The sequence below is a fragment of the Acidobacteriota bacterium genome (assembly GCA_016713675.1).
Classification (GTDB): Bacteria; Acidobacteriota; Blastocatellia; order Pyrinomonadales; family Pyrinomonadaceae; genus OLB17.
The window spans coordinates 634,387-718,903 of sequence record JADJOS010000004.1 but is presented as its reverse complement, the minus strand read 5'-3'; the positions used below and the strand labels follow the sequence as shown (position 1 = coordinate 718,903).

Below are 84,517 nucleotides of genomic sequence, written 5' to 3'. Positions count from 1 at the left end.
TCAAAGATCGCAAAGAAACTTCGGTCCGCTAGGTAGCCGAATGTTGATCGTGATGACCACAGTTCCGTCTCTTCATGAGTCCGACGCCGCTGGCCGTTAGATCATCCAATTCAAAGCTTGCCGCCTGCGTCGAATATTGCCGCCGATGACATCGGTCTATGTTTGGGAAGAAGGTCAACAAGAAAGCGAACCTCTGTGCTGATGAAACCCTCGAAGAAAAATACGACGAACTCGCCTCGTTCATTACCGCAAACCCACAGCTACGACATCCCCGGAGATCGTCGCGATCAAGGCAGAGAAGAGGTATCAGAGCCATATCTAAATTGGATGTCATCGGCATTCGAAGATCAGAGATCAGCTTAGTAGTGTTAGCATCTGACATCTGACTACCTTTGCCATTATCGATCCCGGCGTAACACGTCTTAATGATGAAATCGACGGCGTCGCGAGGTGAATCGGTAAAGGTGTATCAAGCCGAGATCTTCGCTAGTTGATGTGTTTTCGTGGAGCATTGCCGATGTGATCCATTGCAGCATTCCGCCCAGTATTGTGAGCCGAAAAGTACGACCGGGAAGTTGCGGATCTTTTTGGTCTGTATCAGCGTCAATGCCTCGAATAACTCGTCCATCGTGCCGAAACCGCCGGGGAAGATGACAGAGGCGTTGCTGTATGTGATGAACATCGTCTTGCGAACCATGAAGTATTTGAACGTCAGTGATTTGGTCAAATACGGGTTCGCGGCCTGCTCGAATGGCAGTTGGGTGTTGCAGCCGACCGAGACCGCTCCAGCCTCGTCGTAGCCTTGATTCGCGGCCTGCATGATGCCCGGGCCGCCTCTGTGATTATCTCAAAACCTGCGGCACCGAGCAGAAGCCCGACCTCACGGGCAGATTCGTACATCGGATCGTCAGGATGCGTGCGTGCCGAACCGAATATCGAAACGCCGCGAGTGATCGTCGCCAGCTCGTCAAAACCGTTGACGAATTCGCCCATGATTCGAAACGTTCGCCACGAATCAGACGTCCGATACGGATCATCAGGTTTCCGGCGAGCGAAGCAAAATCTCGTCGTCAGTCAGGTGCCAATATCCGGGTCGGTCTTCGCGTTCCTTCGCCTCGGCAACGGTCGCCGGGACCGCGATCTTCTTCTTACGGCTCACCGTCGGCTTGGATTTGGTTGTTTTTTTAACTGCCATTTTGTAAATGCAGAATGATGAATGCAGAATTATGAATCTTAGAAGCAGGGTTATGCGTTCCTCATTCCTCATTCCTCATTCCTCATTCATAATTGATTAGATTCCCATTATGTTATAACCGCAATCGACGTAGATCGTCTCGCCTGTAATACCGCTCGACAGGTCATGACGAGAAACATCGCGTGTTTCCGACTTCGGTCTGCGTAACGTTACCCTGCGCGGCGAACGCTGGCCGACGTACGCGAGCAGGGACCCCATGCCTTTAACGCCGCGTGCCGACAGAGTGTTTATCGGACCAGCCGAGATCGCGTTGACACGGATGTTGTGTTTGCCTAGATCGGAGGCGAAGATAACGTGTCGAGGCCTCGAGAGCGGCCTTGGCGCCGCCCATCACGTTATAATTCATCACCACCTTTTTCGACCCGTAATACGTCATCGTAATGATCGAACCGCCATCGGTCATCGCGGCTTTGCGGCGGCGGAGAGATCTGCGTAAGCGAATATGCTGACCTCAAGAGCAGTTTGAAACGCGTCGCGTGTCGTGTCGACAAACTCGCCTTCGAGAGCCTCTTTCGGTGCAAACGCGATCGAATGTACGAGAAAATCGAGTTTGCCGTATTTCTCTTCGACGGCGGCGAACGCTGCATCGACTGGTCCGATCGGACACGTCGCACGGCACGACCAGCGAACCATCGAGCGTTGCGGCAAGTTCCTCGACGTTCTCCTTGATCCGCTCGGCCTGATAAGTAAACGCCATCTTGGCTCCCTGCCCGGCACAAAGCCACAGCACAAGCCCAAGCGATCGACCGCTTATTCGCGACCCCGAATATCATTCCTACTTTGTCTTTTAACATAAGATTTTAGGGGCGAGTGCCGAGTGACGAGTGGCGAGAAGAATCACTCGTCCCTGCATCGTCCGTACGCCCTACTCACTAACGCCTTTCCCGCGGCATCTCAAAATCGAGCATTCTGATGTCGATATCGTTCGAGCGACGTGTGATCAACATGCCGCGGAGATGTTCTTCTTCGTCATTGGGTCGTCCGCTGACGAGGACGGGCATCGAACAAACGCAGTCAACCCTTGCCTCGGCGAGGGTTCTTCTTTGCAAGCGACACTTTTTTGAGCATCGACTCGATCTTTCCTGCCGGACGTCGGGCGTGACGAGGAACGAGACCTCGGTACGCGTGATCAGGTCCTGTTCGACCAAAATGCTCGTCAAACGACGCTCCGCCGATATTCACGTGACGCATCAGCGGCAGGTTCTCTTCCTGCTGGATCTGCCGCAGGGCGAGGGTCTTCGGCGACGATGTAGGCCGTCAGCAGATCGGTCAGCGAATCGCCGCCGACGTTTAACAGCCGTGCGAGTTCGTGGACCTCGAGAATTAACATTCTGCCAGCTGCCCGGCTCAGGCATCGCGGCATCCCAGCGGATGAATTTACGATCGTCGGTCGCCGCCGTCCGGCGTTTGTCCGCCATATAAAGCAGCACGACCAGCACGAAAACGAACGCCGCCGCAGCACAAACGACGGCCGCCGCAATACTCTGTTCAACGCACGGACAACACCACGCCCGCGATCGACAGCACCAATACGGCACCGCTCGCGATGATCAGCGGGTAATTGGTCTTGGCGGCTCAAAACGAACCAGCGGATTGTCGTTCTTCTTGTCCATCTTCACCGGATCGAAAATGAGTTGCCACTAGGTTTTGGCCTCACGGATCGGCCAGTGCTGACGCCGTAGCTAGTGGATAGGCAAGCAAATTTCCCGTGCTTTAGCCAAATTCGGGCTAAAGCCCGAGACCTCGAAAGCACTCAACCTTCACCTAAAAGTGGAGGCAACTCATAAAACCAAGATACAACAACTATGCGTTCGCCGCCCTTTCAAACGGAATATCGTCAAAATGCGTCATTGTCTTGAACGCCTTGAAACGCTCGGTGATCTCGGGATAATCCAGCGCGTCGACGCGTTCCGTCCCGAATTTCTCCACATTGAACGAAGCCATCACCGAGCCGTAGACCATCGCCCGCCGGAGCGTGTCGTTGGTCACTTCTTTGTGAGCGGCGAGATAGCCCATAAAACCGCCGGCGAACGTGTCGCCGGCTCCTGTCGGATCGAAAACGCTCTCGAGCGGATACGCCGGCACGACGAAGTAGCCGTCCTTCGTAAACAAAGTCGCGCCGTATTCGCCGCGTTTGATGACGACGGCCTTGGGGCCGATCTCCATGATCTTGCGTGCGGCGGCGTGAATGCTCGCTTCGTCCGTCAGCTGCCTCGCCTCGGCGTCATTGATGATGATGCAATCGACGACCTTGATGGTCTCGATGAGGGCATCCTTCATCGAGGTTATCAAAAATTCATGGTGTCCATCGCCACAAATTTCGCGTTCGGCATCTGTTCGCGGACCTGTGTTTGCGGCAGCGGCAGGATGTTCGCGAGGAAAAGGAACTCCGCACTTTGCGAATTCTCGCTCAGCTTCGGCTCAAACGTCTCGAACACATTGAGCTGGGTGTCGAGCGTGTGGGCGGTGTTCATATCGTAATCGTAACGCCCTTTCCAAAAGAACGTCTTGCCCTCGGGCACGATCTGGATGTCGTCGGTGTTGATGAAGTGGCGTTTGAAAACCGCCCATTCCTCATCGCCAAAATCACCGCCAACCACGCCGACAGCGTTCACCTTCGTAAAAAAGCTCGCGCTAAGGCCAAAATGCGTCGCCGCCCCGCCCAATATCTTATCCCTCTGCCCAAACGGCGTCTCCAAAGCATCAAACGCCACACTACCCACAACTGTTAATGACATGTCTTAAATCGATCTCCGAATATATTAGTATCAAAACGCAATGCTACATTTTACACGCCAACGCGAGAATATGCGAAGAGCCTAGATATCCGTGAGGGCGAAGGGAATCATCGAGGAAAATATTTCTTTATCCAATATTGATTGTTTGATAGACTCGCCTCACGGAGAAGAATTATGGAACGTGATGTTCAAGTAATGCTGGAGTGTTTCGAATTCGATTGTGTAGACCAAGTAACTGGCGAGATGACCAAGGAAAGCGGTTCGTCAAATATAGAGCTAGCTCGTGCTGAAATCGAACGTATTGAAAGTGAAGGTCGAAGGGTGGAGGCTGCCATATTGAAAACATCCTACTTTACAAGGGTTGGTTCGGGTCCGGCTATTGATCCACTAGAAATAAGCTTTCCTCGAAATGAGTTCGACGAACTGAACCAAGACTTCATTAATAAGGCTCTAGCTGATGGGCTAGCAAAGCGTCAACTCGTGCGCTAGTTTCGGCAAGTGGTTTTAACTCTTAATCAGGGAACCATTATGAATAAGATATTTTCCAGCTTTCTACTGCTAGCGCTCAACATCGCGGCGTTTTCCCAAAATGCCTCAACGGCTAAACAGTACAAAAGAGTTTCTTGGACGAACACGACGGAATGTCTAAAGGCGGACTTTTCGGAAGACGACCTAAAGAAGAATACTGTTGTTTGTGACTCTTTTATTCGGGATGGAGCGAACATAAAGATCATAAAATTCAACGACACCATACTCTCGGTGATTATTGGTGACGATGGTGACTATTTAATTGCGGATACTCTTGTAATAAACAATTCAAAAGAGCGGCTTTTGGTGAATCCAGAACACGCGACCATGTTTTTTTGGAAAAGCGGGGACACGAAACAAGCCCCAGAAGTTGCAGCACCAATTTCCGGCGAGAAAATTGCCAAGAAGATAAGAAACCGCATTGCATGGGCAAATGCCCTGGGAGCGATCGGTGCTGGCATGCAAACTCAAACCGCTACTGTTGACACCTCAAGTTCCGGCACGGTGATGGCAACCGGAAGTAATGGAAGTTCGGCAACAGGAATCTATTCCGGAACGTCCCAATCGACAATAACTACTCAAAATACTCAAGCACAGGTTCAGGAAGCTATGACTGCCCGAGATAGGACGGCAAAAGCAAATAGCGTAGGAAATTCATATGTTGCAATGGCGTTGAAAGGAAACACTCTTTTGAAAAACAATCGACTAGCGGTCTCATCTATTTCAAAAGGACGAAGGCCAAATTTGCAATCTTCACCATTGAATTGGGCGACGTACTTTTCGACTTCGCATTTACAAACCCAAAGTAACGTATTACGGGACAACCTCGATCGGACGGTCACGGGCGACGCTATTTAGCATCTTGTTCAATAGCGGGTTTATCGTTGGCTTCCTGGATCCATTGAGCAAGCGTATCTTGAAGTAATAATTCTTCGATCTTCCAGCACGGGATAACAATCGCGAACCCAGAATGGGATTGAACCTCGTACTGGCATGGGTAAGGAACTCCATTGTCTCGAACTTGAGTTGCTTGCCACGGACGACAACCTCCTGCGTCAATCCCGATCAGTCTAATTGGGTTGTCTGACGGGTCGAATTCCAATTCTGGGACAGGGATATTATAAAACCTCTCGAGTACGGTGCTAACGGAGAGAAATGACGTCAATCCGACTTGTGTGTGAAATACGGGCGAGCCGCTAAAACCTTCAATTGAGTGCATCTCAACAAGAAAAGCCTCCTGCGGATCAATGGTTGAGCTGTATGATATTGGTTCCAACGGGTCCGGAAATTGGCTAACAATTCCCGACCGGACAACCGGTCTATTCGTAAGTTTTCCTGGGCTTCCGGAAAAACGCCCGACCATGTAAACATCGCCACCGACGTTGACCGCAGATGGCTCAATCGTATGTGTCGGTTTTAGATCATCCTTGCGCAAGAAATGACTTACGTTGATTCCCTCGAAACAATATTTTTCAGGCTCATCGACGTACGCCCAGAAAACATCCGCTCCATCTTTATGCGGAATCCAATCGAGTTTGGAAGGAGAGATGATGTCTGGATCGCCGCCATCGGTTCGGTTAACTCGAATCGTTGTAAAACCTTCATCAATTACGTGTTTGTTGGTACCTGCATATACAAACCTTCGACCCGATTCAGAACGCCGATGAACTAGGAAACCAGTCCCTCCGAACTTTTCACCGGTTAGAGCGCTAGATTCATCTGCGAAGAGATAACAAATATTTTCGAATATGCTCGGAACAATTATTAACATTTTACAAAGCAGTAGCTAAGGCAAATACTATCAAGATTATATTCGAGAAATCCTCTTTCACGTAAACGAACTTGCTCGTGCATTCTTACGGCTGTGCCGTTTGATAAGCGGAAGTGGCTGTGCCCTTCCGTATTGCATCTCACCAAACTCCCGGAGGCTGTGCCTCCGAGATTCGCGGCGTTTGGAGGCCGAGCCTCCTTGGTCTTTTTAGTTTGGCCGGACGGAAAGGCAGAGCCGTTTCTGGCACAAAAAACGTGCCAGTGTTGCGGTAGGCCCGCAACCGCCGCTCATCAGCGGGCAAAGCCCGAAGATTTGTCAGCCGCGTTTTACGCGGCTTTCCCGAAGGGCATATAGCCACGCTCCTTTAGGGCGTGGTTAAGTTGCGAGGGATTTTTCTTAGGGCGTTTTAACGTCCTTACCTTCTGCGGCTTAAGCCAGTTGGATTTAAGCCCGTTGAAACGGGCTGAGGATCGTTGAGCGAACCTTTCCCACGCCCTAAAGGAGCGTGGCTATGTGCCGCGAAACGCGGAAAGACGGCTAGAGCCGCCTACCTTTCATCAAGAGCCAGTATTTGCGGGCTTTATGCGACTTGTGGGCGGTTAACCATAGAGAATTGGGCTCAAGCCCATTTTTTGTTGTGGTGCCACAACCGTTCGCTAAAGCGAACGGCAATATTTAAGGAACAGGGTGTATTTTGAGCTTTCACAATACGTTGCAAGGCCTCGAAATACGCTTGAAAGCTTACGGAAAACGATCTTAAGCGTACGAATTGCGGTATAAAATTAGTCGAACGCCCTGAATTACCTGTGGGCTTCTGCATTTATCCGCCACGGCGGGTTTTTGCGGTTGTCACCGGCTGTGAAGAGGCAGATCTTGTTGCCGTTTGGGTCGAGAAGATAGGCCTCGCGCCAGAGCCAGGGTTCGTCGGTTGGGGCTTGGGTGAATTCGAGGCCGAGGGATTTGAGGCGTTCGACCTCGGCGTCGAGGTTTTCGCATTCGAAGTAGAGGACGATGTTGGTGGTCGTCGCGGCTGCGTCGTCGATGTGCACCGACAGCGTCGATTCGCCGTCAGGGCATTCGAGCCGGGCATATCGCGGCAGGGAATCGACGATGCGTCTGAGGCCGAGCTTCTCAAAGAACTCGACCGTCTCAACAGGCTGTTTGCTGTAGATCGTGACTTGGTTGAGGTTCATGTCTTATGAGTTGCCACTAGCTTCAGCTAGTGGATACGGAAACTAAAAAGACCCGGCTTTAGCCGAATCTTTTTTGGGCTAAAGCCCGATCTAGTTTACATGCTGACCACTAGCTAAAGCTAGTGGCAACTTATTTCTTGAGAACCGTGAGCGTTTTCTCCGCGTCATTCTTGAACTTGCTCTCGGGGTATTTCTCGATGATCGTCGAGAGATAGCCGATCGCGTCGTCCTTTAGTTTCGCGGGCTCGTATCTGGCGGGGTCTTTTTCGCGTTTGAGGTCGATCTTTTGCTTGCCTTTGTTCTCGGACAGGTAATAGCTGCTCATGCCGGCGTAGTAGAGGAACTCGTCCATCTTGGAAAACGTCGGGTACGCGGCGTAGGTCTCTTCGAACCGCTCAAGCACGCCCTTGTACGCCTTTTTGAGCAGGAAATACTGCTTCGCGACGTCGAGATTGTGCTTCGCGTCCTGCTCCATCAAAGGATCACGGTCGATCGCCGGCGTAACATTGCGCTGGGCATGTGCCGAAATAATTCCGATGGACAAGACTGTAAAGATTATTGCAAGGAACTTTCTTTTCATAACTTAATACAGATGCTGTTTGGCATCGGAAAGTTTTCCGGCGAGTGCACAAGCCCGCACGTAGTAAGGGCGTTTCACTCAAGTTGGATGTTACGCCCTTACTACGTGCGGGCTTGTGCCATTACTTGTACTTTCCAATGATCGCGTCAAGCTTCCTCGCCGTCTGCTTCCGGCCAGTTTGACGGGGCGGTGAAGATCGCGTTCTTGGTAGCGTTGGCGTATTGGTTTGGCGTCGTTTTGGCCGCGACGGCTTTGACGGCGTCTTTTAGGACGAGCTGGGCGTTGCGGACGTTTTTGTTAAGGTATTCGATGACCATATCGACGGTGACGTCGTCGTGGCCTTCGTACCAGCAATCGTAATCGGTGACGAGGGCGAGCGTCGCGTAGGCGATCTCTGCTTCGCGGGCGAGCTTGGCTTCCTGCAGGTTGGTCATGCCGATGACGTCCATGCCCCACTGGCGATAGACGTTGGACTCGGCCTTGGTCGAGAACGCGGGGCCTTCCATACAGATGTAAGTGCCGCCGCGATGCGTGACGACGTTGTTGTTTTTGCAAGCCGCTTCGAGGATGTCGCCAAGCTCATTGCAAACCGGATGGGCGAACGTCACGTGGCCGACGATGCCTTCGCCAAAGAATGTGGATTCTTTCGCACGGTCACGGGTGCGGTCGAAGAACTGGTCGGGAATCACAAAGTCAGTCGGAGCATACTGTTCCTGCAAACTGCCGACGGCCGAGACCGACAGGATGTATTCGACTCCAAGCAGCTTCATCGCGTAGATGTTTGCCCGATAAGGAAGTTCGCTGGGTGTGAATTTGTGCCCGCGTGCGTGACGCGGCAGAAACGCAACGGTCACGCCGTCGAGTTCGCCGACGATAAACGCGTCCGAAGGATCGCCAAAAGGCGTTGGGACAGGCACTTCACGTACATTCTCAAGTTCCGGCATCTGGTAAAGCCCGCTGCCGCCGATAATTCCGATGTTTACTTTTTCCATGATCTACAAATCAAAACAAGATGGACATGGAGAAGCAGGATTTTTGTTCGATCGATCCTGCTGTCCGCGTCCATCCTGTTAAATACCATTCTGGTGATTTGAACCGACTATTTCGTCTTCTTCGGTTCGGGTTTCTTGGCTTCGGGCTTTGCCGGTTTGCCTGATTCGGGGCCATCAGGTCCGCCCGGACCTCCCGGTCCGCCGGGACCACCCGGGCCTCCCGGAGGCATTCCCTGCATCTGTTGACGCTGCTGCATCTGTTTTAACTGGTCTTCAGTTACCGCAGGAACGGTGAAGTCGCTAGGAACCTGAATATTATTTGACGCAACGATCTCGTCGAGCATTTTCTTTTCCTTTTCTTCTTCCAGTTTGGCTCGGACGTATTCTTTGACAGGCATTTCGCGAGCCTGCGGTTTGTCGGAGTCCTTATAATTGGTCGAGATCAGGATGTGGCGAGCGTCGTATGTTTCGCTTGCCGCCCCAGTTTCGCCGCCGGCTGGTTTAGCTTCTTTATTTGGGCTCGGGCCGAGTTTTCGCTCGAGCTTGATGATGTGAAAACCAAAATCGGTCTCGACGAGTTCCGGGCTGACCTGTCCGGGCTCAAGTGCGAGAGCTGCCGTTTCGAACGGAGCGACCATGCGGCCCTTGGGCACATCTTTGTAGATGCCGCCTTGACCGACACCGTCCGGTCCTTTGTTGCCCGGATCTTCGGTAAACTCATTTGCCAACGCGGCAAAATCTTCGCCGGCCTTGGCGCGTTCAAGGATCTGTTGAGCCTTAGCACGCTTTTCTTTCGGGTCGAGTTCGGGATGCTCGGAGATATATTTTGCGATATCCTCATCCGTTACCTTCATCTTGTCGGCAATCGTCTCGGAATATACGCGTGCCAGAAACTGAGCCTGCTGGAGTTTGACCTGCAGGTTAACCTTTGCGACGAATTCCTTAGGCAATTCACCGGCGGCGGCCTTTGTTTCGTACTCTTTGCGATAGATCCGGATCTTGGCAAATACGTCCTTGGCCTGTGTTTTCTCTTCGTCCGAGATCTCGCGGTCTTTCATCTCAGGGCTGCTCGCTTTCAAGAGCTTGATCTTGGCATCGAGGAAATCCTGAAATTCGGTCTCATGCGAACGTGTCTCGGCAGCTTCGCCTAGACCGATCTTGTCCATCGTAGAAGCCCAAAAACCTTTACCCGGAGCCGGTTGACTGTCCTGACCCCAATATTCGGTGACCATTTCGTCAGTGATAAAACCAAACGGCGGCATCGGGCCCTTGTCCTTGTTCATCTCACGGTCGTAGTTGACGGCGGTGATCTCGGCTTTGATATTCTGCATCTCCTGACGATTCGGGTCGATGCTCGCCATACCTTCTTTCTGAGCCTGGCTGGCGAATGCAAGAAGCTGCTTGAGATTATCGATCTGCTGCTTCTTCATTTCGGGCTCTTCGTTGAGCCTTTTGAGGATCATCGGATTAGATTTCGCAACGTCTGCAAGCAGCATTTCGATCTCTTCGCGGCTGATCGAGTTGAACGACTCGTGCGTCTGTCCGCCAACCTTCTTTTTCCAAACGACGAGGCCCGCACCGATAGCGATGATGGCGATAACTAAAATAAGTCCTTTTGTTAAATTGCTCAATTGATGAGTCCTCACTTACTGATAGATCTGATAAATGTCAAACGGTAATAATAGCAAAACCCTGCGATTTCGGCTAATCAAAATCGGTTATTTGATGTTCTGAACCAGTTCGAGCAATACGCCGCCAGATGCCGCGGGATGTACGAATGCCACGAGACATCCCTCTGCTCCGATCCGCGGAGTCTCGTCGATGAGGCGCATTCCCTGCGATCTCAGCTGAGCGAGCGATGCCTCGATGTCATCAACCTCGATGGCGATATGATGAATGCCGCCGCCGCGTTTTTCGAGAAATTTGGAGATCGGGGAATCGTCGCTGGTCGGTTCGAGCAACTCAACGCGGCTCTCGCCGATCGGCAGCATCGCGACTCGGACCTTTTGATCTTCGACGATCTCGGTGTGAACATTTTCGAGGCCGAGAGCGTCGCCCCAGAATTTGAGAGCCTCGTCGATACCTTTTGTTGCAATCCCCAAGTGGTTGATCTTCATATCTATTTGAGCAACTCCTCGACTGCCGAATATGGATCGTTCTTTTTTTCGGCGATCTCGAGTGCGAGCTTGTCGAGCTTATCGCTCGAGCCATTCCGACTCATCAGATCGGAGAGAAGGCGTTCTTGTAATAGTTCGAGCAGCCGCCATTTGGCGATCGCGTGGCGGCGAACCGTGCTGCCCTCGCCTGCTCGTTGAAATTTGTGATATGCCTCGATCGCCGCTGCAAGATCTTCGATGCCTTTGCTTTCGGTAGCGATGGTCCGGACGATCGGCGGCATCCACATGTCGGGGCGATGGGCGAGGCTTAGCAGAGCCTCGAGCTCCTTTTGAGTGCGGATAACGCCTTCGCGGTCCGCTTTGTTGATCACGAAGCAATCGCCGATCTCCATGATCCCGGCCTTAATGGCTTGTATGTCGTCGCCCATTCCGGGGACCAGGACCACAACCGACACATCGGCCGTCTTTACGATCTCGACCTCATCTTGGCCAACGCCGACCGTCTCGACGAGGATCTTATCAAAGCCCGCCGAATCTAGAATGGATACGGCATCGACCGTTGCCCGCGAAAGTCCACCCAGATTTCCACGCGTTGCCATCGAACGGATAAACACGCCCTCTTCCATCCCGAGCGTCGCCATCCTGATGCGGTCGCCGAGTATGGCACCGCCGGAAAACGGGCTTGACGGGTCGATGCAGATTATTCCGACCTTGTCGCCGGCGTTCTTGTAATAGAGAGCAAGCTTGTCGACAAGCGACGATTTGCCGGCACCGGGCGAACCGGTGATGCCGATGACGACCGCGTTTCCGGTGTGCGGATAAACGGCCTTCATCAATTCGGCGGCACCTGCAGCACCGCTTTCGACACGTGTTATTGCACGGGCGATAGCTCGCGGGTCGCCTTTTAAGATATTGTCGATCAGCTCGGGATTCTGCATTACTTTGAAATAAACTACAATTTTCTCATTCTTTATTGTAAAAGCAAAAAAGGCGAGTCGTGGTTGACTCGCCTTCAGTTAAATTGCGACGGGCACTTACTTACGTGCGAACTGCCGACGCATTCTACATCTGCCCTTCGTCTGCCGACGGCCCGTAGATCGACGGGACCGGAATGTCGTTCAGGCGAAGATAGACCGATAGCTGGCCGCGGTGATGGATGATGTGGTTCATGACGAATGAACGCATCACGGCGACCTTGGGCATGGTCATGTAGACCTGATCGCCGTTACGCATCGTCCAGTCTGTCAAAAACGTCTCGTCCGACGTTTCGCCAAGTATGATCTTGGCCTTTGCGATGTGGTCGTCAAAAAATGCGAGTAATTCTTCGCTCGATTTCGGCTCGAACGGCGTAAAGTCCATTGTTGAGAAATCGAGAACGTCGCTTTTAAGCGTCTCTTTTGTCCAACCGAACATTTCGGCGACGTGGACGGCAAGGCGGCCCATAGTCATTGATTTTTCGTGCGGTTTCCAGTCGAATTTCTCAGCCGGAACGCGTTCGAGGACCTGACGTGTGACCTTTGCTTCGTTATCCAACTCTGCCAAAAACGCCGACGCGAGGCGGCCTGCACTTGTAGCTGTACTTGTACTCATAATTTATCTCCTAAAAATCAAATTTGGAAGATGATAATATCATATAATTGCACAGATGCAACGTGTGAAACGCAGAATTTTTACATTGCCTTGAGCAGATTCTTCGCGATCACGACACGTTGGATCTCGGATGTGCCTTCGCCGATGGTGCAGAGTTTTGAATCGCGCCAGTATTTTTCGGCCGGATAGTCCTTAGTATATCCGTAGCCGCCGTGGATCTGGATGCTTTCTTCGGACACGCGGACGGCGGTCTCGGATGCGTAGAGCTTTGCCATCGCCGACTTTTGCGTTACGGGCTTGCCGGCGTCTTTTGTTGCCGCGGCCTGTAAGGTCAACAGGCGCGAACATTCGATCTGCGTTGCCATGTCAGCGAGTTTGAATTGGATGGCCTGGAAATTGGCGATCGGCGAGCCGAACTGCTGGCGTTCCTTGGCATACTTTACGGCTGCTTCGTATGCACCCTGGGCGATGCCGACCGACAGAGCCGCGATCGAAATTCGGCCGCCGTCGAGGACCTGCATACATTGCAGAAAGCCTTCGCCTTCGTTACCGAGGCGGTTCTCGTCGGGAACGTAGCAATCTTCGAACACGACCGACGCAGTTTCAGAGGCCCGCATGCCGAGCTTATTTTCTTTCTTATCGCTGCGGAAACCTTCCATCGATTTATCAAAGATAAACGCCGAAATGCCGCGATTGCCTTTTTCTTTATCGGTGACGGCGACAGCCACGAGGGTGTTGCAGGCGATGGCGTGGGTGATGAAGTTCTTGGACCCGTTGACCTTCCAGCCGCCATTGGAACGAACTGCGTTGGTTCGCGTTCCTGCGGAATCAGAACCGGCCTGCGATTCGGTCAATCCCCAGGCACCAAAGCTTTCGCCGGTGACGAGCGGGACGAGATATTTCTGCTTCTGCTCTTCGCTGCCGAACATATACAGATGATTTGAGCAAAGCGAATTGTGGGCCGCGACCGACAGGCCGACCGAGCCGCAGACGCGGCCTAGTTCTTCGATGATCGTCGCGTATTCGACGTAGCCCATCCCCGCGCCGCCGTATTCCTCAGGAAACAGAATACCCATCAGGCCAAGTTCGGCGAGCTTCGGCCGAAGTTCGATAGGGAAGTGCTGTGCTTCGTCCCATTCCATCACGTGCGGCTTGATCTCGCTCTCGGCGAACTCGCGGATGCTGTATTTGATCTGTAGTTGCTCGTCAGATAATTCGAAGTTCATAATTACGTACTATAAGAAACAATTATGATGACATAAGGTTGCGTTTTCGGGCAAGTTTTTGCTTCGGATTTGCGCTGCTTTCGTAGCAAGCAGTGCTAAGAGCGCCGAAATGGAGGCCGATACGGCATAGTGAGGTAAACTCAACGTATGAATTGGAAAGAGAATTTGCTGACCACCGATGACGAGATCAGGGACGTGCTTCGAAATACAAAAACCATCGCCGTTCTCGGGATCAAGCCCGAATCGCACTCGGGGCAGCCGGCCCATTACGTGCCGAAATACATGGCCGATCGCGGATACGAGATAATCCCGGTGCCCGTATATTATCCTGACGTTACAGAGATACTGGGCAAGCGTGTCTATCGCGATCTGGGCGATGTGCCGGGCGAGATCGACCTGTTGAATGTCTTTCGGCGTGCAGAAGACATCGCAAAACACACGGACGAGATCCTGGCGAAAAAGCCAAAAGCTGTTTGGTTTCAGCTTGGTATCCGCAACGAGGAGGTTGCCGAGAAATTGGCCGAAGCGGGGATCAAGGTCGTCCAGGACCTGTGTCTGATGGTCGAGCACCGGGCGTTGGCTTAGCGCGCAGAGTGACCCGAAAGCTAGAAGAAGTCAATCGCTACCGGTCGTGTCTCTGCTTCGCCACCGTGCGAAATGATTCCAACTCTTTTTCAGTCAGCGGGCGGCTGGCACCGACCGGAAGAAATTTGTCGGTGACCGTGCCGATGGCGATACGCTTAAGTTTGACGACGGAGTGGCCGATCGAGTCGAACATTTTGCGGATCTGCTGGTTGTGGCCTTCGTGCAGAGTCACCTCGTACCAGCCGTTCTTCAAGGTGTGTTTTAGATCCTTGATGTCGGCCGGGGCGGTCTTGAAACCGTCCTCGAGCACCACGCCGCGGCGGAGCTTATTGATCGCGACGGTCGTTGGGAGGCCTTTTACCTTTACGTCATACACCTTTGGTATCGTTCGCGAAGACGCGACGAAATTTGTAAACTCGCCGTCATTAGTCAGAATGATCAGACCCTCGGTGTTGTAATCGAGCCGTCCGACGGGATGCAGGCGGCCATAGCCTTTGACGAGATCGACGACCAGCTTTCGGCCCTCGGGGTCGGCCGCACTCGAGAGGTAGCCTTTTGGCTTATTGAGCAGAATATAGACGTGTTCGCGGTTCGCGAGTTTCGTGTTGATCAGCTTGCCGCGGACCTTTATGTGGTCTTTTTCGGGATCTGCCTTCGTGCCGAGTTCGGTCACTACCTCGCCGTTCACCGTTACTTCACCGTCCAAAATGATCTGCTCAGAGGCACGCCGCGAAGCGATGCCGGCCTGGGCGATGAGTTTTTGTAGTCTTTCCTGCATAAGAACATTGAACCACATAGGCACATAGAACACATAGTCGGAGCAATTCGCCTAAGTGTTCTATGTTTCTATGTGATAAAACTAATGAACCCGATCTTCGAAGTCGTCAATCGAAGGAAGTTCGGAGAGGTCGTTCAAACCAAATTGAATGAGAAGATCTCTTGACATGCCGTGTTGCATTGGGCGGGCGACGGTTTAATTGCAGCTCTTGGCGACGAGCAGTTCTTCAGCCGTAAGCCGTGAATCGGCCCCGGCCAGGGCGATGGATAGTTGCAATCTGTCCTGCATTGATCTCAGTTCGTTTGATTGCCGGATCGACCTTTATCTATTTATTAAAGATGCTGTTTACCGATCTCAATGCGTCGAGTGCTGCTTCTTCTTTATAAAACTTAGCGAGCGACACATAGTGCCCCCTTTGCTGAACAGCCCGGAGTTCCCAGCCATACTCATATCTGCTTATTGCTACCCTTTCCACAGAAAAACCACGAATCGCATCGAAGGGGATCGTTTCGTTCCATTCTCCCCAGAGCCCTTGCCAGGTCACGTGCATCGAGTGCTCAGTGTCATCAATATATAGCTGTCTAAATCCCTTTCTTAAGACGTAGAAACAATATCCAAATAAGATGACAGGAACTGCAAATATAAATATCACCAGCGCCGGATAAAATTCGCTTTTGGGATCGAAGGGGTCGTCTTTCTTACCTTCGAATATGAAATAGAAGATGGCCGGCAATGCGATACATACCAAGGCAATGGCAATGAGTTGGATCCACCGACCGACCGAGCCAAAGCCGTCGACGACTTCAGTACTCTTTGAATCAATGTGGTAAGTCATACGACAGTCCCGGCTATATCTTCGAAATCCTCTATCGATGGGAGCTCCGAGAGATCATTCAGGCCAAACTGTATCAGAAAGTCTTTTGACGTGCCGTACATCATCGGGCGGCCGACGGTTTCCTTGCGGCCTTTGGCGACGATTAGGCGTTTGTCGAGGAGTGTTTTTATCGCCGAGGCGGATTGGACGCCGCGGATCTCAAGGATCTCGGGGACGGTGACCGGCTGTTTGTACGCGATGACCGCGAGCGTTTCGAGTGAGGGGATCGAGAGCTTGGCTGACGGTCGAGTTTTTAGGAAACGGCGGACCTCTTCGTGAAAATCTGTCCGCGTTGCGATCTGCCAGCCGCCGGCGATGTCGCGGATCTGCAGGCCGCTCTCGCGAGCTTCGTATTCGCTCTTGAGCTCTTCGACGGCCGCCTGGATGCTATCGCGGTCTTCGTCCAATACCTCGGCGAGCAGCTTAATGGTCAGCGGTTCGTCGGCGACGAAGATCAGAGCCTCGACCAGAGCGACTAATTCACCGGGCGTACGCGTTACTTTTTCGGTTTCCTGCAAATCTTCAGTCATACAAATGGAATTTAACAGGATAGACAGGATAGGCAAGATAAATCAATTGCTTCATCCTGTTTTATCCTGCCGATCCTGTTAAGAAACTTTCCTTAGTATCACGTCGCCGAACGTCACTGCCTGGACCAATTTGACGCCTTCGGTTCGGACGATCTCAAGGACCGCGATGAAGGCGGTGACGAGTTCGCGTTTGGAATGCATTTCTTCAAAGAATTTAAGCATACTGATCTCGCCGAGTTCGAAGATGCGATTTTTGAGCGTCTTGAGCATGTCGGCCAGCGAGATCTCTTCGCGGGCGATCTCCATTTTTACTTCGTCGGTGTGACGGGCGACGATCTTTTGGAAAACGGTAAGCAGATCGAAAACGCTGGCGTCGATCTCGGCGTTGTTGTCGTCCGATTCTATCGGGCCGCGTGTAAAGATGGCATCCTCGATAGTTACACGCTCGTAAAGCATGCCGGCGGCGGATTTGAACTTCTCGTATTCGAGCAGGCGGTCGACGAGTTCGCGCCGTGGGTCTTCGATCTCTTCTTCTTCGCCGGCAAAAGGGTCGCGCGGCAGCAGCATCTTCGATTTGATCTCGATCAGCGTCGCCGCCATAACGAGAAAATCTGCAGCGACCGAGATGTCGAGGCGTTTCATCAGCCGAATATACTCTAGATATTTCTCGGTGATGCGGGCGATCGGGATATCAAATATATCCGCGCGTTCCTGGCGGATCAGAAAAAGTAATAGATCGAGCGGGCCGGCAAAATCACCGATCTTGATCTTTAGGTCATCCGACGTACCGCCGACGATCGTTGCCGTCTCGCGGTGAAAATCGAATGTATATTGTTCAGGTTCTTCGCTCAAATGTACTTTGTCTCTCTCAAATAGATTATGTAATCGATCACCGGCGGAACAAAGCCCGACTCGCGCAGTTTCAACATAATATTGCCGCGATGTATCGAAGAATGTATCACGACATGCGATAAAAGTTCGCGATAGGTGTTCTCGCAAAGCTTGCCCTCGCTTGTACGATAGCGTGCCACGATGTCGAGGCCTTCTTCGTCAAAGCCGCGTAAAAGCTTTTCATAACGCTCGGCCGTCGCCTTTGCGAGTTCGCCGCATTTCGCCACGGTCAGGTCGGGGAAAAAGTCGAAACCGGTCGAGTCTTTGCCGTATAAACGCTCAAAATATTCCTGCTCGGTCGTCACGAGATGAGCGAGAATCTGCGTCGCACGTTCGGATTCGTTCTCCTTTAAAGCGACCACGATCCGCCGGTTGGCCCAATCGTTGTAGCGGAAGAGTTCGCGAAGATGTTCGACCGTGTTCATCGGCTAGTCGGCGGCGTGGGCCTTTAAGTCTTCGAGTGAGACGACCGTCAACGCCGCGGCGTGCGTTGATTCGAGAACGACCTGCGGTGCCATGCCGTCTTCGAGTGCTTGTTTCCAACGCAGCATACAGAGGCACCACTTGTCGCCACCCTTGACGCCCGGGAAAGCGTACTGCGGCATCGGAGTCGAGAGGTCATTGCCGACGGCTTTTGAATATGCGAGAAACTCATCGGTCGCAACTATGCACACCGTATGGCGGCCCGTGTCGTCAACGCCCGTGCGGCAATAGCCGTCGCGATAAAATCCGGTCATCGGATCGGTGCAGCACGACTGCAGTTCGCCGCCGAGAACATTCTTGGGCTTCAGATTATGCCCGTTACCATTACCGTTTCCGTTTGTATAGCTCATTTTGTTGCGCCGGCCGGGATCTTTTCGATAGTATTTCCTGACGCATTCTCCTTTATATTAGGCCGTTTGCCGTTGACGTAAAGCGAATAATTAACAGTATTATTTGTACCGTTGATGACGAATTGAAGAGCCGCGTCGCTAATTATCCGGTTACCGTCGCCATTTATTGTTATTAGTTGGCACGCTCCTTTTATCGTGATCACGTTTCGGCCTCCGCTGATCATGACGCGGTTGAATTTTGTACAGGCAGCAGTTTTCTTCAGGTCGTGGCCGTTCACAGTGATCATTTCTCCCTGCATAGAAATGTCGGCCGTTATTATCTCCGATGGATCGACCGGAAGTTCGGGCGTTGAGGGTGCAAGGGTCGGCGTCGGCGTACCGCTAAATTTCTCCATCTCCCGCTTGGCCGTTTCGCTCCGCAGGTCACATCCCGCGAACATCACAACGAGCATTAGATAACATAACGTCAATGACAGTCTCATACTCACCTCTATTTCTTGCCTAGCAGCTCCAACGCCTTTTCTATCGGCCTGGCGATCACTGCATGGTCGCCAACCACGACGATCGGACGATTTAACAGTCCCGGATTTGCGACAATGGCGGCGAGCACCTCGTTTTCCGGCGATTCGGGCGTAAAAGCCAGTTCCTTGAACTGCTTTTCCTTCGTTCGCAGCAATCCAAAAGGCGGAATCGCCAGTTTCTTGGCGAGTTCTCTTAATATCTCGGCGGTCAACGGCTCGCTGAAATAATTTACCGATGTAAAATCAATGCCGTTTTCACGAAACAGCGTCGCCAAATTGCGGCACGTCGTTCAAGTAGGCTTTTCGAATACTGTTATTTTGTCTGTCATATCATTAAAATCTGCTGCCCGACTGAGTCGCGGCCAGTCGGTCAAATTCCTCGTCGGAGAATAGTCGCGATTTTGTCACGAACCGAAGCCCGAGTGGGATTTCCAGCGAGAAACTCGCTCCGCGGCCGGGGACGACGTCGATCGTGAGTTCCGTATGCTTCCAATACTCGAACTGATCCGCGGCTATAAAGAAATCGCAATCGGCGATCTCGCCCATCCAAACATCGCTCGACCCGACAATGAACTCGCCTTTTGGATAACACATCGGCGAAGATCCGTCGCAGCAACCGCCGCTCTGATGAAACATCAGCTCGCCGTGTTTGGCACGGAGCTGCTCTACGACCTTCGCCGCGTTAGGCGTGATGGTCACGCGAGGAAGATCAATCATAATACGCTCTTAAAAGAAGCCCATCGCATTTTTATCATAAGAGATAAGCATATTCTTAGTCTGGCGATAGTGGTCGAGCATCATCAGGTGGTTTTCGCGGCCAAAGCCTGATTTTTTGTAACCGCCGAACGGGGCGTGGGCCGGATAATTGTGGTAATTATTCACCCAAACACGGCCGGCCTGGATAGCACGCGGAACGCGGTAAAGCTCGTGAGCATCGCGGGTCCAAACGCCGGCTCCGAGGCCGTAGAGCGTGTCGTTGGCGATCGCGATCGCATCTTCTTCGTCCTTGAACGTCGTGACGGACGCGACCGGGCCGAAGATCTCTTCCTGAAAGACACGCATTTTGTTGTGGCCTTTGAGCAGCGTCGGCTGGATGTAAAAACCGCCCTCGGCACCGCCTTCGCCCTTGTGTGCCTCGCCGCCGCAGAGCACCTCAGCACCTTCTTCCTTGCCGATGCTGATGTAATTGAGGATCTTTTCGTACTGGTCCTCACTCGCTTGGGCACCGATCATTGTCGAAGGATCGAGCGGATGGCCCATCTTGATGTTCTTGGTGCGTTCGACGACCTTGGCAATAAATTCGTCGGCGATCGACTCCTGAACGAGAATTCGCGACGGGCAGGTGCATATTTCTCCTTGATTCAGAGCGAACATTGCGGCACCTTCGAGACATTTGTCGAAGAATGCATCGTTCGCGTCCATCACGCTCTTAAAGAAAACGTTGGGCGATTTGCCGCCGAGTTCGAGCGTTACCGGAATCAAATTTTGCGATGCGTACTGCATGATCAGGCGTCCGGTCGTCGTTTCGCCGGTAAATGCGACCTTAGCGACGCGCGGGCTGGTCGCAAGCGGTTTGCCCGCCTCGACGCCAAATCCGTTGACGATATTGAGCACGCCCGGAGGCAGAATGTCGCCGATCAGTTCCATCAGGACCATGATCGACGCAGGTGTCTGCTCGGCAGGCTTGACGACCGTGCAGTTGCCCGCGGCGAGGGCCGGTGCGATCTTCCAGGTCGCCATCAGCAGCGGGAAATTCCAAGGAATGATCTGTGCGACCACGCCGAGTGGTTCTTTTACTATGATCGAGAGGGTGTTCTCGTCGAGCTCGGACGCACTACCTTCTTCGGCGCGGATGACGCTCGCGAAATAACGAAAATGATCGATCGCCAACGGCAGGTCGGCGGCCATCGTCTCGCGGATCGGTTTGCCGTTGTCCCATGTCTCGGCTCGAGCGAGCAGATCGAGATTAGCTTCCATCACGTCGGCGATCTTGTTGAGAAGTTTGCTCCGCTCGGTTACCGAAGTTCTGCCCCATGCCGGAGCTGCAGCGTGGGCGGCGTCGAGGGCGAGCTCAATGTCCGCCTCGTTCGAGCGGGCGACCTTTGTAAAGACCTTGCCGTCGACGGGCGAGATATTATCAAAGTATTCACCGCTAGAAGGAGCGACCCATTTGCCGCCGATGTAATTTTCGTACTGCTCTTTGAATTTTGGGATGTCGTAAGATTGTTGTGTTGCGTCCATGACAAATACTCCTTTTGAACCCTTAAAATAGAATTGATGCCCCAAACGATGGGGTGCCTACACAATTGGAGGTATGCTGGAATTGTAGCACCAGACGGAGTCGGAAACTAGTAATTTCGCATCTAGCGAATGCCCGTTTTTTGATAAACATCAGCCAGCGTCGCGACGGCGATGGAGCGGGCCTTATCTGCACCTTTTTTGAGGATCACGGCGAAGTCTTCGTCGGAATAATGATTGACGCGTTCCTGGAACGGGCGGAGAAATTCGACCGTTGCCTCGGCAAGTTCGCCCTTGAACTGGCCGTAGCCCTTGCCGTCGAAGTGTGCGACACATTCTTCGGACGTTTTGCCGGTCAGGAGCTGATATATCGTGAGGAGATTCGCGATCGCCGGTCGGGTTTCGTCAAAGGTGATCTCGGTGCCGCTGTCGGTAACGGCGCGTTTGATCTTTTTGGTGATCGTGTCTGCGTCGTCGAGCAGAAAGATCGACCCATTGACGTTCTCGTCCGATTTGGACATCTTTTTCGACGGATCTTGGATCGATTTGATACTCGCGCCTGCCTTCGGAATAAAAGGCTCGGGTACCTTGAATGTTCCGCCAAAGTCGCGGTTAAAGCGCTCAGCGAGGTCGCGGCTGAGTTCGAGATGCTGCTTCTGATCTTGCCCGACGGGGACGAGATCGGTTTGATAGAGCAGAATATCTGCAGCCATCAGGATCGGATAGGTGAAGAGGCCGACGCCAGCAGTGCTTCTGGTCTGTTTTAGTTGTGCGATACTTTCCGCGATCTTAATTGCCGACTCCGCGGGAAGGTCGGAGCCTTTCTCGTGCCGATCTACTGCTACCGTCAAATTATATTCAGCAATTACACGATCGATATTTTCAGTTTTGATTCGAGCCTTATCTTTGAACTGCGTCATCCGCTCAAGCTCGCCCATACGGGCGATGCAAGAGAGAACCCATGTTAATTCGGCGTGTTCTGGGACGTCGGACTGAATGAATATCGTTGCTTTTTCAGGGTCGACACCAGCGGCGAGGTAGATGCGCGCCAAGTCGAGCGTTGCTTTGCGAAGCGTTGCGGGATCTTGCGGCAGTGTGATCGCGTGTAGATTGACGATACAGTAAAACGACTCGTACTCGTCCTGCAGAGCTACCCAGTTCTTGAGCGCTCCGAGGTAGTTCCCAATATGAAGCTGTCCGGTCGGCTGAGCGCCGCTGAAAATGCGTTTCTTTGTCATTTCTTAATTGTAGGAACTCAAGCTGCGAGCCTGCGAATGCACAATACGCACGCTGGCAGCCTGCGTCCAGTCGGCAAAACTAAAACCAGCGCGTATAAAGCAGATAGTCAACGAAAATATAAAAGGGATACATTGCCAGTCCGATCACGCCCATATATACCAGCAACATCAGTATAAGGAAACCATATTGTTCGAGCATGTCGAAAATTGGTTGAAAACTCGACGGTAAAAATGTCTGCAGCACTTTGCTGCCGTCCAACGGGGGGAACGGAAGTAGATTGAAAACTGCGAGCGAAACGTTCAAGAAGATAAGATAATTGAGGAAAATGACCGCGACTTTCACCATGCCTTCGCGAGCATTGACTGCATTGATCGTGTCTGTTTCCAGAAGCGTTTTGAATATTGCGAAGCCGGCCGTAGCTAGTATCAGATTTGCACCGATCCCTGCGATCGAGACCATTACATTTGCCTGCTTATACTTTGTCCAATTACGCGGATTGACCGGCGTTGGCTTCCCCCAGCCGATAAGCGGAACCCGAGCTCCGGTAGTAAAGGTCAGGACAAAGCTGGCGATCGGTATCAGCAGAGTTCCGATCGGATCGGTATGAGCGACCGGATTTATAGTGACACGGCCAAGCATATACGCCGTATCGTCACCATATTTCCACGACATCCAGGCATGTCCCGCCTCGTGGCAGGAAATTGCAAGCAGCAAGACCACGACATATGGAATAAGATTGCTGAGTAAATTTACAAGATCAAAATTTTCCATAAAACAGCCGTCGACTTCCCAAATAAGTGCATGAAACCTCGCATTTTTGTTGTTTCATTCGCTAAATTGTGCCATTCTTTTACTTCAAAATAAAATACGCATCCGAGAAACTAGTGGTTCCGTGCGTCTAATTTATGAAGAATCACATAGTCGCGATAGCAAGCGAGTTCAAGGGGAACGAATTTCTCGACGAGGCACAAAATGCGGGTTGGAGCGTGACGTTGGTAACGCGCAAAAAGCTGCTCGATTCGCCCTGGACATGGACCGCGATCGATGAGGTCAAGACCGTCGAGGATGACGCCGGGGTTCTCGATTATGTCCGAACAGTAACGAATATCGCCGGATCAAGAGTTATCGACCGAGTAGTCGGTTTGGACGAATTCGACGTTCTGACGGCCGCGATGACTCGCGAACATCTTGCAATGCCGGGACTAAGCCGTTCGCAGGCACTTCGATTTCGTGACAAACTTACAATGCGCAATACCGCATTTAAGGCCGGGATACCGTGCCCTGAGTTTATCGGAGCATTCAACGCGGAAAAGATCAACGAATTCCTCACAGACGTTCCCGCCCCATGGATAGTAAAGCCGAGGCACGAAGTTTCGGCATTCGGCATCCGCAAATGCGAGACTGTTGAGGAGGTTTGGAACGTACTTACCGACCTCGACAACCGTAATAATTGGCGAGATCATCCGTCACAGTTCCTTGTGGAACGATTCATCGAAGGACGTGTTTTTCATATTGATTCGGTCGTTGAGGGCGGTAAAGTTGTTGCGTGCGGCGTCAGTCAGTACGGTACGACGCCTTTCAAAGTGTCGCACTACGGCGGCGTGTTTACGTCGTCGATCGTGCCTTATAATTCTAAGCTCAGAAAGCAGCTCGAAACGCTAAATCGAGCATTGCTGATGGCGTTCAATTATGAACGCGGCGTAACGCACGCCGAGTTTTTGCAGAGCGATGCGACCGGCGAGTTCTATTTACTGGAGGTCGCGTGCCGTGTCGGCGGTGCATACATCGCCAATGTCTTGGAACACGCGTGCAATTTTAACCTCTGGCGCGAATGGGCGAAACTCGAGACCGCGACCGACGAACAACCGTACAAGGTGCCGAAACTCCGTAAGGATTTCGCTGGTATTACTCTCGCCCTCGCGAATGTTGACGAACCCGATACATCCGCATACAACGACGAAGAGATCGTCTATAAGGTCAACAAACCAAAGCATGTCGGCCTCATTTTCCGCTCGCCCAAGCAAAAGCGTATCGACGAACTGCTGGAGGTTTACACGACACGGATCACCGATGATTTCCTCGCCGTTGCCCCTGTAAAAGAACGATACGATGATTGATCCCATTTCATTATCGACCGTCGTTCGCGTATCCTTGAGCTTTCTATGACGTCATCCGATGCCAGCTATACAGGTCCGCCCGCGATACTTGATCACGATCTAAATCAACATTTTCCCGAATTGTTGAAATTCGAATCCACTCGTGAAATGGAGGCGTCGGAACTGTACAAACAGATCAGGCCCGAGGTCGAGCAGATACTGAATGCTGTCGTAGTCGAGGATCTGACTTTGCCGCGTGCTGTTGCTAAGCCGGGGACGATCAACACTCTCGCGTGGAACATCGAACGCGGCAATCGGTTCGAAGGTATAATCGACGCCCTGAAAAAGCACGACGAGCTTAATAATAAAGATGTTTACCTATTAACCGAACTCGATTACGGCATGGCGCGGAGCGGGAACCGGTTTGTGGCACAGGAGATCGCTCGCGAGTTGGATCTCAACTACGCGTTCGCACCCGTTTACGTAGCTTTGCAAAAGGGAAGCGGCGTTGAATCTGAGATGGCGGGCGAAAATACGCGTTCGATCCATGGGTTGGCGATGTTTTCGCCATGGCCGATGACGAACGTCCACGCCGTGCCGCTCCCGAACGGAAAGGACAAGATGTGGGGCAAGGAAAAACGGCTAGGATATCTGCGAGCCCTGTTTGCCGATATCGAGCATCCGTCGGGCACTTTTCGCGCGGTGACGATCCATCTTGACGCCCATTGTTCGCGTGCACATAGGGTCGCTCAGATGAAGATCATTCTCGATCATCTCGACACGCTGCCAAAAATACCGACACTGATCGGCGGTGATTGGAACACCACAGGATTTAATTCACAGAGCGGAACACGAGCGATATTCGGCTATTTTCGGCGGGTCGCAATGGGGCCGAGGAATGTTGCACTCAACCATCTGCCGCATCCCGAACGCTATTTCGAAAAGCGGCTTTTCAGTTCGATAGAATCTCGCGATTTCAATTTTCGCGACCTCAACAACATTGGCCACGGTACGCTTCATTATCACATTGAAAGCATCGAAAAGAACACGAACCTCCGCGATTGGGTGCCGGAATGGTGTTTCCCGTTCATTTTCTGGGCGGCCGGAAGGGTCGGCGGGATCGTGCATACACGCCTCGACTGGTTCGCCGCCCGCGGTCTATCGATCGCTCCCGGAACGCAGCCTAAAACCATCGGCGAACTCATCGACGCTGAGAACATTCCTCTATCCGATCACGACGCGATCTCGGTCGAGTTGCTGCTAAGTAGCTAACCACGAAATACACGAAAGCCACAAAAAATAGGAATTTTCAATTAGTTTATGTCCTATTTTAGTGTCTTTCGTGTGTTTCGTGGTTAAATATCTTTATGGAAGTTGCATTTTGTCAGACGCTCAGCTTTAACGCTGATACATTCGAATACGAATCTGTTTCCGCCGAGAACGGGAACGCTACGATCATTAAATTCAAAGTGGACGAAAAATCGTGCAGCCCGGGCGACGTCGTCGTCGTACTAGGCGGCGAAGAGATCACGTTCCACGGCATCATCGGCAAAATCGAAGACGGCTACGCCTACGCCAGCGACCCCAAAGGCTCGCTACTGCCCGCGGGTGTTCAATAGCGCGGCAACAACTTCCGCAGTTGTTTTAAGTAAGTCCGCAAAACGTCGGCGTTCAAATTCAAGAAATTATCTGAAATTGCGGATAGACACTACGTCCCTGGGCCGGGAAATCCGTGAACTGACAAGCACGCCGTCGTTCGACCAATCAAAATCGAATATATCGTCAGTCGTAAAATTGGTTTCTTGTCGAGCAGGCTTGCCGTCGATCGGAAGTGTCCAAATGTTCGAGACGCCGGCGACCGTAACGAGATAAGAGACGCCTTTACCGTCTGTTGTCCAGTGTATGGGTGCACCCGGAGAAATGCTCAGAGTCTTGGCCGGTTGATCTCCATCTAGTGGAAAGATCGCGGCACTCCACGGCGTCTTTTCATCGGACTTATACCAAAAAAGCAGAAATTTTCCGTCAGGTGAAACGTCCGGGGCTCGAGCAGGTTTCTCGATGAACCTTGTTGGTTCACCGCCGTCTATTGACACTTTCCAGATCGACTTTTCCTCAAGCGGGCCATTCAATTTACCGCTTGTATAGAAGACCCACCGCCCATCGGGCGTAATATCCGGATCTAATTCCTCGATACCAAAGGTCAGTTGTTGGGGTTCCCGACCATTGGAATTGGCTCGCCATAGGTGATATGCGTGATCTTCGCCCCGAGTCGATCCGAACACAATGTACTGCCCGTCCCCACTAGCCACCGGCATTACATTTTTGGATGCATCCGCTGTCAATTGCACCAAGCCTGAACCGTCCCGATTCATGGCCCAAACATCCCGACGGCCGCCAAGACTCGATCCAAAAAGCAACCGTCCTTCGGTTGTCCAACGTACCCATTTGAACAGATGATGCTTTCCTTCGGTGATCCGTTGAGATAGAGTTGGCTGGCCGTTTGGGGTTACCCAAAGGCTCGATTCGTCACTAAACTGAACGGCAAATATTGTGTCACTATTACGTGTGACACTTATCGACCCATAATTGTTAAGGTCGTTGGTGATTTTGCTCGGTTCGCCTGCGGGATGCGGGATAAACCAAATTTGCAGAGGGGAGCCGTCGGCGTCGGTTAGGCCGGCGACGAGTCCGGTGCCGTCACCAATCCATTCGAGACCGTTGCATAAGTTCCATTTTTTATTCGAAAGGGGCTTTTCAACGCCTGTTTCCACGTCAACACCGATCAATGTTACTTCGCCTTTGCCCTTGATATCTTCAGCCGCGATCGCTATCAAATTTCCGGCTGGCGACCAAGAAATTGAGCCTTCGCGAAAATGTCCTGGAGCCTTTCTCGAGGCGACAATTCGTTCGCTGGAGCCGTCAGCATTCACTATTACAATCGCCGATTCGCTCTCAGAAATCTTTCGAACGAAACAGAATCTGTCCCCGTCTGGCGAAAAACTGAACGCATATCCGACATTTTCAAGCACCATTGTTGGTTCGCGTCCTAGGATCGGGATCTTGAACAACGCGGGTACGGTGGCAACTTTCTTTACGAAATACAAAAAACTACTATCTCGAGAGAATTTCATTCCACCGTAATCGACGTTCTCGAAAGGTAGAAGCTGGACACTGCTGTTGCTGCCGATATTCGTCATCGTCAATGCCGTTTTTCCATCCTTTTAGTCTCGTGAGCAAAGAATTCACCATTGGGGAGATCACTGTTGAAGAACTTTGTTCGGTTCCGGGTACCCGCACCAGCGTCGGTTGCTTAGAGTCCTTCGTGTAAATCGATCGATAAAGAAAATAGCCGCCAATTAACGCGGCTCCAATTAAGATTGCGACAGCGGCAATTCGCAAACGACTCGGTTTGCGATTGATCAAAACCGAATCTTTCCCTCGTGAACCGTTAGGTTCAACTTCGTAAGGTATCGCAGTATCAGCTATTTCAGACTTTTCAGATCCGTTTTCAGATTCGCCGTTTGAAACGGTGGGTGAAACAGAGACTTTCGTTGATACGGCTACTTCTGCAATGAATCGATAGCCGGTCTTTGGAACAGTTTCAATGTAATTGCGTTTGCCATTCTCGCCTAGAACTTTCCGGATCGAGGACATTTGAACATGGATATTCGATTCTTCAACAAAGCTGTCGGGCCACACCTTCTCCAACATATCCTTGTTGTCGACTAGTTCACCGGCGTTTTCGACCAGTACAACCAAAATTTCAAATGCCTTGGGCGGAAGTTGAATCGGAATTCCATCTTCCAAGAGTACTCGTTCCGTCGGGATCATGCGGTACTCACCGAACTCGTATATTGGTTTGGGACGGCCGTTCATCGCACTTAGCAATCTTTTAGAGAAACTTTAGGATTCCTTAAGGACACGAACTTCGCTTCTTTGTATTCTTGCACGTATTGTAAGCCCAAAAGAGAATTTCTTTCAAATGTTTTGGTGAGGGCTGCGGCCGGTCTTGAATGATAACGCGGTTCTGATCTGGTCTTTGGCATAGCGTTTAGTTAAAAGGAAAAAATTATGACAATAAAAGTGAGGACGTTAATGACCGTCATCGTTGTTTTAACCCTCATATTGGGAGCCTTTGCGCAAAAACCGGGTAGTCAGCCGGCTCAAGTCAATCTTGATGTTGTGATCGATGACCTTGTGAGCCAGGGATTGTTCGGATTCGCTTCGGACGGCGGTGGCACATACGTCCACGGAAGTCAGGGCGTGGCAGCCTCATTTCTATCCACGGGTGTGCTGAGCTTTAAGACTGGCAACCGAACGGCGACAGCATATTACTCGACGCCGGTTGAACCCGTCGGGGCACCGTTGGCCGGCTCGACAAGCGGCAGCTCGTATTTCCTTACCTTTGTGAGATCCGGACAATATCTGCAGACCATGGCGATTGGTTCAAGCCGCTGCGAAGGGCTGGTCGGCAGCATGCCGATCTCGACCGATTATGCACGATATGTGGGATATCACGCCGGCAAGGGAACGTTGAGTGATCTTGGCTACATGCTTGTTACGCACCCTGATGCAAATACTTGGATCATGGACTCGAATTCTTCAGGAATATGCGGTTCAACTGCATATGACAATATCGCGCGGATAAATGATGCGAAAACCAAGGGCAAGGCAAACGACATTTTTCACGGCCGTTACTTAATGCCGCTAAGACTTGTTCTAACACGATATTAGAATCAACGAGCGGTCACCGGCTATCTCCCGCTAGTGTCTCCCACCATTTACCTTGACAGACCCCACGCGGGTTCTTATTATCAAGATTCGCGTGGGGATGTAGCTCAGTTGGCAGAGCGCTGCGTTCGCAATGCAGAGGCCAGGAGTTCGACCCTCCTCATCTCCACCAAACTTTATCAGACGAGCACACGCTCGTCTTTTTCGTTCTTACCGGCCTTTTCGAGATCCTCGATCAATCGTGAATTTGTGAGGTCGGATGTTTTAAGTGCGACCGCCAGTTCCCAGAGCTGGTCGAGCATTTCCATCCGATTTGTCACGGCCTGCGGCGACATATCAATCTTCATCGTCTAAACCTCGCAAATAATCAAGATCGATCAGATCTTTGGGCCTTCCAGCTGCTTCTTTCATTACTTTCATTCCAGCAACCGAGACCACGCGATACTCACCCGCATTCCATTTTACCAAACGGCGATCCTTCCACACGTCCTCGTACTTTTCTGTAGCGAGAATAAAATCAAGCGTGATCAATTCTTTCGTCGCGTGATCGATCTTTGAAATACGCCGGATGAGCGTCTCGCCGTTGTCAAAATTCAGCGGTAATCCTTCGATATCAAATCCGAGCGAACGCGCAGTTTCCATAACGGCGTCGAGATCTTCGGATAGGATGATCAAGTCAATATCGATCGTCGTCCTGAGAAAACCGTGTATGGCCATCGCCCAACCGCCACAGACCGCGTAATCGATCCCGCGTGTATTGAGAGCTTCGGTAATACCGATAAATTCGTCGAGAAGTCGAGCCATCGTAAATATTATAACCCCAACAATTAGCGTAGGATAGTCAATATTCGTCCAACAGGATAGATCCCAACCTCCTGATTTAAGTAATACGGCGAGCGGTCGTAGAAGAAGGTTAGTCTTGCACGCGGGCTTTTGGCGAAGGATTCGTCCTTCAATCGAGCCTCGAACTCCGCTTTTAGTTTTAGGTCAGCGGCGAGCATTTCTTTGGCGAGTTTTTCGATCTGATAGCTTTCGCCGTATTCTTTTTGCTCGAAGATCGAGTTGAAGAAACCCCAGTAAACAAATGAATCAGGGCCGTTTGGTTCGAGGAGATGGATCGCGACGTTTGCGGCTTCCTGATCCATTGGAATGAGGATTGAACCGGCGGCGAAGGTTCGCGACTCTTTGATCACGGTTTGTTTGGACGTGAGCGTGATGCGGTTTTCGAATGAGTTTGTGGACCATTTTGGTTCGGTTAGTTTATAGCTATCGACCTCTACGGTTCGTGCGGCCTTTAGGGTTTCGAATTTCACTCCGTGCAGACGCAGAACCTCGATCACGTCTTTATATTGCGGCGGGACGATGTAATAAAGCGGCGGAACAACGCTGCGTTCCACTTTGCCTTCGTCGAATTTCTTGATCGTGTAATTCTTCGGCGTGGTGCCGTAAACGATGCGTTTGCCGCCGGAGATGTCGCTGTCTTCGATCTTGTATTCGAGGCCCTTGAACGCGATCTCGGTTGGCTTGTTAGTGACGCCGAGCATGAGAGGGAATCGAGCCGCTGCGTTGTAGCTGCTTCCGCGAAACTTCGTCTCTTCGTCTGCGATCTGAATCGCGTCAAATAGACTCTGCTTCGAACTGCCGATCTCCTCGATAAAGTGCCGCAGCACATCATACGTTCCGCGTACTCGTGACTTGAACGGCTTGTAAACGTGCGTTTCGATCAAAAGGCCCGGGCGATTGCGGATTGCGGCGTAGCCGGTTGCGTATCTTGGAGTCGCAATAAATGTCGCGATCCCGCTAGTGATCTCGCGGCCGGCGAACTCTATGTAGTGCGTGAGCAAATTGCCTTCTTTCTCGACCTTTGGCACGACGCGTTTGTCGAAGTGTTCGTCCATCCATACGGCGATCGGCACGCTTACTTCCTGAAAATGCGCGTACTCATACGTTACGTTGTACTGAAAGTCCGCCGTCGGTGACGTGGCAGTCTATGAAAACGTCGGGCCGCCAAGTGTTCCACAGCCCCAACCAGGCACGGGTTTCGGGGGCGTCGGCTTTCATGTAGTCGCGGTTTAGGTTGAGATTGGTCGCGTTTGCGCGAAAGCCCATCTCGTCGGGTCCGTTTTGATTGATGCGCATGTAGGCGTTCGAGTTTTCGTGGCCATCGACGTTGTAGATGACCTCGAACAGGATGACGACGTCCTTCAAAAGATCGGCGCGCGTTCTTGTAATGGCGATGTCGCGAAACAGCGCGAGCCCGGCGTCCTTGCCGTCGATCTCGCCGGCGTGGATACCGGCCTGCACGAGCACGACGGCCTTGCCCTGTTTCCGCGCCAGCTCCGGCGTAAAAGCCCCGCCCGCCGCCGCGATCAGCAGCGGCATATCCCGCCCCTCGCCGCTCTTGCCGTAGCTCTTATAAACAACATCCCGCGAAGCCGCGTCCAACCTCTTCGCAAACGCCACCGCCTGCGCATACGTCGAAGTCTTCGCATACCCCGTCTCCTCCGCCACCGTCCGCCACTCCCTCGGCACATTCCCCTCGTCGCTCTGCGAAAAGAGCGAACCAAATAGAATAAAGATCGACGCGATGGCGTTTACAGATAATTTCATTTGGTTGATTATACGACGATTCATACCGAGGTCGGCTAGAAGATAAGAGTTTTAACCGCGAAAAGCGCTAAAGTCACGAAACGAAGCAATTGATTTCCGATTTCGTTGTGTTGTCTTTTCGCGGTTTGTCTATTCGCGGGTTAAATCTCTTAAAAATACAAAGAAGTGCGGCTTGAGTTCGGGAAACTCAAGCCGCTAATTAACAGATAGGATTTGCTGTAGGCCACGCGGAGTTGATAGGCAAAAGGCAGATTGTTATTGGCTGGATGTGTGTCGGTGAACAAACTTCTCCGCTTCGTTCAGTTCCCCGGCACGGAAACTTTTTTTCGGTGCGAGAGCCATGCCCAGCCGCTTAGCCTCGCGTTCGATGACCTTAGGATCGGTCTTCAAATTGTGTATCTCGTCCTGAAGCTGCAGATTTTCGTCTGTCAGGCTCTGGATCTGTGTCGAGAGCTGGTCGTTCTCGCGAATTTCCCCGCTCATCGTCGTGTACGCACGATAATTTATTGTCAAACCAAGCATCAGCGTCATCCCAAGCACGATCACAACCGCCGCCCAGATCGGCGCTTTACGCGTTTGCTTTGTATTTTTCGCTGCCTGCTTTCGCATATCAATTCATCAGGTAATCCCGGCCCGCTGCGAGCAGGGCATCGAGGTCGCTCTGGCTTTCGCTCTCGGCGTATATCCTCACCATCGGCTCCGTCCCGCTGGGACGCATCAGCATCCAGGCGTTGTTCTCGAAGAGGAACTTGACGCCGTCGAGACGGTTAATGTTTTCAATTCGGCGGCCCGCGATGTCGCTCGGCTCTTGTGCGAGCTTGTCTTTCAGCTTGGCGGCGACGTCGGGCGTCAGTTTGACGCCGATGCGGCCGGATTCGAGTTTGCCGTCGCGGCGGTAAAGCTCGTTGAGCTGCTCTGTCAATGTCGTCTGCCGTTCGGCGACCGCTTCGGCGGCCAAAAGGCATGCGAGGATCCCGTCTTTCTCGGGGTAATGCCCGCGTATCGAGAGTCCGGCGGACTCTTCGCCGCCGAGGATGATCTCGTCCTTATTTATCAACTCGCCAATGTATTTGAAGCCCACCGGCGTCTCGTAAAGCTTTATTCCTCTTGCTTTTGCGACGCGATCGACCTGGTGCGATGTCGCCACGCTACGCGCCACGCCGTTCGTCCAGCCGCGACTCTCTACAAGATAATCTGTCAATAACGCGACCAATCTGTTTGGCGTGATGAACTCGCCGTTGGCGTCGATCACGCCGAATCTGTCGCCATCTCCGTCAGTCGCGAGGCCCAATGTGAGGCCGTTCGCCTTAACCTTTTCGCGAAGCTCGGCGAGATGCTCTTCGCCCGGCTCCGGCGGCTGCCCGCCGAATGTCACGTCACGCCAGTCGTGTATCGTTTCGACCTCGATCCCGTGATCGCGAAGGCCTTTGTCCAAATATCCGCGGCCCGTGCCGTATATCGCATCGTCTGCGTAGCGGCTTTTCGCGGCGGCGATCACGTCGAAACGGATCTTGGTTTTCAAATCATCTAGGTACGCCGGACACGGATCAAAATCTTCGATCGAGCCGCCTGTCGCCTCTGCGGCTTTGATCTTTTTTTCAATGCCTTCTTCGATCTGCTTCGTGATCTCAGGCAAAGCCGGGGCTCCGTCGGCGGTCGAAAACTTTATCCCCTGATATTCAGGCGGATTGTGCGACGCGGTGAAATTCATCCCGCCCGCCGCACCCTGCAACCGTATCGCGTGCGAAATGGTCGGCGTAGGCGTCGGACCAGTGCATCGCAGTACGCGAAAGCCTTTTGCGGCGGCGATCTCAGCGGCGACGGCGACGAACTTCTCGCCCATGAACCGTGAATCGTTGCCGATCACGAGCGTTCGCTCTTGTTTGGTTGTCAAATAACTGCAGATCGAGTTGGTGACTAGCCGGACATTTTCAAATGTGAAATCATCCGCGATGATCGCACGCCAGCCTGATGTTCCGAATCTGATCACCATAAAACGGGACTTAAAACTACCGGCTGGTTTCCGGCGAACCAATTAACCAAAAACGCTAAATTGTTAGTCGAACCCCAAAATCCCTTGAAGTGTTTGAAACAATAGCATAAAGAAAAACACTTGTAAAGCGAAAAATGAAAAAATTATAACTCTATTGTTTGCTCGCCTTGATTTTCGATTTCGAGTCGTAACCGTGCGAAGCCCAAAGATCAGGAGATTCTGTGTCAAATAGATCCCTGACACGCCTAAATTCGCATTGTGTGTCAAAGTGACTCGCGACGATATTTCAATGAATACAAAATTGGACGCCGTAATACGTTGCAAATAAAGATGTTACATATTGCAATGTGCTCGACCCGTGGCACAACGCTTGCAATATAAATCGCGTACACGCGTGCCGCCTTGGTAATCTTGGAAATCGTAGAATATAGTGGGAATTTTGATGATTGTTGGTATATTTTACCACGACTGAAGTGCGGCCTTAACGCATAGCGTTTTTATTTTGGAGATAATTTATTATGAGAGCTGTAAAGCATTTTGAGAAGGGATTGACGTATGTCGCGAGCGGCGTTTTTAACGCTGTGAAATCGGTCAACCAGTTTAAGCCTAACGCATCGTTCATTCCGAAGTGGTCGGACAAGCCTTTGCTTAAATCGTGGCAGAAATCGAAGCCGACGCTTGGTTTCCCGCGGATGACGGATTCGTTGTGTCCCAACTGCGTCATCGAGGCGCGTGAATCGATCCTCGCCGGTGAGAAAGAGGTCTCGTTGCTGATCAACGAAAAGGTCGGCGAGATCAAGGCCCAGATCATCGAACGTGATAATGAGGTCTGGATGATCAAAGATTGTCCGACGCACGGCCATTTTGAAGACATGATGGCGATCGATGCTAAATTCCTGACGCACATCGAAGGCCTCTTCCCCGGCCGCGATATCGAAGCTCATAATGATGAGAAATTGCACAATCACGGCACGTCGTCGGTCAAATATGGCCGCGGAGCGGTTTTGACGGTCGATCTGACCAACCGCTGCAACATGATGTGCGACCCGTAGCTTCATGGACGCCAACCAGGTTGGCTTCGTTCACGAGCTGAGCATGGAAGACGTCTCCGAGATTCTCGACAATGCGATCCAGATCAAACCGCGTCGTCAGATGTCGGTCCAGTACTCGGGCGGCGAGCCTACGCTCAGTCCTTACTTCTTAGATGCAGTGCGTTATGCACGTAAAGTTGGTTACAACTCGGTCCAGGCCGCGACGAACGGTATTGAGTTCGCAAAATCGAAAGAATTCTGCCGCGAAGCCGCCGAAGCGGGCCTTCGCTTTGTCTATCTGCAGTTCGACGGTATCGGCAACGACGCCAACTCGCACCGCCAGATCGGCAACCTGTTTGACGTCAAACTCCGTGCGATCAACAACCTGCACGAAGCCGGCGTCGACATCATCCTGGTCACAACGCTTGTAAACGGCGTCAATAACGATCAGGTCGGAACGATCATCCGTTTCGCACTCGAAAATCCTAAAAAGATCTCGTTCATCGCGTTCCAGCCTGTGTCGTTCACCGGCCGCGACGAACTGATCACCGAGCAGCGTCGTCTGCAGCAGCGTTATACGCTGGCCCACCTCGCACATGACGTGCAGGATCAGGTCGGCATCACCGAACCGACACGCGATTGGTTCCCGCTTTCGTTGATGGGAGCGTTCGCCGATTTTGCGGACGTTGTTCACGGTCCTGAGAGCGATTGGGGACAGGTCAGCTGCGGCTGCCACCCGAACTGCGGCGTCGGCACGGCCGTGATGGTCAACAAGGAAACAAAGGAAATGGCACCTGTGCCGCAGTTCCTTTCGATCCCGGGCCTCGTCAAGGACATGCAGCACATCACCGATACGAACCGCGGCAAGTGGTTCTCGAACATCATGATGGGCCTCGCATTGCTCAAAAATTACAATCCGTACGGTGCACCCAAATCGTTGACGCTCGGCGGCATCCTCAAGAAGTTCGACAAGTCGTTTGGCCTCTCGGGCAAAGATTACGGTAAGGTCGGACCGGACCGCACGATCGAAGACATCGAGAAACGCCGTCAGGACCCCTGGAACTTCCTGTTTATCGCCGGAATGTGGTTCCAGGATCTGTTCAATTACGATTTCCGCCGCACCGAAATGTGCATCATCCCGTACGGCACGCAAGAGGGCGAGATCTCGTTCTGTGCATATAACACCGGCATCGGATGGCGCAACATCATCGAGCACATGCACCAAAATGCGACCGTCGCTCAGTGGTACAAAGAGCACGGCCGTCACGACGTTTTCGCCCGCGGAAAGAATGTCGAAATGGGCGACGCTTCGCACAGCCTCGTGCTGAACGAGGTCGATCTGGCCCGTCCGAACAAACCGGAAATGGAAGGCCCCAAGACCGCTGCCGAGGAAATGCAGATGATGCGTAAACTCTACCAGCAAATGGTCATGGACAAAGCCCAGATCAAAGCCGAACCAATGGTCCAGATCGGTGGTTTGAAACGCGAGAAGAAAGAAGACAAGTCGATGGCAGTTGCTGAATAATCAGCTATTTCTAAAGCCCGCACGCTAGTAAGGGCGTACAAACTAAAAGCCTCGTCGTGAAAACGGCGAGGCTTTTTGGGTTCCCGCATGTTAGGTGCATCCTTCTCATTAACTCTGTTAGAATCGTCACATGTCTTCAAATGACTTCCCAGAACTAGAAATAAACTTCTTATCGCATCCCGAACTTAGTAAGCTAGTCGCTCGTGACTATGAGGAACTAAGGAAACTAATTCCTTCCAACACGCCAAAATCTGTACTTGTACTTTCGGGAAGCATCATTGAAGGTGCATTGAGCGATGCTTTAATCTCCTCTGGGAAGTACGATATTAAGAGCGTCAACAAGCTGACGTTTGTAGAGATCATCGAGAACGCAAAGGCTCTAGGAGTCATTCGGAAAACTGAGCTCTCTTCAGTTCTACGTGTTTACCGAAATCTAGTGCACCCAGCACGCGAGGTGATAGACCAAGTTGAGTTTGATGGAGCGGATGCGACATTAGCTCGGGCAGCGGTGGATGTTGTTCTTAAGGAGCTGCGTACCTGGAGTTTGTTTTCTCATGCAATCAAACAGATTACAGAAAACGAAGCCTTGCTCCTTAAGATTTTTGCCGACCCTCCAACCCCCACTAGCGTTTGAACATAAGTGGCTATCTTATGAAGCGTATGGGTCGATTAGTTCTCTTGTAGACCGAGGTCTTATCGTTGCTGATGGTGAGATTACAAACAAGGTCGGCGAGATAACAAACCGTGTTCATATAGCCTCAAAGGCAAAGCGATATCTCGAATCACTTTATTTTGAAGATCCCATGTTGCGGGAATCCGTGAGCATAAATCTCCGAAACGTCGCTTCGTTAGGTGCATCAGGGTCCGGCGCGGTAGGGTTCGGAAGAAATCGTTAATACTATGGCTTCATACCTATATGTTTGGAACCCCAAAAATTGGAATTGGGATGATATCGATTATGCGGCAGACTGTGTGGTTAATGGCGATAGATATGATGTGTTTTGGAGTTGCTTAAGTACACGCTCAGTGAGAATTGGCGACCGTTTCATTCTGATACGTTTGGGCAAAGAACCTAAAGGTATTTTGGGTTGCGGGTACATTTCGTCCCTGCCCTATTCTATGCCACATTGGAACGAAGAAAAGAGGACAAGTGGGGTAATGGCTCCGCGAACCGACCTCCTCTTCAAGGCTCTGTCAGCGGAACCAATCATACCTTTAGACTATTTAATCCAGCGGTATCCAAACTACCATTGGACGTCACAGGCCAGCGGAGTGTCACTTCCTGATTTAATTGTTGACGATCTGTTCGCAATCATACAGGACGATATTCGATTTTCCTTCACCACAATGGACCTAAAGGCCGTTCGGGAATACTCGGAGGGCAAGCCTAAAAAGACTACTACATGGACCTATGACCGGAGTACCGAGGCTCGTAATGACTGCATTGAACATTATGGTTACAAATGTGAAGTTTGCAGATTTGATTTCGGAGCAACGTATGGTGATCGCGGAAGGAACTTTATTGAAGTCCACCACTTAAAGCCTATCGCTGACATTAAACGTGAATACAAAATTAATCCGATTAAGGACTTGCGACCAGTATGTGCAAATTGCCACAAGATGCTTCACCGTCGTAAGCCCGTTTTGTCGATTGAGGAGCTGAGAGCCTTGATGCCATGACGCACTTCAAATTATGGTTTCACCCGCCTCTTCGATTATTTCGATTCAGAGCATAACAGTCCATAACGAACAACGAACGGTGAACAGCCAATTGCGAACAACGAACAGCGAACAGGGAACATTTAATCCTTTTCCTGATCGCGGAGCGTGGCTAGGAAGGCGGTTAGGGTTGGGTGGTAGGGTTGGGTGGCGGTGGAGTTGGTACTAGTGCTTTTCTAGCGTTCTTCCTCGATCATTTCGATCCAGAGCTTTAGTGTAAGATCTTCGCGGTCGGGGTTGCCAAGGTAGACGCGGAGTTCGTCGTAATAGCGGTCACGCAACACATCCAGCTCAAGCGGCACGACGCGGGCTAGGTGTTTTACGTCGTCGCGATCGCGTTCTGTGTTGCGTTCTAGCTTGGTGAGGGCAATGTCGTATGGGTCGAGTGCGTAGAGCTTTAGGTTTTTGTATTGGCCGGCGAATACCTCTGTGAGGCGGTCGGTGTAGTCTTCGGGCGGCGTGGCGACTCCGACGGGATCGAGGTAAACTTTGTGCTGTTTGTGAAGCGGCGATCCCTGACCGGCATGTTCGAGGAGGTTTGGATCGAATCTGATGGCGGTCAGCGCATCAAGGTCGCGGGTCTGACGCGTTGAACCATAGATGACGGTAACAACAAAGCCGCCGATGAGATGTAAATGTGTCTCTTCGCCGACGAACTCGTCGATGTCCTTTAGAAAAGAACGCCAGGGTTCGGGCGGCTTGTTAATCAACATAGTGATCCAGATATCGCGGTGAAAGATCGGAAAGCAAGTGCCAGTGTTTTGCTTCTTTTGTGCTGTGGGTGGCGAGCCATTTTCTCTCGGCGTTTGTCATTGTTTCATTGCATAGTGTTCCTACCATTTCGAGTTTAGAACGCTCTAGTCCAGCCTCATAGCTTTCGAGTTTTTGCGCGGTGGCTTTCTTGCCATGTCTCTCGGCCATTCGTCTGGCGACACTGGTTACAAATCCCAGGCGGTTCTGCAGATCGTGAGCTTTGGCGGTCATTACGACGGAGTTCCATTCGAGGTCGGGGAACTCGAAAAGCAGCCAGGGAAGAGCTTCGACCAGACGTGCGTCTCGCTTGTCTGCATTGAGTGCCGAAAGAAGAACGTCCGCAGGATTCTTCAGTTGTGAAGGCTTCCAATGAGAAAACCCTTTGTATCCTAGGGCAGCCAGATCCCCCGTGAGTTGATCATCGGACACCTTGGTAACTTTATGGTCCTTTGTTTTGGCCGGTAGTTCCGTGGGTCGAACATGCATCTTTTTAACAAGCTTCTTTTTCAGCCTTTCGGTAAGGCGGCGCTTGTCACTCTCGAGCAGAGAAAGATAGGTTTGTGAAACTCCTAGAACCTTCGCTGCTTCGTCTTGGGTAAGGCGACTATTCTTCCGATATTCCTTTAATTCTCGACCAGTCATATATTCCCCTGGTTGTAATATTACAACCTTGTAATAATATTACTCGTAATTATATAATTGTCAACAACTTAATTACTAACTGAGTAGAGTTTTTACACTATTTATGGCGGATCTTACCTCTCCCCTTTCGAATATCTTGCATAACTTCCATCATCAGAATGCGGAAAGCGGACCTTACCTCTCTCCTTTTAAATACTTCATATAGCTGCCGTCGATGACTTCGTCAACTAAGACCTCTTTGCTGCTGCGCTTCGATAGACGCTTGAGGGAGCGTTCGTGGGCGCGTTGGGCTAGCCTCCCACCACCCCGTCCGGCAAGGCCGTCCACCCCTCCTCGGGCAGGAGGGGAGCTTAGATCGGCGGTGTGGTCGCGGATGAGGTCGTGTTCGGTGGCGGGGCCGAGGTAGGTGAAGCCGAGGAAGGGCTGCGGAGCAGCCAGTGACGAGTGATGAGTGACAAGTGACGAGTCAGAGTTGGGAGCGCTCAGGCGTTTGCGGCACGGTTGTTTGTCGGAAAATCCGGTGGTGCGTTCTAGTTGGAAGGCGAGGACAGGGGCGTAGGGGAATTGAGAGTTGAGAATTGAGAATGGAGAATGTTCCGGCCGAACCGCGGCCAATTGAGAGTTGAGAATTGAGAATTGAGAATGCCCGGGACCATTTTCCACTTTCAGTTCTCCGTTTTCCGCTCGCGGTCCGTTCTTTGATTTGAGCACCTTTATATAGCGGTATTCGGGGCCGAATGTGGTGCGGCCGATGGCGACGACGGTGTCGGCTAGTTCGGCGACTTGGCGGCCGAGGGAGAGGTTGGTGAGAGAAAGTGGGCGGAGAGAACCACCCCGTCCGCCCAAGGCGGCCACCCCTCCTTGGTAAGGAGGGGAGCTAAGACCGCGAGCCGGACGCGGCGGGGAGCTTTTGAGGTGTGTGAGGACGAGGATCGAGCAGCCGTGGAGGGCAGCCATTTTGCGGAAGTTGCGGAGCCAGCGCGCCGGGCCGTTGGAGCGTGGGGCGGATGGTTCGAGGGCGGCGAGGTCGTCGATGATGAAGACGTTGGCTTCGGAATAGCGGATCGCGAGATCGACCGAATGCCGCAGGTATCGTGCCATGTCTCCGCGGAAGTGTTCGGGAGCCTTAAGATCTTCGGCGTAGCCTGAGCGTTCGAAGAAGGCTGCGAAGCGGTAGCTGACGGGCAATTTTCCGAGAATTGGAGAAGGGCACGTGTATCGTTCGCGCATCTTGGCGGGCGAGGTTTCGAGGTCGAGATAGAGAACTCGTTGGCGTCGCGGATGCGGGAAAAGTTTTGCCACGGGCGGCGTTGGCGGGCCGAACGACATCTGTTGCTGCGGTTCGCGGAACGGCTTTTTGCCGCGGGCGATCGATTCGGCGATCTGAACGGCGAGGATGCTCTTTCCAACGCCTGTTTCACCGGCCAATACCGTGACATCGCCCGGACGCCACAGATCGCCGAATAGATATTCGGGGCGGTATGCGGGCTTGATGTCTCGCAGCCAGTCATTTACGGGAAAACTCTGAAGTGCTCCGGTGCTGCAATATAGCTCAGGATTCTGCTGTTTGAGCTTTTCGTGGAGCTGTTTCTGTTTTTGATCTTCTTTTCGATCGGCGGAGGAATCGTATCTATCGGCGTCGTAATATGTGTTGTCTTGGTACATTTTGGCTACTACCCGCGTTTGATACGGGCGTACGAACATAATATATGAATGTATCGTGCATTGTCAAGCGTATTGTGAATGCAACGAAAGGTGTTTTTTAGGTTTAAGGTGCTCGATACGCCCTTACTATCGTGCGGGCTTGTGCAAGGACGCGAGCCTCGGAAAAACACCTTTCCTAAGGTGCGGGTTTCGGGGCTGTGGACTTTGGTAGCTCGCGGACTCTTAGTTCCTGGATCAGCGGCGGATTTTCGGGGCTGAGTGTGAAATAGACAAGGATATTTGCGTTCTCGCCCTCGATGATGAAAGTTCCGCGAAGCTGGTTCTCGGGGATCAGTTCCTTGACGGAGATGATCTTGCCGGCTTTTGCCCACAGGGCGGCGTAGTCTTTCTTGAGAATGTCGATCGGATAATCGGGGAAAAAGTTTTCGGCGAAGATGCCGCTCTTTTCGGCGTTTTCCCAGGCCGGAATTATCTTGAGCAGCTCGGCTTTTCGCTGGGCGAGTATGTTTGAGACGGGCAGTTGGCGCGGTTTGAGGTCGGCGTTCTTGACCATCAGGTCGAGAACCTGCAGCGTGATGCCGCCGAGGCTCGCATAGGTGACATTGCCGAAAGCGACGACACCGATGCCGTATTCCGGCATTATCCGCCAATGGCTGCCGAAGCCGGGCAGTCCTCCGCCGTGAGCCAGGTAAACGCGGTTGTCGCAATCGCGGAGCCAGGAGAGACCGTATCCGTAGGCACCGGCCGCGGCGCATGTTCGTCCGCCGGGATAAGTGAAATTGGGCAGCAGGCCGATGAAACGCCATGGATGCTGCATTTCGCGAACGGAACTTCGCTTGATCGGGCCCGTTTCGGCGGCATTTGACGGTGGCCACGCCGACAAGTGAAGCGCCATATACTTACTGAATTCATCGATCGACGAGATCATACCGCCCATAGAGCCCCACGAGCCGTCGGGAGTGTCGTGAAGCAGCGTTTCTTCGTTCCACTTTTCGTTCAGCCAGCGATAGCCGTGAGCCAGTTTGTCGGGTGCAACATTGCCGTATTCCCACTCTGAGGTCGTCATTCCCAGCGGCCGCCAGATATTGTCGCGAATGTATTGCTGATAAGGTTTGCCCGAAGCCTTCGTGATGATGCGGCCCAAAAGGGCGAAGCCGAGATTGGCATACTCGTAAGCGATTTCCGGCGGGTTTGAAAATGAGATCTTGCCGTTCAGCAGAGCCGAAAGCTCTTTGTTAGTGTCGGCCAGTTGACGGTCGCCCCACGGGTTGTCCTCCGGAAATCCGGCTCCGTGCGTCAGGAGTTGGCGGATGGTAATGTGCGTCGAATCGGCGGTCGGGTATTTCTGATCTTTCAGCTCAGGCACGTAGAGATAGGCCGGATCGTCAAGTTTGAGCTTGCCGTCGTCGCGAAGTTTTAGGATAGCCATTGCCGTGAAACTCTTGCTCATCGACGCGATCCGGAATAGCGAGGAGGTGGTAACAGGGATCTTCTTTTCGACGTCCGTATAGCCGTCGGTGCCGGAAAAAACGAGCTTTCCATCGACGACCACGCCAAACGCCACGCTGGGAAAGTGATTCTTTGCCGCGTGCTCCTTGACGATCTTTTCGATCGCAGGAAATGTTTGTTTGATCTTGTCGAGCCTCGCCGGATCGGTAAATTCGGCAGTCTTATATTCGGTGTCAAATGCTACTACCGTCGAGTGCTTGACCTGACCATTTGACGAGAGACAAAGAATCAAAAGAAGAAGTGAACTGTAAACGCCTTTCATGAATGTGCTCCGAATGCCAAAGTCAATGCCGACCGCTACCGTCGATGATATACGATAATCTAACTGCCAACATACCAGAATGTATATCCGAATGAAAAGGAATCTAAGGTGTTTGGCCGCCGTCTGTATTCAAACGAACAGACTGACCAAAACGATTGTCCTAATCTGAACGAGTAAGGAGAAAAACTATGTCAATACCAAATAAAGACGAAGTCGAAGGAAAATGGGAACAGGCGAAGGGCTGGGTCAAGGACAAGGCCGGCGAGGTGACGAACGATCCGAAACTCGAGGCCGAAGGCGAGGCCCAGAACGCTGCGGGCGACGCACAGGAAACCTGGGGCAAAGTGAAACGCGGTGTCGGCGACGCGGTCGAAGCGGTCGGCGATGCGATCAAGAGGTAGGGTTCGAAGCCAGAAGCCAGAAGCAAAAAGCCCTGCTGAATTTTCAGTAGGGCTTTTTCTTCGATCAAAAGATCACATTTGGCGGTGCGCCGGGAACAGGTTCCCGGAAGGGATCGGGTTCCGGTTGAGGAAACGGGTTGTCCGGATCGATCGGCGGATCGACGACGGGATACGGATCCGGTTCTTCAGGTACATGCGGAATGCCTTCGGGCTCCGTCGGATTGGGCGTGTCCGGTGCTTCTGGCTTCGATACCGGATCTTTCTTTTCTATCAAAGTGTTATTTTCAGTATTCATAAATGCCTCCTGAAAACAATACTATTCTGTAATACCGAGGAAGTATGTACGTTTCGATACAGAGGTTTCGCAGGGCTCATGCAATTGATGGCGTACTGCAGGGGAAACCTCTGCTTATTTCGCGTTCATCCAATCGTCGCCGACACCGATCTCGACGACGAGCGGCACGTCGAGAGTGGCGGCGGCTTCCATTTCTCGTTTGATGAGGACCTTGGCGGCGTCGACCTCGGACTCCGGGCCCTCGAAGAGCAGTTCGTCGTGCACCTGCATGATCATTTTTGTTTGCAGCTTTTCGGCCCTGAGGGCATTGGCAACGCGGATCATAGCGATCTTGACGATGTCGCTTGCGGTGCCCTGGATGGGCATGTTTATAGCTTCGCGTTCGGCACGCGAGCGGACGGCGAAATTGCGGTCGTTGATCGACGGGAAATAACGCCGGCGGCCGAAGAGCGATGATATGTATCCCTTTTCGCGGGCCTCGACGGGCGTGCGGTCCATGTATTCGCGGATGCCTTTGTACGTTTCAAAATAGTCGGCGATGACCTGTTTTGCTTCGCTGCGACTGATGCCGACCCGCTGCGACAGGCCAAACGCCTCGACGGCGTAGGCGATGCCGAAATTGACGATCTTGGCGAGACGGCGTTTCTCTTTCATCTCTTTTTCGGTCGTCGCTCCGAAAACGAGCCTCGCCGTCTGGGCGTGTATGTCCTCGTTGTTCTTGAACGCGGCGAGCATATTCGCGTCTTGCGTAATGTGGGCGAGAATTCTCAGTTCGAGCTGCGAATAGTCGGCGGAGATGAGCTTGTTTCCTTTCTCCGGAATGAATGCCTTGCGGATGCGCTGGCCGAGTTCGGTGCGGACGGGAATGTTCTGCAGATTTGGCTCGGTCGAACTTAGGCGGCCGGTGGCGGCGACCGTCTGATTGAGCGCACCGTGAATGCGGCCGTCGTCAGCGATCATTTTTGGCAGAGCGTCGGCGTAGGTCGCGCGTAGCTTGTCGAGCTCGCGATAGTCGATGATGTGCTGGGCGATCTCATAAGTTTCGGCGAGTTCGACAAGCACGTCGTGGCTCGTCGAGATCTGGCCGGTAGCCGTTTTGCGGCCGGTCTCGATGTTGAGTTCGCCGAAGATCTCGCCGACCTGTTTGGGCGAACCTATATTGAATTCACGGCCGGCGATCGCGGTTATCTTCTCGCGGAGCGTTTCCAGTTCTTTTGAGATGAACTCGGAGAACACGGTCAGGCTTTCGCCGTCGACCTTCATGCCGACGAGCTCAATGTCGGCGAGGATCGGTATCAGCGGTAGTTCGATGTCGGTATAGATGTTCTCGAGGCCGTTCTCCCGCAGCTTTCCGCGCATTATCGGCGTCAGACGGGCGATAAAATCGGCGTTTTCGGCCGTCCGGAACGCGGCTTCGTCAAAGCCCTCGGGGACGGCGAACGCTGCGTCGGTATCGGCGTAGATCTGAGCAAGGAACGGGATAGGGTACGTCGAACGCGTCGATTCGAGCAGGTATGCGGCGATGAGAATGTCGTCTTTGACCGATTCGGGACGGATATCGAGGGCGAGCAGCGGGCCGAGATTTCGCTTTTCGTCGTAAGCCGATTTTTCGAGAAAACCGTTCGTCAAAATATCCTTAAGCGTTCCCTTGGCGGCTTCGATGCCGCCTTCGAAATTTTCGAGATCGATGTAGAAAGCCTCGCCATTGCCGAGCCCGATGCCAAGCCCGAGCGGAGCTTCTTTTCCGTAGCAGCTCGCTTTTTCGTTGGTGTTGGCGTCGTTTGCGAGAAAGCTCCAACTGTCGGCTTCAAATAGGCGGCGAGTGAGTTTGTCGAGGGCATCGCGGTTCGTTATGACCTCATACTTTGCCGTCGCATTGGCTTCGCTGCGGGCGATCTGGGCGTCAAAGAGTCCGCCGCCGCTCGGCTCACCGGTGTATTCGGCAGCGGCAGCCGCAGATGCCGAGCCCGGGCCGGCGAATTCGTTGGTCAGGGTCTTGAACTCAAGCTCCCGGAAAAGCTCGTATGCCTTTTGGCGGTCGGGATGGCCGGCCTTGAGGGCCTCGATGTCGATGGTCATCGGCACTTCGCAGTGGACCGTTGCGAGTTCGAGCGACTGTTTGATTATCGTCTGGTTGTTCTGTAGGCTCTCGCGATAGGTCTTGTGCGAGATCTCCTCGGCCCGCTCCATTGCTTCGAGTGCTGAGCCATATTCGAGGACGAGTTTTAGCGCACCTTTGGCACCGATTCCGGGAGCTCCAGGGATATTGTCGACGGCATCGCCCATCAAGCCGAGCAGATCGATGATCTTGTTTGGCGGCACGCCGAATTTGTTTGTGACCCAGGCCTCGTCACACCATTCGATCGGCGGAACGGGCACTTTCCGTTTGAGATTTTGCGAATTCTGCCGCATTGCGATGATGTACGGATCGCGAACAAGTTGGCAGAGGTCCTTGTCATTGGAGACAATGACCGCCTGCATTTTCTTTTTTTCACATTCCTGCGCAAATGTGCCGATGACGTCGTCGGCCTCGTAGCCGTCCATTTTCAGGATCGGCACGCCGAACGCCTCGCACACCTTTTCGATATACGGCAGTTGAGAAGCGAGATCGTCGGGCATCGCTTCGCGGTTGGCTTTGTATGCCTCGAACGCGTCGTGGCGAAATGTCGGCACGGCGGTGTCCCAAACGGCGGCGATGTAGTCGGGCTTTTCGTCGTTTATCAGCTTGCGCAGCATGTTAGTAAAGACGAACACGGCCTGCGTGACCTGGCCTTTGCTGTTGTGCATTGGCTCCTGCCGCATGCCCATCGGGGCAAAGAACGCACGAAAGATATGCGACATCGCGTCGATCAGGAATACTCTTTTCATTTAAACGACTTTACCACGAAATCACGAATTCTTGGCCTGGCTGACGGCTCTTTGCATAGCCATTTTTGAATCTTGAGCAAAGGCCTTTTGGAGCGAACGGCTGATCGGATAGCCGATCTTGGCGAGTAACGCCGCGGGACGGGAAAAAGCGAAAATGTCGTACCAGACTTCGTCGGAATCGGCGTTATATTCGACGGAAAATCGCTCTTCGCCGATCTCGCCGTGTTCGGTCAGCGTGCCGTATGCAAATCCAAATTTGTTCGGTTCGTTGATCGTATAAACGATCCGAGCGGCATTGAGCGAATAAAATCCGTAGTGACTGACGAGAATAGCCACGGTTTGTCCTGTTTCGATAGGTATGTCGCTGCTTATCAATTCGACCCAACCGAGGTCGAACATTTTCCATTCGCGGATCGCAGTTTTGCCGTGCTCGAATACCTCGATGCCGACTCCGAGCCTTGCGGGCGGTATGTGCCGGGGCGGCCGGAAAATGGTCATGCCCTCGTCAGGAATGTTGAACCGCTTGCGGTCGTTAATAGGAACAGCTGACTTGGATCAAAAGACCAGAATACTGCCTGCTGCCTGTTTCAGCCAATCGATGCCGAGTTGAACAATCTTCGACTACTTTATCGAGCGCCTTTGACAGCATTTCGCTCGTGCGGTAATCTTATCGTTCGCCTTTTGATGGGCGATCTGTTGTGTCCGGTTCGTCTAGGGGTTAGGACACCGCCCTTTCACGGCGGCAACACGGGTTCAAATCCCGTACCGGATACCATCTTTATTGATAGGTTTTGCATCATAAGACATATACGAAAATTCGCTTCTACCCGAAGCGAATTTTTTAGTTTAGGGGATATAAATGCTAAAACGATCCGCGATCATATTTGCCATCACATTATTTGCCGCATTTGCTGCTTTCGCACAGACCGATACGGTGATGGTCTTGCCGTTTGAGAACACGACGCAAAAGGCCGAATTCAATTGGGTCGGCGAGAGTTTTGCCGACTCGCTATCGGATCTGCTGCGCATTCCGGCGTTAAATGTTGTCTCGAACGAAGAGCGCAAACTGATACAGCAGAGATTGCGGATACCGCTAACCAATCTGCCGAGCCTTGCGACCTCGCTTAAGCTCGCGCGCGAGAGCAATGCCACTATCCTGATCGCCGGCAAATACAACATCATTCCTGCCCAGGGCGAAACGGCGGCGACGATAAATGTGACGGCAAAGATCGTTCGTGTGAACGAGGGCCGTTTTATGAACGAAGAGTTGGCAGACGGCCGCCGGATCACGCGTGACATCAGTGTGGGCGACGCGCTCGGCAATTTGCAGACGATACAGGGTCAGGTCGCGTATCAGATATTGTATCAACGCGACAAATCGCTTGCGTTCTCGCAGAACGATCTCGTGACGATGGCGACCAAAGTGCCGGGGCGTGCGTTCGAGGCATATATCAAAGGCCTGTTGACGCCGGCGATGGAGGCCCGCGAGAATTATTTCAAGAACGCCTTACGGCTCTTTGCCGAAGCGACGCCCGACGCCATCTACTCTGATGCGGCACTCGAACTCGGGCACATATACCTAAATCAGCGGAAATTCAATGAGTCGATCGACTCATTTGAACGCGTCATCAACGCTCATCAGCAATGCGTCGACAAGGCCAAGGCTGAGAGCAAGGCGGTCGTGTAACGACGAAACCTTTGCCGAGGCCTCGTTCTATATCGGGCTGATACAGTGGCAGCAGGGCAATTTTGAATCGGCCCTGGCGACGCTTCGGCCGTTAGCGGACGACCTGAAGCTGACGAGCGTGTACAACGCGTTGGGCGCGATCGCGGTTGCGGCATCGCGTTCGGAAAAGAAAAATCCGGCAAAGGCAGCGGCATTGTTGACCGAGGGAATAGGGCTCTTGAGAAAAGCGTCTGAGTCCGCACCCGATGATGCGAATATTCGATTCAATTACGGAGCCACGCTGTTTTTGAGCGAGAATTACGGCGAGGCTGCGGCCAGCTCAGAAACGCCATCGCCGCCAGCCCGCGTGACGGCGATGCGTATTATCTGCTGGCCAAGACCCTCGAAATTCTCAAAGATCCGCTTGCCGTACAGATCGACAACGAGGCACGCAAATATCTGACGACGAACAACCGTTACGCCAATCTCGAAAAGGAATGGCAGCGGTCGAAGTCGATCGCTGAGCTGAATCTGCGTGTCCAGCAGCCGCTGAGAAAGGACTTTGTGGCGGTCGTGCTCAGCCGTCGGCAGGGAGCTTCGACGACGGCCGCACAGATGAGCGAAACCGACAGCCTGCTCGCACAGGCACGTACGCAGGTCAAGAACGGCAACGACGACGAAGCAATGGCGACGCTCCGCCGGGTGCTGGCGAGCGAACCTATGTCCGCCGAGAGCTATTTGCTGCTAGGAAAGATCCATCTGCGGCGAGGAGACATCGAACAGGCGATCTCGTCATTTAAAACGTCGGTGTTTTGGGATAACCGTCTGGTCGATGCCCACGTCAGCCTCGGCAAGATCTATGTCGAAAAGGGCGATTGCTTACAGGCAAAGAATTACGCAGCATCGGCAAAGGAGATCAATGGGGAGAATCAGGACGTGATAGCGTTACAAAGGTTGTCAGATCGATGTTCGAAATAGTGCAAATGGGAGTCGAGTGTCCAGAGTTTAAGGCTCCAAGTTGTAAGGCATTAGTTATTCCAAATATTTTTTTGATGAATTAGCCCGTATTTACGGGCTTTTTTCATTTTCTTTCCCTTCGGGGTGTGAGCTTTAACTTTGACGTCACTCCGTGGCACGCTACGTGCAATAGGGTACTGCGGCCAGCTTGGTCCTAGATCAAGACCCCGCCGCCATCACTACTCCGAGCGCTGTTTGCCACTGTGCTCGTACACCTTCCGAGCGTTCCTTCAGTTGTCCTTCCTTTAGAGCCCGACCAGAAATGGCCGGGCTTTCCTTCGTTTAAACCCCTGTATTTATCGATATATCAGCAAAGACGATTTTCGTTCATTTTGAACTGTTTGGTCCGTCGTTGAATTGTCCGAAATATTCGTGCAGAGTGACCGAAAATCGATCACGCAATGTGACAGATTGACAGAATTTGTCACTCGAAGATGACGGAAATTGTACATTGGGTCGGGACTCGTTCATTTTGGTTGATTGCCGGTCGTGATTGGATGGGATTTCTGTCGCTGAGTCACCCCAGAAGCTATCATTAAAGGGGCCAAGATAAGAAGAAAGGGCGGGAAGTTGAAAATCCTGTTAGAATGATCGGAATGGCGTTTGCGGTTTGTGACGGATATTTCCGTCTTGGCAGAATGCTTTGCTGGCTGTGCTGGCGGCGGTGTTGTTGATCCTGGCGTTTCCCGATTTCGAATACTGGTTCCTCGCGTGGTTCGCGCTTGTGCCGCTGATGTGGGCGGTGGAGCGGGAAAAGGAATCGGTTGTGCGGTCGTTTGTGACGGGCTGGTTGTTTGGTGCGGTCTTCTTTTTCGGCACGTGCTGGTGGCTGACGTTTGCTCCGATCAACTACGCGCACTTTCCGCCGTGGCTGGCGTATTCGGGCATGGTCTTTGTCGCGCTCATCGTCGGAGTGTTTCCTGCATTGTTTGCGGGGATTTTGTCGGTGCTGCTGCGAAAGTTTGGCTCATGGGCATTCCTCGCGGCTCCGTTTGTTTGGGTGTTCACCGAGTTCTTGCGGTATTGGGTGACGGGAAATAATTGGAATGCGATTGGGTATTCGCAGGCATTTTTCCCGAGTCGACGATTATCCCTAAGCCTTTTACGGTCTATCCCTAGCATCGGTCGGATTCTTCTTGTTATGATGAGTTCCGCTATCTCGCAAGTCTTTGCTATCTGTTTATTTAATGCGAATCGAAGAGGGTTTTTGGCATGGGTTGCCATCTTTTGTTTTGCTTGGCCGCCATTGGTGGTTTACGAGCTGTACATTTCCTCTTCAAACAATGGCGATCATCGACAAAATCCGCCGAAGTCGCCAAAGTTGTCGCCATTCAACCAAACGTCCCGATGAGTGGGCTTGATTATCAGGAATGGGGCGCATCAGTTGATCTGGCTCAGATCGAGAAAGCTTGCGGTACAGCGGATAACTGATAAGGAAAAACTGATAACGTCAGAGCAGCCAACAACGAACAACGAACGACCGACGCTCGTCATTCTGCCCGAATCGCCGATGAATTTCATGTATGAGGACGACCGGGAGTTTCAGAAGTTTATAAACGATTTTGCACGGCGGAATAATGTGAGTGTGTTGTTCAATTCGGCTGAGCCGGACGCGACGAATGGGAAGTATTTTAATTCGGCGGTGATGGTGGGGCCCGAGGGCAGAGAGGTGTCGCAGTATGATAAAATCTTCCTTCTGCCCTTTGGCGAGGCGGTGCCTTCGTTTTTAGAGGGAATCGTACCGGGTTTTGTCGGTAATTTTTCGTACGGACGCGAATACGATATTTTGCCGGTTGGTGACGCCAAGGCGGGCGTGATGATCTGCTTTGAATCGCATTTCGGAGCACTCTCGCGGCGTTATGTTCAGGACGGAGCCGATGTCCTGATTGAAATGACCAACGACGGCTACCTTGGCCCGACGCCGGTCCTGCGGCAGCATCTCGCAAACGCCGTATTCCGCGCCGTCGAGACAAACCGTCCGGTCCTCCGCGTCACCAACGTCGGCATCACCGCCTACATCAACGAACGCGGCCAGGTCCTCGATCCGCTGCCTTCATATACGGAAGGCACACGCGTTTGGTCGGTCGCCAAATCCGACGGCGGACAGACATTCTACGTACGATACGGTGATTGGTTTGCGTGGTTGAGTACGATTTTGACGTTGGGAATGTTGGGATTTAGCTTTCGGCGTCGCGGCGACTCTGCGATCTCGGCGTAAATCTCAGCGGTCTCTGCGTGGAGAAAAAGTTTAACGCAAAGATTGCAAAGGAAGACGCAAAGGACGCAAAGAAGAATCAAGACTCGCAGAGAAGAATTAAGAAATGGAACTCACAGAACTACAGACAAAATTCGACACGATCAAAGATAAAGTTACCCAACTTGGGAGGTTTCTTTGACGCGCCTGCCAAAGAGAAAGAACTAGCGGAATCGGAAAAATTGATCTCGGAGCCGGGTTTTTGGGATGACCAGGAACGGGCGCAAAAGGTCGTGCAGCAGCGGTCGCGGATCGAGCGCGCCTTAAACAGCAGGCCGGGTTTGAGACGGGTGTTTCGGATGCCGAGGTGCTGTTCGAGTTTGCGGCTGAGGATCCGGATTCGGCGATCGAGTTGGTCAAGCTGATCGACGGGCTAGAGAAGCAGGTCGATGCGGCTGAGATCGAGAGTTTGCTGTCGGGCGAGACTGACGTGAACAACGCGATCTGTTCGATTCAGGCCGGTGCGGGCGGGACGGACGCGCAGGATTTTGCACAGATGCTGCTGCGTATGTATCTGCGCTGGTGTGAAAAACGCGGGTTTAAGGCCGAGGTTTTGGACGAGCAATCGGGGTCTGAGGCTGGCATCAAATCAGCGACGTTTCGTGTTGAGGGCGAATATGCTTACGGGCTGCTTTCGGCTGAGGCTGGCGTGCATCGATTAGTTCGTATTTCGCCGTTCAATTCTGGTGGAAGCCGTGAGACTTCGTTTGCTTCGCTGTTTGTGTCCCCTGAGATCGACGAAAATATCGAGGTCAACATCGAGGACAAAGACCTGCGAATCGACACCTATCGTTCGTCCGGTGCGGGCGGCCAGCATGTAAATGTTACCGATTCTGCCGTGAGAATCACGCATATTCCGACCAATATTGTTGTAACATGTCAGAATCAGCGTTCGCAGCTGCAAAATAAAACGGTTGCGATGAATGTGCTGCGGTCGAAATTATACGAGTTGGAATTAGAAAAACGCCGCGAGTCGGCGTCGGAGCTCGAGGCGACCAAACAGGACATCGCGTTCGGTTCGCAGATACGCAATTACGTACTGCACCCTTACAAGCTGGTCAAAGACACGCGGACAAAATTTGAACGAACCGACGTTGAAGTTGTATTGGATGGTGATATTGACGAGTTTATAAAAGATTTTTTGGTGTTTAAGAAACAGGGATAAGGGACGAGTGCCGAGGGACAAGAGAAAAGCCCTCGCACCTGATCCCTCATCACTCGTCCCTAACAAGCAATGAAAGTTTGCCCGACATGTAAAGAGACGTATCAGGACGACGACATTAATTTTTGTCTGGCGGACGGCACCACTTTGCTTAAGAAGCGGGGCAAGAAGGAGCCGAAGCATTCGCATTGGAACGATGTTGTTGCTGTGGTGCTGGCGGCGGTGGCGTTGCTCGTGTTCTTGTGCCTGGTGACGGGAAGCCCTGATGACAGATCGTGGCTGCCGGTTAGCTCGAGTTCGGGGCCGATCCGGAATTGGATCGGCGTGGTCGGTGCGACGATCGCGGCGGTCTTGTTCAACGCGGTCGGGTGGACGGCGTATCTTTTTCCGATATTGATCGCTTTGATCGCGTGGCGGGTTTTTCAGTCGGATACCTTGATACCACGGGTCTTTAGGGTTTTGGGCTATGTGTTCTTTGCCGTCTCGTTGTCAGGATTGATAACGCTGGCGGGCGGTTACGGGGCGATCGTCGGCGAGGTGGCGGCTCAGGGCACGGCGCATTTTATCGGGTCGATCGGGGCGGGAATTCTGTTGCTGGCCGTATTTATTTGTTCGATATTGCTGATCACAAATTTCACTCTCGCCGGATTTTTAAGCCATTTTGATGTCGCATGGGACAATCTGCGGATACGGATCGACGATTGGCGCGATAAACGCCGCGATGCGAACGCCGGACAATTGACAGCTGCACAAATTAGAGCCGAAAAGCGCAAACGCCAGCGGATCGCGGAACCCGAGACGATCCCGCCGACGATCTCAGTTGGCGAGATCGAGGCGATGGCGGCAGCAGCGGGGCGTTCGGCGCCTCTGTTTGAGCACGAGGTGATCGATTCGATACCGACCATTGACAGCCGCGAAGACCCGTACGAAACGGTCAAGGTTGTCGATCCAGAGATCGAAGATATACCAATCGAAGTAAAGGCCGAAACTGACGAATTGCCGGAAGAGCCTTCGATGGATGACGAGATCGATGAGATCGAATCGATCGAGATCGTTTCTACTCAGAATTACGACAACTACAAACTGCCCACGTCCGAACTCCTGACCGAGGCCCAGGCACCGATCGCGCATAAGGAGTCGGAACTTCGAGGCGTCGCAACATTGCTGGCGCAAAAAACGGCTGAGTTCAACGTTCCCGGCAAGGTCGTGCATATCGCTCCGGGGCCAGTAGTGACTACGTTCGAGTTCAAGCCGGATGCAGGTGTTAAGTATTCTCGCGTTACGGGCCTCGTTGACGATCTCTGTCTTGCGCTGAAGGCCCCGTCAATTCGTATTGACCGCATTCCGGGCAAAGCGTTTGTCGGGATCGAGGTGCCAAATCCGAAACGCGAGGTCATTTACCTTCGCGAGGTGATCGAGTCGCCCAAATTTAAGGACTCAGATTCGCTGTTGACGCTCGGACTCGGGAAGACGATCGACGGTGCGAAGTACGTCGCCGATCTCGCCAAAATGCCGCACCTTTTGATCGCCGGTGCGACGGGAGCGGGTAAATCGGTCGGCGTGAACACGCTCGTGATGTCGATACTATATAAGGCGAAACCGGACGAAGTGAAGTTCATAATGGTCGATCCGAAGCGACTCGAACTCGGCCTGTACGCTGACATTCCGCATCTTTCGACGCCGATCATTACCGATCCGAAACGAGCGGCCGTCGCGTTGCGTTGGGCCGTTGTCGAGATGGAACGCCGGTACAAGGACCTCGCCGGATATTCGGTCCGCAACATCGCCGGCTATAACGAAAAGATCAAGGAATATCTCAAGGAAGGCCGGCTCGACGACAACGGCGATCCTTACCGCAAGCTGCCGTACATCGTCATCATCATCGACGAACTCGCCGATCTGATGATGGTCAGCGGCAAAGAGGTCGAGGAATCGATCACGCGGCTCGCCCAGATGGCGCGTGCGGTCGGTATTCATCTGGTGCTCGCGACGCAGCGGCCTTCGGTAGATGTTATTACTGGTTTGATCAAGGCGAATTTTCCTTCGCGCATTTCGTTCCGCGTGTCGTCGAAAGTCGATTCTCGGACGATCATCGACGGTAACGGTGCCGAGGCTTTGCTGGGACAGGGCGATATGCTATTTTTGCCGCCGGGAAATTCGAATGTGACGCGCGTTCACGGAGCATACGTTGACGAAGCCGAGATCGGAAAGGTCGTCGAGTTTATCAAGGCTCAGGGCCGCCCGGAATACGACACGACCATCACCAAGACCGAAGAGGAACTCGACGACAGCGGCGATCTGCCCGGCCGCCGCGATCCGCTGTTCATGGACGCTCTCAAATGCGTCGTCCAAGCCAAACGCGGCTCGACATCGCTGCTCCAACGCCATCTCCGCATCGGCTACGGCCGAGCCGCCGCCATCCTCGACGCCATGGTCCGCGAGGGCTACATCGGCGAAATGGACGGTTCAACGCGTGCGCGTCCCGTGCTTGCCAAGGCGTACGACGATCTGCAGGATATCAATGAAGGTGCTCTTGGAGATGAACACTAGGCGGGAACTGAGGTGAGCTTTTTGATAGGTTTCTCTAACTAACAACTTTCAACTGTTGACTACTAACCGTTAGGTAAAGTTGATCGTTGGTAGTTAAGAGTTGATAGTTATCGGAAAGGGTGTGAGCAAGTCTAAATTTCCTATATTGCTTTTGTTGCTTTTGCTGGCGGGGTGTTCGACGCGGGTTGAATATTCTTCTGCGAATGCAGTTGGACCGTCGCTGAACGCAATAAACATAAACACCGCATCGGTCGAAGATCTCGAAAAATTGCCGCACATTGGGCGGAAGACGGCGGAGGCGATCGTGGAGTTTCGTGCTGTCAACGGACCGTTTCGGCGGGTCGAGCATCTGATGCAGATCCGCGGTGTTAGCGAAGAGCGGTTTGGGGCCTTGCGTCCGCACATAAAAATCGAATAGAAATATACGATGCCCACGGATCGTAGAGCTTCCAATTTCAATCGCAACGCGGTGTTGTGGCTCGCTGGTGCTTTTGCAGTTGGGATATTGACGGCGAATTTCGCCGGGGTCGATTTGCGCGCTGCAGTCGGGGCATCGGTCGTTTTCGCGGTTCTCGCGTACGTTTTCAAAACACAACAATTTGCGACTTTGCTGATATTTACGGCGTTTGCATTTGCCGGAGCGGCATCGCTCAACATCGAGAAGAGCGGTGTTGCGGCGGATAGACTGCGTTTGCTGTACGACAACGGCACGATCAAGAGCGGCGAGCCTGTAGAGATCGAAGGTGTTATGGTCCGGGGCCGAGAGCCGACGGTTGACGGCGATCTTATCACCTTTCGGGCGGAAACATTGCGGATTCGAAACGAAGATCTCAAGGTATCCGGTAAGGTTCGGCTGTTTGTACAGAACGGTAAAAACCCATTTGAAATTTCAAAATTAGGATCTGAAACGCCTGAGGCGGAATTTGATATTTCGGCGGCAGAGCCTACCAGTCTTTTGGTAGGCCCAAAGCCGTCAGATCTGAAATACGGCTCGCGGATCCGTGTTTCCACCAAACTCGAACGCGAGGATAATTTTCTCAACCCAGGAGTGATCTCGCGGCTGCAGATGCTCGACCGGCTCGAGATCGATGCGAGCGGGTCGGTGAAGAGCGGTTTACTGATCGAGCACCTGGCGGATGAGAGTGTCTTTGTGCCGCTGGCTTGGGTCTATGACCAGCGGGAGAAGTTGATCGATTCGTTTCGGCGGAACCTGAGTCAGCGAGCGGCGGGTGTGATGATCGCTTCGCTGCTCGGGGACAAATATTTTCTCGACAAAGAAACGGCAGACCTGTTTCGCGATGGCGGGACGTTTCATATTCTGGTCATTTCGGGGTTGCATATTACATTTATTGGCGGAATGCTGTTGTTGATAATTAGGCGTGTTTCGCGGAATCGCCCAGCACAGTTTGTGTTGACGAATGGCGTTTTGTGGGCGTACACGCTGGCGGTCGGTGCGGATGTTCCGGTAGTGCGGGCGGCGGTGATGTTCACGGTGATATCGTTTTCGCACGTCATCTACCGGCAATCGAGTTTGCTCAATTCGCTCGGTGTTTGCGCTCTTATGCTTCTGGTTTGGCGGCCGACGGAGTTGTTCGATCCTTCGTTTCAACTAACGTTTGTGAGTGTGGCGGCGATCGTGGCATGTGCATATCCGCTGATCGAGATGCTGAGAAAGATCGGACGCTGGACGCCGACGGCGGCGATGCCTTTTCCGCCGGACGTGCCGAAGCGGCTCGCCCGCCTTTGCGAGACGCTTTATTGGAATTCTGACGAGTGGCGGATCGAGGCGAAAAGCTATGTTTGGACCGCAAGGCTCTCAAAATCGCCATATTTATCCGGTAAGATCATTGGCGGCGGTCAGCGTGCGATCAGGTATTTGTTTGAGGGAATTTTGGTGTCGCTGATCGTGCAGATCTGGATGCTGCCGCTGACAGTTGTCTATTTTCATCGTGTTTCGATCGCATCGGTCGTGTTGAACTTGTGGGTCGGTGTGTTCATCGCTATCGAGAGTTTTGCGGCGGTGATCGGTGCGGTGATCAGTTATTTCGGCGATGCGTTGGCTCGTCCATTCTTTGCGGCCGCGGAGATATCGGACTGGTTGATGCTCGCATTGCCGCGAATGTTTTCGGATAACGGCTGGGCCAGTTTTCGGCTGCCGGCATATTCGGCTGCGGGAGCTTTCGTTTACTTTTTGTACTTTGTGCCGATTATCTTTTTGGCGGTCTTGCTCAGCCGGTGGAAGCCGTTCGAGTTAAAGGCTGACTCGCGGATCCTTGGCCGCCGACTTCTGGTCCCAGCGTTCGCGGCGTTTGTAGTATTATCCTTCGCCATCGTATTTCATCCATTTAGTTCGCCGACGGCGGATGGGCGATTGCATGTTGATTTTCTGGATGTCGGGCAGGGCGATGCTGCGTTGGTGACGTTTCCGGACGGACGAACACTGCTGGTTGACGGCGGCGGGAAGATGAATTATAGATCGGACGATGACGGCGAAGAGCCTTTCGTTCGAGATGTTCGCGACATTGGCGAGGCGGTGGTTTCGGAATATTTGTGGCATCGGGGATTTTCGCGGATCGATCATATCCTGGCAACACACGCGGATGCCGATCATATTCAGGGATTGACCGATGTGGCTAAAAACTTTGCAATAGGCTCAGCAATTTTTGGCCGTATGTCGGCCGAGGATCCGGACCATGCGGAGCTCGCAGATGTTTTGCGTCGGCGTGGAATCTCAGCGACAAATATCTATCGCGGCGATGTATTGCATTTTGGCGAAGTGATCGTTGAGGTGCTCTATCCGCCCGAGGCAGACGAATCGAATTTGAGATCGGAAAATAACAACTCGGTCGTCTTACGTATTATTTTTGGAAACCGCAAATTCCTGTTGACCGGCGACATCGAACACATTGCCGAATCTGCATTGACCGCCGCCGACCTTTCTGCCGATCTTGTAAAAGTGCCGCATCACGGCAGCCGGACATCTTCGACACAGTCATTTATCGATACGGTTCGGGCAAACTATGCAGTCGTCTCGGTCGGGCGGACATCACCTTTTGGGCATCCACACGCGGATGTTGTTGGCCGTTGGAAAGCTGGCGGAGCTCAAGTGTTGGTGACCGGTGAGCGAGGGACGATATCGGTTTCGACGAACGGGGTCGACCTCGAAGTGAAGAGGTTTCTCTCCGAATAGCACTTTTTCAACAACAAGGGAGCCGATCGAACGGCTCCCTTGTTTGGGCAATTTATCAACCTTCCTACATTGCCGGTGATTCGAACATGAATGCCAGTTTCCATGTCTCGCCTTCTTTTACATAAACAGCGGATTGATAGAGAGCTCCGTTCTTTTGGCCGTCGCAGGTGCCGTCAGCTGAGCCTTTGAGCGTAAGGATCTCGACGGTCGGTGAGATCGCCGTAGCAAAGCCCTCGGTTACGCTAACCTTGGTGATGCCCTCGCATTTCATCGTCTCGGTCCAATGCTTGATGACGTTCGCTTTACCGGAAATCCAATTGCCGAGCGGATCGACGATCGATGCATTTGCGGTTAGCATCTCATCAAATTTCTTTGCGTCCTTGGCCTTGAAAGCTTCCCATCCGGCAGTGTGTGCCTTGACGAGTGCGTCGGTATTCGGGCCGGGCGTCGGCTTTGCAGGTGCCGATGTTGCAGCCGGAGTAGCGGGCGAAGCCGCAGCAGGTGCGGCCGGCTTTTCGTCTTTCTTTGGTTCCTCTTTTTTCGGCTCCGGTTTTGCCGGTGCCGCAGGCGGAGCTTTAGGATCGATGATCATGGTCTCGCTGTGGAAAGCTCCTTTCCATTTGTCGCCATCGCGGACGTAAATGCTGGCAGAGCGAACAGGGCTCGGCAGCTTTTCTGCCTTGCCGTCCGGTCCGGTACAGCTTCCATCAAATGTGCCTTTGTAGCTCATAACATAGGTGTCGGCGTCGATCATTGCCATCTGCGGATCTTCGAGATTCCAGGTCTTTACGTCGCACTTGAATGAACCGATCATCGCGAGCAATTCCGGTCTGCTCATTCGTCCACCGCGTTCGAACGAGACGAACTTCTCCGAAAGAAAGTTTTCAAAATACGCCTTATCGCCCTTTATCCAAGCCTCATTGGCCTGCTTGTCCATCGCAAAAAGCACCTCGGCCGTCGGAGCAGCAGCGGTCGGTTTGGCAGTGTTCGTATTGGTATTATTTGCGGGAGCATTGTTGGCAGGTGCACCGCAAGCGGCGAAGACCACCGAGGCGGCCGCGGTCAAAACTAAGGTCGTGATCTTTTTCATATTGTTATCTCCTATTGAAAACTACGAAACCAAAACACAAAAGCCCGAGGGGTTTTCGAATATGCAAAAACCAATCGAGCGTTCCTCTAGTCGTCCTAATTGGGTATAGTTTTAACACTACTACCACATGTTGTCAAGAAAAAAAGCGGCGTCAATGTTTGAAATGGCGAACGCCGGTGAAGGCCATCGCAATTTCGTGTTCGTCCGCGGCGGCGATCGATTCGTTGTCTTTGATCGATCCGCCGGGCTGAATGATCGCGGTCACGCCGAAACGGGCCGCTTCATCGACGTTGTCGCGGAACGGAAAGAACGCGTCCGAGGCGACCGCTGAGCCTTTGAGATCAAGATCGAAACGCTCGGCACGCATCGCAGCGATACGGACTGAATCGACACGATTCATCTGGCCGGCTCCGACGCCAAGCGTATGATTTTCGTTGGCAAAGACGATCGCGTTCGATTTGACGTGTTTACAGACCGTCCATGCTAACTGCATCGAATTGAGTTCTGACGGTGACGGCTGACGCTTGGTTACGACGTTGAGGTCGGAGAAGACGAGGCGGTGGACGTCTTGGTCCTGGACGAGGAATCCGCCGGAGATCTGTTTGTATTCCAGATCTGAAATTCCGGGTCGGAAATTCGAGATTTGAGATATGTCAGCGGTCGATGCGACCTTGAGTACTCTCAGATTCTTCTTGGATCTAAAGATTTCAATTGCTTCTTCGTCGAAATCGGGAGCGACAATTACCTCAGAAAATACTTCGATCACCGAAGCCGCCACCGCGGCTTCAACCTTTCGATTGAACGCGACAATGCCGCCGAATGCGGAAACAGGGTCGGTCGCAAGAGCCCGCTTATATGCCTCGACATTGTTCGTGCCGGTGCCGACACCCGACGGATTTGTATGTTTGATGATCGCAACTGCGAGCTCGTCGAAGTCCCGGACCAATTTCCACGCGGCTTCTGCATCGACGTAGTTATTGAATGACATCTCCTTGCCATGGAGCTGTTCAGCTCCGGCGATGCCGCCGTCTGATCCATCGTCGTAGAGCGCGGCACGCTGGTGCGGGTTTTCGCCGTATCGGAGATCAGTGACCTTGGCAAGCTCAATTATTTGATACGCGGGTAGCTGCACATCCGCGGCCGGTTCTGCGGTGGCTGTGGTTTCCAGTTCTAAGTCGTCCTCGCCGGCCTCGAAAAATGACAGATGGCCGAGCGGGTTAATTGGCTCGAGGCGTTCAAGATCTTCGTTCGACAATTGGCGAGCAAGATAAGTTGAGATCGCCAGGTCGTAGCTTGCCGTTCGTGTATATGCGAGTGCTGCAAGCCTTTGGCGCGTTTCGAGCGACAGTGAGCCTGCTTGATCGTTCAACTCATCCTTGATCTCGTCGTAAAGTCGGGGGTCGGTGACAACGGCAACGTCCCGCCAGTTTTTTGATGCCGATCGGATCATCGCCGGGCCGCCGATGTCGATGTTCTCGACGGCTTCTTCGAGATTCACGTCACCTTTGGCGATCGTGGCTTCGAATGGATAGAGATTTACAACGACCAGATCGATAGGCTTGATCGCGTGCTCATTCATCGAAGCAATATGTTCGGGGTTGTCGCGAAGGGCCAGAAATGCGCCGTGGATCTTTGGATGCAGCGTCTTTACACGGCCGTCCATCATTTCTGGAAAGCCGGTGACATCGGACACATCAGTTACATTGAGGCCGTTTTCGCGCAGGAATTTTGCGGTGCCGCCGGTCGATATGATCTCGACATTGTGTTCGGCGAGATGTTTGGCAAACTCGGCGAGGCCTGTTTTATCGGAAACGCTAATAAGGGCTCGGGCGATTTTTCGTAATTCGGTCATATGCCTAAAGAGTATCAAACAAAGGTTTGTACCCTAAACCACAAAAAAAGCGGTCTGGCTGACCGCTTTTTGTACTTGGAAAATTTTCAGACGCGTATACAGCGTTGATCGAAAACAGCAGGAAGATCATTGATCTCAGCCAGTCGACTAGAAGAACAACCTTCCCAAAAACAAAAGGCTGAATACCAGGACGAGTGCAAAAATTATTACTTTGATAAGACTCATAAAATTACTTATCCTAAGACGGTGAATCCGGATGCCTATTCAAAAGAAAATCAATTTTAAGTTTCCCGCGAGGACGATGTCAATGAAAATGACCCTGATTCGGCGTATTTTGGCCGCGTTTGGGTTGATTTTACAATTCTTTACATTTGGAAATGCACAGTATTTCAAAGCGACAATAAAAGCCGAGCCAAAATTGTCATCCATCGTTGTCGTAAATGGCAAAAATCCTGTAGGACGACGGAATCTATCATTTCTGTTTCGTGCAGCTGGGACAGATAAACTTGGAGAAAGAATTTCCGACGTAAATTTGTTCGACCAGGCCGGGAACGCAGTGACCTACAAGAAGTTTATCGCAGGCGAATATGTAGCGAACGCCGATTTTTGGTCGTGGAACTACAAGATCGACCTTTCTCCGTCGCCCTCACGCTCGGCCTCGGCGCATATCTCGTGGATAACGGCTAGAAACGGAGTCTTTATGCTCGACGACATGCTGCCAAAGTTTGCCGACAAAGAAAACAAGGCGACGGCGGAGATCGAAGTTGAATTGCCGGAAGGTTGGCGGGCAGTGTCGGGCAATCGCCGCACAGCGGGAAACGATTTTGCTTCGGCTAATGTCGCGACAACGGTCATCTACGTTGGCGAAGAATTGGTTCACACCGGGGTTGGCTCCGCCGCACCTAAGCTGTCGCTCGCATTGGACGGTAAGTGGAATTTTACCCGATCCGAGGCGATCGAATCGGCCAAAGAGATATTCAGCCAATACCGGACACTCTTCGATTCGTACCTGCAGGACGAAACAAACATCGCATTCATGAAGTTTCCCATTGCCGTCGGAACTGGTGAATGGGAGGCCGAAACGCGTGGGGCAAATATCACGATCGTCTCCTCGGACATGCCGTTCGACACGCAATCGAGGCAACGCATGCATGAGCAGCTACGGCATGAGATGTTTCATCTTTGGATACCAAATGGCGTGAACCTAAGCGGGAATTACGATTGGTTTTACGAAGGATTTGCATTATATCAGTCGCTGAAAATTGGCGTTGCGTCAAATCGGATCAGGTTTGACGACTTTCTGGATACTCTTGGGCGAGCCCTTGCGGCAGACAGGATGCATTCAAACGGTGTTAACCTGATCGATGCGTCGAAAAACAGGTTTGGCGGTGCGAATTCGACAGTATATGCTCGAGGTATGGCGGCGGCATTTTTATGCGATCTGGTGATTTTAGAAAGGTCCAAAGGTAAGCGGTCGATCGAAAATATCTTGCGGGAGATCTATCAAAAGCATCATGGATCAAATGTTCGAATGGACGGGAACGATGCCGTTCTCGCCGTGTTCGGCTCATATCCCGAACTAAAGCCGATCGTCGATCGTTACATAAAGGGCGGGGAAAAGGCTGCAGCTGACGTTCATTTTCGTGCCGCCGGTATTGAGGTGCGTAACCAGAACGCCGTTACGATCCTGGCGGTAGCCGCTAATTTGAATTCGCGACAGAAAGATTTGTTAGATAAATTGGGTTATAATACATGGCGAAAGTTGGCTAATATTTCGAAATGAGAGCAAAGTTCATTTTAGTTACATTTGTACTGTGTGCGGCAATTTTTAGCGCGGGCTGCACATGGATCGACCAGTCGGTCAGCGGCATTACCGGTGCACTCGGAACGAACGATACGGCAACGGTCATCGCAAAGACAGCTCAGATCCGCACGTCCTATTCAGTCGTCGCTGCCGACCTTCTGGAAGTCAAGCGCGGCGAAACGTTGGACGTACTTGATCAATTTGAGTATGAAAAAGTGCCTTGGTATCGGGTCCGAGCGCGTGACGAAGCTGCAACCGAAGGATGGATCGAGGCTCAGAATGTTATTACGAGTGACACGCTTACCAAGTCGAGGAAACTTGCCGAAGAATTTCAAAACCAGTCTCCGCAAGCGGCGGGGGTGATCCGAAGTGCTTCGAATTTGCGAATGGCTCCTGATATGACGCCTGAAAACGTGCTGTTCAAGCTCGCAAACGGTTCAACCTTCGATATAATGGCCTGGAAATTTGTTCCTAAGCAGGAAGCCCCCGATGTAGACGACGCCCCGAAAGGCACACAAAAATCGAGCAAGAAATCGAAGAACGACGAGATCGAATCTGCCAAAGAAGCCGGCGAGCCGGAGAATATTCAAGAAAAATACGATATCTGGTACCAGGTGCGGCTTGACCCGTCTGTTTCGCCTGCTCCGGCGGGATGGTTGTTCGGCCGTCAGGTCGAGTTATCAGTGCCGAGCGATATTGTATTTTTCCAGCAGAATAACAAGAAATTTGTTACCTGGCAGCGACTGGACGCCGACAGTTCGGGTTCTGTAACGCGGGCCGCGACGCCGGGCAGTTGGGTCATCTTAACGCGTACAAGTGCGGTAAAGGCCATCGACGGGGTAGAGCCTGATTTTGATGGTATTTTGGTGCTTGCGTTCGATAAATATGACCAAAGCTATTACACCGTGTGGCGAAATCCAAACAATACTGAGGTTTGGGGCTCGCTTCCGCTAAAGGTCGACGGCAAAGGCGATAACAAGACATTTTCGATCCAATTGCGCAACGCTGAGGGCAAAATGGAGACAAAGACCTTTACCGTTTTCAAGGACAAGAACCGGCTAAGGGTAAATCCGCCGGAAGATATCGCTCAGTATCAACAGGTACCGGCAAAACGGAAATAACTGACGGTGTACGACAAAAATAACCCATTCCCTGAACCTGTCGATCTCGAGATCACAGATTCGATCGATCTACATTCATTTCAGCCGCGGGACATACGTGCTGTGGTCGAAGCTTATCTTCTCGAGGCATTCAAAAAGCAGTTTCCGATCGTCAGGATCATTCATGGTAAAGGGGTCGGCGTTCAGAGAGAGATCGTCCGAAAGGTACTGTCCGAGTCCGATCTTGTAAAGTCGTTCAAAAATGCTCCGGAGTTCTCCGGCAGTTGGGGAGCGACCATCGTGCAGCTCGACCTTTAACTTTCTTCGATGATCTCGGCCCAGGTCTCTTCATCGTAAACGTATTCCGGACACACGTTTTCAAGCATTGCCGTTTGTTGGGCGATCTGTTGTTCGGCGGCCGCGAGCTTCTCAGCTAGACGAAGATTTTGGCGTTCGAGATGACGGACGTGTGTCTTTCGGTCGCGGTGCATCCGATCGAGGTAGAACATATACGAGAATTGGAGACCCGCAACGCCTACGAGTGACAAAGATAATCCGATCAATACGAGGTCGAGCATGTTGCAAAATACTGATGCAAATAGAATTCTGATCCGGAGGTTAATCAGATTATAACCTTGACCTTGACCGTTTGAAAAGTAAAAATCATAGGCACGCGGAATGTAATTTATGAAAGAAGATATTGTGAATTCTAATCCAACGGCGCCCACCTTGGACAGACGTGAATTTTTGGTGACGTCGATTTTTGCCGCGGGCATTTATGCCTCGGCGGTTTCGCCGATCCAGGCTCAGACCAAGATCACCACCGACGATGTCGGACTGATCGTCGGCGAGGTCAAAATTCCCGTTGCCGACGGCACGATGCCGGCTTACCGTGCTATGCCGACAAAGGGCAAGAATTTTCCGGTGGTATTGGTAATCCATGAGATTTTTGGCGTGCAAGAGTGGATACAGGACGTTTGCCGGCGTTTTGCTAAGCTTGGCTATATGGCTATCTCTCCTGCGCTGTACGCACGTCAGGGCGAGATCAAGGATCTCAAGGATTCGCGCGAGATAAACCGTCAGATATATTCAAAGATCCCGGACACTCAATCGATGAGCGACCTCGATTCGGCAGTTGCGTGGGCGAAAAACAATAAAGGTAACACAAAAAAGCTGTCTGTCACCGGATTTTGCTGGGGCGGCCGCATCACCTGGCTCTATGCCGCACATAATCCGAAAGTCAGAGCCGGCGGAGCGTGGTACGGCCGCGTTGTGCCGACTCCGAATTCGCCGGTAAACACGCTGCAGCCGACGACGCCGATCGACCATGTAAAGGATTTGAAAGTACCGGTTCTCGGATTGTATGGAGGGCTGGATAAGGGAATCCCGCTCGACGGCGTGCAGCGGATGCAGGATGAATTGAAAAAATACAGATCAGGATCAGAGATCCTTGTCTTCCCAAATGCTGACCACGGGTTTCATGCCGATTATCGTCCCACTTTCAATAAACAGGCATCGGAAGAGGCCTGGGCTAAATTGCTGGCTTGGTTTAAGGAGAACAAGGCTTTTTGATCAACGAGCCCGGCTATATCCCGAACTCACAACTTAATATGGAAACAGAACAATTAAAGCTCGAGTACACACTGCTGTGTGACGATGTTCGCATCGAGATGGGCAACAAAATATCGCTGATGGGCATTTTTCAAAATATCATGGTCGAAAAGCTGCCGGTCAGCCTGATCAAGTTCGCGGTTATCAACCACTGGCGAGGAAGCGGGAACCATCAAACGGAGGTTCGCATTCTGTCACCCGACAAGAATAATCTCGTTGTTACTTCACAGCCGACAACGATCGAACTCGCTCCGGGCGGATTTACCGACAATGTCAGCTTTTTTGTTAACGTTGTTTTTCCGACAGCCGGAACATATTGGGTCCAAACGATAGCGAACACCGTCGTCCTCGACGAGTTTCCACTTATCGTCACCGACAGTGCCAATCTCGAAGCCAACCGTCCTGCGGAAGAGATCACCGAGACAATAAATTAAAAAAACTTCAGCCAGGAATTACACGAATGCCACGAATAATAACTGATTCGCGGCATTCGTACTATTGGTCGGTGCATCCCTATTTTTCTGTCCGTGACAGATCGAGGGTAATGGCAAGGCGGTATATTGCGGCTTCGGACACTTCGATCTCCTTTGAGGCGGCAGCACCGTTAAACTTGGCAGTGAGCCGCAGTTTGGCATTGCCGGGCTTCATGCGGAAAGTAAATTCGCCGTTCGAACTGGTGTAGCCGCTCGCAAGCTTTTTGGTAGAACCGTCGGAATTGACACTTTCGAGTTCGACCTTGGCGGCCGTCACGCTGGTGCCCTCTCTATAAAAGACGCTGCCGTTGACGATGACCTGTGTGCCTCGGTCTGTCGACAACATCAGTCGCTCACCGAGATTCTGGACCTTATTCTTTTTGATCTCAATGTTGTAAAGAACACCGCTCGAATAGCCGTTGGCGTCGAAAACGAGGTTGTAAAGCCCGGATTCGAGACCGTCGAGCAAAAATTCACCTTTGGAATTTGCAGTCGCAGACCTTACGTCGTTACCCTTTTGCCGGGCGGTTACGGTGGCTCCGGCGATGCCGCTGCCGTTTGAGGTGCGGACCTTCCCTTTAACGCCGCCGGTCGATTGAGCGTCGGCGGTCGGCACGATAACAAAGGCGAGCAAGAAGGCGGCCGCGATATATAGGGATCTGAATTTATGCATGCGTTCCATGTCCGGCCGCATCCTTGCGATATTCGGCCGTTACATCATTGATGATGTCATCGAGCGTTCGGGTTGGCTGGTAACCGATCAGACGCTTCGCTTTTTCGAGACTCGGAACCCGCCGCTGCATGTCTTCAAAGCCCGCACCATACGCTTCGTCATACGAAATGTACTTGATCTGGCTGGAACTTCCCGTCAAGGCGATCGCGCGTTTGGCGAGATCGTTAATCGAACATTCTTCGCTATTGCCGAGATTTACGACAGTGCCGAAACACTCCGGCGTTTCGATCAACTTCGTCAATCCATCTACGACATCGGCGACATGGCCGAAGCAGCGTGACTGAGTGCCGTCACCGTGGATCTCGATCTTTTCGTTTTTCAACGCGGCATGAACAAAACGCGGTACCACCATGCCGTACTGGCCGGTCTGACGGGGACCAACCGTATTGAAGAGTCGGCAAACAACGACCTGCAGCTGCGTTTCCTTCCAGTGGGCGAGCGCAAGAAATTCGTCGAGTGTTTTGGCACATGCGTATGCCCATCGGTGTTTGTCAGTGCCGCCGGTGAGCAGGTCGTCGTCCTCTTTGAACGGAACTGAGATCCCTTTGCCGTAGACCTCGCTCGTCGATGGAATAAGCACACGCTTGCGATAGCGTGAACAAAACTTCAATATCACATCGGTGCCGTGAAAGATCGTCTCGATCGTTTTGACAGGCTGTTCCATGATCAGCCGTACTCCGACGGCACTCGCCATGTGGTAAACGCGATCCGTATCGCGAATTAGCCGTTCCATCAGCGGAGCGTTCAGGACGCTCTCGATGATGAGGCGAAAGCCGGGTTTATCTTCGAGATGGGCGATATTTGCGTACCGGCCGGTAGAGAGGTCATCAATGACCGTTACCTCGTGGCCCTCGGCAATAAGTTTGTCGGAGAGGTGGCTGCCGATGAATCCGGCGCCACCGGTGATGAGTATCTTCATATTCTACGTCGCAATAGTCTGCGTAAAGTATTCTACCGTGTGCCGCAGCCCTTCGCGAAGCGGAACGGTCGGTTCCCAGCCCAATAGTGCCTTGGCTCGTTCGATATTCGGCTTTCGTTGACGCGGATCGTCCTGCGGCAGCGGAAGATATTCGATATCTATCGCTTTGCCGGTGGCGTTCGCAACTTCGTCTGCGAGCTCATTCATAGTAAATTCACCGGGGTTCCCGATATTTACGGGCATGTGGATGTCGCCACCCTCTGTGTTCATCAGGCGGATCATGCCGTCGACCAGATCACTGACATAGCAGAATGAACGTGTTTGCGAACCGTCGCCGTACATTGTCAGTTTTTCGCCGCGGAGAGCCTGCACGATAAAATTGGATACGACACGGCCGTCGTTTTCGAGCATTCGTGTCCCGTAAGTGTTGAAAATACGGATGATACGCGTATCGACAGAGCTCTGTCGATGATAGTCCATCATCAGCGTTTCGGCGACGCGTTTGCCCTCGTCATAACAGCTACGAAGGCCGATCGGGTTGACGTTGCCGTTGTACGATTCGGTCTGCGGATGCTGGTCTGGGTCGCCATAGACCTCAGACGTCGAAGCCTGTAAAATGCGGGCCTTCACACGTTTCGCCATTCCCAACATATTGATCGTGCCCATGACGTTGGTCTTGACCGTCTTGATCGGATTGTATTGGTAATGGACCGGCGACGCAGGACACGCGAGGTTGTAGATCTGGTCGACCTCAAGCAGGATCGGCTCGGTCACGTCGTGACGAACAAGCTCGAACGCCTTGTTGCCGAGTAAATGGGCAATATTCGCCTTTCGTCCGGTGAAAAATTGTCGAGGCAGATGACCTCATTGCCTTCGTTCAATAACCTTTCGCAAAGGTGCGATCCAATAAATCCGGCTCCGCCGGTGACTAGAATTCTCATTGTTTAGATTTAACCACATAGGAACATAGACACATAGTTCGACCAAAGTGGCTACAATGTTAACTAGGTTGCCATGTAATAACACCCTCTTATTTTAAGTGCTTTTCGAAGAAAGTAAAAATCCGAGTGTATTCGTCGGTCCAGCTTTCGGGGCGTACGAAGCCGTGGTTCTCGGATGGATAGAGCATCGCTTCGAAATATTGTGTCTTGCCGAGGCGAATGAGTTTTTCGATCAATTGTACGGAATCCTGGACGTGAACGTTGTCGTCCGACATCCCGTGAAGGATCAACAGCGGACGTTCGAGTTTGTCGGCATATGAGATCGGTGACGAGCGCTTATAGGCCGCGGGGTTCTTGTCCGGAAAACCGAGACGCTGTGCCGTGTAACCGGGCGATGACGCGTAATAGTTCTTCCAATCAAACACTGACCGCAGAGCCGCTGCCGCTGCGATCCGTTCCGGCGCACGCATTGCAAGCATGCCGGCCATAAATCCGCCGTAACTGCCGCCGTAAACGCCGATGCGTTTTTGATCGACGCCGTAGTTTTTGACCATAAAATCGATGCTGTCGACGTGATCGTCCATGTCCTTGCCGCCGAGAAAATCGTAAACATCTGTCCGCCATTCGCGTCCGTAACCGGCTGAGCCGCGATAGTCGATGTCGAGCACGACATAGCCTTTCTGCGTCAGCAACTGGTTGAACATGAACTCGCGATAATAATTGTTCCAGCCATTTATCGTGTTTTGCAGATAACCCGCACCATGAACAAATATCGCCATCGGATACTTTTGCTTAGCATTGTGCCCGGCTGGCAGATAGATCTTTGCCTTGATGACCTTGCCGTCACGGGACGGGATGTCGATGAATTTTGGTTCGCTCCACGTGCGTCTCGCAAAAGCCTCGGGCGTTGTTTGGGAAAGTTGGATCGGCAGGCTAACGCCTCGGCAACGCGGACAAACCCGCTGTCCGAAAAGCTCTTCGGGCTGGTTCCAGCGGGAGCCGGAGAATATTAGATAAGGTTCGTCGCCTTGGTCATTCATCTGCGGGCCCGAGCGCATACCCTTATTGAACGATGCAAGTTTGTTGGCTCGCCCGTCCGGTAAATAGTACGCGTAGAATTCGCGTTCGGCGGTGCCGTCCTGAGTAGAAAGATAGACGATCTCGTCGGCCCCCGACGTCCATTTCGCCCACTCCACCTGCCAATTTCCTTTTGTAAGCTGCCTTACATCGACCTTTCCTGTGTAGCCTGCGGTTGACGAATTTTCCTGACGGACAACACTAGTCGGATTCGGCTCCACAGTTCGCTTTTCGAGTGTGGCGAGGTAGATATGGTTGTAGCCGTCCTTTTCGGAGCCGAAAATTACCTGGCTTGCATCTTTGGGATGCGGCTCAAAGATCGCTGACAGCGGTGCTTGCCACCTATCGTCGGTCTCGTCGGAAATGATGATCTGCCGCTCGTCTTTGCCGCCGGCGTTGTAAATGTAAAAAAGCTGCCGGCGTTTGGTGTCTTTGTCGGTTCGATCGGCGATCAAGCTGCGATTATCTGAGGCCCAAACCATTCTGCGAAAGCCGCCGACGCCCTCTTGTTTGGGAAGTTTGATCTCAAACGGCGTATCGCGGCTGCCGTCGGTCGGCGTGACAAAGAGTTTCTGTTCGGACCAACCTCGCCGCGTTGTCGGTGCCTCAGTAAACTCGCCCAGATAGTTCGGTACGAACAAAGCTTTGAATTTCGACGAATCCGAAACCGTGTATGCCAGCATTTTGCCGTCCTTTGAAACCACCCCTCCGGAAACAGATACGAACTGTGCCGGATTCGCCTCTTTGGTCAACTGCACCGTAGTTGCGTCGGCGATATTCAGGACAAAAAGATTGCCGCTTTGTTGATAAATAATGCGGTCGTTATCGACGAAGCGGGCACCGAATTCGGGCGATTGCGTTTTTGTATAACGCTTGAGCGTTGTCGTGCCGAGCATCAAAACATAAAGATCGCCGCCCTGCGAGAACAACAGCTTTTTAGAATCAGGGGACCATTCGAAATTGCCGAGAGCATTTTCGCGGGCCTTTACGAACTCGTCACGTACCGTGAGGCCGTAGTCGAGTTTGTTTTCCTTTTCGGTTCGAGCCGGAGCCGGCGGCAGGTCTCTGACTCGCAAGATAATCCTCGCATCCGCCCGGTCGGTCGATGAAAGATAAAGATCACGCGGCAATTTGCCTTCGGCGTTCCAAAGATAGATCACGCTTTTTCCATCCGGCGAAAGCTTTTCGCCCTCGACCCGCATCCCGGCGATCGACGGCTCAGCCATTATCTGCGGCACGGTCAGAGCTTGGGCGAAGGCCGTCATGGCCAGGGAAACTACAAGAACAAAAAGGCTGAACGCACGAAACGACGATGTGATGATTGTCATAAAATTCGCAGTAATCTTAAGATCCGACCTTTGTAGAATATTTCGAATCGATTATAAAGTATTTATGCCCCAAGCGCCGAAAGACAAGCCCGTTTGTGATCCGGTCGTGCCCGACGAATCGGAAAAAGAGGATTCGTGGGAAAGTGATCAGAAAAGACATGATTACTATTACGACGACTCGCACGGGTATGAGACGTACGAGCCCGAACCGGATGATGATAATGAAGATACCCGCTCATAGTTAAGGGCGTAACACCCAAGTGGAATGTTACGCCCTTATTTTCGGTCTGGTTGAACAATTATTTCTTAGGTCTTTCGTTTGCTTTCAAAACTCGTTTTCTCAAACGAATTGCTTTCGGAGTTACCTCGATCAGTTCGTCGTCGGCGATGAATTCGAGGGCGCGTTCGAGGGACATTTCGCGTTGGGGGACGAGGCGCATGGCTTCGTCGGCAGAGGTTGTACGCATGTTCGAGAGCTTCTTCTCTTTGATCGGGTTAACGTCGAGGTCGACCGCACGAGCGTTCTCGCCGACGATCATGCCTTCGTAGACCTTGATCTGCGGCTTGACGAAGAGCACGCCGCGTTCTTGCAAGTTATAAAGTGCGTATGTGTTAGTCTCGCCCATTCGGTCGCTGACGAGCGAGCCGGTCTGACGCGACTTCATCTCGCCCTGATGTTTGTCGAAACGCAGGAAGAGCGTATTGAGCAATCCCGTTCCCTTGGTTTCCGTCAAGAACTCGCCTCGGAAACCGATCAAGCCGCGTGACGGCACTTCAAATTCCAAACGCACACGGCCCGAGCCGTTATTGACCATCTTGGTCATTTGACCCTTGCGGCGGCCCATGGCTTCGGTGACAACGCCGATAAATTCGTCGGGCACGTCGATGACGACGAGCTCGATCGGTTCGAGCGTTTCACCGGTTTTCTCGTCTTTTTTGGTGATTACCTCAGGCTTTGAGACCTGAACCTCATAGCCCTCGCGACGCATCATTTCGATCAAGATCGCGAGCTGAAGCTCACCGCGGCCTGAGACCTTGAATTGCTCAGCTGCCTCGGTCTGTTCGACACGCAGTGCGACGTTTCCGAGCAATTCGCGGTCGAGTCGCTCCTTGATCTGACGCGAGGTGACGAATTTGCCGTCGATGCCTGAGAACGGCGAGGTATTCACGCCGAAGATCATCGCGATCGTCGGTTCGTCAACGTTGATAAGCGGCAAGGGTTTTGGATTGTCGGTCGAGGTGATCGTCTCGCCGATCTCAATATCGTCAAATCCAGCGAGGGCGACGATCTCGCCGGTTCCCGCTTCGGCGACGGTCGTGCGTTCGAGACCCTCAAAAACGAAGAGTTCCTTGACGCGAGTTTTAACAAATGTGCCGTCGCGTTTTGCGACCGTTACTTCCTGATTCTTGGCGATCGAGCCCGAGAAAATACGACCGATCGCAAGGCGTCCGACAAACGGATTGTAATCGATATTTGCGACCAGCAATTGCAGCGAGTCGTCACGCAGAGCGTGCGGAGCAGGGATCGTCTCGATCACTTGATCGAATAGCGGGATCAGATTTTTCGATTCATCCGCAAGATTCTTTTTGGCGATGCCGTCACGCGAGATCGAATAAAGAACAGGGAACTCGATCTGCTGATCATTGGCTCCGAGATCGATAAAGAGGTCGTAGATCTCATCCAAAACCTCCTCCGGACGCGAGTCTTGGCGGTCGATCTTGTTTACCAACGCGATGCAGGGAAGTTTTAGTTCGAGGGCCTTTCGCAATACGAAACGCGTCTGCGGTAGACAGCCCTCGGCGGCGTCGACGAGCAGCACAATTCCGTCGACCATTTTCAAAACACGCTCGACCTCACCGCCGAAATCGGCGTGGCCCGGTGTGTCAAGGATGTTAATTTTGTAGTCACCATAACGAACTGACGTGTTTTTCGCCATGATCGTGATGCCGCGCTCGCGTTCGAGATCCATCGAATCCATCACGCGGTCTACGACCGTCTCGTTGTCGCGGTGCGTACCTGATTGAGCCAACATCGCATCGACAAGCGTGGTCTTGCCATGGTCAACGTGAGCGATAATTGCGATATTGCGTATTTTCTCTGTAGCTATCATAGTTGTCTTCCCGTGCCCGAAGGCAAACGAGTATGATGACTGATTCGCGACCGAAAGGCAATTTACAAGTCTTAAAAGAAAAAGGCTGCCCTCGCGGACAGCCTTGGTCTGATCAAACCGAGGTCACAATTAACTATCTCTAGCCTTTCCAACCACCAAGTTGTTTGTCACCTGAAACACGTTGTTGATGCCTCTCGCCGTTATATAGAACAGGTTGTAATCGCCCGAATTCATGACGTTGCCTTCGAGGGTCAAACGGCCGTTTTCGACGATGATGCGGACATCGGGATTGTTTTCCCATAAATACCCGGACAGGCTGTATCTCGCAAATGTTCTGAGAGCCTGTCGGCGGATGGCGTCGTCAAAAGACGAAGGCGGCAGTTCGTCGATGGTGTTTACGACCTCGGTAACGCCGGGGGTCCGTTTTACGACGTTCGCAGCCGCACTTTTCGTTCCTAGCGAATTAACTTTCCCAGTCAGCGTGACGGTTCCACCATTCACCTGATATTTGATGATGTCAAAGACGCCATAATTCGGCAGCCCCAACAACTTTTTGTAGATCTGCTGCTCGACCGACTTGGTCGATGTCTGACTGTTTGAATAATTCTGAGCGTTCACGCCCACCACTGAAAATGAGGCGACAGCCATCGCCAGTAAAGCTAATTTTCTCACGTACTTCATAAATTTCACCACTCCTTGGGAAGAGTAATTTCAAATAACTACAGCTGTTAGACGACAACAGCCCGGAAAACGCTGTCCGAAATCGTGACGATGATATAAAGTTTTGTTTCCGCCTAGCTGATCTGGCGAACGGCTTCGTAGAGCACAATGCCGACGCTGTTTGCGAGGTTGAGGCTGCGCACATTTGTATTTGGCATCGGGATGGTGAGGCAGCGGTCGGTGTTAGCGGCCAGGAGATCTTCGGGAAGGCCCCGCGTTTCGCGGCCGAAGACGAGACAATCGCCGTCCTTGAATGACCAGTCGAAATACCGCCTCGTCGTTTTCGTTGTGATATAAAGAAACCGCGAATCCGGCAGCGCTGCGTGGAGTTCTTCGAGATCGACATGCCGGTGCAGGTCGACATGTTCCCAATAGTCGAGTCCGGAGCGTTTCAATGTGCGGTCGTCCATCCGAAATCCGGTCACGCCGACGATATGGAGTGCGGAATTCGTCGCGGCACAAAGCCGGGCGATATTACCGGTATTCGGCGGAATTTCGGGTTCGACAAGTGCAACGTGAAACATAGCGGCAAGTGTAAAACGGATAACCAAAAATGAAAACGAGAATTCGAGACGATACAGATCTTCGCTTTCTATTCTCTAAAGCATCTTTCCGAGACGAAATATCATCAATTCAAAGAGTTTAGATCGGCCTGTATACCGTAGATGACGGTTTATGTTACAATCCGCTCTTGCCTAACGTACTCAAAAATCTGGAGAATCATTTAAGTGTTTCTGCGTTCTAATATAGTTCTATCGACCGCCGTTGTCATAGTGTTTCTGGCCGTTCCGTTCTTGGGACAGGCGGACACAGAGAAAAAGGCTGACGCCAAACCTAGCCCGTCGCCTACACCGGCGCTCGCGCTAAATTCGAAAGACGGCACCAAGGTCTTTACTGCCGAGCAGATCGCGGATTCGGCGATCTTCATTTACGGATTCGGCGGCGGCCGGACCCTGCTCGATCAGATCCGAAAGACAACGACGGAACGGGGCAAGTCAGTCAGGACGAACGCTGACGGTAAGGTCGAAAATATTAGCTATACGCGGTATATTCTCCGCGGGCCGTCGCTCGCGAAAGATAAGATCAGGCTCGATCAGGAGTTCCCCAATGCCCGATATTCCCTTGTAAAGAACGAAGATGAGTTGTTCGGCGTCGTTAACAATACAAAGTTTGTACCGAGTGACGAGGCTGCAAAGAGATTTGAGGACAGTATTTTCCACGGTATCGAGGCTCTCTTGAGGTTCAAAGAGGACGAATCTAAGATCGAGCTGTCGGGCCGCGAGAAAATAATGGGTGTCGATCTCTACGTCATCGATGTGACCGATAAGAAAGACCGCAAGACGCGCTTCTACGTCAGCGTTAAATCGCTCCGCATTATGCAGCTCGATTATGAGTTCGGCGGGGTCAAATATAAACGCAAGTTTTACAACCACAACTACGCACAGGGCACGCTCGTGCCGTTCCGTTCAACACTGACCGCAAATGGCAAGGTGATCGAGGAAACTGAGATCGGCACCGTCACGTTCGGCCAGAAGGTCGAAGAAGATCTGTTCAAGTCCGCCAACTAGATCTTAATGACGTATTCGAAAAAGGGCTGTCTTTTCAGACAGCCCTTTTTTAGTTGACCGCTACTGATCTGCTCACTTGCGGAGTGCCGTGACCCATCGCGCGGTTTGGGAGAGACCAATCGTGTATTTTTCACCTCCGCGTTCGAATTGTGGTACGTACCACAATTTGATCAGCAAAATTGATGAAAATGCCGTGAAAATGCGTTCTGCGACAGTCTTTAAGGGGCCTGGCGACAGTGTTTTTGGGGGCTTGCGACACTAAAAACTAGGGTCAGCGACAATAAAAAAGACCCCCAGCGACAATCATAAAAAGGGGTATGAAAAACTGTCGCCGGCCGCTGCTGCGGTCCAATTGCGACAAAGACCCATCGCTCCCCAATATTCCCATTCAAAAGTGCGATCTCCAACATCCCATCGCCGACCCACTTCGCACCCATCGGCCCCAACTGCCCATTAACTATTCATTCGTGAAACGGCGTGGGAAATCGGGGGGAATGGCGTCTGACCTGCGATTTTTCCAATTCTTTTTGAAAGATCAAAGAGATTTCAGGTAATCGATTGCCACCTCTGCCTTGACCGCTCTGGTCCGTATGAGACCGGTTCGCTGCTCGTCCAAAATGCCCGCCCAAAAGTTCTTTTTGCAACTTTATTCGTCCTCGTTTGTGCAAGGGGGTTGACGCTCCCGAAAGAGAGAACAAAGGAGAAAATAAATGAAAAAATACGGGTATATCTGCGCGTTTTGGTTGATGCTGGCGTCGTTCGGCATCGCGGCATATGGCCAAGGTGACTCAAAACAGACGATCGATGCCAGCTACGATATTTCGCTCAAGATCGTCGTCGGCTCGAACGGAACCGGCAAGAGCGGCGATCTCGGGCAGGACCTCGCGGGTGTGTCGCGACAGCTTCGTTCGACGTTTCCATTCGCTTCGTACCGGCTGGCTGGTACATTTGTCGGTCGTATCTCGAATACCGGAAATTACGAGTACAAAAGTGTTTCAGACATTTTCGAGCCCGCAGCCGGACAGAGATATTCGCCGACATTCCTTGAGTGGAGCCTCAACAACCTCAGGAGCGGTCAAACGGCGAAGGGTGAAAACGCATTCCAGGTCCAGCAATTACGTTTTGGTGCGAGAGTGTCGGTCGTGGTAGACGGAGATGGCGGAGAGGCCGGGAAACGGGTTCCCGGTGTCAGTTACGAGTCGATCGGCCTAAGTCTCGCCCGAATCGGCCTGGCCGAAAGTACTCCGACACTGATCGGCACGATCAACCTGCCCGGAAGCGAAGGAACGATGTTTCTCGTAATGACGATTAGCCCTGCGGATCGCTGAAAAAACGGCATTTTCGCAACAAATTTGAACATCCGGCGTGATCAATTCGTGGATACGGCTTTGTCATTGAACAAGGTTCTGTTGAAAATAGTATGAAGGCAGGCTAACGGACAATTTCGAATTCAGACGCATGGAGGCTCGACGATCTTCCATGCCTGAAGCAAAACTGTCCGACCATGACCTGATCGAAGCGACCAAGAGCGGCGACGAGGCCGCTTTTGGGGAGATAATGACGCGTTATCGGAGCCCGATAACCAACTATCTCTTTAGATTTTTGAACGATTACGAAGAGGCTGTCGACCTGGCGCAGGAAACATTTGTCCGCGTGTATTTTGCCCTCGATCGTTATCACACGCAGTTTGCGTTTTCGACCTATATCTACCGCATCGCGACGAACCTGGCGATAAGTGAGATACGGCGGCGAAAACGGAGAAAGCTGATGTCGCTGACCGGATTGTTCCAGTCGGAGGAGGACAGCGATGTCGAGTTTCAGCCGCCTGATACACGCGACCTGCAGGACAAGGAGTTGATCGACGGCGAGCGCGACAAGACGATCGCCAAGGCGATCGCGAGTTTGCCCGAGAAATACCGGATACCGGTGATCTTACGCGATATCGAGGGCAAATCGTACGACGAGGTCGCCGAGATCATGCAGCTCGGATTGGGAACGACAAAATCACGCATCAGTCGTGCTCGCGGACTGCTGAAAGTGAAGCTCCAAGAGTTTTTATAGGTTAAGAATGTTAAACGAATCAGAAAATAAAGAGACACAAGCGGTCGCCGGCCTGCTCGGCTCGCTGCCGCGTGTCGAACCGCCCAACGATTTCGATTTTCGCGTAAAGGCGAGGATCGCGGCCGGACGGCCGACGCGTGCCGTATGGTTTCCTGCAGCCGCACGTGTAGCTGTTCCGCTCGGGTTGGTGTTGTCTGTAGGCGGATATTTTGGTTATCGGGCAGTTTATCAGCCGCCGGCGACCGATCAGGTGTCGGTCGCGAATGTGAGTCCTAAACCGGAGCCTGTTTTGCCGGCGACAGAAGAGGTTGTTTCCACAAACGCCGCGATCGAATCGCCCCTCGACAGCGGCCCGGGAAAGTTGGCTGTCAAGCCGCCGTCAGTTGATGACAAAATGGCAGCTTCTGTCAGATCGGACATCGACCCGCGGATCGATCCATTGAGCGGCGATCGCCGTACGGCCGGCAATTCCCGCGGCGGTTCGTTCGATGAATCGATCAAGGAAAGCAGGGCCGTTTTTCCGCGTGGATTGAATCCTCACAGTCGAGTCGTCGTAAAGCCTAAAGATTTTGATCGTCCCGGTTCGATCACTGCCCGGGACGTATTGACGCAGTTTGGAGCCGAAGTTGTCTATTCAGGAACCGGTTGGCGTGTTGCGGCCGTAAAGGACAAAAGTGCGGCACAAAGTGCGGGTCTCAAGAGCGGCGATGTCGTCGAAGCGATAAATGATCAGACCCTCGGAGAAAAGACCGCGTTCAAAGGACAATTTTCGGGGAAGAGCCTGCGTCTCAAACGCGACGGAGCGACGGTCACGATCGATCTCAGCAAGAAGCCCTAAGTATCACGCTCGGTGCTTGCCGGCGTTAGATACAATCCGACCAAATACAAGGCAAGTGCAAAGAACTGCACATACCCCGTCCCGGCCGCATAACGCGGCAGATCAAGCAGCCACGTAAACGCTTCTTTGCCCGGATTTTCGAAAATCCGCTGCAGCCAACTGCCGCTCGACGGTGCCGTAAGATTTGCCAATATAAGATATTTCACAACGAACGCCAGAGCGAACAGAGCACCTAAACTCCGCAGAAGCTTTTTAGTGTCGAACTCGGCAAACAGGTTGTTCCACAGCGTCCAAAAGAAGCAAAATCCGATCACCCAGAACGGCAGGCCTTGTTCGGGCAGCAGCGAATTGAAGATCTGAGTTGATGCGGCGAACAAGGTCAAAAGCACACCGGCATTTGCCGCGTTCTGCAGCATCGATCCGTTTTCATCAAACCAACCGTCAAGCCTGACGAGCCCCGAGCGAAAATACAAGATCAACAAGACCGCCGCGAATACAAGGCAAACAAGTGCAGGTTTGAGAAAAATGAATGCGTTGTCCAACGCTCCGAACCGAAGCCCGCCGAGCAATGTGACGGCAAGGAATATGGCCGGGAGTATGACGTAGACGAGAACCGGTTTTTGGTCTTTGGTCTTGGGTCTTGGGGCTTTGGCCGGAAGCGGACGTGATTTGATCTCGGTCAATTGCTCGTCATCGACGACCTCGATCCGGTCATCGTAGGTCGGAACATAAAGGCCTTCTTCGAATTCGTCGGGATCCGAATCAATAACGTCTTTTTTCAAAGTATCTGTTGCCATTAATTGCGTATTACTTTCGCTCCCGAGTCAGCTTCATCGGATTAAAATCATCGGGCGTGATCTTCAGGCCTTCTTCAAATTCGTTCTTGAGTTCGGCCGGCGTCTTGATCAGCAGCGTCGCGTCGGTCGTTCGAAAGCTCGGGTTTGCCGCTATCAGACGTTCAACGGCCGCGAGACCGAGTTTGAAGAGATCGTCGTCATTCGAAACTCGTCCCCAACCCTGTCGGTAATAGCTGTATGCGACATAGAACTGTGTCGCAGCGTCCCGTTTCTCAGGGTCGGCACGTTCGAGAGCGGCACGAGCGTCGGGAAATTTGTCCTGCCGGAAACTCGCAAGGCCCTGGTCGAACTCTGTTTTGTTTATCTCGTAGGTCCCCATGATCACCGAGCTTTTCGTCGTCACCTCGGCCAGTGTCTTGGGCTCGGCCCAGTAGAGAAATGTGATAAACGCCGATCCGGCAATTACGAGCGCGATGCTGAGAATATGGATATACTTTTGGTTCATTGGTATAATCGAACGGCTCAAGCAAGAATACACTTTCTCAGACGGTTTTCACTATGAAAAAGATCGCTCATTTATTTACCGCGGCTGTTGTATCGTGTTCGATCGCGAGTTCCGCAATGGGGCAAACTGTTACCGCTGACCTTGTCGTCACCAACGCCAACATTCGCACGATGGACGCTAAACGAACGGTCGTCAGATCGCTGGCGGTGTTAAACGGCAAGATCGTCGCGGTCGGATCGGACGCAGATACCAAAACGCTGATCGGCGCGAAGACGCGTGTTATCGACGCCGGCGGCAAGACCATTATTCCCGGGTTTAACGACGCTCACGTACATTTCATGGAAACGGGCTCGCAGCTTTCGTCGGTTGATCTGCGTGATGCCAAGACTCCGGCCGAGTTTGTGGAACGGATCAAGACATTCGCGGCCAAGCTGCCCAAAGGCCGCTGGATATTGGGCGGGAAGTGGGACCATGAGAATTGGACGCCGAACGCATTGCCGACAGCGGCGTTGATCGATGCCGTGACGCCGGACAATCCGGTCTTTATCGACCGTCTCGACGGCCACATGGCACTCGCAAACAGCCTCGCGATGAAAAATGCCGGAGTTACAAAAGACACGAAGGATGTCGACGGCGGGATGATCGTTCGCGACTCGAGCGGGAATCCGACCGGCGTCTTTAAGGACGCGGCGATGAACTATTTCGGCAGTGTGATCCCGGCTCCGTCATGGGAGCAGCGGATGGAATCGGCAATGGCCGCGACGGAACATGCGGCAAGCCTCGGCGTGACGAGTGTACAGGATATGTCGGCGGGGACCGATGTCGGCGTTTATCAGGAACTGGTGCGGCAGGGCAAGCTGAAAACTCGTGTTTACGGCTGCTCGACGCTGGCGGATTACAAACGGTGGGAAAATACAGGTGTGCGTTACGCATTCGGCAACGCTATGCTGCGTGTCGGCTGTTTGAAAGGCTATGCGGACGGCAGTCTAGGCTCGACGACAGCGTGGCTTTTCGAACCATATCTCGATGATCCCAAATCGACCGGCCTTGCGGGCGAGGACATTCCAAAAACGGCCGAACTCGTTCTCGGGGCAGATAAAGCCGGTTTGCAGGTCAATATCCACGCCATCGGCGACAAGGCAAACGCGACAATATTAGACATCTACGAACAGACCGCGAAAACCAACGGCCCGCGTGACCGCCGCTTTCGCATCGAACATGCGCAGCATTTGCGGCAGCAGGACATTTCACGATTCGGCAGCCTCAAGGTCGTCGCGTCGATGCAGCCTTTTCACATTATTGATGACGGACGCTGGGCATGGAAGCGGCTCGACGAAAAGCGTCTAAAGGGTACATACGCTTTCCGCACGCTGCTCGATACGAGTGCGGTTCTTGCTTTCGGGTCAGATTCGCCCGTAGCACCGCTCAATCCGCTGTTCGGCGTCTACGGTGCGGTCACACGCCGCACGCTCGACGACAAAAATCCTAACGGCTGGATACCTGAACAGAAGATCTCGGTCGACGAGGCCGTCCGTGCGTTCACCTACGGCTCGGCTTATGGTGAATTTCAGGAACAGTGGAAAGGCACGCTAGAGATCGGCAAACTCGCCGATTTTTATTATCCTTTCTGACGATATTTTTACGATCGATCCGACTAAGATCGGCGAAGTTAAGGTGTTGACGACGGTCGTTGATGGCAAGGTGGTATTTGAACGCAAGTGAGTCGTTTTGCAGTTATCTTGGCGGTGCTTTGTCTGACGGTTTCTGCCGCGGGACAAGGCACCGCCGATCTGATATTAATTAACGGCAGCGTCCGCACTCTTAACAAAAATAAGCCCTTTGCCGAGGCTGTCGCCTCATCAGACGGCAAAATTATCGCGGTAGGTACGAACGCCGAGATCCGCAAGCTGATCGGGCCGGGCACGGTCGTCATCGATGCGAAACAACGGCTCGTTCTCCCCGGCTTTAACGATGCACACGTCCATTTTACCGCGATCGGAAACCGTTTTTCGCACCTCGATCTACGCAATGCAAAGAGCGCCGATGAGGTTGTCGAAAAGATCGAGTACTATTGTCGTTTCCTGCCGAAAGGCCGATGGCTGATCGGGGCGGGGCTCGATGCGACGCGATGGAAAACTGCGGTGCTCCCCGCACTCGAACGCATCGACGCTGCAAGTCCTGACAATCCTGTTTTGCTCTATTTCGCCGACCCAAAGTCTGCTCTCATTAATTCGGCAGCTCAAAAGCGTGCTTCGACCGCGGCCGTTTCGGGCAACATCGTCCGTGGGCCGGAGCTGTCGGCCGTTCGAAATGCGATACCGAAAAACAGTGCAACGAACTTCGCCGAATTTGCCGAGACCGCGTCCAATTATGCTGCATCATTGGGCGTGACAAGCGTGCAGGATGTCCATTCTGACAACGACCTGGCGATGCTCGCGGGCCTTGCCATGGCGGGGAGGCTGAAAACACGCGTTTACGACTGCGTCGGGCTTCGGCTCTGGGAAGATACGCGTCCCGACATCAAGCGGACGATCGATGGGCAGCGGCTCGTCCGAGGCGGCTGTGTCAAATGGTACTCGGACGGATCGTCGGATGAATTGCCCGAGCTCCGGAGCCGTCTGGCCGCCGCCGACAAGGCCGGGATCCAAGTTCTGGTGCATGCCATCGGTGAAGCGGCGAATTCGAATGTGCTCGAAGCCCTCGAATACGCGTTGGCTCAGAACGGTTCGCGCGACCGACGTTCGCGGATCGAGCACGCACATTGGCTGAGGCGGCAGGATTTCCAGCGTCTGCAGAAAGCAGGCATCATCGCCTCGATGCAGCCGTTTCTTTTCTTTAATAACGGATCAACGTCAGGTGACGATCATCGGGCAATTCTAAAAAGCGGTGTGAAACTCGCCCTCGGCTCGGACGCGTCGATGGTCGACCTCAATCCGCTCCTCGGTATTCACGCGGCCGTAAATGCCGGTGACCGTTCGCTTTCCGTCGAGGATGCCGTTATCGCATACACACTCGGTTCTGCCTATGCCGAATTCCAAGAAGATCAAAAAGGCACCATCGAGGTCGGCAAACTAGCGGATCTCATCATCTTGTCGGATGATATTTTCAGGATCAAACCGGCCGAGATCGGCGGAGCGAGAGTCCTTACGACGATAGTCGGCGGTGACGTGGTTTTTCGAATGAAATAGAAGCCGAAGTGCGGTCAAACAGGCAATTGCGAAAGGAGAACGTATAGCTGGCGGTTCACACTTGCGTTTCGGCCTCTGCTATAATAACGAGAGTATCAATCTATTTGGGAGAAATTTATGAGATCAATTTTTAGTTTTGCGATCATTGTACTTGCATTTTCATTTTCAGCATTCGCTCAGGAAAAAATGGGCGGTACCAAGCCGACAGATGACGACAAGACGGCGGCGATACCGTCGGACTCGTATTTGAAACGCGGAGCACCGGTCGGCAGTGCGAAGAAGGTTTCGCTTGCCAAGGTCATGAAGGATCCGGCGAAATATGCGGGAAAAATGGTCCGCGTCGAAGGCGTGATCGTGCGTTCGTGCAAGACCGAAGGCTGCTGGGCCGAGCTTGCCCCGAAAGCGGACGCCAAGAGTGTTCGCGTTAAGATGAAAGATCACAAGTTCTTTATCCCGCTCAAATCGGAAGGAGCAATCGCTCGTGCCGAGGGTGTGTTCACTGTCAAGACGCTGAGTAAGGCCGAGGTCGATCATATGATCGAAGACGATGGTGCGAAATTCCCAAACCGCAACGCCGACGGTACCGTCAGCGAGATCTCATTCGAGGCGACCGGGATCGAGCTCAGGAAAGACGGAAAATAGTTGTTCGCGTAGTTAGTTAAGTTCGTGGTTCCGGCCGCCATGGCCTGAACCATGAACCAATACAAAATTGCCCTAAGACGTCGGCTAAGGAAAACCTCATATGATCTGGAAAATAGTAATGGTCGTCGGTATTTTGGGTGTTTTGCTCGGGTTGGCGGTAACGGGCATTTCCGTCGCTCTCCCGCTTATTAGCAGCCATACGAGTTGGGGCGAGGCAATGATCGGCATCATTCCGGGTGTTTTGGTTCTCGTCATATCGTTCTTCATCTTCGTGCTCGGGCTAATCTTTGTGATCAAGAACCGCAAGAAAGCCTGATCCCGGAATAAGCGGTCGGCTCAACTGATGAAAAGACTGATCTCCCATTCCGTCCTTGTGATGTCTTTAGCTTTTGTTTTTGCGTTGCCCTTCTACGGGCAGAAACCAAAGCCTGTGATGATCCAGGGCACACTTATCAAGTCTGACGGCAAGCCGCTGGCGTACACCGAGATCGAGCTGGTTCCGGTCGGTTCCGGCGTCGTGATCAACGATACACGGCTCTTCGGCATCACCGATCAACGCGGTCGATTCAATTTTGTTGACGTGCCTGACGGCAATTACACTCTCAGCATCAACTTCGGCGACAAGCCGACACTGCTCTCGCCATACCCGACTTACTTTCTTCCCGGTACGGCAAAACGAAGCGAAGCACAGGTTTTGGAGGTCAATTCATCCACAAAGATAGCCGGATTGATCTTCAGGCT

83 protein-coding genes, 2 tRNA genes and 6 pseudogenes (1 of these 91 cut by a window edge) are annotated in these 84,517 nt (G+C 52.4%); 37 read left to right on the top strand and 54 right to left on the bottom strand.

Annotated features, from left to right (window positions below; all coding sequences use genetic code 11):
* Positions 1 to 469 precede the first annotated feature (469 nt).
* The 6 genes and pseudogenes from IPK01_16765 to IPK01_16740 all read right to left on the bottom strand — a co-directional run bounded on the left by IPK01_16765 (position 470) and on the right by IPK01_16740 (position 3,993).
* Positions 470 to 993, bottom strand: a pseudogene (locus tag IPK01_16765) (TIGR00730 family Rossman fold protein).
* Between the two features lie 43 nt (positions 994 to 1,036).
* A complete protein-coding gene (locus IPK01_16760; GenBank protein MBK7935084.1) occupies positions 1,037 to 1,195 on the bottom strand; it encodes a hypothetical protein in 159 nt (52 codons plus the stop codon).
* A 96-nt stretch (positions 1,196 to 1,291) separates the two neighbouring features.
* Positions 1,292 to 2,049, bottom strand: a pseudogene (locus tag IPK01_16755) (enoyl-ACP reductase).
* Positions 2,050 to 2,127: 78 nt separating this feature from the next.
* A complete protein-coding gene (locus IPK01_16750) occupies positions 2,128 to 2,415 on the bottom strand; it encodes a hypothetical protein (GenBank protein MBK7935083.1) in 288 nt (95 codons plus the stop codon).
* Positions 2,412 to 2,834, bottom strand: coding sequence for a hypothetical protein (locus IPK01_16745; GenBank protein MBK7935082.1), 423 nt, complete (start codon positions 2,832 to 2,834; stop codon positions 2,412 to 2,414). The genes IPK01_16750 and IPK01_16745 overlap by 4 nt, the downstream gene beginning before the upstream one ends.
* Before the next feature lie 224 nt (positions 2,835 to 3,058).
* Positions 3,059 to 3,993: pseudogene (locus IPK01_16740) on the bottom strand (bifunctional hydroxymethylpyrimidine kinase/phosphomethylpyrimidine kinase).
* A 174-nt stretch (positions 3,994 to 4,167) separates the two neighbouring features.
* Here IPK01_16740 and IPK01_16735 point away from each other — a divergent pair.
* Complete coding sequence (locus IPK01_16735; protein MBK7935081.1) at positions 4,168 to 4,482, top strand: hypothetical protein; 315 nt, start codon at positions 4,168 to 4,170, stop codon at positions 4,480 to 4,482.
* Positions 4,483 to 4,521: 39 nt separating this feature from the next.
* A complete protein-coding gene (locus IPK01_16730) occupies positions 4,522 to 5,379 on the top strand; it encodes a hypothetical protein (protein MBK7935080.1) in 858 nt (285 codons plus the stop codon).
* Here IPK01_16730 and IPK01_16725 read toward each other — a convergent pair.
* From IPK01_16725 to IPK01_16685, 9 genes are all read right to left on the bottom strand, one after another.
* Positions 5,372 to 6,292, bottom strand: a complete 921-nt coding sequence (locus IPK01_16725) for a trypsin-like peptidase domain-containing protein (protein ID MBK7935079.1) — start codon at positions 6,290 to 6,292, stop codon at positions 5,372 to 5,374. The two genes, IPK01_16730 and IPK01_16725, sit on opposite strands and share 8 nt — an antisense overlap.
* 800 nt (positions 6,293 to 7,092) lie before the next feature.
* Complete coding sequence (locus IPK01_16720) at positions 7,093 to 7,485, bottom strand: VOC family protein (protein MBK7935078.1); 393 nt, start codon at positions 7,483 to 7,485, stop codon at positions 7,093 to 7,095.
* A gap of 130 nt (positions 7,486 to 7,615) precedes the next feature.
* Complete coding sequence (bamD, locus tag IPK01_16715) at positions 7,616 to 8,065, bottom strand: outer membrane protein assembly factor BamD (GenBank protein MBK7935077.1); 450 nt, start codon at positions 8,063 to 8,065, stop codon at positions 7,616 to 7,618.
* Positions 8,066 to 8,211: 146 nt separating this feature from the next.
* Positions 8,212 to 9,057 carry an S-methyl-5'-thioadenosine phosphorylase gene (gene mtnP / locus IPK01_16710; protein MBK7935076.1) on the bottom strand — a complete coding sequence of 282 codons (846 nt, stop codon included), beginning with the start codon at positions 9,055 to 9,057 and terminating at the stop codon, positions 8,212 to 8,214.
* A gap of 107 nt (positions 9,058 to 9,164) precedes the next feature.
* Positions 9,165 to 10,688 carry a peptidylprolyl isomerase gene (locus IPK01_16705; GenBank protein MBK7935075.1) on the bottom strand — a complete coding sequence of 508 codons (1,524 nt, stop codon included), beginning with the start codon at positions 10,686 to 10,688 and terminating at the stop codon, positions 9,165 to 9,167.
* Positions 10,689 to 10,775: 87 nt separating this feature from the next.
* Entirely contained in the window at positions 10,776 to 11,180 is a 405-nt protein-coding gene (gene mce, locus IPK01_16700; GenBank protein ID MBK7935074.1) for a methylmalonyl-CoA epimerase, read from the bottom strand.
* Complete coding sequence (gene meaB / locus IPK01_16695) at positions 11,177 to 12,112, bottom strand: methylmalonyl Co-A mutase-associated GTPase MeaB (GenBank protein MBK7935073.1); 936 nt, start codon at positions 12,110 to 12,112, stop codon at positions 11,177 to 11,179. The genes mce and meaB overlap by 4 nt, the downstream gene beginning before the upstream one ends.
* 124 nt (positions 12,113 to 12,236) lie before the next feature.
* Entirely contained in the window at positions 12,237 to 12,764 is a 528-nt protein-coding gene (locus tag IPK01_16690) for a hypothetical protein (GenBank protein ID MBK7935072.1), read from the bottom strand.
* An 80-nt stretch (positions 12,765 to 12,844) separates the two neighbouring features.
* Positions 12,845 to 13,990: an acyl-CoA dehydrogenase family protein gene (locus IPK01_16685; protein MBK7935071.1), complete on the bottom strand. Its 1,146-nt coding sequence runs from the start codon at positions 13,988 to 13,990 to the stop codon at positions 12,845 to 12,847.
* A 147-nt stretch (positions 13,991 to 14,137) separates the two neighbouring features.
* Here IPK01_16685 and IPK01_16680 point away from each other — a divergent pair, with 147 nt between their 5' ends.
* Positions 14,138 to 14,575 (top strand): CoA-binding protein, encoded by a 438-nt coding sequence (locus IPK01_16680; protein ID MBK7935070.1) that lies wholly within the window; start codon positions 14,138 to 14,140, stop codon positions 14,573 to 14,575.
* Positions 14,576 to 14,612: 37 nt separating this feature from the next.
* Here IPK01_16680 and IPK01_16675 read toward each other — a convergent pair whose 3' ends face one another.
* The 12 genes from IPK01_16675 to IPK01_16620 form a co-directional block, all read right to left on the bottom strand.
* Positions 14,613 to 15,353 (bottom strand): rRNA pseudouridine synthase, encoded by a 741-nt coding sequence (locus IPK01_16675; protein ID MBK7935069.1) that lies wholly within the window; start codon positions 15,351 to 15,353, stop codon positions 14,613 to 14,615.
* 325 nt (positions 15,354 to 15,678) lie between these two features.
* Complete coding sequence (locus IPK01_16670; GenBank protein MBK7935068.1) at positions 15,679 to 16,188, bottom strand: hypothetical protein; 510 nt, start codon at positions 16,186 to 16,188, stop codon at positions 15,679 to 15,681.
* Positions 16,185 to 16,757, bottom strand: coding sequence for an SMC-Scp complex subunit ScpB (scpB, locus tag IPK01_16665; protein MBK7935067.1), 573 nt, complete (start codon positions 16,755 to 16,757; stop codon positions 16,185 to 16,187). Before scpB ends, IPK01_16670 begins: the two co-directional genes overlap by 4 nt.
* 78 nt (positions 16,758 to 16,835) lie before the next feature.
* Positions 16,836 to 17,609, bottom strand: a complete 774-nt coding sequence (locus IPK01_16660; protein MBK7935066.1) for a segregation/condensation protein A — start codon at positions 17,607 to 17,609, stop codon at positions 16,836 to 16,838.
* Positions 17,606 to 18,073, bottom strand: a complete 468-nt coding sequence (locus IPK01_16655) for a DinB family protein (protein MBK7935065.1) — start codon at positions 18,071 to 18,073, stop codon at positions 17,606 to 17,608. The genes IPK01_16660 and IPK01_16655 overlap by 4 nt, the downstream gene beginning before the upstream one ends.
* A 3-nt stretch (positions 18,074 to 18,076) precedes the next feature.
* A complete protein-coding gene (locus IPK01_16650) occupies positions 18,077 to 18,481 on the bottom strand; it encodes a DUF2237 domain-containing protein (GenBank protein ID MBK7935064.1) in 405 nt (134 codons plus the stop codon).
* Complete coding sequence (locus IPK01_16645; protein ID MBK7935063.1) at positions 18,478 to 18,963, bottom strand: DUF3060 domain-containing protein; 486 nt, start codon at positions 18,961 to 18,963, stop codon at positions 18,478 to 18,480. The genes IPK01_16650 and IPK01_16645 overlap by 4 nt, the downstream gene beginning before the upstream one ends.
* Before the next feature lie 8 nt (positions 18,964 to 18,971).
* The gene (locus IPK01_16640; protein ID MBK7935062.1) at positions 18,972 to 19,277 is read right to left on the bottom strand and encodes an arsenate reductase; all 306 of its coding nucleotides are present in this window, start codon (positions 19,275 to 19,277) and stop codon (positions 18,972 to 18,974) included.
* Between the two features lie 58 nt (positions 19,278 to 19,335).
* Positions 19,336 to 19,719 (bottom strand): DUF779 domain-containing protein, encoded by a 384-nt coding sequence (locus IPK01_16635; GenBank protein ID MBK7935061.1) that lies wholly within the window; start codon positions 19,717 to 19,719, stop codon positions 19,336 to 19,338.
* A 9-nt stretch (positions 19,720 to 19,728) separates the two neighbouring features.
* Entirely contained in the window at positions 19,729 to 21,243 is a 1,515-nt protein-coding gene (locus tag IPK01_16630) for an aldehyde dehydrogenase (GenBank protein MBK7935060.1), read from the bottom strand.
* 122 nt (positions 21,244 to 21,365) lie between these two features.
* Positions 21,366 to 22,478, bottom strand: coding sequence for a tryptophan--tRNA ligase (trpS, locus tag IPK01_16625; GenBank protein MBK7935059.1), 1,113 nt, complete (start codon positions 22,476 to 22,478; stop codon positions 21,366 to 21,368).
* Between the two features lie 79 nt (positions 22,479 to 22,557).
* Entirely contained in the window at positions 22,558 to 23,250 is a 693-nt protein-coding gene (locus tag IPK01_16620; protein MBK7935058.1) for a site-2 protease family protein, read from the bottom strand.
* Between the two features lie 134 nt (positions 23,251 to 23,384).
* Between IPK01_16620 and IPK01_16615 the strand changes: the two genes are divergently transcribed.
* The 3 genes from IPK01_16615 to IPK01_16605 all read left to right on the top strand — a co-directional run bounded on the left by IPK01_16615 (position 23,385) and on the right by IPK01_16605 (position 26,194).
* Positions 23,385 to 24,596: an ATP-grasp domain-containing protein gene (locus IPK01_16615; protein ID MBK7935057.1), complete on the top strand. Its 1,212-nt coding sequence runs from the start codon at positions 23,385 to 23,387 to the stop codon at positions 24,594 to 24,596.
* Positions 24,597 to 24,641: 45 nt separating this feature from the next.
* Positions 24,642 to 25,847 carry a hypothetical protein gene (locus IPK01_16610; protein MBK7935056.1) on the top strand — a complete coding sequence of 402 codons (1,206 nt, stop codon included), beginning with the start codon at positions 24,642 to 24,644 and terminating at the stop codon, positions 25,845 to 25,847.
* Between the two features lie 95 nt (positions 25,848 to 25,942).
* Complete coding sequence (locus IPK01_16605) at positions 25,943 to 26,194, top strand: hypothetical protein (protein MBK7935055.1); 252 nt, start codon at positions 25,943 to 25,945, stop codon at positions 26,192 to 26,194.
* A gap of 66 nt (positions 26,195 to 26,260) precedes the next feature.
* On the opposite strand, the gene IPK01_16600 is transcribed toward IPK01_16605, so the two are convergent.
* Both IPK01_16600 and IPK01_16595 read right to left on the bottom strand, forming a co-directional pair.
* Complete coding sequence (locus tag IPK01_16600) at positions 26,261 to 27,772, bottom strand: PD40 domain-containing protein (protein ID MBK7935054.1); 1,512 nt, start codon at positions 27,770 to 27,772, stop codon at positions 26,261 to 26,263.
* Positions 27,687 to 28,406, bottom strand: a complete 720-nt coding sequence (locus tag IPK01_16595) for a winged helix-turn-helix domain-containing protein (GenBank protein MBK7935053.1) — start codon at positions 28,404 to 28,406, stop codon at positions 27,687 to 27,689. The genes IPK01_16600 and IPK01_16595 overlap by 86 nt, the downstream gene beginning before the upstream one ends.
* Positions 28,407 to 28,646: 240 nt before the next feature.
* Here IPK01_16595 and IPK01_16590 point away from each other — a divergent pair, with 240 nt between their 5' ends.
* Complete coding sequence (locus tag IPK01_16590) at positions 28,647 to 29,309, top strand: hypothetical protein (protein ID MBK7935052.1); 663 nt, start codon at positions 28,647 to 28,649, stop codon at positions 29,307 to 29,309.
* A gap of 93 nt (positions 29,310 to 29,402) precedes the next feature.
* Positions 29,403 to 29,478: transfer RNA gene (locus tag IPK01_16585), tRNA-Ala, on the top strand.
* A 7-nt stretch (positions 29,479 to 29,485) separates the two neighbouring features.
* Here the strand turns inward: IPK01_16585 and IPK01_16580 are convergent.
* The 6 genes from IPK01_16580 to IPK01_16555 all read right to left on the bottom strand — a co-directional run bounded on the left by IPK01_16580 (position 29,486) and on the right by IPK01_16555 (position 33,909).
* A complete protein-coding gene (locus IPK01_16580; protein MBK7935051.1) occupies positions 29,486 to 29,653 on the bottom strand; it encodes a hypothetical protein in 168 nt (55 codons plus the stop codon).
* A complete protein-coding gene (locus IPK01_16575) occupies positions 29,643 to 30,110 on the bottom strand; it encodes a hypothetical protein (protein ID MBK7935050.1) in 468 nt (155 codons plus the stop codon). Before IPK01_16575 ends, IPK01_16580 begins: the two co-directional genes overlap by 11 nt.
* Positions 30,111 to 30,133: 23 nt before the next feature.
* A complete protein-coding gene (locus IPK01_16570) occupies positions 30,134 to 31,222 on the bottom strand; it encodes a hypothetical protein (protein ID MBK7935049.1) in 1,089 nt (362 codons plus the stop codon).
* A 25-nt stretch (positions 31,223 to 31,247) separates the two neighbouring features.
* A complete protein-coding gene (locus tag IPK01_16565) occupies positions 31,248 to 31,916 on the bottom strand; it encodes a hypothetical protein (GenBank protein ID MBK7935048.1) in 669 nt (222 codons plus the stop codon).
* Positions 31,917 to 32,171: 255 nt separating this feature from the next.
* Positions 32,172 to 32,525 carry a septum formation initiator family protein gene (locus tag IPK01_16560; protein MBK7935047.1) on the bottom strand — a complete coding sequence of 118 codons (354 nt, stop codon included), beginning with the start codon at positions 32,523 to 32,525 and terminating at the stop codon, positions 32,172 to 32,174.
* A 1-nt stretch (position 32,526) separates the two neighbouring features.
* Positions 32,527 to 33,909, bottom strand: coding sequence for a phosphoglucomutase/phosphomannomutase family protein (locus IPK01_16555; protein MBK7935046.1), 1,383 nt, complete (start codon positions 33,907 to 33,909; stop codon positions 32,527 to 32,529).
* Positions 33,910 to 34,427: 518 nt separating this feature from the next.
* Between IPK01_16555 and IPK01_16550 the strand changes: the two are divergent.
* From IPK01_16550 to IPK01_16540, 3 genes and pseudogenes are all read left to right on the top strand, one after another.
* Positions 34,428 to 36,465: pseudogene (locus IPK01_16550) on the top strand (radical SAM protein).
* A gap of 130 nt (positions 36,466 to 36,595) precedes the next feature.
* Positions 36,596 to 37,099, top strand: coding sequence for a hypothetical protein (locus tag IPK01_16545; protein ID MBK7935045.1), 504 nt, complete (start codon positions 36,596 to 36,598; stop codon positions 37,097 to 37,099).
* A 485-nt stretch (positions 37,100 to 37,584) separates the two neighbouring features.
* Positions 37,585 to 38,145 (top strand): HNH endonuclease, encoded by a 561-nt coding sequence (locus IPK01_16540; protein ID MBK7935044.1) that lies wholly within the window; start codon positions 37,585 to 37,587, stop codon positions 38,143 to 38,145.
* Positions 38,146 to 38,360: 215 nt separating this feature from the next.
* On the opposite strand, the gene IPK01_16535 is transcribed toward IPK01_16540, so the two are convergent.
* The 4 genes from IPK01_16535 to IPK01_16520 form a co-directional block, all read right to left on the bottom strand.
* Positions 38,361 to 38,897 carry a hypothetical protein gene (locus IPK01_16535; protein MBK7935043.1) on the bottom strand — a complete coding sequence of 179 codons (537 nt, stop codon included), beginning with the start codon at positions 38,895 to 38,897 and terminating at the stop codon, positions 38,361 to 38,363.
* A complete protein-coding gene (locus tag IPK01_16530; GenBank protein MBK7935042.1) occupies positions 38,887 to 39,579 on the bottom strand; it encodes a helix-turn-helix transcriptional regulator in 693 nt (230 codons plus the stop codon). Before IPK01_16530 ends, IPK01_16535 begins: the two co-directional genes overlap by 11 nt.
* Before the next feature lie 174 nt (positions 39,580 to 39,753).
* Positions 39,754 to 41,244, bottom strand: a complete 1,491-nt coding sequence (locus IPK01_16525) for an AAA family ATPase (GenBank protein ID MBK7935041.1) — start codon at positions 41,242 to 41,244, stop codon at positions 39,754 to 39,756.
* A 175-nt stretch (positions 41,245 to 41,419) separates the two neighbouring features.
* The gene (locus IPK01_16520) at positions 41,420 to 43,015 is read right to left on the bottom strand and encodes a serine hydrolase (GenBank protein MBK7935040.1); all 1,596 of its coding nucleotides are present in this window, start codon (positions 43,013 to 43,015) and stop codon (positions 41,420 to 41,422) included.
* 188 nt (positions 43,016 to 43,203) lie between these two features.
* Between IPK01_16520 and IPK01_16515 the strand changes: the two genes are divergently transcribed.
* On the top strand, positions 43,204 to 43,416 hold the full coding sequence (locus IPK01_16515; GenBank protein ID MBK7935039.1) for a CsbD family protein: 213 nt from the start codon (positions 43,204 to 43,206) through the stop codon (positions 43,414 to 43,416).
* 64 nt (positions 43,417 to 43,480) lie between these two features.
* Here IPK01_16515 and IPK01_16510 read toward each other — a convergent pair whose 3' ends face one another.
* The 3 genes from IPK01_16510 to IPK01_16500 all read right to left on the bottom strand — a co-directional run bounded on the left by IPK01_16510 (position 43,481) and on the right by IPK01_16500 (position 47,077).
* Positions 43,481 to 43,711: a hypothetical protein gene (locus IPK01_16510; GenBank protein MBK7935038.1), complete on the bottom strand. Its 231-nt coding sequence runs from the start codon at positions 43,709 to 43,711 to the stop codon at positions 43,481 to 43,483.
* A 114-nt stretch (positions 43,712 to 43,825) separates the two neighbouring features.
* A complete protein-coding gene (gene polA, locus IPK01_16505) occupies positions 43,826 to 46,579 on the bottom strand; it encodes a DNA polymerase I (protein MBK7935037.1) in 2,754 nt (917 codons plus the stop codon).
* 21 nt (positions 46,580 to 46,600) lie between these two features.
* The gene (locus tag IPK01_16500) at positions 46,601 to 47,077 is read right to left on the bottom strand and encodes a DUF1990 domain-containing protein (protein ID MBK7935036.1); all 477 of its coding nucleotides are present in this window, start codon (positions 47,075 to 47,077) and stop codon (positions 46,601 to 46,603) included.
* 202 nt (positions 47,078 to 47,279) lie between these two features.
* On the opposite strand from IPK01_16500, the gene IPK01_16495 reads away from it, so the two are divergent.
* From IPK01_16495 to IPK01_16450, 10 genes and pseudogenes are all read left to right on the top strand, one after another.
* A tRNA-Glu gene (locus IPK01_16495) sits at positions 47,280 to 47,354 on the top strand.
* A gap of 84 nt (positions 47,355 to 47,438) precedes the next feature.
* Positions 47,439 to 48,266: a hypothetical protein gene (locus tag IPK01_16490; GenBank protein MBK7935035.1), complete on the top strand. Its 828-nt coding sequence runs from the start codon at positions 47,439 to 47,441 to the stop codon at positions 48,264 to 48,266.
* On the top strand, positions 48,178 to 48,708 hold the full coding sequence (locus IPK01_16485; GenBank protein MBK7935034.1) for a hypothetical protein: 531 nt from the start codon (positions 48,178 to 48,180) through the stop codon (positions 48,706 to 48,708). The genes IPK01_16490 and IPK01_16485 overlap by 89 nt, the downstream gene beginning before the upstream one ends.
* A gap of 101 nt (positions 48,709 to 48,809) precedes the next feature.
* Positions 48,810 to 49,223, top strand: a complete 414-nt coding sequence (locus IPK01_16480; protein MBK7935033.1) for a tetratricopeptide repeat protein — start codon at positions 48,810 to 48,812, stop codon at positions 49,221 to 49,223.
* Between the two features lie 682 nt (positions 49,224 to 49,905).
* A complete protein-coding gene (locus tag IPK01_16475; GenBank protein MBK7935032.1) occupies positions 49,906 to 50,613 on the top strand; it encodes a hypothetical protein in 708 nt (235 codons plus the stop codon).
* 33 nt (positions 50,614 to 50,646) lie between these two features.
* Entirely contained in the window at positions 50,647 to 51,480 is an 834-nt protein-coding gene (gene lnt / locus IPK01_16470; protein ID MBK7935031.1) for an apolipoprotein N-acyltransferase, read from the top strand.
* A 218-nt stretch (positions 51,481 to 51,698) separates the two neighbouring features.
* Positions 51,699 to 52,681 (top strand): annotated as a pseudogene (gene prfB, locus IPK01_16465) (peptide chain release factor 2).
* Between the two features lie 69 nt (positions 52,682 to 52,750).
* On the top strand, positions 52,751 to 55,228 hold the full coding sequence (locus IPK01_16460) for a DNA translocase FtsK 4TM domain-containing protein (GenBank protein MBK7935030.1): 2,478 nt from the start codon (positions 52,751 to 52,753) through the stop codon (positions 55,226 to 55,228).
* A 163-nt stretch (positions 55,229 to 55,391) separates the two neighbouring features.
* Positions 55,392 to 55,646 carry a helix-hairpin-helix domain-containing protein gene (locus IPK01_16455; protein MBK7935029.1) on the top strand — a complete coding sequence of 85 codons (255 nt, stop codon included), beginning with the start codon at positions 55,392 to 55,394 and terminating at the stop codon, positions 55,644 to 55,646.
* Between the two features lie 9 nt (positions 55,647 to 55,655).
* Positions 55,656 to 58,418: a ComEC/Rec2 family competence protein gene (locus IPK01_16450; protein ID MBK7935028.1), complete on the top strand. Its 2,763-nt coding sequence runs from the start codon at positions 55,656 to 55,658 to the stop codon at positions 58,416 to 58,418.
* 64 nt (positions 58,419 to 58,482) lie between these two features.
* Here IPK01_16450 and IPK01_16445 read toward each other — a convergent pair whose 3' ends face one another.
* Complete coding sequence (locus tag IPK01_16445; protein MBK7935027.1) at positions 58,483 to 59,508, bottom strand: nuclear transport factor 2 family protein; 1,026 nt, start codon at positions 59,506 to 59,508, stop codon at positions 58,483 to 58,485.
* 151 nt (positions 59,509 to 59,659) lie between these two features.
* Positions 59,660 to 61,360, bottom strand: a complete 1,701-nt coding sequence (purH, locus tag IPK01_16440; protein ID MBK7935026.1) for a bifunctional phosphoribosylaminoimidazolecarboxamide formyltransferase/IMP cyclohydrolase — start codon at positions 61,358 to 61,360, stop codon at positions 59,660 to 59,662.
* A 307-nt stretch (positions 61,361 to 61,667) separates the two neighbouring features.
* Between purH and IPK01_16435 the strand changes: the two genes are divergently transcribed.
* Genes IPK01_16435 through IPK01_16425 form a run of 3 tightly spaced genes read left to right on the top strand, consistent with a single transcriptional unit; the run spans position 61,668 to position 64,582 of the window.
* On the top strand, positions 61,668 to 63,143 hold the full coding sequence (locus IPK01_16435) for a hypothetical protein (GenBank protein MBK7935025.1): 1,476 nt from the start codon (positions 61,668 to 61,670) through the stop codon (positions 63,141 to 63,143).
* Positions 63,140 to 64,285 (top strand): hypothetical protein, encoded by a 1,146-nt coding sequence (locus tag IPK01_16430; GenBank protein MBK7935024.1) that lies wholly within the window; start codon positions 63,140 to 63,142, stop codon positions 64,283 to 64,285. The genes IPK01_16435 and IPK01_16430 overlap by 4 nt, the downstream gene beginning before the upstream one ends.
* 6 nt (positions 64,286 to 64,291) lie before the next feature.
* Entirely contained in the window at positions 64,292 to 64,582 is a 291-nt protein-coding gene (locus IPK01_16425; protein ID MBK7935023.1) for a Smr/MutS family protein, read from the top strand.
* On the opposite strand, the gene IPK01_16420 is transcribed toward IPK01_16425, so the two are convergent.
* On the bottom strand, positions 64,579 to 64,812 hold the full coding sequence (locus tag IPK01_16420; protein ID MBK7935022.1) for a hypothetical protein: 234 nt from the start codon (positions 64,810 to 64,812) through the stop codon (positions 64,579 to 64,581). The genes IPK01_16425 and IPK01_16420 overlap by 4 nt on opposite strands.
* 139 nt (positions 64,813 to 64,951) lie before the next feature.
* On the opposite strand from IPK01_16420, the gene IPK01_16415 reads away from it, so the two are divergent.
* Together IPK01_16415 and IPK01_16410 are read left to right on the top strand one after the other, a co-directional pair.
* A complete protein-coding gene (locus IPK01_16415) occupies positions 64,952 to 65,836 on the top strand; it encodes a dienelactone hydrolase family protein (protein MBK7935021.1) in 885 nt (294 codons plus the stop codon).
* A gap of 38 nt (positions 65,837 to 65,874) precedes the next feature.
* Entirely contained in the window at positions 65,875 to 66,309 is a 435-nt protein-coding gene (locus IPK01_16410; GenBank protein MBK7935020.1) for a hypothetical protein, read from the top strand.
* Between the two features lie 79 nt (positions 66,310 to 66,388).
* Here IPK01_16410 and IPK01_16405 read toward each other — a convergent pair whose 3' ends face one another.
* The 4 genes and pseudogenes from IPK01_16405 to IPK01_16390 all read right to left on the bottom strand — a co-directional run bounded on the left by IPK01_16405 (position 66,389) and on the right by IPK01_16390 (position 71,346).
* Complete coding sequence (locus tag IPK01_16405; protein ID MBK7935019.1) at positions 66,389 to 67,021, bottom strand: carboxypeptidase regulatory-like domain-containing protein; 633 nt, start codon at positions 67,019 to 67,021, stop codon at positions 66,389 to 66,391.
* The gene (locus tag IPK01_16400) at positions 67,014 to 68,000 is read right to left on the bottom strand and encodes a GDP-mannose 4,6-dehydratase (protein ID MBK7935018.1); all 987 of its coding nucleotides are present in this window, start codon (positions 67,998 to 68,000) and stop codon (positions 67,014 to 67,016) included. The genes IPK01_16405 and IPK01_16400 overlap by 8 nt, the downstream gene beginning before the upstream one ends.
* A gap of 3 nt (positions 68,001 to 68,003) precedes the next feature.
* Positions 68,004 to 68,941 (bottom strand): annotated as a pseudogene (locus IPK01_16395) (SDR family oxidoreductase).
* A gap of 89 nt (positions 68,942 to 69,030) precedes the next feature.
* Positions 69,031 to 71,346 (bottom strand): S9 family peptidase, encoded by a 2,316-nt coding sequence (locus IPK01_16390; protein MBK7935017.1) that lies wholly within the window; start codon positions 71,344 to 71,346, stop codon positions 69,031 to 69,033.
* 64 nt (positions 71,347 to 71,410) lie between these two features.
* Between IPK01_16390 and IPK01_16385 the strand changes: the two genes are divergently transcribed.
* On the top strand, positions 71,411 to 71,587 hold the full coding sequence (locus IPK01_16385) for a hypothetical protein (GenBank protein MBK7935016.1): 177 nt from the start codon (positions 71,411 to 71,413) through the stop codon (positions 71,585 to 71,587).
* Positions 71,588 to 71,645: 58 nt separating this feature from the next.
* Here the strand turns inward: IPK01_16385 and typA are convergent, their stop codons facing one another.
* The 3 genes from typA to IPK01_16370 all read right to left on the bottom strand — a co-directional run bounded on the left by typA (position 71,646) and on the right by IPK01_16370 (position 74,701).
* Complete coding sequence (gene typA / locus IPK01_16380; GenBank protein MBK7935015.1) at positions 71,646 to 73,457, bottom strand: translational GTPase TypA; 1,812 nt, start codon at positions 73,455 to 73,457, stop codon at positions 71,646 to 71,648.
* 129 nt (positions 73,458 to 73,586) lie between these two features.
* Positions 73,587 to 74,138 carry a BON domain-containing protein gene (locus IPK01_16375; protein ID MBK7935014.1) on the bottom strand — a complete coding sequence of 184 codons (552 nt, stop codon included), beginning with the start codon at positions 74,136 to 74,138 and terminating at the stop codon, positions 73,587 to 73,589.
* A gap of 113 nt (positions 74,139 to 74,251) precedes the next feature.
* The gene (locus IPK01_16370) at positions 74,252 to 74,701 is read right to left on the bottom strand and encodes a tRNA (cytidine(34)-2'-O)-methyltransferase (protein ID MBK7935013.1); all 450 of its coding nucleotides are present in this window, start codon (positions 74,699 to 74,701) and stop codon (positions 74,252 to 74,254) included.
* A gap of 204 nt (positions 74,702 to 74,905) precedes the next feature.
* Between IPK01_16370 and IPK01_16365 the strand changes: the two genes are divergently transcribed.
* The 4 genes from IPK01_16365 to IPK01_16350 all read left to right on the top strand — a co-directional run bounded on the left by IPK01_16365 (position 74,906) and on the right by IPK01_16350 (position 78,644).
* A complete protein-coding gene (locus IPK01_16365) occupies positions 74,906 to 75,745 on the top strand; it encodes a hypothetical protein (GenBank protein ID MBK7935012.1) in 840 nt (279 codons plus the stop codon).
* A 710-nt stretch (positions 75,746 to 76,455) separates the two neighbouring features.
* Positions 76,456 to 77,073, top strand: a complete 618-nt coding sequence (locus IPK01_16360) for a hypothetical protein (protein MBK7935011.1) — start codon at positions 76,456 to 76,458, stop codon at positions 77,071 to 77,073.
* Positions 77,074 to 77,224: 151 nt separating this feature from the next.
* The gene (locus IPK01_16355; protein ID MBK7935010.1) at positions 77,225 to 77,806 is read left to right on the top strand and encodes a sigma-70 family RNA polymerase sigma factor; all 582 of its coding nucleotides are present in this window, start codon (positions 77,225 to 77,227) and stop codon (positions 77,804 to 77,806) included.
* 7 nt (positions 77,807 to 77,813) lie between these two features.
* Entirely contained in the window at positions 77,814 to 78,644 is an 831-nt protein-coding gene (locus tag IPK01_16350; protein ID MBK7935009.1) for a PDZ domain-containing protein, read from the top strand.
* Here the strand turns inward: IPK01_16350 and IPK01_16345 are convergent.
* Together IPK01_16345 and IPK01_16340 are read right to left on the bottom strand one after the other, a co-directional pair.
* Positions 78,641 to 79,441 carry a hypothetical protein gene (locus tag IPK01_16345; GenBank protein MBK7935008.1) on the bottom strand — a complete coding sequence of 267 codons (801 nt, stop codon included), beginning with the start codon at positions 79,439 to 79,441 and terminating at the stop codon, positions 78,641 to 78,643. The two genes, IPK01_16350 and IPK01_16345, sit on opposite strands and share 4 nt — an antisense overlap.
* A gap of 10 nt (positions 79,442 to 79,451) precedes the next feature.
* On the bottom strand, positions 79,452 to 79,946 hold the full coding sequence (locus IPK01_16340) for a hypothetical protein (GenBank protein ID MBK7935007.1): 495 nt from the start codon (positions 79,944 to 79,946) through the stop codon (positions 79,452 to 79,454).
* 53 nt (positions 79,947 to 79,999) lie between these two features.
* Between IPK01_16340 and IPK01_16335 the strand changes: the two genes are divergently transcribed.
* From IPK01_16335 to IPK01_16315, 5 genes are all read left to right on the top strand, one after another.
* Entirely contained in the window at positions 80,000 to 81,577 is a 1,578-nt protein-coding gene (locus IPK01_16335) for an amidohydrolase (GenBank protein MBK7935006.1), read from the top strand.
* Positions 81,578 to 81,664: 87 nt separating this feature from the next.
* Positions 81,665 to 83,134 carry an amidohydrolase gene (locus IPK01_16330; GenBank protein MBK7935005.1) on the top strand — a complete coding sequence of 490 codons (1,470 nt, stop codon included), beginning with the start codon at positions 81,665 to 81,667 and terminating at the stop codon, positions 83,132 to 83,134.
* Positions 83,135 to 83,251: 117 nt separating this feature from the next.
* Positions 83,252 to 83,776: a DUF4920 domain-containing protein gene (locus IPK01_16325; protein ID MBK7935004.1), complete on the top strand. Its 525-nt coding sequence runs from the start codon at positions 83,252 to 83,254 to the stop codon at positions 83,774 to 83,776.
* A gap of 100 nt (positions 83,777 to 83,876) precedes the next feature.
* On the top strand, positions 83,877 to 84,092 hold the full coding sequence (locus tag IPK01_16320) for a hypothetical protein (GenBank protein ID MBK7935003.1): 216 nt from the start codon (positions 83,877 to 83,879) through the stop codon (positions 84,090 to 84,092).
* Between the two features lie 27 nt (positions 84,093 to 84,119).
* Positions 84,120 to 84,517, top strand: partial view of a carboxypeptidase regulatory-like domain-containing protein gene (locus IPK01_16315; GenBank protein MBK7935002.1) — the 5' portion only. The gene runs 358 nt beyond the window's last position; only the first 398 of its 756 coding nucleotides appear in the window; it begins with the start codon at positions 84,120 to 84,122; the stop codon falls past the right edge of the window.

Coding starts and splice junctions, on each gene's coding strand:
- bamD (MBK7935077.1), bottom strand. CDS start 8,065: ATGAAAAGAAAGTTCCTTGCAATAATCTTTACAGTCTTGTCCATCGGA.
- IPK01_16735 (MBK7935081.1), top strand. CDS start 4,168: ATGGAACGTGATGTTCAAGTAATGCTGGAGTGTTTCGAATTCGATTGT.
- IPK01_16590 (MBK7935052.1), top strand. CDS start 28,647: ATGACAATAAAAGTGAGGACGTTAATGACCGTCATCGTTGTTTTAACC.
- IPK01_16405 (MBK7935019.1), bottom strand. CDS start 67,021: ATGCATAAATTCAGATCCCTATATATCGCGGCCGCCTTCTTGCTCGCC.
- IPK01_16435 (MBK7935025.1), top strand. CDS start 61,668: ATGAAAATGACCCTGATTCGGCGTATTTTGGCCGCGTTTGGGTTGATT.
- IPK01_16340 (MBK7935007.1), bottom strand. CDS start 79,946: ATGAACCAAAAGTATATCCATATTCTCAGCATCGCGCTCGTAATTGCC.
- IPK01_16645 (MBK7935063.1), bottom strand. CDS start 18,963: ATGAGACTGTCATTGACGTTATGTTATCTAATGCTCGTTGTGATGTTC.
- IPK01_16410 (MBK7935020.1), top strand. CDS start 65,875: ATGGAAACAGAACAATTAAAGCTCGAGTACACACTGCTGTGTGACGAT.
- IPK01_16430 (MBK7935024.1), top strand. CDS start 63,140: ATGAGAGCAAAGTTCATTTTAGTTACATTTGTACTGTGTGCGGCAATT.
- IPK01_16580 (MBK7935051.1), bottom strand. CDS start 29,653: ATGAAGATTGATATGTCGCCGCAGGCCGTGACAAATCGGATGGAAATG.
- IPK01_16390 (MBK7935017.1), bottom strand. CDS start 71,346: ATGACAATCATCACATCGTCGTTTCGTGCGTTCAGCCTTTTTGTTCTT.
- trpS (MBK7935059.1), bottom strand. CDS start 22,478: ATGACAAAGAAACGCATTTTCAGCGGCGCTCAGCCGACCGGACAGCTT.
- IPK01_16460 (MBK7935030.1), top strand. CDS start 52,751: ATGAAAGTTTGCCCGACATGTAAAGAGACGTATCAGGACGACGACATT.
- polA (MBK7935037.1), bottom strand. CDS start 46,579: ATGAAAAGAGTATTCCTGATCGACGCGATGTCGCATATCTTTCGTGCG.
- IPK01_16650 (MBK7935064.1), bottom strand. CDS start 18,481: ATGAGCTATACAAACGGAAACGGTAATGGTAACGGGCATAATCTGAAG.
- IPK01_16610 (MBK7935056.1), top strand. CDS start 24,642: ATGACGTCATCCGATGCCAGCTATACAGGTCCGCCCGCGATACTTGAT.
- scpB (MBK7935067.1), bottom strand. CDS start 16,757: ATGACTGAAGATTTGCAGGAAACCGAAAAAGTAACGCGTACGCCCGGT.
- IPK01_16595 (MBK7935053.1), bottom strand. CDS start 28,406: ATGATCCCGACGGAACGAGTACTCTTGGAAGATGGAATTCCGATTCAA.
- meaB (MBK7935073.1), bottom strand. CDS start 12,112: ATGCAGAATCCCGAGCTGATCGACAATATCTTAAAAGGCGACCCGCGA.
- IPK01_16680 (MBK7935070.1), top strand. CDS start 14,138: ATGAATTGGAAAGAGAATTTGCTGACCACCGATGACGAGATCAGGGAC.
- IPK01_16565 (MBK7935048.1), bottom strand. CDS start 31,916: ATGAAATTATCTGTAAACGCCATCGCGTCGATCTTTATTCTATTTGGT.
- IPK01_16575 (MBK7935050.1), bottom strand. CDS start 30,110: ATGGCTCGACTTCTCGACGAATTTATCGGTATTACCGAAGCTCTCAAT.
- IPK01_16690 (MBK7935072.1), bottom strand. CDS start 12,764: ATGAGTACAAGTACAGCTACAAGTGCAGGCCGCCTCGCGTCGGCGTTT.
- IPK01_16615 (MBK7935057.1), top strand. CDS start 23,385: ATGAAGAATCACATAGTCGCGATAGCAAGCGAGTTCAAGGGGAACGAA.
- IPK01_16510 (MBK7935038.1), bottom strand. CDS start 43,711: ATGAATACTGAAAATAACACTTTGATAGAAAAGAAAGATCCGGTATCG.
- IPK01_16345 (MBK7935008.1), bottom strand. CDS start 79,441: ATGGCAACAGATACTTTGAAAAAAGACGTTATTGATTCGGATCCCGAC.
- IPK01_16320 (MBK7935003.1), top strand. CDS start 83,877: ATGATCTGGAAAATAGTAATGGTCGTCGGTATTTTGGGTGTTTTGCTC.
- IPK01_16490 (MBK7935035.1), top strand. CDS start 47,439: ATGCTAAAACGATCCGCGATCATATTTGCCATCACATTATTTGCCGCA.
- IPK01_16635 (MBK7935061.1), bottom strand. CDS start 19,719: ATGATTGATCTTCCTCGCGTGACCATCACGCCTAACGCGGCGAAGGTC.
- IPK01_16400 (MBK7935018.1), bottom strand. CDS start 68,000: ATGAAGATACTCATCACCGGTGGCGCCGGATTCATCGGCAGCCACCTC.
- IPK01_16730 (MBK7935080.1), top strand. CDS start 4,522: ATGAATAAGATATTTTCCAGCTTTCTACTGCTAGCGCTCAACATCGCG.
- IPK01_16620 (MBK7935058.1), bottom strand. CDS start 23,250: ATGGAAAATTTTGATCTTGTAAATTTACTCAGCAATCTTATTCCATAT.
- IPK01_16355 (MBK7935010.1), top strand. CDS start 77,225: ATGCCTGAAGCAAAACTGTCCGACCATGACCTGATCGAAGCGACCAAG.
- IPK01_16515 (MBK7935039.1), top strand. CDS start 43,204: ATGTCAATACCAAATAAAGACGAAGTCGAAGGAAAATGGGAACAGGCG.
- purH (MBK7935026.1), bottom strand. CDS start 61,360: ATGACCGAATTACGAAAAATCGCCCGAGCCCTTATTAGCGTTTCCGAT.
- IPK01_16555 (MBK7935046.1), bottom strand. CDS start 33,909: ATGGTGATCAGATTCGGAACATCAGGCTGGCGTGCGATCATCGCGGAT.
- IPK01_16685 (MBK7935071.1), bottom strand. CDS start 13,990: ATGAACTTCGAATTATCTGACGAGCAACTACAGATCAAATACAGCATC.
- IPK01_16335 (MBK7935006.1), top strand. CDS start 80,000: ATGAAAAAGATCGCTCATTTATTTACCGCGGCTGTTGTATCGTGTTCG.
- IPK01_16670 (MBK7935068.1), bottom strand. CDS start 16,188: ATGACTTACCACATTGATTCAAAGAGTACTGAAGTCGTCGACGGCTTT.
- IPK01_16525 (MBK7935041.1), bottom strand. CDS start 41,244: ATGTACCAAGACAACACATATTACGACGCCGATAGATACGATTCCTCC.
- IPK01_16655 (MBK7935065.1), bottom strand. CDS start 18,073: ATGAACACGGTCGAACATCTTCGCGAACTCTTCCGCTACAACGATTGG.
- IPK01_16535 (MBK7935043.1), bottom strand. CDS start 38,897: ATGTTGATTAACAAGCCGCCCGAACCCTGGCGTTCTTTTCTAAAGGAC.
- IPK01_16520 (MBK7935040.1), bottom strand. CDS start 43,015: ATGAAAGGCGTTTACAGTTCACTTCTTCTTTTGATTCTTTGTCTCTCG.
- typA (MBK7935015.1), bottom strand. CDS start 73,457: ATGATAGCTACAGAGAAAATACGCAATATCGCAATTATCGCTCACGTT.
- IPK01_16720 (MBK7935078.1), bottom strand. CDS start 7,485: ATGAACCTCAACCAAGTCACGATCTACAGCAAACAGCCTGTTGAGACG.
- IPK01_16725 (MBK7935079.1), bottom strand. CDS start 6,292: ATGTTAATAATTGTTCCGAGCATATTCGAAAATATTTGTTATCTCTTC.
- IPK01_16360 (MBK7935011.1), top strand. CDS start 76,456: ATGAAAAAATACGGGTATATCTGCGCGTTTTGGTTGATGCTGGCGTCG.
- IPK01_16450 (MBK7935028.1), top strand. CDS start 55,656: ATGCCCACGGATCGTAGAGCTTCCAATTTCAATCGCAACGCGGTGTTG.
- IPK01_16675 (MBK7935069.1), bottom strand. CDS start 15,353: ATGCAGGAAAGACTACAAAAACTCATCGCCCAGGCCGGCATCGCTTCG.
- IPK01_16605 (MBK7935055.1), top strand. CDS start 25,943: ATGGAAGTTGCATTTTGTCAGACGCTCAGCTTTAACGCTGATACATTC.
- IPK01_16500 (MBK7935036.1), bottom strand. CDS start 47,077: ATGACCATTTTCCGGCCGCCCCGGCACATACCGCCCGCAAGGCTCGGA.
- IPK01_16530 (MBK7935042.1), bottom strand. CDS start 39,579: ATGACTGGTCGAGAATTAAAGGAATATCGGAAGAATAGTCGCCTTACC.
- IPK01_16350 (MBK7935009.1), top strand. CDS start 77,814: ATGTTAAACGAATCAGAAAATAAAGAGACACAAGCGGTCGCCGGCCTG.
- IPK01_16760 (MBK7935084.1), bottom strand. CDS start 1,195: ATGGCAGTTAAAAAAACAACCAAATCCAAGCCGACGGTGAGCCGTAAG.
- IPK01_16545 (MBK7935045.1), top strand. CDS start 36,596: ATGTCTTCAAATGACTTCCCAGAACTAGAAATAAACTTCTTATCGCAT.
- IPK01_16600 (MBK7935054.1), bottom strand. CDS start 27,772: ATGACGAATATCGGCAGCAACAGCAGTGTCCAGCTTCTACCTTTCGAG.
- IPK01_16485 (MBK7935034.1), top strand. CDS start 48,178: ATGAGTCGATCGACTCATTTGAACGCGTCATCAACGCTCATCAGCAAT.
- IPK01_16375 (MBK7935014.1), bottom strand. CDS start 74,138: ATGAAGTACGTGAGAAAATTAGCTTTACTGGCGATGGCTGTCGCCTCA.
- IPK01_16325 (MBK7935004.1), top strand. CDS start 83,252: ATGAGATCAATTTTTAGTTTTGCGATCATTGTACTTGCATTTTCATTT.
- mtnP (MBK7935076.1), bottom strand. CDS start 9,057: ATGGAAAAAGTAAACATCGGAATTATCGGCGGCAGCGGGCTTTACCAG.
- IPK01_16540 (MBK7935044.1), top strand. CDS start 37,585: ATGCCACATTGGAACGAAGAAAAGAGGACAAGTGGGGTAATGGCTCCG.
- IPK01_16560 (MBK7935047.1), bottom strand. CDS start 32,525: ATGCGAAAGCAGGCAGCGAAAAATACAAAGCAAACGCGTAAAGCGCCG.
- IPK01_16370 (MBK7935013.1), bottom strand. CDS start 74,701: ATGTTTCACGTTGCACTTGTCGAACCCGAAATTCCGCCGAATACCGGT.
- IPK01_16385 (MBK7935016.1), top strand. CDS start 71,411: ATGCCCCAAGCGCCGAAAGACAAGCCCGTTTGTGATCCGGTCGTGCCC.
- IPK01_16445 (MBK7935027.1), bottom strand. CDS start 59,508: ATGAAAAAGATCACGACCTTAGTTTTGACCGCGGCCGCCTCGGTGGTC.
- IPK01_16415 (MBK7935021.1), top strand. CDS start 64,952: ATGAAAGAAGATATTGTGAATTCTAATCCAACGGCGCCCACCTTGGAC.
- IPK01_16630 (MBK7935060.1), bottom strand. CDS start 21,243: ATGGACGCAACACAACAATCTTACGACATCCCAAAATTCAAAGAGCAG.